Below are 113050 nucleotides of genomic sequence, written 5' to 3' on the forward strand. Positions count from 1 at the left end.
AGAGGCCGTTTCGAAAGGGGTTGAGCGGTCGAGGTTGGCATGATTCCAAGCGGTTTGCTGACCTGCATGGAGAATGTCATGTGGACCCCGACCACCCGTGAACAGCATAACCGTCGTGCCACGCGATACCAGACCGATCTGACGGACGTGGAGTGGCGCCTGATCCAGCCGCACCTGCCTGCGGCCTGTAGAACGGGGCGGCCCCGGGCCTGGCCGATGCGCGAGATCATCAACGCAATTTTCTACGTCCTGCGCGGCGGCATCACTTGGCGTCTCCTACCCTCGGACTTTCCGCCTTGGCCGACCGTCTATCGGTGGTTCGCCGCATTGCGCGACGGCTCGGTCTTTGAGAAGATCAACCATGCCCTGGTCATGATGGACCGTGAGCGCGCCGGCCGCGAGGCCAGTCCGTCCGCAGCCATAATCGACAGCCAATCCGTCAAAACCACCGAAGCCGGCGGCCCGCGTGGCTACGATGCAGGAAAGAAGATCAAAGGGCGCAAGCGCCATGCACTGGTCGATACCGATGGGCGGCCGCTACTGGTCGAGCCGCATCCGGCCGACATCCAGGACAGAGACAGCGGCGGACCACTGCTACAGATCTCGCGCCCTCTGCTCCCCTTCATCAAACATGTATGGGCCGATGGCGGCTACAATCATGAGCGCGTGACCACCGCCACCAACATCATCGTCGAAATCGTCAAGAAGCCCCCGGATCAGGTCGGCTTTGCCGTCTTGCCACGCAGATGGGTGGTCGAGCGCTTCTTTGCGTGGATCTGCCGCAACCGGCGCCTGGCAAAGGACTTCGAGGCCACCATCAATTCAGCAGCCACCTTCCTTTACGCCGCCTCGGTCATGCTCCTCGTGAGGCGACTGGCCCGCCAGTCATGAGTTTCGAAACCGACTCTAAGCGAACAAGTGCTCGCAGCAAAAGGCACGGGAACCACTTTTAGCGCGATTTCAAAGGGAATCCTGAATAGCCACGAAATTCCCGTCGCCCCCCTCAACGAACAGCTCCGCATCGTTGAGAAGATCGAGACGCTGTTCGCCCGGCTGGACAAGGGCGAAGAGGCGCTGCGCGACGTGCAGAAACTGCTCGCACGCTATCGCCAATCCGTCCTGAAGGCCGCCGTCACCGGCCAGCTCACCGTCGACTGGCGCGCCGAGAACGCCCACCGCCTGGAACCAGGCCAAGACCTGCTCGCCCGCATCCTGCAAACCCGCCGCGAAACCTGGGACGGCCGGGGCAAATACAAGGAACCCACCGGCCCCGACACGACCGACCTGCCAGAACTGCCGAAGGGGTGGGTTTGGACATCGCTTGGCGCTCTCATATCGAAAGGCCCCCAAAACGGACTGTATTTGCCGCAGTCAATATACGGCACAGGAACTCCGATACTTAGGATTGACGACTATCAGGTTGATTGGCTTCGACCCGTGCAGGAACTTCGACTCGTCGCCGCCGAGGCAGAAGACTGCGATAAATATTGCTTGCGCCATGGTGATTTTGTGGTGAACCGCGTGAACAGCGTGTCCCACCTGGGAAAGACGACTCTTTTGCCGTTCGAATACGAGGGGGCGATATTCGAGTCGAATATGATGAGGTTTTCGGTGAGCGACCAGATCAGCAGAGAATATCTGAATCTCTATTTGACCAGTGATTTGGGTCGAAAGAGATTGATAAAGAACTGCAAGCACGCTGTGAACCAGGCCAGCATCAACCAAGGTGATGTGGAAGCGACACCTGTTCCGCTGCCACCACGGCTCGAACAGGAAGAGATTGCCCAAAGAGTCGCCGAGGAATCGTCGCGCGAGATCGCAGGCTTGAAAACTTGCCAAACCGAACTCGCCCGCTCCGCCGCCCTGCGCCAGTCCATCCTGAAGGACGCCTTCGCAGGCCGTCTCGTCCCCCAGGACCCCACTGACGAGCCCGCCGCCGCTCTGCTCGCGCGGATCAAGGAAACCCGCGCCGCCGCGCCGGGAGGAACAAGACGAAGGATCCGCGCATGACGAACGAACAGCTTGTCTCCAAGGTCTGGAACTATGCCCATGTCCTGCGAGACCAGGGCGTGTCCTATGGCGACTACATCGAGCAGATCACCTACCTTCTGTTCCTGAAGATGGACCAAGAGCGCGAAGACCTGCTGGGCGAGACGTCGGCCATCCCCCCGCAATGGAGCTGGGCGCAGACCGCAAACAAGGACGGCGACGCGCTGGAGCTGCAGTATCGCCATACGCTCGAGGCGCTGGGCCGCGAAGACGGGCTGATCGGCACAATCTTCCGTAAGGCCCAGAACAAGCTGTCCGACCCGGCAAAGCTGAAGCGCATCGTCAGCCTGATCGACAAGGAAGGACCTTGGATCGGCCTGCAGGTCGACGTGAAGGGTGAGATCTACGAAGGGCTTCTGGAGCGCAACGCCTCCGAGGTGAAGTCTGGCGCTGGGCAGTATTTTACCCCGCGCCCGGTCATCGAGGCCATCGTCAAATGCGTCGACCCCAAGATCGGCGAGACAGTCTGCGACCCGGCATGCGGCACGGGGGGGTTCCTGCTGGCGGCCTATGACCACATGAAGACCCAGACCCAGGACCGCGAGAAGCTGCGCTCCCTGCGCCATACCTCATTCACCGGCGTCGACATCGTGGACGAAGTGGTCCGCCTTTGCGCGATGAACCTCTATCTTCACGGCATCGGCAACGGGGGAAGCCCCGTGGTGCAGGGGGACGCGCTGGCGAACGACGGCGGGGACCGCTTCAAGATCGTGCTCACGAACCCGCCCTTCGGCAAGAAGTCGAGTTACAAGGTTGTCGGCGAGGACGGCACGGTCACGACCGAGCGCGAGAACTACGAGCGCGAGGACTTCAAATTCACCACCTCGAACAAGCAGTTCAACTTCCTCCAGCACATAATGACGATCCTGGAGGCGAACGGCCGCGCGGGCGTGGTGCTGCCCGACAACGTGTTGTTCGAGGCCGGGCGGGCCGGTGAGGGCATCCGCAAGCGGCTCCTGGAGGGATTCAACTTCCACACCCTGCTGCGCCTGCCGACCGGCATCTGGTATAGCCCCGGCGTGAAGGCGAACGTGCTGTTCTTCGACAAGCGTCCCGCCTCGCGCGAGGTCCAGACGAAGGCACTCTGGGTTTATGACTATCGGACGAATGTCCACAAGACGCTGAAGACAAAGCGGCTCACGAGTGCCGACTTCGACGACTTCGTCCACTGTTACCATGAACGCAAGGAAACCGAACGCTTCCGGCGCTTCAGCTACGAGGAACTCGCCCAGCGGGATAAGCTGAACCTCGACATCTTCTGGCTGAAGGACGACAGCCTCGAAGACATCGACAGCCTGCCCGAGCCTGACGTGCTGGCCGCGGAGATCCTCGAGAACCTAGAGGCCGCGCTCGAGCAGTTCCGGGGCGTCGCTGCTGACCTCGGCGAGCAGGTTGACGACGATGACCTCGTTCGCGGATAGGGGCAAGCGGCCGAGTCCCGTTTCCTGATTAACGCCGTCTACTCGGCGTGAGTGCTCGTTTACATGGCTACTTGCGCCGATACCAAGCAAGAGCGAGAGACGATTCGACAATTCGTATGGCGCGCTAACAAAAAAAAAGCCGCATCCCTGCAGCAGCTCAGTCGGACAATTGCTATAAATGCAGTGTCGCCTCCCGATACGGTTTTTGCCCGATGTTCATGTTCGCAGCTCAGAAAATTGAATACGCTCTGCCTCGCTCCAGTAGGATCTCGACAGCTGGTGGTCATCGTCTTGCACCAGAGCTCGTTGAGCTGTTGCAGGCCCTTGCAAGAGATGCAGCACGACGTGAAGTGCGAGCGACTCGTGGACGCCATGCGTAAGGTTGCTGTTTACGCACGGTATTCGAGCGACCTGCAACGTGAGCGTTCGATCACAGACCAGTTCGCTCACTGCAATGAGTATGCTCGTCGCCAGGGATACGTGGTGGTCGCGAACTACTCGGACAGTGCTAAGTCCGGCGCGTCCCTCCATGGCCGAGATGGCCTGGCAGCGTTGATGGTCGACGCAGCCACCGGAAAGTTCGACTGTATCGTCGTGGAGGCACTGGATCGCCTTTCCCGAGATCTTGGAGACTTGGCCAACCTGAACAAGCAGTTGGAATTTCTTGGAGTGACGGTCGAGGCGACAGGCCACGGCGTCGCAAGTGAAGTCGATATCGCGCTCCGTGGCCTCATCAGTTCCATGTTCCTAAAGGATCTGGCCCACAAGGTCAGGAGAGGTCTGGCTGGCGTCGTAGCCGACGGTCGTCACGCCGGAGGGCTTGCATATGGTTACAATGCGCTGCCAGGCAGCCCTGGCGAACTTACCATCAATGAAGAGGAAGCAGAGATTGTCCGGCGCATCTACCAGGAGTATGTGAGCGGCTCTCCGCCAAGAGAGATTGTGCACGGCCTGAACCACGATGGTGTGAACCCACCGAGGACGGCTAAACACTGGAACGCCTCTACGCTGAACGGCAGCGCCGCTCGCGGATACGGCATACTACGAAATCCGATCTATGCTGGCGAAATCGTCTGGAACCGCGTCCGGATGGTGAAAGACCCCAGCACCGGGAAACGTGTCTCGCGAACCAACCCAACCGAAGAGTGGAAGCGGGTCGAGGTTCCTGCCCTCCGTATCGTAGATGAAGCGCTATTCGATGCAGCGAAAGCACGCAATGAGCGCAAGAGCTTGCGACACAGTTCGCACCACCGCCGCCCCAAGCACATGCTTTCGGGGCTGCTGAAGTGCGCCCACTGCGGCGGCGGCATGTCCGTGAAGGACAACGATCACAGCCGGGTTCGCATTCACTGCAGCACGGCCAAGGAAAGCGGCGCATGCGCGTCCCGCTCCGCAGTCTACCTCGACGAGATTGAACATCGAGTGATCGATGGTCTCGTCCGCGAGCTCAGAGGCCAAGAGGCCTTGAGAGTGTTTGTGGCAGCATACAACGCTGAGGTGCTAAAACTCCGGAGTGAGCTTGGCAACGACAGCGCACCGCTCCAAAAGCGCATGGCGACTATCGAGACCCAACTCAAGCGCGCTGTCGACCTCGTCGTCCAGGGTGTGGTCGAGGAACAGGACGTCGTGCGGACATTGGCCGATCTAAAGCAGGAGCGAGCGGCTATCGAGCGGCAACTTGCGGCTTGGCAGGGACCTGACACGATCCAGCTCAGCAAGTCAGCGGCCGACGTCTACGCCGAGACGATGGCTGATCTGGGTAATCGGATTGCGACAGCGCATGCTACGCGCCCGCCCGAAGCATTGGGAGCTCTCCGCGCCCTGATCGACAAGGTCGTCATTGTCCCGGTTCACAGGGCGAAGCCGAAGATCAAACTCTACGGGAAACTGGCGGAACTCTTGCACCAACCGAGCACTGTCGGGGGGATTAGTGGTAGCGGAGGAGGGACTTGAACCCCCGACACACGGATTATGATTCCGTTGCTCTAACCAACTGAGCTACTCCGCCCCTGGCGAGCCAGCTTCACAAAGGAGCCGGCCGGGCGCGTCGCCGAGCGGCGACTTGGCGCTTATTAGGGAGCGCGCCGACCCGTGTCAAGCGGCTGTGCGCGTTCCCCATGGTCCATGGCCATGGACCATGCCGCTGCCAGATCGGCCACCAGCCCGGCACGCGCCGCTTCGGCCGCCGCGGGGTCGGGCAGGCGCAGGATATAGGAGGGGTGCACCGCCACCATCAGCGGCGTCCCGTCAGGCAGGGCCAGCGGCTTGCCGCGCACCTTCGAGATCGTCACCGTGCGCCCCAGCAGGGCCTGCGCCGCGCTGGCGCCCAGGGCCAGCACCACGCGCGGGCGCACCAGCGCCATCTCCTTTTCCAGCCAGAACCGGCACGCGGCGATCTCACCGCCATCGGGCTTCTGATGCAACCGCCGCTTGCCGCGCGGCACGAATTTGAAGTGCTTGACCGCATTGGTCACATAGGCCTTGGCCCGCTCGAACCCTGCCTCCTCCATCGCCGCGTCGAGCACCCGCCCCGCCGGCCCGACAAAGGGCCGCCCGGCCAGATCCTCGCTGTCGCCCGGCTGCTCGCCGATCACCATAATCGGCGCATCCGCGCTCCCCTCCCCGAACACCGTCCGGGTGGCGTTCTCGAACAGCGGGCAGCGCTGGCACGCCTGTGCCGCTGCCCTCGCATCCTCAAGTGTTGCGAAATCCTCACCCGCCGGCACGGAGGGTTCTCCCTCCGCCTTGCGCGCGACCATTCTCGCGTGACGCCTTGGAGGTTCGGTGCCCTTGCGCGCGATCATCTCTGCCTCCCGCGACTGCGCCTGTCGGATCAGTTCGGGAACGAGATCGGCTTCGGGGAGGTTGCGCCAGAATTTCCTGGGCATCTCGGCGGTCATCGCCTTCACCTTGAGCCGTGCGGGATTGAAAATGGAGCGGAAATAGGTCCGCCACACGTCTTCCATGGCGTCGGTTTCGGGCACGTCGCTGCGCCTGGCCCCGGGCCCGAACCCCAGCGCCGTGCCGTCCCAGAACACCGATCGATAAGGCGTGAGGATCGCCCAGCCCATGCCCGCGAACCGCTCGGCGAAAAACGGCGCGGTGCGCTCGAGCACATAGTGGTCGGGCTCGTACCAGGCGGCGAACTGCGCGCCGGTCTCATCGAGCGCCCGGAACCGCACGAAGGCCTTCATCTTGTGGCTGTCGCGCCGCACCGCCTTGATCAAGCCATCGAGCGCCCGCACATCGGCGTCCGAAGCCACCTCGAGCAGCGTGCGATCGGCCTGCAGCCGGAAGGCGATGCGATAAAGAAGGCCGAAGCGCCCCGGATCGCTGTGGCAGATCGCCGTCTCCGCAAGCTCCAAGAAGCGCCGCGGCACGCGCACCGGCGCCGTCCCCGCCGCCCCGCCACCCTCGGGCGCCAGCGCGTCGAAAAGCCCCCCTTCCCGCCCGATCATGCGCCAGTCGACCGCATCGGGCGGCACACGCGCGGCCAGCAGCCGCCTTGCCGGTTCGCGCCACTGATCGAGATCATTGGGCGCGGTGAGCGTGACCGCATGCATCAGAACAGGCTCAGTTGCTGCGGGGCGGGCTTGAGCTTTTCGGCCAGCGTCCCCGAATCGGTCAACGCGCCCGGGCTCCAGTCCGCCGCCTCGATGAACGGGCGCACCTTGGCAAGGCTCGCGCACAGCCGCCGCACATCCTCGAGCCGCAGCCGGTGATGGCGCCGCGTCGCCACGATCCGGTCCACCGCCCGCGCGCCCAGCCCCGGCACGCGCAACAGCATCTCGCGGTCGGCGCGGTTGACGTCGACGGGAAACAGGTGCCGGGCCGTCAGCGCCCAGGCCAGCTTGGGGTCGATCGAAAGGTCGAGCAGCCCGTCGCTGCCGCCCGCCACGATCTCCTCGACTTCGAACCCGTAGAACCGCAGCAGCCAGTCCGCCTGATAAAGCCGGTGCTCGCGCATCAAAGGCGGGCGGACCGCCGGCAGATTGGCGCTGGCGTCGGGAATGGGCGAGAACGCCGAGTAATAGACGCGCTTGAGCCCGTACCCGGCGTAAAGCGAAGCCGAACGGGTCAGGATCGTCGCGTCGCTGGACGGATCGGCCCCCACGATCATCTGGGTGGATTGCCCGCCCGGCGCGAAGCGCTCGGGCCTGGCCTTGGCCCTGGGGTCGGCCCGCCCGGCCTGCCAGCGTCGGGCGACCCCTGCCATCGCCGTGCGGATTTCCTCGGGCCGTTTTTCCGGCGCAAAGCGGGAGAGCCCCTGGTCGGTGGGCATCTCGATATTGGTGGACAGCCGATCCGCGTGTCGCCCCGCTTCCTCGACCAGGGCGGGATCGGCATTGGGGATGATCTTGAGGTGGATATAGCCGGCGAACCCGTGCTCGAGCCGCAACGACCGCGCCACCCGCACCATCTCCTCCATGGTGTGGTCGGGCGAGCGGATAATGCCTGAGGAGAGAAACAGCCCCTCGATATAATTGCGCTTGTAAAAGTCGAGCGTGAGCCCGACCACGTCCTCGGCCGAGAACCGGGCCCGCGCGACGTTCGATGAGGACCGGTTCACGCAATAGACGCAGTCATAAATGCAGAAATTGGTCAAAAGGATCTTGAGCAGCGAAATGCAGCGCCCGTCCGGCGCGTAGGAATGGCAAATCCCGCTCCCCGGCGCGGTCGAGCCGATGCCCTGTGTGCCTTTGGCCGAACGCTTCTCGGTGCCGCTCGATGCGCATGAGGCATCGTATTTTGCGGCATCGGACAGGATCGCGAGTTTGCGGGAGAGGGAAAGCTGGACCATGATGTTCATGCTATGTTCCCATCCGCCATCGCGCAAGCCCCGGGGCGCGCGCGCCGCTCACGAACGCGCGAGCGTTCGGCCAGGGTGAATGATGCGTTCGGATTGGAGCCATTTCCGCGCGCGCCCTTCCCCATTATGTTGAATCCACCGAACACGAACTTTCTGGAGACGCTGGAATGGCACTGGATCTCACCGGCCTGCACCACCTGACCGCGATCACCGCCAATGCGCGCGAGAACCTGCGGTTCTACACCAAGGTTCTGGGCCTGCGGCTGGTCAAGCGCACGGTCAACCAGGACGACACCACCGCCTATCACCTGTTTTATGGCGACGGCAAAGCCTCTCCGGGGTCCGACATCACCTTTTTTGACTGGCCCACCGCGCCCGAGCGGCGCGGCACCCATTCAGTGGTCCGCACCGCCTTTCGCGTCGAGGGCGAATCCGCACTCGCCTGGTGGAAGGAGCATCTCGAAGCCAACGGCGTGGCGACCAGCGCCATTGCCGAGCGCGCCGGCCATATGAGCCTTGATTTCGAGGATCCCGAAGGCCAGCGCCTGCGGCTGGTCAACGACACCCGCGCCGGCGGCGCCCGTCCCTGGGCCAAGAGCCCGGTGCCCGCCGAGCGCCAGATCAAGGGCCTGGGCCCGATAACCATGAGCGTGCCCGACCTGCGCCGCACCGAGCCGGTGCTGACCACGGTGATGAACATGCGCAAGGTGCGCACCCATGCGCCCACAGACGGCCAGGGCGAAATCCATGTCTTTGCCATGGGTCCGGGCGGCGCGTCGGCCGAACTGCACGTGGCTCTCGAGCCCAACCTCTCCCCGGCCCGCCCCGGTGCCGGCGGGGTCCACCACATCGCCTTCCGCACCCCGGACAAGGACCAGTTCGACAAATGGGTCGAGCGCGCCGCGCGGGCCGGCATCCCCAGCTCGGGCGAAGTCGAGCGTTATTATTTCACCTCGCTCTACTTCCGCGAGCCCAATGGCATCCTTTTCGAGATCGCCACCGACGGCCCCGGCTTTGACGTGGACGAGCCCATGGAAACGCTTGGTGAGGGTCTTGCCCTGCCGCCCTTCCTCGAGCCGAAACGCGCCGCCATCGAAGCGGGCCTCAAGCCGATCGACTAGAGCATATCGTGTTCTGATCGGATCAGAACGGAACCTCTGATTCTTCGGTGCTAGCGATATCGGCCCTGACCACCGCGCCCAGCTCCTCGAATCGGCTCTGACACGACGCGCTCATGGCCGGCTCGAAGCCTTCGGCTTCGAGCAAGGCCAGACGCGCTTGCGGCGTATCCTCGATCAGCGCATCGAACGGGGCCACCGCGCGGTCATACACCGCGCGGGCCGCCTCATGGTTCAGCCCATCAGCGTGCTCTTCCAGATAATCGAGGATCGCATCGAAATCCTCGAGCGTGTCGGCCATGGGGCTCTGGTCCGTGATCATCTCCGCGGCCATGCTGCGCGCGGTGTCCTGGTCCTCGGTGCTGGCAGCCATCCGATCGTCGACGCGCATCATCAGCACCGCATAGATCCCCGACTGCCGGCCATAGCAGCCATAGGCCTCTGCCAGCGCCTCCTGGCTCACCGCTTGCAGGTCCTGCGCTTCCGCCGACCCCGCGCCTGCCAAAAGGCCCAGCGTCAATGCACCCGCCAGAAATCTCCAACCCTGCACTGCGGCAATCGGCTTCATCTGCCATCCCCTCCATGGGCCCCGGGCGGCTTGGAATGGAGCCGCAAAGGATTTATGCAGGCTTGCGCGCACCTTTTCCAGCATCAAGCGGATCGATTTCAGCCATGGCTCAGGACAACAGAGACAAGCGGGAAGATCGCACGCAAAGGATCATCCTCGTGGTGCTGGTGATCTTCGCCCTCATCCTGATCGGCGCCACCATCACCTCGACGCTCACCGAATGGCACATCCAGGAAACCGATCCGCTCACCGAGAGCCAGACCGGGGCCGAGACCGCACCCTGATCCTCGGCAACAGGCCGGTCAGGTCACCATCGCCGCCGGCACCGCCTCGGCGATGAACCCGCCGCCCAGCACCTGGGCCCCCGGCGTGTCGTCGGCATAAAAGACGCAGGCCTGCCCGGGCGCGATCCCGCTCTCGCCCGCGACCAGCGTCACATAGACCTCGCCGTCGCGCACCTGGATCACCGATTCCTGGGGCGCCCGCGTCGAGCGCACCTTGGCCTCGATGGCCAGCCCATTGCCCGCCGCCATCTCCTCGATCGGGCGTCCGCCCAGCCAGTTGAGATCGCGCAGCCGCACCGTATAGGTCGTCAGCGCGCTGCGCGGGCCCACCACCACCTGCTGGGTGCGCGCATCGAGCCGCACCACATAGAGCGGCTCGCCCGACGCGATGCCCAAACCCCGGCGCTGGCCCACGGTATAATGGATGATGCCCTTGTGCCGGCCCAGAACCTTGCCGTCGCGATCCACGATGTCGCCGGGGATTTCGGCCTCGGGCATCAGCTTGCGGATAACGTCAGAATAAGAGCCCTTGGGCACAAAGCAGATATCCTGGCTGTCGCTCTTGTCCGCGATCGAGAGCCCCATCTCGCGCGCCAGCGCCCGGGTTTCCTCCTTGGTCTTCTCGCCCAGCGGGAAGCGCAGGAAATCGAGCTGCTCGGGCGTGGTGGCGAACAGGAAATAGGTCTGGTCCTTGTCCCCGTCGAGCGGCCGGTAGAGCGCCCGGCGCCCCTCGAGCGCGCCTGAGCGCACGTAATGGCCGGTCGCAAGACAGTCCGCGCCAAGGTCGCGCGCCACAGTCATCAGATCCTCGAACTTGACCGTCTGGTTGCACGACACGCACGGGATCGGGGTCTCGCCATTGGCATAGCTGCGGGCGAAGGGATCGATCACGGCTTCCTTGAAGCGCTTTTCATAGTCGAGGACATAGTGCGGAATCCCCAGCGCCGCCGACACCCGGCGCGCATCGTGGATATCCTGTCCCGCGCAGCACGATCCCTTGCGGAACGTGGCTTCGCCATGATCGTAAAGCTGCAGGGTGATGCCGATGACATCATAGCCCTCGCGGGCCAGCAATCCGGCCACCACCGAGGAGTCAACGCCCCCCGACATGGCCACGACAACGCGCGTATCGGCCGGCGCGCGGTCCAATCCAAGTGAATTTGTCATCTTTCTCTCATCCGGTTGGGGTCAAGGGCCAGCGGATGGCGCGCGTTTTACGCCTCGGCACGGTTCAGTGCAAGGTGCTCGGTGCAGGCCGCTCGCCGCGCCCCCACCCCTCCCATGGGGCAGATTTTGCCGCGCACCCGGCAGATCCGCCCCGGCTCGGCGATGCCGCAGCCGCCACGCCGGGCGCACAAAGCCCGATAAGCGGGGCTCCTGGCCATTGCTCTGAGCTTGGCACCGCTCTTGCATTGGGCTCAACGGATACAACCGCGACAGGCACACGACACCGTGACCATCTCGATCGTTTCAGCCATGCCCAAGCCCCCCGGCGCCCAATCGGCCGCCCAGCAGGGCGCCTCCGCCGCGTCTTCGGGCTCGGGCGGCTTTGGCGCGCTCGTCGACCTCGTGGCCTCGACCGGCTCGAAGGCCGGCCCCATGGTCAGGCTCGAGGCCATGGCAGCGCTCTTTACGGCCCCCGCCGGCACGGGAACCACGGGCGCGGCCAGCACAGAAAACGCGGGCGCCGATGCCCTCGCCGCCGCCCTCAAGGCCCTGCTCGACGGATTTTCCGAGCTCGATGACCCCGCCAATCCGGACGCGCCTCTCTCGCCGGATACCGCCGCGCCGCTCGCCGGGCTCATCGCTGAGCTTGAAAACCTGCTGGGCACCGGGGAATCGACCGCGCCGGACACTGACCTTCTCGCCGCCCTCCAGGAGCTCGGCGCCGCGCTCGATCTCGACCTCGACCCCGAGGCCGGCCCCGCCCAGATCCTCGAGGCGATCTCCCGCCAGATCACGGGCATGGCCGAAGCCCTGCGCGAAGGCGCTCCCGAGCTCGCGACCCGGCTGGCCGGCCTTTCGCGCGGCCTCGATGCCCTTTCCGCCGCGCTCCAGGCCGCCGCCGCGGACGCAGCGCCGGACGCCGACACCCGCAAGCTCGTCTTTGCGAGCCAGACCCGCGCCAACCCGATCGAGGCCATCGAGGCCGCCGCCCCCGGTCAGCGCACCGACGCGGCACAGGCGCCCCCCCAGGCCTCCCCCGATCGTCCGGCCCGCGACCTGCCCGCGCTCGAGCCTGTCGCCCAGCGCCCGCAATCGGGTCCCCAGAGCGCACCCCAGCCACCGGCTGCACCCACCGGGCCCGCCAATGGCACCGCCGCCGCAGCAGCAGCCGCAGTTGCATCCACCGCCCCTGCGGCCGGGGAAATGCCCGACGGGCTGACCCTCACGCCGGGGCTTCAGCCCCAGCCCACCCCGCCCGCCGGGCTCGATCCGGCCCGCCCCGTCCCGGCGGCCTATATGCGTCCCGAACCGCAGATCAACCTGCCCCATGTCGCTGTCGAGATCTCCCGCCACGCCCAGAACGGGCTGACCCGGTTCGAGATCCGGCTCAATCCGTCCGAGCTCGGGCGCATCGACGTCCGGCTCGAAATGGACCAGTCGGGCAATGTCGTCGCCCGGCTCGCCGTGGAGCGCTCGGAAACCCTCGACCTGCTCCAGCGCGACCAGCGCATGCTGGAAAAGGCCCTCGCCGATGCGGGGCTCGATGGCAGCAAGACCGATCTCGAATTCTCCCTTGGCGGGGACGGCAATCCCGCCCAGCGCGACAAGAACGCTCCCGACCCCGGCGCCCCGAGCCCGGTGATCGCGGGAGCACAGACCGAAACCGGGCAGATCCCTGCCCTCGCCTATCGGGGCTATGCGCGCCTCGATGCCGTGAACCTTTGGGTGTAGATGATGATTGACGGCGTAAGCGGAGCCTCCGCATCGGGCATGTCGGGCAACCGGCAGACCATTGCGGAAAACTTCGATACCTTCCTGCAGTTGCTGACCGCCCAGCTCAAGAACCAGAACCCTCTCGAGCCGCTCGATTCCAACGAGTTCACCGCCCAGCTCGTCCAGTTCACCTCCGTGGAGCAGGCGCTCAAGACCAATGAGTTCCTCGAAGCCATGATGCTTTCGGGCCAGAACGCCAACAACGCCCAGGCCGTCTCCTATATCGGCAAGACCGTCACCGCGTCCGGTGCCACTACCGATCTCACCGAAGAGGGCGCCGCCTGGCTCTATCGGATCGACGAGCCGGCGCCCAACACCACCATCACCGTGCGCGATCAGGCGGGCAACACGGTCTTTACCGAAAAGGTCTCGCTCGAGGCGGGAACCGGGCGCTATGGCTGGAACGGCCAGTCCTCGTCCGGAGAGACCATGCCGTTGGGCCGGTATACGGTCACCATCGACGCCCGCAATTCCTCGGGAGCGCTGGTGCCGGCCACCACCCAGATGATGGGCATCGTGGAAGCTGTGGACGTCTCGGGCGCCGAACCCTACCTGACCGTCAGCGGCCTGCGCCTGCCGCTTTCTGCGGTGACAACGGTCCAGTCCACCCCGGTCTCCGGCGGGTCCTGAACCCGCCGCCTGTGGCTTTTTCTGGGCACCGCAATCGTCCTTGAGTCAAACGCCGTCCTATTGGGACGGCTTTTTGGCATTCTGCTCAATATCTTAACGTCCTGTAAGTTTCCCCTTAGCCAATTTTTAAGCCAGTGGCGTTAGTCTTGGGGACGATATGGTCAGGTTGAGTAGAGAGTAAAATGACCGTACAAATGCGTCCGCGCGTGAAGTATGTGATCGGTCCCGATGGCAGTCCGCTGACCATCGCGGACTTGCCACCCAGCAACACAAAACGCTGGGTTATCCGCCGCAAGGCGGAAGTCGTCGCTGCGGTGCGCGGCGGTCTGTTGAGCCTCGAGGAGGCCTGTGAACGCTATACGCTGAGCGTTGACGAGTTCCTCAACTGGCAGGCTGCCATCGACAAGCACGGTCTTGCCGGTCTGCGCACCACCTGGATACAGCACTATCGCGAAGGCTGAACGATCGCCGGGCTTCTCCCGCGGAATAAAATGACCCGAAACCCGCTGCCCGCAAGGGCGGCGGGTTTTGTTTTGCGCCGGCCATGACGGATCACCCGGCAATTTCTGCCTGATTTCCCCACTCGTTACCGGTTGGTTAAGACCTTGTTTACCATACGCTAGGCATATTTTGCCCATTCGGGGTGCTTCGGGGGCGAAGCGGTCCGGGAGAGTAGGCAAAAGGGGCTCGCGTGACTCAACTGGGGGAACTTGTGCAACGGCTCGGTGTGGGCCGGATCGCCGCAATGGCCGTTGTTGCGGCCATGCTTTTGGGCTTTTTCGCGTTCATCATCGTGCGCTCGACCACGCCGCAACTGGCCCCGCTCTATACCGGGCTCGAATTCGATGATTCCGCCGCCATCATCTCCGAACTCAACGCCATGGGCATGGTCCACGAGCTTCGCGGCGAAGGCGACACCATCCTCGTGCCGCGCGACCAGATCACCACCACGCGCATGGCGCTCGCCGAAAACGGCCTGCCCCGCCGCGGCCAGCTCGGCTACGAACTCTTTGACGACCAGAGCACCCTGGGCGCCACCAGCTTTGTCCAGAACATCAACCACGTCCGCGCGCTCGAGGGCGAGCTGGCCCGCACCATCGGGTCCCTCGCCCGCGTGCGCTCGGCCCGCGTCCATCTCGTTCTGCCCGAGCGCGAACTGTTCCGCCGCGAAACCCGCGAGCCCTCCGCCTCGATCGTCCTGTCGGTGCGCGGTCAGCTTTCGGGCGGGGAAATCCGCGCCGTCCAGCACCTCGTCGCCTCGGCCATCGAAGGGCTGACCCCGGGCGCCGTCTCGGTGGTCGATGATTCGGGCACGCTTCTGGCCTCGGGCGCCAATGGCGAGGACACCATCGCCAGCGCCCAGATGGCCGAGGAGCGCGCCGTGGCCATCGAGAACCGGCTGCGCGCCCGCATCGAGGAGCTTCTGGCCAATGTGGTGGGTTCGGGCCGGGCTCGCGTTCAGGTCTCCGCCGACCTTGCCCTTGACCGCTCGACCCGCACTTCGGAAATCTTCGATCCCGAAAGCCAGGTGGTCCGCTCCTCCCAGCTTCGCGAATCCGGGGATGAATCGAACGGCTCGGCCATGATGGGTCAGGTCACCGTCGCCAACGAGCTGCCCGGCACCGGGGAGAACGCGGCAGACGGCAACGGCACCAGCCAGCTGTCCAATACCCTTGAGGAAACCTACAACTACGAGATCTCGCGCACCACCGAGACCACGACCCGGGACGCGGGCGGGGTCGAGCGGCTCTCGGTCGCCGTGGTGGTGGACGGGGTCTACACCTATGATGACGCCGGCAATCCGATCTACGAGCCGCGCACGCCCGAGCAGATCGAACAGATCGCCGCGCTGGTGCGCTCGGCCATGGGCTACGATCAGACCCGCGGCGACCAGATCGAAGTGGTCAACATGCAGTTCGCCCAGCGCCCGGACCTGCAGATGGGGACCACCGAACCCGGGCTCTTCGACTTCACCCGCTATGACCTGATGCGCCTGATCGAGCTTGCCGTGACGCTTCTGATCGGCCTGGCTCTGGTCGTCTTCGTCATGCGCCCCCTGATCTCCCGGGTCCTCGCGCCAGAATCCCGGCCCCTGGCCCTGCCCTCCAACGGAGCGCTGCCCGCCACCACCGGCTCCGACACGGGCGATGACACCGATCCCTCCACCCGCGAGGACCAGTCCGCGGCCCTCCTCGAGCAGGCCCGCTCCATGGGCGAAACCCAGGTCAAGACCATCCGCATGGTGGGCGAGCTCGTCGGAGAGCAGCCCAAGCAGGCGAGCCTGATCGTGCGTGACTGGCTGGGCGAGGCCGCATGAGCGCGCTCGACTCCCCACGGACCAGCCTGCCGGACACGCTCCGCAAGGGCCTGGTCGTCGGCAACGAGGCCGATCACCGCGAGATGACCGGCGCCGAAAAGGCCGCCGCGCTGCTGCTCGCCCTGGGGCCGGACCACGGCAAGCCCATCTGGGAGGATCTCGACGAGGTCGAGATCCGCGTGCTCTCGCGCGCCATGGTGCGGCTGGGGCCCATCACCCCCACCATGCTCGACCAGCTCCTCACCGAGTTCGTCACCACCATCTCGAGCTCGGGCACCATGTCGGGCAACACCGACACCACCGAGCGGCTGCTGCTCTCGTTCCTGCCCCAGGACCGGGTCGACCAGATCATGGAGGAAATCCGCGGGCCGGCCGGGCGCAATATCTGGGAAAAGCTCTCCAACGTTCAGGAAGACATTCTCGCCACCTATCTCAAGAACGAATATCCCCAGACCATCGCCGTGGTCCTCACCAAGATTTCCGCCGATCACGCCAGCCGGGTGCTTTCGGTGCTGCCCGAGGAACTCGCCCTCGACGTCGTCCAGCGCATGCTCTCGATCGACCCGGTGCAAAAGGACATCCTCGACAAGATCGAGGCCACCCTGCGCACCGAATTCATGTCCACGCTCAGCCACACCCGCCGGCGCGACAGCCACGAGCAGATGGCCGACATCTTCAACGCCTTCGACCGCCAGACCGAGGCCCGGTTCATGACCGCGCTTGAGGACATCAGCCGCGACAGCGCCGAGCGCATCAAGAACCTGATGTTCACCTTCGACGATCTCACCCGCCTGCCCTCGGCCTCGGTCCAGACCCTGCTCCAGCACATCGAGAAAAAGGACCTCGCCCTGGCTCTCAAGGGCTCGTCCGACAGCGCCAAGGAGTTCTTCTTTGCCAACATGTCCAACCGCGCCGCCAACATGATGCGCGACGACATGGAGGCCATGGGCGCGGTCCGGCTCAAGGACGTCGATGACGCCCAGGGCCGGCTGGTCAACATGGCCAAGGATCTCGCCGCGCGCGGGGAGATCGTCATCAACAAGGGCAAGGAGAGCGAGGAGATGGTCCTGTGAGCTCAGCCGCCCCCGCCCGCTTCATGTTCGACCTCGACCTCGGTCGCGCCCCGCGCAATTCCCGCGCCGTGGACAGCGACGAGGTCGACGCCATGCTCGCCCGCGCCCGCCAGGAGGGCTTTGAGGACGGGCTCGCCCAGGGCCGCGCCACCAGCGAAGCCGAGGCCGGCGAAAAACTCGCCAAAGCCGCCGAAAAGCTGGCCGGAGACGCCGCCGCCGCCGCCCGGGCGCTCGACGCGCGCCAGGCCCGGGACCGCGAGGACGCGGTCCGGCTCGCCGCCGCGATCGCCCGCAAGCTCGCCGCCCACCTCATTGCCCGCCAGCCCGCGCGCGAGCTCGCCGCCCTGCTCGAGGAATGCATGGGCGCGCTCGGCCACGCCCCCCATCTGGTGGTGCGCTGCCACCCCGATTTGTGCGACGCGGTGCGCGACATCGCCCAGGCGCGCATGGACCTCGCCGGCTTTTCGGGCCGGCTGGTGGTCATGGGCGATCCCGACATCTCGCTGGGCGATGGCCGGCTCGAATGGGTCGATGGCGGGCTGGTGCGCGACATCAACGCCATCTCCCGGGACGTCGACGCCCGCATCGCGGCCTATCTGGCCGCCTCCTCCCCCACACCGGCAACAGGAGACTGATCCTTGGCACAGGACGACAAGACCGCGCCCGGCTCCACTGGCGGCATCGCGTTCGAGGAGATGGCCGAACCCCACTCCGGAGACGACCGCATCGCCCCGGGAGAAAAAACCGCGGCCGACCTCGAGGCCGTCTTCGACGTGCCCGTGCGCCTCTCGGTGGTGCTCGGACGCACCCGCATGCCCGTCGCGTCGCTGCTCAAGCTCGACGTCGGCGCAGTGGTGGAACTCGACCGTCAGGTCGGGGAAGCCATCGACATCTACGTCAACGACCGCCTGGTCGCCCGCGGGGAAATCGTCCTCGTGGAAGGTCGTCTGGGCGTCACCATGACCGAAATCATCAAGGCCGCCTGAGCCTGGGAGAATACTATCATGCGCTTGCTGATCGTCGGATCGCTGGACGGACAACTGAGCCAGGCCACAAGGATGGCCATGGATGGCGGCGCGCGCGTCGCACACGCCTCCACCCTCGAGATCGCGCTGGCCACCCTGCGCTCGGGCAAGGGCGCCGACCTTCTTCTGGTCGACGTCATGCTCGATATCCCCGCGCTCATCGCCGGGCTGGAAGCCGAACGCATCCACGTGCCGCTGGTCGCCTGCGGCACCGAGACCAATGCCGCCGCCGCGGTCAACGCCATCCGCGCCGGGGCCAAGGAATCTATTCCTTTACCCCCCGATGCGGCTTTGATCGCCGCCGTCATTTCGGCCGTGGCCCGCGAAAGCACCGATCTGCTATACCGTGACCCCGCCATGGCCCGGGTGGTCAAGCTCGCCAACCAGATCGCCGGCTCGGACGCTTCGGTGCTGATCACCGGGGAGAGCGGAACCGGCAAGGAGGTCATGGCCAAATACCTCCATGCCCGCTCCAAACGCGCCTCGCGCCCTTTCATCTCGATCAACTGCGCCGCCATCCCCGAACACCTGCTGGAAAGCGAACTGTTCGGGCACGAAAAGGGCGCCTTCACCGGCGCCGTCGCCCGGCGCATCGGCAAGTTCGAGGAAGCGGACGGGGGCACCCTGCTGCTCGACGAAATCTCGGAAATGGACGTCCGGCTGCAGGCCAAGCTGCTGCGCGCCCTCCAGGAGCGCCTGATCGACCGCGTCGGCGGCAACCGCCCGGTCAAGGTCGACATCCGCGTGCTCGCCACCTCCAACCGCGACCTCGCCGTCGAAGCGCGCGAGGGACGGTTCCGCGAGGATCTGCTGTTCCGGCTCAACGTGGTCAACCTCAAGCTCCCGCCCCTGCGCGAGCGCCCCGGCGACATCATCGCGCTCGCCGATCACTTCGTGGCCCGCTATTCGGCGGCCAACGGGCTGACCCAGCGCGTGCTCAGCCAGCCGGCCCGCGACGAGCTTCTCCGCGCGCCCTGGCAGGGCAATGTGCGTGAGCTGGAAAACACCCTCCACCGCGCGGTCCTGCTTTCGGAAGGCGAAGTGATCGAGCCCGAGGCCATCCGCATGCCCGATGGCAGCGGGCTGTGCGAGGTCGCCGGCGCCTATGACGTCGCCGCCCAGGCCGCCCGCGACGCCGAGGCGGCCAGCCGGGCCTTTGTCGGGCGCACCGTGGCCGATGTCGAGCGCGACCTGATCCTCGACACCCTCGACCATTGCCTGGGCAACCGCACCCACGCCGCCAACATCCTCGGGATCTCGATCCGCACCCTGCGCAACAAGCTCAACCAGTATTCCGACGAGGGCCTTGCGGTCCCCGGTCCCGGAGAACACCGCGGCGCTCCCTCCCAGATGCCGCCAAGACGCTATAGCGCCGCATGACCGTCGCGGCGCCCCTCGCCCCGCCCCCTCCGCCGCCCTCGGGCGCGGGTCGGGGCGTGGCGGGCGCCCAGTCGGCGGCTCCCCGCCCTTCTGCCACCGCACGCGAGACCATGACACAGACCACTCCCAACGCTGCGGGCCCCATCGGGGGACTTGGCAGGATCAGCGAGATCATCGAGGCCATCCGCCAGTCCAATGCCGGGCTCGCGATCGGCGTCGTGGTGATCCTCGCGGTCCTCATCCTGCCCATGCCGCCGATGCTTCTCGACATCATGCTGGCCTGCTCGATCGTGTTTTCGGTCATGATCCTGATGACCGCGCTCTTTATCCAGACCCCCCTGGAATTCTCGGCCTTCCCCACCGTGCTGCTGGTTTCGGCCATGCTGCGCCTGGCGCTCAACCTCGCGACCACGCGGCTGATCCTCGCGGAAGGTCACACCGGAACCGCGGCGGCCGGCAACGTCATCGAGGCCTTCGGCAATTTCATCACCCGGGGCAATTTCGTCATCGGGATCATCGTCTTTGCGATCCTTCTGATCGTCAATTTCATCGTCATCACCAAGGGTTCGGGCCGCATCGCGGAGGTCGCGGCGCGCTTCAACCTCGATGCCATGCCCGGCAAGCAGATGGCCATCGACGCCGATCTGTCCGCAGGGCTGATCGACGAGAACGACGCCCGCGCCCGGCGCCAGAAGCTCGAGGACGAAAGCTCGTTCTTCGGCGCCATGGACGGCGCGTCCAAATTCGTGCGCGGCGATGCCATCGCCGGGCTTTTGATCACCTTCATCAACATCATCGCCGGCATCATCATCGGCACAGCGCAGATGGGGCTCTCGCTCGAGGAGGCCAGCGCCAACTATACGCTCCTGACCATCGGGGACGGCCTCGTCAGCCAGATCCCGGCCCTCATCGTCTCGACCGCCGCGGGCATTCTGGTCTCAAAGGCCGGCGTCTCGGGCTCGGCCAACAAGGCGCTCTCCACCCAGTTCACCGGATATCCCGTGGCGCTGGGCATGAGCTCGGGGGTCATGTTCCTGATGGCGCTGGTGCCGGGCATGCCGCTCGTGCCCTTCGTGGTCCTGGGCTCGGCCGTGGGCTACCTCGCCTATTCCACCGCAAGGACCAAGAAGCGCGAGGCCGCCCAGGCCGTCCAGCGCGAGACCGCCGAGCGCAAGGACGTCGAGCGCGCGCCCGCCGAGGCGCCGATCACCGACAGCCTCAAGATCGACGAGCTCAAGCTCGAACTCGGCTACGGGCTCCTCAGCCTCGTCAAGGAAGACGACACGGGCACCGACCGGCTCACCGAGCAGATCAAGGCATTGCGGCGTCAGCTCGCCACCGAGCTCGGCTTCATCATGCCCTCGGTGCGCATCCTCGACAACATGCAGCTCGAGCCCAATGCCTATACGGTCAAGATCAAGGAAGTGGAGGCCGGCTCGGGCATCGTGCACGCCAACCAGCTCATGGTCATGGACCCCATGGGCAACAGGATCTCCCTGCCCGGCCACCACACGGTCGAGCCCACCTTCGGGCTCCCCGCCACCTGGATCGACCCGGCCCTGCGCGACGAAGCGGAAATCCAGGGCCTGACGATCGTGGACCCTTCCACGGTGATCTCGACCCATCTGACGGAAGTCCTCAAGGCCAACACCGCCGACCTTCTGAGCTACGCCAACGTGCAATCCCTGCTCTCGGGTCTGGACAAGGACCAGCAAAAGCTCGTCGAGGACATCGTCCCGTCCCAGATCTCGGTCTCGGGCATCCAGCGCGTGCTTCAGGGCCTGCTCGCCGAGCGCGTCTCGATCCGCGACCTGCCAACGATCCTCGAGGGCATCGCCGAGATCGCCGGAGGCGCCCGCAGCACCGGCCAGATCATCGAGCATGTGCGCATGCGGCTGGCCCGCCAGATCTGCGCGGCCAATCTCGCCCCCGACCACACCCTGCCGCTCCTCACCCTCTCGCCCCAATGGGAGCGCGACTTCGCCGAGGCCATGATGGGCGACGGCGAAGAACGCCATCTGGCCATGGCGCCCTCACGACTTCAGCAGTTCATCGTGGGGGTTCAGTCCGGGTTCGAATCGGCGGCCCAGGGCGGGGATATCCCCGTCCTGATCACTTCGCCCCAGATCCGCCCGCACGTCCGCTCGATCATCGAGCGCTTCCGCCCCCAGACCGTGGTCATGAGCCAGAACGAGGTTCACCCCCGCAGCAAATTGCGCACCGTGGGCAGCATCTAGAGCATATCCAGGAAAATGCCCGTCCCAGACCCAAATCTGGGATGGAAGCACTGTTCCGGTTCACAAACGCGACAAACAAAGGATGAGAGCACCCGGTTCCGATTCACTCGGAACCGGGTGCTCCCAGACTTGCCTTGCCCGCCTACCCGCAGCTTGCGCGAACCAGCGCGTCGTTCGTGTCGGTCTCGAGGTTGAGCCGGTCGGCCCGATAATCCTGCGTGACCGCGCTGCCGGTCTCGTAGATGCGCGTCGATTGGGACGCGGGGATGGTCGCGGTGCCCACGGCCACCGAGCCGTCCGGCTGCGGGCTGACGATCGCGCCCACGCTCACCTCTGCGGCCAGCGCCTCGCAGCGCGCCTCGTCCCCGCTGCCCTCGGGCGGCGGCACGGTCGCCGAGCAGGCCCCCAGCGCCAGCCCCAGGGACAAGAGAGCAGCGAGCCCGGATACCCGGCGGGCCGAATTGGATTTGGTGCTCAAGGCAGTATCCTTCCAAATGGTCAGAGGGCCGCAAGACCCGTGTGGGAAACCGAACGCGGTCCGGCTCCAGCGGTTCCCTGCCAAACCGGCGGAACACAGGCTTTGGGAGTATATGCGGGCCTCAGCGCGCCTGCATGCTGCGCAGCGCGCTCATGCGTTCGGAAACGCTCGAGCCCATCTCGGCGGGGGCCCGCGATGTCTCTGTCTCGAAATCGTCATCCGCAAAGCGGCGGACTTTGTCGAGCAGGCTTTCTGAGATATCGACCACTTTTTCCTCGGCGTCGGCCGCATAAACCAGATCCGAGACGTCGGAAGCCAGCGCCTCGAGCCGGGCCCGCAGCCCCTGCTGATCGAAGCGCTCGGTGCCCCAGTCGCGCCGCGCCGCCTCCTCGATCGCCTCGGCATTGGCCTTGACCAGCAGCGTCTGGTCCTCGATCGAAAGGTCCTCGGCCAGCATGCGCAATTCGTGCTGCGCCATCTCGGTCTGCCCTTCGGCGTCGTCCTCGTGCCCGTGGGCCTCCGAGAGCAGGGCGCCAAGCCGGCTTTCGGCGTTCGATATCCGCGCCTCGGCCCGGCGCAGCGCGATCCGCGCCTCGCTCTTGGCGTCGTTGCGCGCGTCCAGCGTATCGCGCAGCAGCGCGATGGCCTCGTCCTTGGCCGAGAGCTTCTTTTTCTTTTCGAACCGGTTGAGCAAGAGGCGCGCCTGCTCCTCGAGGAACCCGTTGCGCTGGCGCTCGAAGCTCAGCGCAGCCAGCAGATCCTCTACATCCGCGCGATAGTCGCCCGAAAGCTGGTCGGCGCTGATCGTGTCGCGGGCATCGGGCTCTTCCCGGCGCGGCAGATAGGCCCCGGCGTCTTCCCCGCGCACCATGGCCGCGAGCGCCGCACCGTCCTTTTCGAGGTCCCGGATGCGGGCGACCAGTTCGCTCTCGCGCTCCTTGAGGGCAGTGATGGCGGCGAACTGCTCGTCGCGTTCGGCCTCGAGCGCGGCGAGATCGGCCTTGGCCGCGTCGCTTTCCACGATCCGCGCCATCAGCTTTTCGCGCAGGCTGTCCGCGCGCATCTCGAGCCGACGCACCGTGATCGCGAACTCGGCGCGCAGCTTGTCCTTGTCCGCCCGAAATTCATTGAGGGTCACCGGCGTCACCGCCGCGATGCGGCGCTTGGTCAACCGCACGGCCCGGTTCCAGATCGCCGAACCCAGCGCCACGGCCAGGAGCCCGGCGGCCAGAAAGCCGAGCGCAAATATCATGACGTGTTCGACGGTCATTCGATTCTCCCTGCGGGAGCCCCCCGGCACCGCAACCCTGCCATGAGAGGCACGCGGGCGCCACTTTCACTACGCCTTAACCTTACCGGAGTCTATCGGGGCGGTCATTTCACGCTTCCGGCATGGCATTGGTGCAACAAAAAGGCGGGCACCGGGCCCGCCATCCTGCCACATATGTGAAATGTTTCGCCCTAGAACGGGTTCCATGTCGGCTGGCGGGTGAAGTTGAGATACCCCACCGAAACCCCGGCCCGGATCCCGATGCCAGCGCTGATCGGCACGATATAGACGTCGCCCTGGCGCAGCGCGGTCATGCCCATGCCGCCCACCGCATAGATCGAGCCGTCCACGCCCGGATAGCGGGTAAAGACGGATTCAACGCTCGGCAGATTGTAGACCAGCATCATCACGCGGCTGCCATCGGCCCCGAAATTGAGCCCCAGGCTCGGGCCCTGCCAGAACACCGAATGGCTGCCCGCATTGCGCGTGTGCATGGTGCCCTCGCCGTAGCGGGCGCCGACAAACAGCGCGCCGGACCCTTCCTGGCCCAGGATATAGGCATTGGGCTGGCCGTATTCGGCGATTGCGCGCTCGATCAGCGAGGCGAGCCCCTGGGCCACCGAGCCGAAGAACTGGTGGCCGGTGTTGAGCAATTCGTCCGAGCTGTAGGTGTCGGACAGCGATCCCTGTTGCTGTGCGTGCGCCACGCCGGGCGAGACGATCAGCGCGAGAGCCAGGATCAGCCCCCTTAGTGTGCGGTTGAACATGCGTTGGTGCTCCCAGTTCGCGTATCGGGGGCCGCCCCCGATGTGGGAGACAGGTTAACCAAGCCCTCATCAGAACCCGGCTAGACTGCCCCCGATCCGCTCCCCAGACCTATGGCGGCCCATCACGGCAATCATGCGGCAAATGTGTAAACAAATCTTAACCCTTACAAAAAGTTACGCAGTTTTTTTTGTGCTGGGTCTCGGGCTGCTTTTCGCCGCCCAGGCCGGGGCTCAGGGCCGCGCGGTTTCCATCGATCCGCTCACCGGCGTCGCCATCTCGGGCTATGATCCGGTCTCCTATTTCGTCGAAGAGGCCCCAAGTCCGGGCCGTGCCGATTTCACCGCCCGCTGGAGCGGGGTCACATGGTATTTCGCGTCCGCCGCCAACCGCGATGTCTTTGAGGCTGATCCGGAAACCTACGCGCCGCTCTTTGGCGGCCATTGCGCCATGTCCATGGCCCGGGGCTATCGCTCGGAGGGCAACCCGCGGATCTACCGGATCGTGGGCAACCGGCTGGTGCTTTTTCATTCGGCGGGCAACCGATCGGCCTTCGATCTATCGGTCCGCCACACCATCGAGCAGGCCATGGGGGTGTGGGAGGACCTGCCCGACCGCATCGCCCCGCAATTCGAGGTGCCTTTCACTCCTGTCGGGCAATGATCGCCCGACCCTTTTGGCCGCCCCCGGCAATCGGTGATTGTCGCGACGGTGGTCGTCGTTAAAGTAGCCGCCAGGTGATTCTGGCTTAATCGGAAAAGGACGTCCCATGACCAGCATTATTGAACTGGGCGCAGCAGACCTTGCAGCCCTGCTGTGTTCGCGGGTCTGCCACGACCTGATCAACCCCGTGGGCGCCATCGGCAACGGGCTCGAGGTGCTTGCCGATCCCAGCCAGAAGGAGATGGCCGATTTCGCGCGCGAACTGATCGAGAATTCCGCAAAGCAGGCCCGCGCCAAGCTCGAATTCGCGCGGCTGGCCTTCGGTGCCTCCTCGACCGCGGGCACCGAGATCGACACGCGCGAGGCCGAGCGCGTCTCAAGCCTGCTGATGGAGTGCGAGAAGGCCGATCTCGACTGGAAGGTCGCGCCGATGCTCCTGCCCAAGAACAAGGCCAAGCTGATGCTCAACATGCTGCTGATCACGGTCGGTGGCGTGCCGCGCGGGGGCACGGTGAGCGTCGAGGTCACCGGAGAGGCCGGCCACGAGGCCATCACGCTGACCGCCACCGGCCCCAAGACCCTCATCCCAAACGCGGTGCCGGGCCTTCTCGCCGGCACGCCCGAGGAAGGAAACGTGGACGCCCGCGGCATCCAGCCCTTCTACACCGGCGTTCTTGCCCGGCTTTCGAACATGGGTATCAACATCGCGCTCGAGGACGACAAGCTGCGCTTTACGGCCGACCCCCTGCCCACCACGGTGGATTGAAGGGTCGGCTCCGGCGCCGGGCACTAGGTTTTCGCTAACGATTGTGGGCTAGGCTGCGCACGAATGCCGCCCGGGCGCGGCAAATGGGGGGCCGCACATGAAATCGTGCCTTATCGTCGATGATTCCAGCGTCGTGCGCAAAGTGGCGCGCCGCATCCTCGAGACCATGGACTTCATCGTCGATGAAGCCGAGGACGGCGAGGAAGCGCTCGACAAGTGCAAGCGGGAAATGCCCGACGTCATTTTCCTCGACTGGCAGATGCCGATCATGAACGGCATCGAATTCCTCAAGGCCCTGCGCAGCTATTCGGGCGGCGACGCCCCGGCGGTGATCTTTTGCACCACCGAGCGCGATATCGGCCAGATGGCGCTGGCCCGCAAGGTCGGCGCCACCGACCACATGCTCAAGCCGTTCGACCAGGCCATGTTCGAGGAAAAATTCCAAGCCTACGTCTAGGAGCGTTTCCAGGAAAAGTGTTTCCACTTTTCCGGTTCGGAAACGCGACCACAGCCGACACGCGAGCGTTCCCAGGAAAAGCGAACGCGCATCCCGGTGAAAACCGGGGTCCGGCAGCATGGCCGCATACACCGACACGCCGGACATACAGCCCATGGACGGCCCGCCTCCGCGCCCTCCACTCGGCCATGCTCAAAGCAAAAGCCCCGCATCATCTGCGGGGCCTTTATCCATGTCGGCAGGTTCAAGCGTCGCGCCGTGCGCCCTCAGGCGCTCTCGGCCAACTCGCTCTCGTCGGGCTCGCGCAGCACATAGCCGCGGCCCCACACGGTCTCGATATAGTTCTTGCCGGCGGTCGCCACCGAAAGCTTCTTGCGCAGCTTGCAGATGAACACGTCGATGATCTTGAGTTCGGGCTCGTCCATCCCGCCATAGAGATGGTTGAGGAACATTTCCTTGGTGAGCGTCGTCCCCTTCCGCAGGGATAGCAACTCGAGCATCTGGTATTCCTTGCCCGTCAGGTGCACCCGCTGGCCGCCCACTTCCACCGTCTTGGTGTCGAGGTTGACCGTGAGGTCCCCCGTGGTGATAACCGATTGTGCATGGCCCTTGGACCGGCGCACGATCGCGTGGATCCGCGCCACCAGCTCGTCCTTGTGGAACGGCTTGGTCATGTAGTCGTCGGCCCCGAAGCCCAGGCCCCGGACCTTGTCCTCGATCCCGGCGAGCCCCGAAAGGATCAGGATCGGTGTCTGTACCTTTGCGACCCGCAGCGTGCGCAGGACCTCGTACCCGCTCATGTCGGGCAGATTGAGGTCCAGCAGGATGATGTCGTAATCATAGAGCTTGCCCAGATCGACACCTTCCTCGCCGAGGTCGGTAGTGTACACGTTGAAACTTTCCGATTTGAGCATCAACTCGATGCTCTGTGCGGTCGCACCATCGTCCTCTATCAAGAGCACACGCATACCAATCCCCTTAACCTTAGGTCCCTGCTGGAACCGGGCGAAACGGCTTTTCACCCGCCCGTCGATCACACCCTCCTGGGTGCGACTCGAACCTACCGCCTATTAGTTAACAAAGTTTAATTCTGATCGGCAATATGCGAGAAGAATTAAGATTGATAAGGTCTAAATCATTGATTTTAAAGTAAAAACTAGTCGAATTTTTCTTAATCCACAACCTTAAGATTTCCCTTCAAGGGACTCTCCGGACTCGGTGAATTGGGGGAGGGTGAGCATGAGGGCGCCGCTGGGGGCGCGCGCGGAAAAAATTGCTCAACACGCGTTGATATCGCCATGCGGTTAAGGATCGGTTACCAATGCGTCCTCTGCTGGCACGAATCACGACGCGAGGAATTGGGCCACGGTGCGCGCGCTGATCTCCGACATAGAGGCCATCGACGAGATCGAGGTCTTCGGTCGCGTCAAATCCGTTCAGGGTCTTCTGATCGAAATCGTCGGTCCGGTCCGCGAATTGCGTGTCGGGGGGCGCGTCTTCATCGAGACCCGCGCCGAACGACCGCTCGCCTGCGAGATCATCGGCTTTCGCGACGGGCTGGCCCTGTGCCTGCCCTTCGGCCCGGTCGACGGCGTGCGGCTGGGCTGCAAGGCGGTCTTTGCCGGCCATGATGGCGCGGTTTATCCCGAGCCCGGCTGGCTGGGCCGGGTGCTCAACGCCCAGGCCGAACCCATCGATGCAAAAGGCCCGCTCGGGCGCGGCGCGGACGCCTGCCCCCTGCGCGCCCTGCCCCTTCCCGCCCATGAACGCGCCCGTGTGGGCGAACCCATCGATCTGGGCGTGCGCGCCCTCAACACCTTCACCACGTGCTGCGAGGGCCAGCGCATGGGCATCTTCGCGGGCTCGGGCGTGGGCAAATCGGTGCTGTTGGGCATGCTCGCCCGCAACACGGACGTGGACGTCGCCATCATCGGGCTGATCGGGGAGCGCGGGCGCGAGGTCCAGGAGTTCATTTCCGAATCCCTGGGCGAGGAGGGCATGGCCAAGGCCATCGTGATCGTCGCCACCTCCGACGAGCCGGCGCTGATGCGCCGTCAGGCCGCCTACCTCACCCTCACCCTGGCCGAATATTTCCGCGATCGCGGCCAGCGCGTTCTGTGCATGATGGACAGCCTTACCCGTTTTGCCATGGCCCAGCGCGAGATCGGCCTGGCCATCGGCGAGCCCCCCACCGCCAAGGGCTATCCGCCCACCGTCTATTCCGAGCTGCCGCGCCTGCTCGAACGCGCCGGCCCCGGGCGCAAGGGTTCGGGTTCCGTTACCGGACTATTTACCGTTTTGGTGGAAGGTGACGATCACAATGAGCCGATCGCAGATGCCGTGCGCGGTATTCTCGACGGCCACATCGTGATGGAACGGGCCATTGCCGAACGCGGACGCTATCCCGCGATCAACGTGCTCCGGTCCATCTCGCGGACCATGCCCGGCTGCGTACCAGATGAGGTGCGGCCGGTTCTGGGCAGGGCACGCGAATTCATGTCGGTGTTTGCCGACATGGAGGAACTGATCCGGCTGGGGGCATACCGGAAGGGATCGGATCCGATGGTTGACCGCGCCATCGCGCTCAACCCGTCCCTGGAGGCGTTTTTGAGCCAGGACGCGGGTGAGCGCACCTCGATCGCCGACGGCTATGCGCTGCTCGGCGCCGTCGTGGACAAGGATGGAGCGGGCGGCCACAAGCAGGCGACTTGATGGGTAAGGAGTACAAGTCATGAAGTCGAAGAGCGCCAGCCTGATCCGGCTCAAGAAATTCCAGGTGGACGAGAAGCGCCGCCAGGTCCTCCAGATCGAAACCATGGTCGCCGATTTCGAGCGCATGGCCGCCGAACTCGACCAGCAGATCGAGATCGAGCAGCAAAAGACCGGCATTTCCGATACCGCCCATTTCGCCTATTCCACCTTCGCCAAGGCGGCCATCACCCGGCGCGACAATCTCATCGCCTCGGCCAACGACATGCGCGACAAGCTCGAAGCGGCCCAGGACACCCTCGCCGAGGCCCTCGAGGAGCTCAAGAAGGTCGAATTGCTCGACGCCCGCGAGCACGCACGGGAAAATGCCGAGGATCTCAAGCGCGAATCCGCCGAATATGACGAGATCGCCCGCCTGCGCCACAATCAGCGCTAAGGCTGGCCAGCCGTCCCCCGCAAAGTTATGGTCGCGCCATGAGCAGCGATCTGGCGACCCTCCAAGCAACGATCCGGCGACGAACCACATGGGCGTTCGGCGTAACGCTGCTCTGCTTTGCGCTCGGCTTTGCCGTACTGCCCCAGTTCTTCACCTATCCCCCGCAGCTCTCGGCCCGCCTCGCGCTCGGCGCGCAGGCCGGCGCCTTCGTCCTGGCCTGGGTTCTGGTCGGGGTGATGATGGTCTCGCTGGCCCGGCAACGCGCCCAGACCGATATCGGAGGGGAGGCCTTCGGATCGCCCTCGCGCGAGGTCGCCATCAGGCGCGCCTTCCTCGGCAACACCCTCGAACAGGCCATTCTCACCTGCGGCGCCATGCTCGCCTTTGCCAGCCTCGTGGAAGGCGATGCCCTTGCCCTGGTGCCGGTTACCGTCATGGTCTTCTCCCTCGGCCGCTATCTGTTCTGGCGCGGCTATCCCCATGGGGCGGGTGCCCGCGCCTTTGGGATGGGCCTCACGCTCCTGCCCGGCGCCCTGCTGCTGGTCTTTGCCCTTTTGGCCACCCTCTGGAACGTGGTGATGGGGATGCCCCGATGACGGGCCAGCCAGCGCCAACCGCCGGGAGCCATGATGTTCGTTTCGGTCTTTGACGTCTTCAAGATCAGCGTGGGTCCCTCGTCCTCCCACACCATGGGGCCCATGATCGCGGCGGCGCGGTTTCTCGACACGCTCCCCGCCGTCCCGGACGACGCGCGCCTCACCGCCACCCTCTACGGCTCGCTCGCCCACACCGGCATCGGCCACGGCACCATCGACGCGGTGCTCGCGGGGCTCCTGGGCTTTTCCCCCGCCAGCTACGACCGGCAGGCCGCCCGGGACGCCATCGCCACACTGCGCGAAACCGGCACCCTTACCCTGCCCGCGGGGGAGACCGCCCGGCTCGATCCGGACGCCGATATCGTGCTCGACAAAAAGACCCGCATGGACGCCCACCCCAACGCCATGCGCTTTGCCCTCCTCTCGCCCGAAGGCGACGTGCTCGCCGAGCAGGTCAGCTATTCGGTCGGCGGGGGCTTTGTGCGCAGCGCTGCCGAAATGGACGCCGGCGAAGCCCCCGCCGCGCCCGACCAGCCAGCGATCCCCTACCCCTTTTCCAGCGCCGGGGAGATGCTGTCCATGGGCGAGGCCTCGGGCCTCTCGATCGCGGCGATGAAGCGCGCCAATGAATGCGCCCGGTCGGGCGCCACCGACATCACCGACCGGCTCGAGGGCGTCTGGCAGGTGATGAACGCCTGCATCGACCGTGGGCTAGAGGCCACCGGGGAATTGCCCGGCGGGCTCCGCGTCAAGCGCCGGGCCGGCGCCATCCATCGCTCCTGCGCGGGCCGGGCGGGCCGCAACGATGCCCCGCTCCATTCGGCCATCGACTGGCTCACCGCCTATGCCATGGCGGTCAACGAGGAGAACGCGGCGGGCGGACAGGTGGTCACCGCCCCCACAAACGGCGCGGCCGGGGTCTTCCCCTCGGTCCTGCGTTACTGGCTCGACCACGTCCCGGGCGCGTCCCCCGCGCTCGTCCCCGACATGCTGCTCACCGGCGCGGCCATTGGCGGGCTCATCAAGTTCAACGCCTCGATCTCGGGCGCGGAAGTGGGCTGTCAGGGGGAGGTCGGTTCGGCCTCTGCCATGGCCGCCGCGGCGCTTTGCGCCGCGCTCGGGGGCACCAACGCCCAGATCGAGAACGCGGCGGAAATCGCGCTCGAACACCATCTGGGCATGACGTGCGATCCGGTGCGCGGGCTGGTGCAGGTGCCCTGCATCGAGCGCAACGGGCTCGGCGCGGTCAAGGCCGTCACCGCCGCCACCCTCGCGCTCAATGGCGATGGCAGCCATATCGTCTCGCTCGACGCGTGCATCCGCACCATGCAGGAAACCGGGCGCGACATGGACGTGCGCTACAAGGAAACCTCGCTGGGCGGCCTCAGCGTCGCGGTGCCGGACTGTTGAGGCCCGACATCGAGCGTTTCCAGGACAAGTGGAAACACTTTTCCGGTTCGGAAACGCGACACATCAAAGACTTGAAGCCCATGTTCTGGTTCGATCAGAACGGGGAATCTACTCGGCCACCACCGCGACGTCCCCGATCATCGTGCCGTCGCTGCCCTCGAAAATCCGGAAGCCCGTCGTCCCGTCGACCGCGTAGGTCACGGTCACCAGCCCGTCCTGGGTCTGGACCGAAACCACTTCCGCGCCCTCGGGAATCGACACCGTCTCGAGCGCGTAACGCGTCTCGGCCCCGCTCTCCATTGTGCTCAGCCGATAGACAACCACCCCCGCAATCGCCATAAAGCCGATCAGCATGATGAGCACGGAAAACCCGGCGCGGCGGCGTGCCTTGGCCATGATCTTGAGCGCTTCGGGGCTGTAGGGCTGGTCGCCGTCGGGCTCGGGATGGGAATGGGACATGGCGATGGATCCGATCGATGAGACTGCGCACGCCACCCTCGTCCCCGAGGCCGAGGCCGGAACGCGCCTCGATGCCTTCCTGGCGAACCAGTTTCCACAGTTCTCGCGCAACCGGATCAAGGAGTTGATCCTATCGGGCGCGGTGGATGTGGACGGGGCCGTGCGTGACGTGCCCAGATATCGCGTCAGGGCCGGAGAGTCCATCGTGCTCGCCGCCCCCGAGCCGGTCGAGGCCACGCCCCGGCCCCAGGACATCGCGCTCGACATCCTCCATGAGGACGCGCACCTCATCGTCATCGCCAAACCTGCCGGGCTCGTGGTCCACCCCGCCCCGGGCAATGCCGAGGGCACGCTGGTCAATGCCCTCCTCCACCATTGCGGAGAATCGCTGTCGGGCATCGGCGGGGTCAGGCGCCCCGGGATCGTACACCGGCTCGACAAGGACACCTCCGGGGTCATGGTCGTCGCCAAGACAGAAGCCGCTCACAAGGGGCTCTCGGACCAGTTCGCCGATCACGGCCGCACCGGACCGCTCGAGCGCGCCTATACCGCTTTGGTCTGGGGCGCGCCCGATCCGCTGCGCGGGCGCATCGAGACCACCATTGGCCGCGATCCCCACAACCGGCTCAAGCAGTCCGTGCGCGCCGCCGATGGGCGGGTCGCCATCACCCATTACCGCGTCACCGAGCGCTGGGCGGGGGAGAAATGGGCCGTCTCGTCGGTCGATTGCCGGCTCGAGACCGGACGCACCCACCAGATCCGCGTCCATCTGGGCCATATCGGCCACCCGCTCCTGGGCGACCCGGTCTATGGGTCGGGCTTTGCCACCAAGATCAACACCCTGCCCGAACCGGCCCGCGCGCTGCTCTCGGGACTGGGCCGCCAGGCGCTGCACGCGCGCCTCCTCGGCTTCGCCCATCCCGCCACCGGGGAAACGCTCCGCTTCGAGGCTCCGCTCCCCCCCGAACTCCAAGCGCTTGCAACTGAACTGACGCGATTTGCGTTATAGCGATTAAGGGCGGTTTGACTCTCGTCGCCGGTGATCGGAATTTTCGCCGGCCCGGGGTGCAATCGCCAAAATCCGACCTATATTGATCGCCACTGCCGTCATGCGGGCGATCCTGTCTGCCTGCCGGCACACGCGGGGAACCGGCCCGGGGGCCGGCCGTTGCTCCGCAAAAAGGGGTATTTTTTCATGGCCCAGTCCAATGTTCCCGTGCTCTCGTCAGAGAGCGGGCTCAATCGCTACCTCCAGGAGATCCGCAAGTTTCCGATGCTGGATCCCGACGAGGAATTCATGCTCGCCAAGCGTTACAAGGAACACGAGGATCCCCAGGCCGCCCAGCGCCTGATCACCTCGCACCTGCGGCTGGTGGCCAAGATCGCCATGGGCTATCGCGGCTATGGCCTGCCCATTTCCGAAGTGATTTCCGAAGGCAATGTGGGGCTCATGCAGGCGGTCAAGCGCTTCGAGCCCGACAAGGGCTTTCGGCTGGCCACCTATGCCATGTGGTGGATCCGCGCCTCGATCCAGGAATACGTGCTGCGCTCGTGGTCGCTGGTCAAGATTGGCACCACTGCCGCCCAGAAGCGGCTGTTTTTCAACCTGCGGCGCCTCAAGGGCCAGATCGCGGCGCTCGAGGACGGTTCGCTCCATCCCGACCAGATCAAGCAGATCGCGACCACGCTCAAGGTCACCGAAGACGATGTGGTCTCGATGAACCAGCGGCTGACCGGGGATGCCTCGCTCAACGCGCCCATGCGCGCCGACGAGGGCACCAGCCAGTGGCAGGACTGGCTGATCGACGAGACCCCCGATCAGGAAGAGGTTCTGGGCAAGAGCCAGGAATATGACGAGCGCATGGGCCTGCTCGAGAACGCCATGGACGTGCTCAACGACCGCGAACGCGCCATCTTCCGCGCCCGGCGCCTCAAGGAGAACCCCTCGACGCTGGAGGAGCTGGCCCAGCAATACGAGGTCAGCCGCGAGCGCATCCGCCAGATCGAGGTCCGCGCCTTTGAAAAGGTCCAGGATGCGGTGAAAGAGGCCGCGCGCGAAGCCCATTGATTATTGCCCGCGCCCAAGGCACTTTGCGCGGGCAAATTAAAGGTTTCGAGCTGCAGTCCTGATCCAGGTATAAGTGCAGTCCAGTTTCCTGAACCAGAGGACAAAACCGGACGGCAGACCCGTCCGATTTCCATGATAGAAATCGCAATCGTTGCAGGCCTCGTCCTGCTTAACGGCGTGTTCGCCATGTCCGAACTTGCCGTCGTCTCCGCCCGCCGGGCCCTTCTTCGGTCCATGGCGGAGCGTGGCAATCGCGGCGCCGCCAGCGCCCTCGCCCTCGCCGATGACCCGGGACGCTTCCTGTCCACGGTCCAGATCGGCATCACCCTGATCGGCATCATCGCCGGCGCCTTCTCGGGCGCCACGCTGGGCGGAGCGCTGACCGCGACTCTCGCCGGGCTCGGCCTTTCGCCCGCCTTCGCCTCGGCGCTGGGCTATGGCGGGGTCGTGGCCATCATCACCTATCTCTCGGTGGTGGTGGGCGAGCTCGTGCCCAAGAATTTCGCCCTGCGCCACGCCGAGGCCATCGCCTGCCTCGTCGCCCCGCCCATGACGCTCCTCTCGCGCGTTGCCGGACCCGTGGTCTGGCTGCTCGATTCCTCGACCCGCGCCTTGCTGCGCCTTTTCGGCATGGCCGAGGGCCGCGAGGAGGTCGTGACCGAAGAAGAGATCAAGGCCATGGTTGCCCAGGCGGCGGCCACAGGGGTTATCGAGGGCGACGAAAAGCGCATGATCGCCGGGGTGTTGCGCCTGTCGGATCGCACCGCCCGCGCGGTGATGACCCCGCGGCTGGACATCGACGCCCTGCGCCTCGCCCAGCCCCTCGCCGAGCTCGACGCCGAGATTCGCCGCTCCCGGCACGCGCGTCTGCCCGTCCTCGACACTTCGGACGACGACGTTCTGGGGGTGATCGTGGTGCGCGAATATCTCGCCGACCCCGCGCCCGAAACACCCGATGCGCTCCGGGCGATGATCCGCCCCGTCCCGATGGTCCCCGAGACCCTGGGCGCCCTCGAGGTGCTTGACCGGCTGCGCGAGGCCGACCAGCCCATGGCGCTGGTGCTTGACGAATACGGTCATTTCGAGGGCCTCGTGACCCCGGCGGACCTGCTCGAAGCCATCGCCGGCGTCTTCAAATCCGACCTCGACGGGGAGGCCCAGCTCACCCTCGTCAGACGCGAGGACGGCTCATGGCTCATCGACGGCGCGCTCGACGCCGACGAGATGGCCGAGACCCTCGCGATCACGCTCCCCTCGCGCGCACCGTACCAGACCGTTGCCGGCTTCATGATCCACAAGCTGCGCCGCCTGCCCCGGACCGGGGAATGGGTCGAAGCCTTCGGCTGGCGCTTCGAGGTCGTGGACATGGACGGCCGCCGGATCGACAAGATCCTCGCCAGCCCGGTATCGGCCCAAACCGGTCCCGCCCGGACCACGCCGCCGCGCCCCTGACCCTGCCAGGGCTGTGCCCGGCCCTCTCAAGGGGCCGGGCACAGCCCGATCAGCACCTTCAACAGGCCACGATCCATGATCAGCAGCCAGGGGTCCTGCGCCCCCGGCGCCACCTGGATCGAGACGGTCTCGGCGCTCGCCGCGTTGGACGTGCCCACCCGTTCGCCCTGTTCGAGCACCAGCCCCGCGAGCGGATAAACGAGCCCGCTCGACCCTGCAAATTCGGTCCGCCCCAGCGGGTAGACAGAAACCCTCTGCCCCGCCCCTGGCGTGATCGTGAGGTCCCCCGCCACCCCCAGCGCCAGATCGTGCTCGTCGAGCAGCACGATCCTGCGCCCCGCCGCGTGACGAGAAACCGCGTGCAGCGCGGCGAGCGTGTGGTCGAACCGCCCACCCGTCATCCCGATGGCAAGGGTCACAGGCGCCTGTGTCATCCCCAGTGCCTTCTCGAAATCGGTGCTGTCCTGGTCGGCGATGGCGATGATGCGCGTGGAAGCGGGAAACCGCCCCGCAGAGCCCAGCGAATCCATGTCCCCGATCACCGCATCGGGCACGATGCCATGATCGGCCAGAACGTCCCCGCCGCTGTCGGCCCCTACGAACCCCACGGCCAGCCCCGCCACTTCGGCGAGCAAAGCAGGGTCGACCCGTCCCCCGCCCACGATGACGAGCGGGCCGGAAAACACCAAAGGCCCCTCGCCCGCGGCGACGGCCTCTTGAACGGTTTGATGGCTGGATATAGTGTCGCCTCGTCTCGCTGGGGTGTTCGTGAGAAATCGCGGGCTGAGAAAAACCCATTGAACCTGAACCAGGTCATGCTGGCGGAGGAAGTTCGAGATGGCAAGTCGCTCGCCGTGTCGCACGCCTTGCCATTCCAGTCGCTCTCTTTCCATCCATGACCGCAATCTGGCCGGACCGCCAATCGGGGTGGTCCGTCGTGAAAAGGAGCCGACCCATGGTCAAAACCCTTGCACCATGCCTCGTTGCGGTGGCCCTCGGATCGCTTGGATCCGTCGCCAACGCACAGGATAACCACCTCACCGTCTACACCTACGACGCCTTTGCCGCCGATTGGGGCCCCGGCCCCGCGCTCAAGGCGGGCTTTGAGGCCCGGTGCGACTGCACCATCGATTTCGTCGCCGCCGATTCCTCGATCGGCGCCCTGCGCCGCGCCCAGCTCGAGGGCGAGGACACCGAGGCCGACATCATCCTGGGGCTCGACACCGCCACCATGGGCGAGGGGATCGAAAGCGGGCTTTTCGTCGAGCACGGGCTCGACTACCCCGAACTCGACCTGCCGATGGACTGGGCCGATCCGGTCTTTGCCCCCGTCGATTACGGCTATTTCGCCTTCGTCTATGACACCGAGGCCCTCGACACGCCCCCGGCCAGTTTCCAAGACCTCGTCGCACTGCCCGAGGATTTCCGCATCGTCATCCAGGACCCCCGCGCCTCCACGCCCGGCCTCGGCCTCGTGCTCTGGATCAAGGCGGTCTATGGTGAGGAGGCGGCCGCCTATTGGGAAGAGCTCGCACCCTATATCCTGACCGTCACCGGCGGCTGGTCGGAATCCTACGACCTCTTCCTTGCGGGCGAAGCCGACATGGTCCTCTCCTACACCACCTCCCCGGCCTATCACGTCATCGCCGAGGACGAGACGCGCTACCAGGCCGCGCGGTTCGAGGAAGGCCACTACACCCAGATCGAGGTCGCCGGCATCCTGGGCTCGAGCCCCGATATCGATCTCGCCCGCGCGTTCCTCGACTATCTCATGACCCCCGAGGCTCAGGCCACGCTGCCGGAAACCAACTGGATGTATCCCATCGTCGAACCCGAAGGGGGGCTCAATCCCGGCTTTGACGCCATGATCGACCCCGATCCCGCGCTTCTCCTGGACGCCGACACCGTCGCGGCCAACACCCGCGCCTGGATCGACGAAGCCTTCGCGGCGCTGCGCTAGTGGCGGGCGGGTCGCCATCGCTGCGTGGATGGCGGCCCGTGCGCCGGCTGTCGGGCTATACGATCGCCGGGCTCGTCGCCGCGCTCATCGCGGCTCTGCTCGCGGCCCTCTGGGTCGCGGGCCAGAGCTTTGCCACGCGGTCCGGCGCCGGTCCCGACATCGCGCACCTGTTGCGCATGTCCTCGGCCCAGGCCGGGCTCTCGACCATCCTTTCGCTTTTGACCGGGTTCATCCTTGCCTGGTCGCTCGACCGGCTGCGTTTTCCCGGACGCGCGCTGGTGGTGGGCATGCTCTCCTCGGCACTGGTCCTGCCCTCGCTGGTCGTGGTCGCCGGGCTGATCGCGGTCTGGGGCCGCGCCGGCTGGATCAATGCGCTGCTCGACCATCTGGGAACCTCAATCGGCTCGTCGGTCTTCGGGCTCGAGGGGATCGTTCTCGCCCATGTTATCCTCAACGGTGCCTTCGCCGCCCGCATCATGCTCGACCGGCTCGAAGCCATCCCGCCCGAAAAGCTCAGGCTCGGCCGCGCGCTGGGGCTGGGGCCCGTCCGCCGGCTCGCCATTCTCGACCTGCCCGCTCTTGCCAGCACCATTCCCGGCGTGGGCGCCACCATCTTCCTTCTGTGCTTCACCAGCTTTGCCATCGTGCTCGTCCTGGGCGGCGGCCCGGGCAACCAGACCCTCGAGGTCGCGATCTACGAAGCGGTGCGGCTCGATTTCGATCTTGGCGCCGCCGTGCGCCTGTCGCTGGTCCAGCTCGTGGTCTGCGCGCTGATCATCGTGCCCGCAACCACCCTTGCTCCGGCCGCAACCCTCTTTGGGCGCCGCACGCTCCTGCACTGGCCCGAATCCCGGCCTGTAGCCCGCCTGCAATTGGTGCTTCTGGTCGTGCTCCTCGCCGGTTTTCTCGCCCCGCTGCTCGCGGTTCTGGTGCGCGGGCTCGACAACGCCATTCTCGATCTGTGGGACCTGCCCGGCTTCTGGCGCGCCGGCGCCACCAGCCTCTGGGTCGGGATCGCCAGCGCCGCACTGTGCCTCGCGCTCGCCATCGGGCTGGGCATGGCCCGCGCGCTGGTCTCGCGAACCCGCCCGGCCCATCTGGCGCTCGGCATTCCCGTCTTCACCTATCTCGCCGTACCCGCGGTCGTCCTTTCGCTGGGCTTCTTCCTTCTGGCGCGCCAGACCGGGCTCTCGACCGGCGCCGCGGCACCAGTGGTTCTGGTCATCGCCAATGCGCTGCTCTCGCTGCCCTTCGCCTTTGCCACCCTCGCCCCAGCCCTCGAAGCGATCACGAGCCGCCACGGACGACTGATCCGCGCGCTGGGCCTGTCGGGCCCCAGCCAGTGGCGCATGCTCGAATGGCCGCTGCTCGCGCGCCCCATGGGCTATGCGGCAGCGCTCGCCTTCGTCTTCTCGCTGGGCGATCTGGGGGTCATTTCGCTCTTTGGCACCGAGAGCTTTTCCACCCTGCCCTGGCTGATGTTCCGCGCGCTGGGCGCCTACCGCACCAATGATGCCGAAGCCATCGCCGCCCTGCTGCTGATCCTGAGCGTCACCGCCTTCCTCGTCATCCCGCGCCTGTTTGAAAGGCTGGCTCATGTTCGAGATTGATGCGCTGACCTTCCGCCACCGCGGATCCGAGCAGGCCTATGACTTCTCGCTCTCGGCGGCCCCCGGCGAGATCGTGGGGCTGGTGGGCCCTTCGGGCTCGGGCAAATCCACCCTGCTCGATCTGGTCGCCGGCTTTCTCGATCCGGCAAGCGGGGACATCAGGCTCGATGGCCGCTCGCTGGTGGGCCTGCCGCCCGAAGAGCGCCCGGTCTCGATCCTGTTCCAGGCCGACAATCTCTTTGACCACCTCTCGGCAGCCGCCAATGTCGCGCTGGGGCTTGGCCCCAGGGCGCGGGCCTCGGACGCGGCGGTCGAACAGGCGCTGGCGGAAATGGGCCTGGCCGGCATGGGCGGGCGCAAGGCCTCCGAGCTCTCGGGCGGCCAGCGCCAGCGGGTCGCGCTTGCCCGTACGCTCCTGCGCAACCGCCCCGTGCTCCTGCTCGACGAACCCTTTTCCGGGCTCGACGCCGAAACCATTGCCCCCATCCGCGATCTCATCGGCGCGCTGGTCGCCGCACGCGGCTGGCATGCCCTGCTCGTCTCCCACCAGCCCGATGAAATCACCGCCCTCACCGCCCGCCGCTATCGCCTCGAAGACGGTCGGTTGATCGAGGGTAGCTAGAGTGTTCCCACGAACGCGCGGCCCGACGCTCTCACAGTAGCAGGAACGCCCTAATCGAGCGCCCGGTCCAGATGGGTATACCCGCCATCCACGAACAGCCACTGGCCCGTGGTGTGGCCCGCGCGGTCCGACAGCGCGAACAGCACAGCGTCGGCCAGTTCGCGCGGCTCGGTCATGCGCTGACCAAGCGGAATGCGCCGCGTGATCTCGGCCAGCTTGGCCTCGGGGTTCTCGAAGGTCGAAAGCCATTTCTCATAGAGCGGGGTCATCGCCTCGGCGGGGATCACCGCATTGACGCGGATGCCATCCTTGCGCAGCGAGGTCGCCCATTCCCGGGTCAGCGAAAGCTGGGCGCCCTTGGCGGCGGTGTAGGCGCTGGTGCCGCCCTGTCCGGTCACCGCGGTTTTCGACGAGATGTTGACGATCGCCCCCCTTGTCTTGCGCAGCTCGGGCACGCACAGATGCGCCATGGTGAAATAATGGACGAGGTTGCGCTCGAGCGAGGCGCGGAATGCGTCCGGACTGGCGTCCAGCCCCACCCCGTCATTGAGCCCCGCATTGTTGACCAGCCCGTCGATCCGGCCATAGGCGGCAAGCGCCCCCTCGACCACCGCCGCGCAATTGGCGTCTTCGCTGAGTTCGCCCTGCACGAACAGGTATTGCCCCCCGGCCGCGTCCAGTTGCGCGGTGAACTCCGGGGTCAGCGGGCTGCGCCCCGCGATCACGGGAATGGCGCCTTCCTCGGCCAGCCCGAGCGAAATGGCTGCCCCGATGCCCGAACCGCCGCCCGTCACGATGACGACCTTGCCCTTGAGGTTGAGGTCCATGCCCTTCTCCCGTCAGTGTTCTTGAATGGACGGGCGTCGCCCCGCCCGCGCGCCGATCAACCCTCGGGGCCGATCACGCCCTTGCGGATCGCGAGATTGGCGTAGAACCGCCGCTCATTGGTGGAAAAGATCGCAAACGCCTTCTTGGAGCGCTCGTAGAACGCGAAGCGCTCGAGGCTGGTGATCGTGCCGCCCGCATCGGTGACGATGCCTTGGACCTCGGCCACAGCCTCGGGCATCTCGTCAGGCTTGCCCACCACTTCCATGCGCGCCACCGCGTCATCGACGAACCCGTCGATGGTCATCACCGAGAGCACGGCGCGCACCACGTCGCGCAGCGGCGCATCGAAATGCACCGGCTTGCCATAGGGCGTCTGCTGGGCCGTGGCGAAGGCGGGAAAATTGGCGTCCACGATCACCAGATCGTCGCCATGGCCCATGGCCCTCAACACGTAAAGCGCGTCCGGTCCCAGGATCGGATCAATTCCCTTGAGCATGTGCGTGCGTCCTCCCGTCATGGTTGTGTGCGCCGCTCTCATCCGCCCAGTGCCGGCATTTGGACGTGTGTCCGATGCCGGGATTGAAGGTGTTGGTCGGATCGAGCGATCTGTAGAAGTCCACCAGCTCGGGCTTGGCATAATAGAGATGGCCGACATTGTGCTCGGCAGGATATTCCGCGCCCCGGGCGTCGAGCAATGCCCAAAGTTCGTGTTCGAGCGCTTCGCAGTCCACGCCCTTTTTCACCAGATAATCCTGGTGCATGACGTGGCAGAAAAAGTGCCCGCAATAGATCTTGGCCTCCATCTTGGCCTCGATCTCCGCCGGCAGGGTTTCGAACCATTCCGCCGCATTGCGCGGCAGCGCCACGTCCATGGCCACGATATCCTCGACCGTATCGGGATGCATCGTGCGGTAGCGCACACCCGCGCCCCCCACCGCGAACCGGTGCAGGAACGCCGCCCTGCCTTCCGCCGCGTCGCATTCGAAGAAATCCCCGCTCGCCGTGGGGAACATCGCGCCGAGAAAGTCCCGCGCCTCGGCGATCCCCGCCCCGCCCATCTTGAGCATGAGATGGTGGGCGTAGGTGTCGCGATAGGCGTTCATGCGCTTGGGCAGATGCTCGGGAAAGAGCTTGACCGCAAGCTGCACCAGCCGGTCGCTGATCGCCCCGCCCAGCCCGACCTTCTCGGTCATCCCGTCCACCCAGCTCTTGGCCGCAAAGGCCTTGGGCACGGTGTCGGTGCCGAAATGGTGGATCAGGAGGTAGAGGTCCTTGCCGTATTTGCGCGTGATGTCATAGGCCTCCCGGTGGATATACTCCCCCTGGATCGGCAAATTCTCGAAATTGGCAAGGATGTGCCGGCGGATTTTCGCCAGATCGGCCGGGTCATTGGTCCCGATATAGAAAACCCCGGTGTCCTTGTCCGCCGCGAAGGTGTCGAGCCTGAGCGCAAAGACCGCCAGCTTGCCCGCCGAGCCCGACGCCTCGTAATGCCGGCGCGGATCGGCGTTGAACCGGGCCGGGGTATCGGCCTCGATATCGCGCACATGCCGGTTGTATTCCCGGTCCGAGGCCCACTGGTTCTCCGACGCCATGACGTCCTCGGGACTGTATTCGCCCCGGTCGAGCCGCGACAGGATCGTCTCGGGGTCCTCCCCCAGCTCGATCCCAAGATGATTGACGAGGTTGAGCCGCCCGCTCGCATCGACCTGCGCAAAGAGCGAAAGCTGGGTATAGGCGGGCCCGCGCTGGATCAGCGATCCGCCCGAATTGTTGCACACCCCGCCGGTCACCGACGCCCCGATGCACGAGGACCCGATCACCGAATGGGGCTCGCGCCCCAGCGGGCGGATGGTCTTTTCGAGCCGGTCCAGCGTGGCGCCGGGCAGGCACACCACCTGCTTGCCCCCGTCGAGCAGGTCGATCCGCGTCATGCGCAGGGTCGAGAAGATGACGATGGGCCGGTCGTAGGCGTCCCCGTCAGGCGTCGAGCCGCCGGTGAGCCCGGTATTGGCCGCCTGCACGATGACGATGATATCGGCCTCGACACACGCCTTGAGCGCACGCCACTGCTCGAGCAGCGTGCCCGGTCGCACCACGGCGAGCACATGGCCCTCCCCGAAGCGATACCCCTTGCGATAGCGCCGCGTGGCGCGATCGCCAACCAGAACGTGACGCGGGCCGACAACCCCCCGCAGGGTTTCGATCAATGTGCTCATGGGGCGATGACATAGTGCCCCGCGCGCTGATTGCCAACTGAAATGTTAGTTGGCAATCGCGATCGGGGGCCCACGCCGGGGCCCCCGTCCGGTCGCTCAGGCGACGAATTTCTGACCCTCAAGCGAGGCGTTGAACCCCTCGAGCTGTTCGGACACCGCCGCCCAGTGCGGCAGGGCCTTCATGCGTCCCAGCCATGCCTCGACATTGGGATAGGCCGAAAAATCGAACCGGATCGCATGGCCCAGCGCAACGATCGAGGCGGTGAAATAATCGGCCACCGTGATCTCGCTGCCGGTGAGATAGGTCCGCCCGTCGCCCAGCCATTTGTCGTTGAGCACCTGCATCCAGAAATGGGACTTGTCGCGCCCCCATTCCACCGCCACCCGATGGCCCTCGTCGGTCGGGCGCTTGTGGTGCGGGAAAAGCTGCGGGTAGCAGAGGTTGTAGCCCCAGTCGCGATAAAAGTTCGAGTTCACCCAGTCCATCACCTCGTTGACCTTGGCCTTGGCCACGAGGTCGGTGGGGTATTCGGCCAGCCCGTTCTTTTCGGCCAGATAGCGCAGGATGGTGGCGCTCTCGGTCAGGCGCACATCCCCATCCTCGAGCACCGGCACCAGCCGGCTCTGGTTGATGGCCAAGAACGGCTCCTGATGGTGCTCGCCGGTGAAAAGGTCCACGATCTGCTCGTCGACAGCGAGCCCCTTTTCCGCGATGAACAGGCGAACCGGGCGGCTAGTGATCGAGGCGGGGTGCATGTAGAGTTTCATGTCGGCATTCCTCCTTTGCCTTGGATAGAGTTTAGCTGCGATAGGGGTTCTTGGGGCTGCGGTCGCTCGAGAGCGAGGCAAAGCGCGCCTCGGTCATCTTCTCGATGGCGTCCGCAAGGTGGATTTCCGCGATGTTGTAGTCCCCGCGTTCCACCCGGATCAGATGCGCCTCGTAGAGCACTTCGGCATGGGTGCGTCCCTCTGGGGGATCGAACCGGTAGGACGCCAGCTCGATCAACAGCCCCAGCGGGTCGCGGAAGTAGATCGAATCCATGAAGCCCCGGTCCTTGGGCCCCGAATGCTTGATCCCGCGCTCGTCGAGCCGCTCGACGAGCTGCTTGAACGTCGCCTGGGAGACCGAAAACGCGATATGGTGCACCGCACCCTGATCGGCCGGGGTCTGTGTCGCGTCCGGCGTGCGCTCCTCGTCGGTAAAGATCGTGATCAGCCGTCCGTCACCGGGATCGAAATAAAGGTGGCTCTCGCTCGCCCGATCCAGATTGGGCTGGTCGAAGATGAAGGGCATGCCCAGCGTCCCCTCCCAGAAATCGATCGAGGTCTGCCGGTCGGCTCCCATGATGGTGATGTGATGGACCCCCTGGGTCTGCATCTTGCGCATTGTCAGTCTCCTCCTTGGCTTGATGCGTCGGACCAGTCGACGAGCTTGGACTTGTAGTCGGTACGCGGCAGGCTCCCCCAGGCCACCAGACCGACCCGGGTCGACACGATCAGCGTGTCGCGGATTGCCTTGGTGATCGCCTCGGCAAGGCCCTCGTCGGGCTCGACCCCCTCTGCCAGCTCCACCTGCACGGGAAGCGGCGGGCTCTGCTTGACGCCCTTGGCCGAGGGCCGGATCGAGATCACCCCGGAAACCTCGGGCGCGAACCGGGCCACCACCTCGCGCAGCGCGGTGGGGAACAGATTGACCCCGCGCACGATCAGCATGTCGTCGGTGCGCCCGATGCAGCGGATGCGCGGCCCGGTGCGCCCGCAGGCGCAGGTGCCCGTCTTGACCACCACATGGTCCCGGCTTCGGAACCGCAGCAGCGGGGAAGCCTCGCGCCGCAGATGGGTGTAGACCATCTCGCCCTCGGCCCCGTCCTCCATCGGGATCACCTCCCCCGACACCGGGTCGATCAGCTCGATATGGACATAACCGTCACCGGCGAAATGCATGGCATCCTTGTGTTCGCACTCGCCCCAGAGCGAGATCGAGATGTCCCCGATCCCCATGGCTTCGGTCACCGTCGCGCCCCAGGCGCTTTCGAGCCGCGCGCGCAGGGTGGGTTCGCTCCCCCCCGGCTCACCGGCCACCAGCAGCCGCTTGACGGTCGAACCGGCCAGATCGATGTCCCGCTTTTCCGCCCATTCGGCCAGATGGAGCGCATAGGACGGGGTCAGCGCCATGGCCGTGGGCCCCAGTTTCTGGACCGCCGCCATCAGCCGCTCGGTGTTGCCCGCCCCCACCGGAATCTGGGTCAGCCCGGCCCGCGAGAACGCATCGATCGTCGCCCCGGCAACGAACGGGCCGGCATTGTAGGTCGAGACGATCCGGTCGTCCGCCGTGATCCCCGAGGCCGCATAGGACCGCATCGAGACCGCGATCCAGTCCTCCAGATCGCGCGCCGTCAGCGGAATGTAGAACGGCGACCCCGTGGTCCCCGAGGTCGAATAGATCCGAACCACGTCGTCCATCTTGGCGGCAAGGTGGGTGCCGATCGGATGATCCGCATCGACCGTGGCGCGCAGATCGTTCTTTTCGGTAAAGGGCAGCCTGCCGATATCGGCCAGCCCGCCGACATTTTCAGGGCTGCCGAACCCCGCCTCCGCAAGCCGCTCGCGATAAAACTGCGAGCGCTCGAACAGGTATGCGATCTGGCGGCGGTAAAGCGCATCCGCGTCGGCCGAGCTCATGGCGTTCACTCCTTGTCTCCCGCGTAGGCAATCGCCTCTTCGGCCCGCGCCGCCATCAGGAACCCGATCGGGGTCTCCTGCTCTTCGGCCAGATGGGCGAGAAGGCTCGCGGTGCGCGCCAGAATCGGGATGCCCTTGACGATCTTGGGCGGGAAGTCGAGGTCCAGAAGCGTCGCGGCAATGGCCATCGAAACGTTGAGCGTCAGGGGCTTGCCCCAGACCGCTTCCACCGCCGCCGCGCTTTTCTGCGCGAGCGCAATATGCGCGCCCGCCACCCCGCGCTCATGGGCGAGTTCGAAAATCCGCTCGGCGCGCGGGTCGCGCGGCTTGTGCAGCGGATGGCCGAAGCCGGGCACCTTGTCTCCCCGCGCCCGGATTTCCCCGATCATCTCTTCCAGCCCTTCGTCCGCATCCCCGTCGCCGATCCGCTCCCGGGCCGCAACGAGGAAATCGGCGCAATATTGCGCGGTCCCCAGCACCACGCTGCCGCAGCCCAGAATCCCTGCGGCCACGGCGCCCTGGAGCGCGGAGGGATCGGACGCCAGCGTCATGCGCGCCACCTGGTTGGTCGGCACCAGCCCGTGCTCGGCGATCGCCACCAGCAGCACGTCGAGAAAATAGCGCTGGTCCTCGGTCGGCTCGCGCCCGGTCAGAAGCAGGAAGAAATACGACGTGAAGCTCATCGACCCCATCAGGTCGCCGCAGAGGTCGCGGCCCCTCACGGTCAGCGAATCCGCGTCCGCCGTGCTGATTGCCGTTGTGGCCGCACCGGCCTTGCCGATCATCATGGCTTTACCTCCCTGTTATTATAGGTCAATGTTGTAGGACAATACGAGTGCGGTCAAGCAGGCATGGGGAGGTGAACGCAGTGTCAAATCAGTCCGAACAGATCGAGCGCCCCGCCGTTTCGGCCCGCACGGACGTCCCTGCCGCGGGGCCCGCACACGGCCAGAAGGCCGGTACGCTGGCCGACAGCCTGGCACGCGCCATCGCCGGCGGCCGGTTCGCCCCCGGCCAGCGTCTGGTGGAAGCCGATCTCACCGCGGCCTATGGGGTGGGCCGGGGCCTCTTGCGCGAGGCGTTCCGCAAGCTCGCCGCCGAGGGCCTGATCGAGATCGTGCCCAATCGCGGCGCTCTGGTGCGCCGGTTCTCGCGCATCGAGGCGCTCGAATTGTTCGAAATCCGCACCGAGCTGGAAGCACTCGCCGCCCGCCGCGCCTCCCAGCGCATGGCCCTGCCCGACATCCGCGAGCGGTTCGAGGCCGGGATCGCGCCCATCTGGGAGCCCCATCCCCGCAGCACCGACGCCGGCTACATCGCGGAAAACCACGCCTTCCACGCCGCCATCCTTGCCGCTTCGGGCAATTCCCAGCTCGCCGCCGTCAGCAGCCGCCTCCAGCTCGCCCTCATCCTTTCCCAGATCCGCTTCGCCCTCTCGGCCCGGACGCTCGAGAGCTCGGTGTCCGAACACCGCCTGATCGCCACCGCCATCCTCGACCGCGACCCCGACGCCGCCCAACGCACCCTCCGCCTCCACCTCTACCGCGCCGCCGATATCGTCCGCACCACCCCCCCGGGCGCCTTCGGCCAGGACTGAGGCGACCACAACGCTCTGACCCGCCCTCCCCATCCCGCCTTGAAGAGAAGGGCGCAGGCCGACTCCAAAACCGTCTGCGCTTTGGTCACGGCCGAGGGCGCAGCACACGCCAAGGAAGCCCACTTTCCCCTTGAGGGACTTCAAGGCGCCCGCGCCAGCGACCCATCGCCCCGGTGCCGCGATGGGAGCCGCAGAAGACCATGAGCGCTAGGGACGAATGGTTACGGACGAGGGCGCAGCCTTGGCCAAGCGAGCCCCCCTCTCCCCTTGAGGGAGAGGGGCCGGGGGTGAGGGGTCAGCAGCGCTTCCGCACTCACCAACCTTTTGGCCGGACGCATCCTACCCCTAAGCGCCTTGTTCTTGCGGAGAGGCCGAACAAAACTATGACCGCCATGCGAGCCAAGGCCGGGTGGGGCAATCACGGCAACCCGTATCTGCCGGAGCGCTCCAAACCCCTCATCCGACCTTTCGCTATCGCGAAAGCCCACCTTCTCCCTCAAGGGGAGAAGGGAAAGCCGGCCCAGCCCATTTGGAACGAGCCCCCCTCTTCTATTGAGGGAGACTTCAACGCGGTCGCGCAAGCGACCCATCGCTTCGGTGGAGCGATGGGAGCCGCCGAAGGCCATGAGCGCTAGGCGCGAATGGTCACGGACGAGGGCGCAGCATTAGCCAAGCGAGCCCCCCTCTCCCCTTGAGGGAGAGGGGCCGGGGGTGAGGGATCCTGCAGCCGCGCCCAATGCTGCGCGTCCGAGTTGCGCGCAAACTGACACCCCGCCCGTTGAAGGATCCGAAGAAGACCATGAACGCTAGGCGCGAATGGCCAAGGATGAGGCACATCACCAGCCAAGGGAGCCCCCCTCTCCCCTTGAGGGAGAGGGGCCGGGGGTGAGGGGTCCTGCAGCGGTTCAGCCCCCAGCTCAATCCTCGAACCGAGCCACGATCCGCCGTTCCCCCAGCAAGAACGCATCGGCGATCAGTTGCAGCGGCGCGGCGTCCACATCGCTCTGCCCGTCCGCCAGGAGCCCGGCGGCTTTCTCGTAAATGCCCGGATATTCCGCATCCCCGGCCTCGACCCGGATCTCCCCGTCGACCGCCATCTTGGCGCCGCCAGAAGAGAGCGCGAGCTGCCCCCCATCGGTCCACACGGTGATGTCCCAGCTCTGGGGCCCGGTCTGGAGCCAGTCGAAATCCCCGCTGATCGGAGTGCCGTGCGCGTCGGTGAACTGCACGCGCCCGGCGATCGGGGTCTGGCAGTTCTCAGGAAAATCGAGAACCGCACCGGTGACGTGCACCGGATCGGGCAGGATCGCGGTGAGGATCGAAAGCCCGTTGCTCACGGGATCGAACACCCCGAGCCCCCCCGGCTCCCAGATCCAGGCCTGCCCCGGATGCCAGCGGCGCACATCCTCGCGCCAGGCGATCTCGATGCGCGCGATCCGCTTGCCCGCGAGCCATTGGCGCGCCGGCTCCACCGCCGCCGCATGGCGCGAGTGCCAGGTGGTCATCAGCACCACGCCCTTGTCCGCCGCGAGCCCCTTGAGCGTCTCGACCTCGGCCACCGTCGCCCCCGGGGGCTTTTCCAGAAGCGTGTGCCGGCCCGCAGCGATCGTTGTCGCCGCCATGGCAAAGCGCGGCTGGGGCGGCTGGCAGTGCGAAACCACGTCGATATCGGGCCGGGCCTCGAGCATCGCCTCGAGCGAGGTGAAACAGTCCACCCCCTCGAGCGTGGCGTTCCGGCTCACCACCGCGGCGAGCTCGAAATCGGGGTTTCCGGCGATTGCCGGGATGTGCTGGTCATGGGCGATCTTGCCCAGACCGACGAGTGCGACCTTGTGCGGCGCCATTGAGCGTCTCCCGCCTTGTTTTGTGATCGAGCGTCGAGGCTCTCGGGACGTGGGTAGCCGAAAACCGCCGCTAATGCGATTCCCGCGGGACTTCGTTCCCGCGGCAGCCCACGAGGAAGTCGAAATCCGCGCCGGTGTCCGCACCCTGGACGTGATCGAGATAAAGCCGCGCATAGCCCGATTGCGGCTGGTCGGGCAAAGGCGTCCACTGTGCCAGCCGCTCGGCGATCTCGGCGTCGGGGACATCGAGATGCAGCCGCCGGTTGGGCACGTCCACCTCGATGAAATCGCCCGTTTGCACGATGGCCAGCGGCCCGCCCACTGCCGCTTCCGGAGAGGTGTGCAGGATCACCGTGCCATAGGCGGTGCCGCTCATGCGCGCGTCGGAAATCCGGATCATGTCCTTGATCCCCTTGCGCAGCACCTTGGGCGGCAGGCCCATATTGCCCACCTCGGCCATGCCGGGATATCCGCGCGGCCCGCAATTTTTCATCACCATGATCGAGGTCTCGTCGATCTCGAGCGCCTCGTCGTTGATCCTGGCCTTGTAGTCGTCGATGTCCTCGAAAACCACCGCACGGCCGCGATGGACCATCAGGTGCTCGGACGCCGCCGAGGGCTTGAGCACCGCCCCGTCGGGCGCGAGGTTCCCCTTGAGCACCGCGATCCCGCCCTGTGCGGTCAGCGCCTTGTCCACGGGACGGATCACGTCCTCGTTCCAGTTCTTGGCCTCGGCGACCTCCTCGGCCATCGTGCGGCCCGACACCGTCAGCGCATCGCCATGCAGCTTGCCGCCCTCGAGCAGCGAACGCAGCACCACGGGCAGCCCGCCGGCATAGAAAAACTCTTCCATCAGGTATTTGCCCGAAGGCATCAGGTTGACGATCGTGGGCACGTCCCGGCCCAGCCGGTCCCAGTCCTCGAGCGTGACGTCGAGCCCCACGCGCCCCGCCAGCGCCAGAAGGTGCACCACCGCATTGGTCGAGCCCCCGATCGCGCCATTGGTGCGGATCGCGTTCTCGAACGCGGCCCGGGTCATCACGTCGGACGGCTTGAGGTCGTCCTTGACCATCTCCACGATCCGCCGGCCCGAAAGCTGCGCCATCACGCGCCGGCGCGCATCCACCGCCGGGATTGCCGCATTGCCCGAAAGCGCCATGCCCAGGGCCTCGGCCATCGAGGCCATGGTCGAGGCCGTGCCCATGGTGTTGCAGCTGCCCGACGACCGGCTCATGGCCTGCTCGGCCTCGAGGAATTCGTCCGGCGTCATCTCCCCGGCCTTGATCGCCTCGCTCATCTGCCAGAGCGCGGTGCCCGAGCCCACCCGTTCGCCCCGGAACCAGCCATTGAGCATCGGCCCGCCGGTCACAACGATCGAGGGGATATCGGTGGAGGCCGCGCCCATGAGCAGCGAAGGGGTGGTCTTGTCGCAGCCCACCAGCAGCACCGCCCCGTCGATGGGCTGGCCGCGCATGGCCTCTTCCACTGCCATCGCCGCAAGGTTGCGAAACATCATCGCCGTGGGCCGATAGGTATTTTCCGAGGCCGAGAACACCGGCACTTCCACCGGGAAACCGCCCGCCTCCCAGATCCCCGCCTTCACCTTCTCTGCAATCTCGCGCAGATGCCCGTTGCAGGGGGTGAGATCCGACCATGTGTTGAGGATGCCGATCACCGGCCGCCCGTCGAACAGATCGTGCGGATAGCCCTGGTTCTTGAGCCAGCCCCGGTGATAGATCGCGTCGCGCGAAGTGCCCGAATACCACTCCTGGCTCCGCAGCCTGCGCGGCCATTGGGCCTTGGAAAATGCCATCGTCCGTCCCCTCAGAGCGCCTTGACCATGACCAGCGCGGTCGGATCGGTCGTCCCGTCGACGGAGATGGGATTTTTGAGCGGCAGGCCGAACTGGGCCGCCTCGATCTCGAACATATCCCCGTCCTCGGTCGAGATCCCGTCGGCAAACGAGAGCGTCGCGGTCCCGAACATGTGCACATGCACATCCCCCGGCTTGCGGAAGATGTCGTATTTGAAATGGTGATGCTCGAGATTGGCGATGGTGTGGCTCATATTGTCCTCACCCGAAAGGAACGGCTTTTCCCAGATCACCGCGCCCCCGCGCCGGATGCGCGAGCTGCCCTCGACATGGGCCGGCAGATCGCCCACCAGAATCTCGGGTCCCGCCGAGGCGTACCGCAGCTTGGAGTGCGCGAGGTAGAGATAGTTCTGCCGCTCGGTGACGTGGTCGGAAAACTCGTTGGCCAGCGCGAACCCGATCCGCATCGGGGTACCGTCATCGGCGATGAGATAGATTCCCGCGATCTCGGGCTCCTCGCCCGCGTCGAGCGCAAAGCACGGCGAAGGGATCGGCGCGCCCGGCGCGGCCAGCGCATGGCCATTGCCCTTGTAGAACCATTCGGGCTGCACCCCGCATTTCCCGTCCGCCGATTTGCCCGCGGCCAGTCCCATCTGGAACATCTTCATGGAATCGGTCGCAGCGTCGTCGGCCTCGGCCTGCCTGGCCTTGGCGTGCATGGAATCGCGCGTGGTGGCCGAGCCCAGATGTGTCAGCCCGGTGCCCGTCAGGTGCAGGTGGGCGGGATCCTCGTGATCGACCGGGGCCAGCACCCGTCCCTCGGCGGCGGCCGCTCCAAGGTCCACCGCCTCGCCCTCGCCCCGCCCCTCGATCTCGTCCACAAGCCCGCGTCCGGCCGCAATCGCGGCGCGGGCGAGCTCGATAACGCTGGAGATGCCGGGAACGGTATGGGCCGTCTGCCCCTTGCGGGCAACCACATGGCGCGCGCCCTCAGCGTCGACGATCTGGGAAAGATGGATCACTGCAAAAACTCCTGGGTCAGATGATGTTGCCGGCCACCGGAAAGGGAAGGAAAGCGGTGGCCGGCATCAGGGCGGAATGGCGGGGGGTCCGGGCGCCAGAGCAGAGCTCACCGCCCGGACCGTCCCGTCAACCCGCCTTGTTCTTGTTGTAGACGTCGAAGATCACGGCGGCGAGCAGGACCAGCCCCTTGATCATTTGCTGCCAGTCGATGCCGATGCCCATGATGGACATGCCGTTGTTCATCACGCCCATGATGAACGCACCGACCACCGCGCCCACGACCGTGCCCACGCCGCCGGCCATTGAGGCCCCGCCGATGAACACCGCCGCGATCACGTCCAGCTCGAAGGTCTCGCCGGCCTTGGGCGTCGCCATGTTGAGCCGGGCGGCAAAGACCAGCCCGGCGAGCGCGGCCAGCATGCCCATATTGGCAAAGGTCAGGAACGTCAGCCGCTCGGCATTGATGCCCGAGAGCTTGGCCGCGTTCTTGTTGCCGCCCACCGCGTAGATGCGGCGCCCGATGGTGGTGTGCTTGGCCACGAAACTGTAGGCCACGATCAGGATCGCCATCACGATGAAGACATTGGGCAGCCCGCGCGAGGTCGACATCAGATAGGTGAGATAGACGATCGCGAAGACGACGATCGCGTTGCGGGCCGCAAAGAACGCGAACGGCTCCTCGGGCGCGCCCTGGCGCTGTTCCTTGTGCCGTGCGCTGATCGAGAGCGCGAGGAGAATTGCTGCGGTCCCGATGCCGAGCAGCAGGGACGTCAGGTGCAAGCCCTCGAGACCGAACACGTCGGGAATGAAGCCAGAGGCGATGGATCGGAACGCCTCGGGGAACGGGCCCACCGACTGGCCCTTGAGCAGCACCATCATCAGGCCCTTGAACACCAGCATGCCCGCAAGCGTGACGATAAAGGAGGGAATGCGCCAGTAAGCGATCCAGTAGCCCTGCGCGGCCCCGATGGCTGCGCCCACGGCCAGGCACATGATCGCCGCGATGGGCCAGGGAATGCCCATCTGCACAACCAGAACCGCGGCCAGCGCCCCGATGAACCCCATCACCGAGCCCACCGACAGGTCGATATGGCCGGCCACGATCACCAGCAGCATCCCCACCGCCATGATCACGATATAGGAGTTCTGCAGCACCAGATTGGTGAGGTTGGTGGGACGCAGCAGGATGCCGTCCGTCGATATCTGGAAGAACACCATGATCGCGATCAGTGCGAACAGGATGCCGTATTCGCGCATGTGGTTGCGCAGATAGGCAAGGGTCGCCATCTGCCCGCCTTCGCGCCTGGTCTCTGTAATGTCAGCCATAGTGGTGTCTCGCTGTTTCTCGCTTTCGCGCGTCGGTCTCGGGGTCAGGCGGCGGCCGCCCCGCTGCTGCGCACGATCAGGGACATGATCTTTTCCTGGGAGGCCTCGGAGACCGGCATTTCGCCCACGAACCGGCCCTCGTTCATCACGTGGATACGGTCCGATATCCCCAGCAGTTCGGGCATTTCCGAGGAGATGACCACCACCGCCTTGCCCGCTGCGGCGAGGTCGTTGATGATCGTGTAGATTTCGTATTTGGCGCCTACGTCGATCCCGCGCGTGGGTTCATCCAGGATCAGCACGTCCGGCTCGGCATAAAGCCATTTGCTCAGGACCACCTTCTGCTGGTTGCCGCCCGACAGGTTTCCGGTCTTCTGGTCGATCCCCGAGCTCTTGATCGACATGCGCTCGCGATAGCGCTGGGCCACGTCGCGCTCGGCATGGGCATCGACGACCAGCCCCTTGGACACGCCCCCCAGATTGGCGAGCGGCACGTTGTGGCGAATGTCGTTGATCAGCACCAGCCCGTAGGTCTTGCGGTCCTCGGTGGCGTAGCACAGCCCGTTGGCGATGGCCTTTGGCACGCTCGAAACATCGACAGGCTTGCCGCCCATCAGCACCTCGCCCGAAATGTGCTGGCCATAGGAGCGCCCGAACAGGCTCATGGCGAGCTCGGTCCGCCCCGCGCCCATCAGACCGGCAATGCCGACTACCTCTCCGGCCCGCACCGAAAAGCTCACGTCCTTGACCACCTTGCGCTCGGCATGGATCGGGTGGTGGACGGTCCAGTTGCGCACCTCGAACACGGTCTCGCCCAGCGCCACCTTGCGCTGGGGGAACCGGTCCTTGAGCTCGCGCCCCACCATGTCGCGCACGATGTCGGCTTCCGAGATATCCTGGCTGTGGCAGTCCAGCGTCGAGACCGTCGAGCCGTCGCGCAGCACCGTGATCCGGTCGGCGACGCGCGTGATCTCGTTGAGTTTGTGGGAAATCAGGATCGAGGCCACACCCCTGCCCTTGAGCTCGACCAGAAGATCGAGCAGCGCCTCGGAATCCTTTTCGTTGAGACTGGAGGTCGGCTCGTCCAAGATCAGAAGCTTGACCTCCTTGGACAGCGCCTTGGCGATCTCGACCAGTTGCTGCTTGCCCAGCCCCAGATGGGTGATCTTGGTGCGCGGGTTCTCCTTGAGCGAGACGCGCTTGAGCAGGTCTTCTGTGCGCTTGAACGTCTCGGCCCAGTCCATGATCCCGTTTTTGGCGCGCTCATTGCCCAGAAAGATGTTCTCGGCGATCGAGAGCAGCGGGATCAACGCCAGTTCCTGATGGATGATGACGATGCCGGCACGCTCGGAATCGGCGATCCCGTGGAAATGGCGCTCGGTGCCCTCGAAAAGGATCTCCCCTTCGTACTCGCCATGGGGATAGACCCCGCTGAGCACCTTCATGAGCGTGGACTTGCCCGCCCCGTTCTCGCCCACGAGCGCGTGGATCTCGCCCGCGGTCACGGTCATGTTGACGTTGTCGAGCGCCCGAACGCCCGGAAACGTCTTGGAAATGGACTTCATTTCGAGAAGGGCGGTCATGGCACACCGTCATTTGCGCCCGGAAGGCGTCCGCGGATCCGGCATGAGAACCGCTCGAACCGCTCCAGGTTTTCAAAAGGATCGCGCTTTCGGGACCAAAGGGCAATCACCGTTCGCCCCAAACGCGTGTCAGGCCCTCGGCCGGCACCCGGCCGGCGCGAGAACCAAAGCGACGCGGCGGCCCGAGGCACGCCGCGTCACAGGGGAGGGATCGATCAGTCCACGATCTCTTCGCGGCTGTAATAGCCCGAGCCCACGAGGACCTCTTCCCAGTTCTCCTCGGTCACAAGGACCGGCTCGAGAAGGTAGGAAGGAACGACCTTGATGCCGTTGTCATAGGTCTCGGTGTCGTTGATCTCGGGCTCGCCGCCCTCGAGCAGCGCTTCGACCATCCCGACCGTGACGCGAGCGAGTTCGCGCGTGTCCTTGAAGATTGTGGAATACTGGTCGCCGGCAAGGATCGCCTTGACCGAGGGGACTTCCGCGTCCTGGCCCGAGATGATGGGCATGGGCATGTCGTCGCTGCCATAGCCCACCCCGCTCAACGAGGAGATGATGCCGATCGAAAGCCCGTCATAGGGCGAAAGCACCGCATCGACCGTCTCGTCGGTGTAGTGGGCCGACAAGAGGTTATCCATGCGGGCCTGGGCGACCGAGCCGTCCCAGCGCAGGGTGCCGACCGTGTCCATGCCCATCTGGCCGGACTGGATGACAAGGGTGCCATCGTCGATCAGCGGCTGCAGCACGCTCATGGCGCCGTCATAGAAGAAATAGGCGTTGTTGTCGTCGGGCGAGCCGCCGAACAGCTCGATGTTGAACGGACCTTCGTTGTTCTCGAGGTCCAGCCCGTCGATCAGCGACTGGCCCTGCTGCACGCCGACCTGGAAATTGTCGAACGTTGCGTAGTAGTCCACATGTTCCGAGCCACGGATCAGGCGGTCATAGGCGATGACCGGAATGCCCTCGGCAGCGGCCGATTCCAGCGCATTGGTCAGGGTGGTGCCGTCGATCGAGGCGATCACCAGCGCATCCACGCCGCGAACGATCATGTTCTCGATCTGGGCGAGCTGGTTGGGAATGTCGTCTTCCGCATACTGCAGGTCGGTCGCATAGCCGGCAGCTTCGAACTGCTCGACCATGGACTGGCCGTCGGAAATCCAGCGGGCCGAGGACTGGGTCGGCATGGCGATGCCGACGGTGCCGGCGTCCTGCGCTGCGACCGGCATGGCGGTCAGTGCGGTGGACGCGACCAGGGCGCCAAGGCCCAGGTAGATTGCTTTCATGGTGTGTCTCTCCCTTGAACGGTGTCGCCGAGACCGGCGCCCCACCTGCTGTCCGATTTTCCGGTTCAGCGGCCAGAGACTGGCATATAGTATTATTTATTGTAAAGAGGGCAATTGTGGCAGAATCCCGTTTTTGTCTGCCGATCACCCGGGGCGATCAGAGGCGATCAGAGCCAATCATCGCCAACAAGCGCCTCTTGGCGTCAGATCACGCACAATCAAGCGTGGTGATCGGCCGCCGCATCGCCCTCGCCAAGCGCCTGATGGGCCCGGTCCACGCCGCTTTGAATGGCCTGACGCATCGCCGCGCGGGCCATTTCCGGCTCCCTGTCCACGATCGCGACGCACAGCGAACGGTGCAAGCGCACGGCCCGGTCGAACGCCTCCCCGCCCTCCACCGGCGAGGAGATGGCAAAGGACGCGGTCAGCGCCACTTCCACCACCGCGCTGAGCGAGAGCATGAAGGGATTGCCCGAGGCTTCCGCGATCACCTTGTGGAACTCGAAATCATTGACCGCGAACTGGTTTGCGCTCTGGCCGGGCTCGGCCATCCTGTCCAGCCAGTGGCTCAGCCGCTCGGCCTGCTGGTCGGTGCGCCGGGCCGCCGCCAGCGCCGCCGCTTCGGGCTCGAGCGCCATGCGCACCTCGGCCAGGGCGTCCACGAAGCCGATGTCGAGCCCGGTTTCCAGATGCCAGGCCAGCACATCGCTGTCGAACATGTTCCAGCGCGCCCGGCCCAGAACGCGGGTGCCCACCCGCGCGCGCGCTTCAACCATCCCCTTGGCCGAAAGCGTCTTGAGCGCCTCGCGCAGAACCGTGCGCGAGACCCCGAACTGCTCGGTGAGCTCCGCGTCCCCGGGCAGGATCTGGTCCTGACCGAAACGGCCAGAAACGATCGCCGTGCCCAGCTCATGGATCACCTGCGCGTGGAAATTGTGTGGTTTTCGCTTGGCCGATGGCAGGGTGATGGGGCCCCCGCCCGTATCCCTGCTGCCTCGTGCCTGCATGGTCATCTGTCTGCCCTGTTCCTGGCTCGATTTATCCCGGTTGCGCTCCAGCCGTCTATACTGGGAACCAGGCAACGGGGATTATTCGCCCGCAACGCGGCTGGAGCCCCGCCCCTACGCAGTCGTCCCCATGGTCCGTCTACGAACCCGTTTTAGCGTATAGTATGATTAATTGGCCATCCCATGGCAAAGGCTATTTTTCCAGCCCCATGCTGGCGGCCAGATCGAGCGCCGCGAGACAGACATCCTCGATCCGGCTGGTGGCTGCCCAGTCCCCGGTCGCGCCCAGCCCGCGCGCCCCGTCCCACCAAGGTCCCTGCCGGGCCGCCTTGCCCACCAGCGCCGAGCCCCAGCGATGTGCAACCACCGTCTCGGGCGTCCCGAGCGTCATGGGCAGCGCCCGCGCGAGCGCTTCGGCCAGCACCGGCGCCAGAAGCGCGGCGGGCGTATCGAGATGGCGCCGCGACCAGCCGCTGCGCGTATGGGCCACCAGCGTCGTCACACCTCTGTCCCGCCCCGGCTTGGTGCAATCGGCCGAAATCCATTTGATGGGTCCCGTCAAGGGCTTGGCGGCAATCCAGTCCTCGCTCCAGGGCCCCTCGATCCCCACCATCAGCGCGTGGCAGGGCTTGGCCGCCCGGCGCTGGAAGCGTGGGTGCTCGCCCTCGATTTCCCCGAACAACCGCTCGATCTGGGACGGGACGCTCGCCGCCACCACCCGGTCGAACCGGCCCAGTTCCTCCGCCGTCTCGTCGGCAAGCCGCCAGCCACCGCCATCGGCCCTGATCGGCGCAACGGTGACCCCATCGCGCACGTCCAAGCCCTCCGCGAGAGCCCGCGGCAGCGCGTTCATCGCGGGCACCGCCACCATATGCCGCTCGGCCCAGACCCGCGGCCCAAGCACCCGCCCATCCTCGAGATTGAGCGCCTTTCCGGCCCATTCGGCAACCATCCCCCGGGCGGCGAAAGGCTCGAGAAACCGGGAAAACCGCTCGGTCCTTGCGGTAAAGCACTGGGCCCCGTGGTCGAACCGGAACCGCCCGTCCCGGCGGGTCGACATCCGCCCGCCGGGCCCGCGTCCCTTCTCGAAAACGCTCACCTCGGCCCTGTCCTTGAGCGCATGGGCAAGGGTCAGCCCGCCAATTCCCGCACCGATGATCGCAATCCGCACGCCCCGTCCTCCCGCTTTTTTTGCCCTTCGGTTACGGCAGGAGGACCCGGCCCGATCAGCGCGTAAACGAAAATGCCCCGCCGGCAACCCGGCGGGGCATAAGCTCTTTTGGCTTTGCCGTCAGATCAGAGCGCGAAATTCAGGCGTTTGGCCTGCACCACGCCCTCGAGATCGGAGACCCGCCCGAGCTGCTCGTCGCTCAGAACGCTGTCGATCGAGATCAGCGCGATGGCGTCCTTGCCCTGCTCGAGCCGGCCGAGATTGAAGTTCGCGATGTTGATGCCCAGCTCCCCGAACAGCGTGCCCAGGCGACCGATGAAGCCCGGCTTGTCCTCATTGGTGATGTAGAGCATGTTGGGCGAGAGCTCTGCCTCGAGGTTGATGCCCTTGACCTGGATGATGCGCGGCTTGCCGCCCGAGAACACCGTCCCGGCCACCGAGCGCTCCTGGCGTTCGGTCAGCACCGTGAGCCGGATGTAATTGTCATAGGCGCCCTGCTGGGCCCGGTTGACGGTCTCCATCGCAATACCGCGTTCGCGCGCCAGCACCGGCGCGGACACCATGTTCACGTCCCCCAGCAGCGGCTTGAGCACACCGTTGAGCGCCGCGGCCACCATGGGCTTGGTGTTGAGCTCGGCCACGTCGCCCTCGAACTCGAGCCGGATGCCCTTGATCGCGGTTTCGGTGAGCTGACCGGCGAACGAGCCCAGCATTTCCGCCAGTTTCACGAACGGGGTCAGCCGCGGGGCTTCCTCTGCGGTGATCGAGGGGAAGTTGAGCGCGTTGATGACTTCGCCGGTGTTGAGATAGGCCGAGATCTGCTCGGCCACCTGCAGCGCCACGTTCTCCTGCGCCTCGGTCGTCGAAGCGCCCAGATGGGGGGTGCAGATCACGTTGGGCAACGCAAACAGCGGGTTGTCCTTGGCCGGCTCCTCGAGGAACACGTCGAGCGCGGCACCGGCAACATGGCCCGATTCCAGCCCGTCCTTGAGCGCCGCCTCATCGACCAGCCCGCCACGCGCGCAGTTGATGATCCGCACGCCCTTCTTGGTCTTGGCGATGGCCGCCGCGTCGATGATGTTGCGGGTCGCATCGATCAGCGGGGTGTGCAGGGTGATGAAATCGGCCTTGGCCAGCAGCTCGTCGAGCTCGACCTTCTCCACGCCCAGATCCACGGCCCGCTCGGGGGTGAGGAAGGGATCATAGGCGATGACCTTCATCTTGAGGCCCTGCGCACGGTCGGCAACGATCGAGCCGATATTGCCCGCACCGATCAGGCCCAGCGTCTTGTTGGTGACCTCCACGCCCATGAAGCGGTTCTTTTCCCACTTCGAGGCCCGGGTCGACGCGTCCGCTTCCGGGATCTGCCGGGCCAGCGCCAGCATCATCGAGATCGCGTGCTCGGCGGTGGTGATCGAATTGCCGAAGGGCGTGTTCATCACGATGATGCCCTTGGCCGTCGCCGCCGGGATATCGACATTGTCGACCCCGATCCCGGCGCGCCCGATCACCTTGAGATTGGTCGCCGCGGCGATGACCTTTTCGGTCACCTTGGTCGCCGAGCGGATCGCAAGCCCGTCATACTGCCCGATCACCTCGAGCAGCTTGTCCTTGTCCTTGCCCAGATCGGGCAAGTAGTCGACCTCCACGCCATTGTCCTTGAAGATCTGCACCGCGGTGGGGCTGAGCTTGTCCGATACCAGTACCTTGGCCATATCGCTTGTCCTTGTTCAGCTTGGGGGCACCTGGCCCCCTCGTAAAAATGATCGTGTGGAACCCGGGCGCGCCCGCCCGGTGAAAACTCTCTAGCCGCCCAGCGACATGGGCTTTTGACCCGGCCCCGTAAGCCCGAACCGCCCGCGGACGAATTCGAGCCAGAGCCCGTAGGGCCGCCCCAGCACCAGCATCAGTGCGGCAAAACCCAGCGCTCCTGTCACGATCCCCAACCCGCGTGCTCCGCTCGCAAAGATGATGAGCACGTAGATCGGCACCTGGAAGGCCAGGAGCGCGATGCTGTCCATGGCGAGGGTCGCGCCGGGCGAACGCGGGCTGGTCGCCTTGAGGAACCAGTCCCGCCAATAGCCGTAGGGCCGGGCCGTGAGGACCATGAGGGGGGCGCCGATCGCGCGCGAAACCGAGACCTCCTGCCAGCTCATGCCCGCGATGAAGCGCTCGTTGAGCCCGCTCACGATGGTGAAAAAAATCACCAGCGCCAGCGTGTCGGCAGCAAAGCTGCGCAGGTTCAGGCTCGCCATGACGGCTCCTCCCGCAGGGCCTAAGCGAGCGCCGCCGCCTTTTCCTCGGCAAAAGCCCAGTCCAGCCAGGGCACCAGCGCCTCGATATCGGCCGCTTCCACCGTAGACCCGCACCAGATCCGGAAACCGGTGGGCGCGTCGCGATAGCCGCCGATGTCATAGGCGACCCCTTCGGCATCGAGCCTTGAGACCACGGCCTTGGCCAGCTTGGCCTGAGCCGCATCGTCGAGCGCCACGACTTCGGGATCGACGATCTTGAGGCACACCGAAGTGTTGGACCTCAGCGCCGGATCGGGACACAGGAAATCGATCCAGTCGGTGCGCTCCACCCAGTCCGCGATCGCCTTGGCGTTGGCATCGGCGCGGGCCTGCATGGCGGAAAGCCCGCCGATCGACCTGCCCCATTCCATGGCATCGACCGCGTCCTCGACGCACAGCATCGAAACCGTGTTGATGGTCGCCCCTTCAAAGACGTCGGCCATCAGCTTGCCGCCCTTGGTCAGGCGGAAAATCTTGGGCAGGGGCCGGTTCTCGGGGGTGAAGGTTTCGAGCCGTTCCACCGCGCGCGGCGAGAGGATCAGGATGCCGTGCGCGGCTTCCCCGCCCAGCGCCTTCTGCCAGGAGAAGGTCACCACGTCGAGCTTGGAGAAATCGAGATTCTGGGCAAACGCTGCCGAAGTGGCGTCACAGATGGTGAGCCCTTCCCGGTCGGCCGGGATCCAGTCGCCATCGGGCACGCGCACACCCGAAGTGGTGCCGTTCCAGGTAAAGACCACGTCGCGCGAGAAATCGACCTGCGAGAGATCGGGAAGCTGGCCGTAATCGGCCTTGAGCACCCGGACATCGTCGAGCTTGAGCTGCTTTTGCACGTCGGTGACCCAGCCGGCCCCGAAGCTTTCCCAGGTGAGCATGTCCACGCCCCGGGCGCCCAGCATGCCCCACATGGCCATCTCCACCGCGCCGGTGTCCGAGGCGGGGACGATGCCGACCAGATAGTCGTCCGGGACCTCCAGCAGCTCGCGGGTCAGGTCGATGGCCCGCTTGATGCGCGCCTTTGCCGGCTTGGCCCGGTGCGAGCGCCCCACCAATGCATCGGCGAGCGCTTGCAGCGTCCAGCCGGGACGCTTGGAACAGGGACCGGAAGAAAAATTGGGATTGGCCGGCACAACAGCCGGCTTGGCGGCGTGTGCCGCGGTCATATCAGTCATGGTGCTCCATCCTTGCAGATGGGTCGTCCCTCGTTGGGGAGGGATGGCCCACTGACGGCTCTACAGGAGGACGGAGCGATTGACAAGGGGACCATTGCCCGACGCCGCGGAGCTTGGCCGCCCTTCTATTCGGCGTAGATCATCTTGCGCGTCATGCCCCCGTCGACCGTCAGGATCTGGCCGGTCACAAAGCCCGCATCGGCGAGATAGAGCACAGCATCCGCGATATCCTCGGGTCGCCCGACGCGCCCTGCGGGATGCTGGGAATGGTCGACATCGCGCAACCCGGTCTTGTCGGTGATCCACCCCGGCGCGATCCCGTTGACCCGGATCGCGGGGCCCAGGGAGACTGCCAGTGCATGGGTCAGCGCCACCAGCCCGCCCTTGGCCGCGGCATAGGCCTCACTGTCGGGCTCGGACATGAAAGCCCGGGTTGAGGCCATGTTCACGATCGCACTGCCCTTGCCCATCAGCGGCACGGCCGACCGGCTGACGAGAAATGCACCGGTCAGATGGCTGTCGAGCACCTTGCGCCAGTCCTCGAGCGAAAGATCGACCAGAGGCTTGCCGTGGGCAGCCGCGATCCCGGCATTGTTCACGAGCAGATCGAGCCGATCCCACCCCAGCGTCGCGAACGCCTCGGACACCGACGCCTCGTTGGCGATGTCGCATGAAACAGACCGGGCGACCGCTGGCCCTTCCCTGAGATCGAGACACGCCACTTCCCACCCCTCGGCAGCCAGAGCGATGACGATGGCCGAGCCGATCAGCCCCGCCCCGCCCGTCACGATCGCGCGCCGGGATTCCCGAGCCTGGGTTTCGCTGTGGGTCATGAGAAATCATCCTTGGAAAAGCCGGCAAAGTTCAAAACTTCCATTCCGCGGTCAGGCGATTATAAGCGCGGGACCGACCCTCGGGAAACGCGCATCATGGCTTCACGATCCACACCGGCGTCCACGCCCGTCGCCCAGCCGATCCTGGCGGGACTGCTCGCCTCCACCGTGGGCTTTGCGTCGTCCTTCGCCATCGTGCTCCAGGGACAGGCCGCCGTGGGAGCAACGCCCGCCGAGGCTGCGTCCGGGCTCTTTGCCCTGACCCTGTCCATGGGCCTTCTCGGGATCGTGCTCAGCCTCTGGTCGCGCATGCCCATCGCCATCGCGTGGTCCACCCCCGGAGCCGCGCTCCTGATATCGACCGGCCCGGTCGAAGGCGGGTTTCCGGCCGCCGTGGGCGCCTTCTTTATCGCCGGCGTGCTGGTCGTTGCAGCCGGTGTGTGGAAGCCGTTCGGACGGGCGGTCTCCTCCATTCCGATGCCGCTGGCCAGCGCCATGCTGGCCGGCATCCTCTTCAGCCTCTGCCTCGCACCCGTCGAGGCTGCGAGCCAGATGCCGATGTCCGCCCTGCCCATCATCGCTGTATGGGCCCTTGCCTTGCGGTTCGCCCGCATCTGGGCGGTGCCGCTGGCGGTCCTCGCCGCGGCGATCGTCATCGGGTTCACCACCCCGCTCCCTGAGGGAGCCCTGGCAGGAAGCTGGCCCGCGCCGCAACTGGTTATCCCCGCCTTCAGCCACGATGCTATGATCGGAATTGCGGTGCCCCTGTTCGTCGTTACGATGGCCTCGCAAAATATCCCCGGCCTGACGGTGCTCCGCGCCAATGGCTATGAGGCGCCGGTTCGCCCGATCTTTGTGTCCACGGGCCTCGTCTCGATGGCGATCACGGTGCTCGGGGGCAAGCTGATCAATCTCGCGGCGATCACCGCAGCGCTGTGCGCGGGCCCCGAAGCGGGCGCCGATACCACGAGGCGCTATATCGCCGCGGTGTCCGGCGGGGCCTTCTACGTGGTGCTGGCGCTGGGCGCGGGCCTGGCCGCAGCCTTTGTTGCCGCCTCGCCCCCGCTGCTTATCCAGGCCGTTGCCGGGCTGGCTCTTCTGGGCAGCCTTGCCGGCGCCCTGGTCGGGGCCACTGCGTCCGAGGGCACCCGGCTTCCCGCCATCGTCACCTTCGTCACGGCTGCGTCGGGGGTCACCATAATGGGCATCGGCGCGGCATTTTGGGGACTGATTGCAGGTGGGGTGGTCATGGCGGTGCTGCACAAGCCAGTCAGATGAAAAAGGGCGCCCGGTGGGCGCCCTTTGTAAGCTATCCTAAAGCGAATCCATGCCTGGAGCAGGAGCCGCGGGAGGAGTGCCGCCATCTTCCGGAGGAGGCATGTCGCAAGCAGCGACGGCCATCAACATCGGAAACGCGAGAAGCATGAGCAGTTTACGCATTTGTCAATCCTTTCGTATTTGCAAGTTTGCCCCTGGGCTTGCCCTGCCCTACTGCAGAAGTGCATCCACCTCTGCTTGGATCTGCGCGCCGAACTCGGGGTCCGACTGCGCGGCGGTGAGGATCATGTTGTAGTCATCAACTGAAATACCGTCGGTGGATTCCACCGCTGCGGCCATTTCTTCCTGAGCCTGCACCTGAAGGTTCATCAGTTCCTCGTCGCTCTGTGCGGCTTGGGCTTCCTGTTCGAAGCTCATACCGATCTCGTTGACTTCGACGAACGCCACCGCGAAGGATTCGATCTGCGCGTCCGAGAAATCGGTCGTGGGCGCACTCATCTCGGGCATGGCCTCGGGCATCGCCGGCTCGGTGTTTTCCTGGGCCATCCCGGGAGCAACAGCGCCAAGCATGAGCGCGGCGCCGGCCGCTGTCGAAACCATGAGCTTTGAAATCGTCATAAGGTGTCCTTTTCCATTTCTGGTTCGTACGCCTGCGGTTGAAAAACGCCGAAATAACCGAACGGTTCCGCCAAGCCGCGAACTGCCCAAACCCTTACCCGAGACGATGACGAAAATGTGATCGGGAAAATTCACAGTCGCCGAAGTCGAAATCCAAGCAAAATGTTAGATTTTTTTCGCTCAATTTCCGAGAAGCAATCTCCGCGAAACAAGCATGGCGCGCATCGTCGACAAAGGACTAAGGTCCTACGCGATACTTATCGCAAACTGAACAGACCCTGATCTACTTGAATGAAAACTTCCTCTTGGCGCGAACGTCATGAAATTCTGCCCCGAATTTGCCACAGCCCGGGACCTAGCGCGGGCACGAAAAAGGGCGCCCAAAGGCGCCCTCGCATCGTCCGGTAATGGAAGATGGCGCTCAGTTGAAGCGGTAGCGCAGCGTGCCGCGGATCTCGTGGATCAGGGCGTGATCGATCGTGTAGGGATTGGGCGCTTCGTCGTTCTCGAGCTTGTTGATATAGAGCGCACGGTAGCCAAGATCGGCAACCATCGACCCGAAATCATAGCCCGCGCCGACCATGCCCGCCGCCGCGAACGAGGTGTTGCCCCCCCAATTGGTGGCCGTATCTGCCCCCGGTTCGACATTGGCCATGCGGTTGATGGCAATACCGGCGCCCGCGCCGACATAGCCAAAGGCACCGCCTGCCGCGCTCAGCCCGCCATCGCCAAGGCCGAAATCATAATAGGCGTTGGCCAGCGCGATGGTCGAGCGCAGATGCAATTGATGGCGCCCCGTATTTACCGGCCCACTGCCAGTGATCTCGGTCGACATGCCTTCATTGTGCAGATAATCGACAGTGACGTCAAAACGCGGCCCATGCCCGGTCTCGTAGCCAAGACCCAGACCCGCACTGTAGCCAAGGCCCATGCGATCCACCGAGAATTCCGAGGGATCCTGGCTGGGGTGGTTGACCTTGTGGGCCCACGAGAGGTTGCCGCCGAGGCTGCCCCGAAGATAGAAATTGCCCTTCAGCCCCTCGTCGACTTCAGGCACGTAAGGTACGTAATCCTTGTAGACCGGCTCACCATAGGTCACCGGATCGGCCGCCATGGCTGTGAGCGGTGTCGCGACGGCAAGCCCGACGGCGAATATTGCGAGAAGTTTGCGCATGTCGGTGTCCCTCGATCAGCACGAATGTAAGTTCCGTGCCACAAGGATTAGTGCAAACTTCTTAAGCGCTGTTTAACCGTAGTCTCAATTACTCGGCGTCAGCCTCGATCAGGACACGGCCCCGATGGCCGAAACGATATCGCCCACCACCTTGTTGACCAGCACCGCGTCATCGCCCTCGCCCATGACCCGGATCACCGGCTCGGTGCCGCTCTCACGGATGATCAACCGCCCGCCGCTTCCCAGCCGCGCCTCGGAATCCGCGATAAGCTGCTTGATGGACTTGTCTTCCAGAGGCTTGCCGCGCTGGTAGCGCACGTTCTGGAGCAGTTGGGGCACGGGCTCGAACTTATGACAGATCTCCGAAACCGGCTTGCCCTCTTCCCGGACCACCGAAAGCAATTGCAGCGCGGCAACCAGCCCGTCCCCCGTCGTGGTGAAATCCGACAGGATGATATGGCCCGACTGCTCTCCGCCAACGTTGAAGCCCTTGGCGCGCATGGCTTCGAGCACATACCGGTCCCCGACCTTGGTGCGCTCGAGCGACAGCCCCAGACCGTCCAGATACCGCTGAAGACCGAGATTGGACATCACCGTGGCGACGACACCCTGTCCCTGGAGCTGGCCGCGCCGGTGCCAGGAGGAGGCGATGACCGCCATGAGTTGGTCGCCGTCCACCACCTCGCCCTTCTCGTCGACCACGAGCACGCGGTCCGCATCCCCATCGAGCGCGATGCCGATGTCGGCGCGCATTTCCTTGACCTTGTCGATCAGCGCCGCCGGCGCGGTCGACCCGTAGCCATCGTTGATGTTGAACCCGTCCGGCGCAACCCCGATCGGGATGACCTCGGCCCCCAGCTCCCAGAGCACCTCCGGAGCGGTCTTGTAGGCCGCGCCATTGGCGCAGTCGACCACGACCCTTAGCCCTGTGAAATCGATCTCGCGCGGCAGGGTGCGCTTGGCGTATTCCACATAGCGCGTGCGCGCTTCCTCGATCCGGCGAATGCGCCCCACATTGCGCCCCCGCGCCAGTCGCTCCGAAAGGTCCGCGTCGATCAGCTTTTCGATTTCAAGCTCGAAACTGTCCGAAAGCTTGTAGCCATCGGGCCGGAAGAGCTTGATGCCGTTGTCGTCATAGGGATTGTGGGACGCCGAGATCATCACCCCGATATCGGCCCGCAGCGAGCGGGTCAGCATGGCGACGGCGGGCGTGGGCATCGGCCCCAGCAGCAAGACGTCCATGCCTACGGCGGTAAAACCGGCCGAGAGCGCATATTCGAGCATATAGCCGGACCGGCGCGTATCCTTGCCGATTACCACCCGATGGGTGTAGTCGCCCCTCCGAAACGCAAGCCCGGTCGCCATGCCCACGCGCAAAGCCAGTTCGGGGGTAAGCTTCTCGCCATTGGCGAGGCCCCTGATGCCATCGGTTCCGAAAAATTTGCGCGCCATGATTTCGCCCGTCCTCGCCAGTGCCGCCGGTATTTGTATCGATTGTACCCCTGTTCGTCCCCGATCAGAAGCACGGCCTCACGAAGGGGTAAACAGCGGCCGGACCCTTACCGGTCTTTGTGGCGTTTGAGGGACAGGAACCGGTAGGTATTGACCTTCTCGAAGGCTTCGGGCGAGCGATAGTCTGCCTTGAGGCGCGCCTTGATGTTTTCGCGCTCGGCGCGCGGAACGAACAGACCGTAAGCCCTCGCCATCAGCCAGTAGAGAACCGGCCGCCTGGACGAGAGCAACCCCCTGATCTGCTCGATCGCGGGGGAGGCGAACTCCCGGTAGAAGTTCTGATCGATGGCCATGGACTGCGCCGCCGCGGCGGTCACGTCATGGTCATCCAATATCCCGAAGCCGTGGGCGGCAATCTGTTCGAGAAACTCGGAAAACCGGTGCCCTCCACCGGGCTGGCGATCACCCTTGTACGCATCGGCCCGGAAGCAATCGGCGATCACCACGCGACCACCGGGTGCAAGCAGCGCCTCGAGCTTTTCAAGGCTTGCGTCGAGCTTCACATACTGGAAACTCTCGGAAAACAAACACACATCATAGGGGCCGCTGCCCGTGAAATCCTCAAAGCGCGTCTCGTACACCTGCCCGTTCGCCCCCAGTTTCTCGGCAGCGATCTCCGCCTGGAGCGGGCTGGGCGTGATCATGTCGACCCTATAGCCCTTGGAGACGAGCAGGCTGGCCATTTCGCCGGTGCCTCCTCCGATGTCGAGCACGCGCAACGGCGGGGGCGGGATCAGGGTCAGCAGCTGGTCCACATACCGTTCCTGCGCCATGCGCAAGCGCGGTACGGTCGGGCGTTCGCCCGGCTCCCACAGACCATAATGGAGCCAGGGACTGTCGGCGAAAGTCTTGGCCACATAGACGTAGACGTCCAGCCCCTCCGTCTTTGTATCGATCTTCTTGCCCAACGCCATTCGCTCCCATGGATCAACGTTCTGGGTAATCAAGCCCGGGTGCCATGGCAAGCCCGCCAGTCTCGAACCACAAAACAAGGCCACCCGCGAACGGGCGGCCTTGCTGGATGTTCTCAGGCACAAAAGAGACCATTAGGTGCCGGGCTGGGGCTCCATGCCGCCTGTGTCGCCGGCCCCGTCGTCCCGCTTTTTCTGGCTCTTGGGCTTGCCGGCCTTGGGCACGCCTGTGCCCTTGGGCGTGGAATCGTTGTCGATATCCCTGACCGGGGTCCGGCCTTCCATCAGGCCACGCAGTTCGTCGCCGGTCAGGGTTTCGTACTCGAGCAGCGCCTGGGCGATGGTTTCGAACTGGTCGAGATTGTCCCGGATCAGCCGGCGGGCCTCGGACTCACCGTCTTCGACAAGCTTGCGCACTTCCTCGTCGATCAGTTTGGCCGTCTCGTCGGACATATGCTGGGACTGGGTCACCGAATGGCCCAGGAACACCTCCTGGTCGTTGGACTTGTAGCGCACGCGGCCGAGCCTCTCGCTCATGCCCCATTCCATGACCATGGCACGGGCCAGATTGGTCGCCATCTGAATGTCGCCCGAAGCGCCGGACGTCACCTTTTCGGCTCCGAACTTGTAAATCTCGGCCTCTCGGCCCCCGAACGCCATGGCAAGCTGGGCCACGGCCTTCTCGCGACTGAACGAGTAGGTGTCCTTTTCCGGCAGCGACATCACCATGCCCAGCGCGCGCCCGCGCGGAATGATCGTCGCCTTGTGGATCGGATCGAGCACGTTGTTGAACTTCATGCTGATCAGGGCGTGACCGGCCTCATGGTAAGCCGTGAGCTTCTTTTCGTCGTCGGTCATCGCCATGGTGCGCCGCTCGGCGCCCATCATGATCTTGTCCTTGGCATCCTCGAACTCGGCATGAGTAACGAAGCGCTTGTTGCGCCGCGCCGCCATCAACGCCGCTTCGTTGACGAGATTCATCAAGTCCGCACCTGAGAACCCGGGGGTCCCGCGGGCAAGCACCTTGAGATCGACGTCGGGGGCCAGGGGCACCTTGCGGACATGGACCTTGAGAATGCGCTCGCGGCCCGCCACGTCCGGGTTGGGCACGACGACCTGACGGTCGAAACGGCCAGGACGCAGCAGCGCGGGGTCCAAAACGTCGGGACGGTTGGTCGCGGCGATCAGGATGATGCCCTCATTGGCCTCAAAGCCGTCCATCTCGACGAGCAACTGGTTGAGCGTCTGCTCGCGCTCGTCATTGCCGCCACCCAGGCCGGCGCCGCGCTGACGACCGACCGCATCGATTTCGTCGATGAAGATGATGCAGGGCGCGTTCTTCTTGGCCTGCTCGAACATGTCGCGCACGCGGCTGGCGCCGACACCCACGAACATTTCAACGAAGTCCGAACCCGAAATGGTAAAGAACGGCACATTGGCTTCGCCGGCCACGGAGCGGGCCAGCAGCGTCTTGCCGGTACCCGGGGGGCCGACAAGCAGCACGCCTCGCGGAATGCGACCGCCCAGACGCTGGAACTTGCCCGGGTCTCGCAAGAATTCGACGATTTCCTCGAGGTCCTGCTTGGCTTCCTCTACGCCCGCCACGTCTTCGAAGGTCACGCGACCGGAAGTCTCGGTGAGCATCTTGGCGCGGCTCTTGCCGAACCCCATCGCCCCGCCACGGCCACCGCCCTGCATCTGGCGAATGAAAAAGAACCAGATGGCGATGATGACGATAAAGGGCAGCCAGCTCGAGAGCAGGATCGACCAGAACGGGCTGCCTTCGGGAGCGCGCGCGGATATGGCGACGCCCTGCTCCTCTAGGCGCGGCACGATGTCCGCGCTCGGCGGCAGGGTCACCTCGAACCGCGAGCCGTCGTTGAGCCGACCGTCCACCGTATCGTTGATGATCGTAACTTCGGCCACCCGGCCGTTGTCGACGTCGTTCACAAACTGGCTGTAGGTCCGTTCGGCGACCGCCACCGTTCGCGTTGAGGTCTGGAAGACCTGGAACAACCCCATGAGCATGAAGAGGATGACCAGCCAGATCGCGAAGTTCCGAAAATTACCGTTCATAAATCCTGTCCCGGGAGGGCGCATGCGAGAACGCCCGCATGCTCACTGTTGGTCCCGAATGTAGGGCCGCCATTCGGGCGATACAAGGGCGGCGGCTGGGGCTATACGCCGCTCCGCCGGGATTTTCGGAGACCGGTTAACCGGTTGGTCACGCCCGCGGCGCCACCTGAGCCACATCCGGATCGCCCGGCGCCCCGATCGAAACGCACCTGCCGGCACAATCAAAGACAGCCGGCGCGGCGGCGATGGCCGCCATCGGCATGCTCTCCGCCAGCGGTCCGAGCAGGTCAGCGGCCTGCGGTCGGACGACATCGGTTGCGGGACCGATCGTATAGCCGGCCTGTCGTGCGCAGACGCGAAACCGGTTGTCCCAGACGATTGGCGCGCCCGGCACCAATGCGATGCGTTCGGACGCCATGCGGCCGGATTCGCGAAAGACCAGAAGCGTGGTGTTGCGCACCATGATGCAAGCCCCGGCAAGCGTCATGGCCGTGCCGGTCTGCCGGGCGACCAGCGCTTCGTGCAGATTTTCGAGAGCCGCGAGGGCGCGCACCGGCTTGCCCGTTGCCACTTCGATCGCCATTGACAGAACGCGGATGCCAATTTCTTCCGGCGCGTTGTTGAGGTCCGCAAAGGAGCCAGCCACCACGCCGAGCGGGTTCACCGCGCAATGGGTCAACCAGAACGCCTCCGCATCCTGCCGCGCAAGCGCATCGAGCCGCCCCGCACGGCGGGCGAACACGCCGATACGTGCGGCTGTCAGCCCGATCTCGTCGAAGGTTCCGCACAGCGCCCGCCAGCGAACGCGCTCGAATTCTGGATTTCCGTTGGACGGATCCAGAGCAGGCTCCAGCCCAGCCTCACCAACCACCGCCGCCAGATCGGCAGGGTCGATGTCCAGAAGCGGACGAAAGACGCGGACGCCTTCAACCTGGGAGAAGGGCCGCATGCCAGCCAGACCTGAGATTCCGCTGCCATGGGCGAGGCGCATGAGCACGGTTTCGGCCTGATCAGCGCTGTGATGGCCCGTAGCCAGAACGCCGACGCCATCGCGCGCCATAGCCTCTCCGATCGCGCGATATCGCGCCGCGCGCGCAGCGGCCTGAAGCCCCGCGCCAGTGTGCGGCGCCTCCCAGGCCAATCTGGTAACCTTTAGCCCCAAGCCATGGGCGGCCTGAGCCACCATCGCCGCTTCCTCGGCGGAACCTGAGCGCAGACGGTGATCGAAAACATAGACATTGAGCACCGGTGCGTCTGGAGAAAGGCTGCGCCACCGGCTTGCCAGCACCATCAGGGCCAGGGAATCGGGCCCACCAGAAACGGCGAGACCGAGCCGCGGTTCGAAGCGCACCGGCGCGAACAGGCCGATGGGATCGAGCTGATCTACGGTAGGCAGAGCGCCCGTCAGCACCCTGCCCTTGCCTGCTCGGCCGTCACCCGCTCCCGGAAGGCCTGCGTGGCGTCCGGATAGCGCCTCAGGACTTCGGCATAGGTCCGGCATGCTGTATCGAACTCCCCAGTCCCGTGAAGCGCGATCCCCAGCGTCAAAAGAATATCAGGCGCCCGCATGGAGGTCGGGTAGCGCTCGAAACCGGTCAACAGCAGATCGGCCGCCTCGTCATAGGCGCCGCGCTCGACCAGCGTGTGCCCCAGCCAATAGGTGGCATCGGGCGCCTGGCCGTGATCGGGATGGGCAGCGACGAACTGGCGGAACTGGTCCTCGGCAAAGGCCCACTCCCCGCGCACCACGGCATCGTAAGCCGCCTGGTACTGGGCCGCGGCATCGGCGTCGGGCGCTTCTGCGTCTACGGGGTCGAACGAGAGGTCCAGCGGATCGGAGGGCGCTGTTGTGCCCAACGGCCCTTCGGGTGCGCCCAGCACCACGCCATCCTCGCCAAAGACATCGCTGGCATAGAGCTCGTCCTCCGAGCCGATCTGGGCTTCCCCAATCAAATCCTCGTCACCCGACAGAACATTGGCGCCTTGGATCGAAGCATCCGATTCGGGCTGGGTTTCCGGCGGCAACACTTCGGTCGGCGTCACGCCGCCGGATTGGGTTGCCGCCTCAGTTTCCCCCAGGCCACCATCCTCCAGTTGCTGGAACCGGAACTCGTTGTCTTCCTGGATGCGCTCGAGCAGGGTCTGAAGCTGCGTCATCTGGAACTGGAGGCCCTCGAGCTGGCCGGAAAAGACCCGCACCTGCTCTTCGAGCCGATCGATCCTGACCTGCATGGCAGCCGGGTCATTGACCTGACTGAATGCCGGCGCCCCGCCCGAAAGGAACAGGGTGGCGGCGAATGTCGCGAGCAGTGCGGACTTGCGCAACACCCCCGGCTTTCCCTTTGAGATTGCTGGCACGCTTTGCCTCCTGATTTGGTATCCGCTGGCCGGTCCGGCGCACGGAATCGATACGTCGCATACCGGCAGATATTGGCAAAAAAGAAGCGCCGGAACCATATACGCGGTCCCGGCGCCTTGCCTCCAGATATCAGATGCTTTCGCGCCTCAGTTTGTCAGTACTGTGACCGCGCGACGGTTCTGGGACCAGCATGAGATATCATTGCATACGGCCACCGGCCGTTCCTTGCCATAAGACACCGTGGAAATGCGATCCGAGGGAATGCCGCGGCTGGCGAGGTAGTTGACGACCGCGCTGGCGCGACGGGCGCCAAGGGCGATGTTGTATTCGCGCGTCCCGCGCTCGTCGGCGTGGCCTTCGATCACGATACGGTACTGGGCATAGCGCTGCAGCCACTGGGACTGGGCATCGAGCGTAGCCTGCGCATCGGAGGTGAGAACCGAGGAGTCGGTCTCAAAGAACACACGGTCACCAACCGAGACGAGAAACTCCTGCTGGCTACCCGGAGAGCCACCGCCCTCACCCGGCCCGAGATTGCCGACACCGGTGGTCGGGGTGCGCGCGCACGCAGCCACGGCAACCAGCAAAAACACCATAAGGAAGCCTTTGCCAAGGCGAAGAAGAGGCATGGTCGAACCCATAGCGATTCACAGCTCCAGAACGGAAAAAATGTAGTTACCCGATTTACACCGCGTTATCTTAATGCCCGGTACGGAAGCATGGTTAATTCGCTCTTAATCGGGCACAAATGCGGCATGGGGCCGGATTGAGCAGCGTCCCGTTCAGGGACACCGCCGAGTGTTGCAGCTATGCAATCGAGCCGCCTGGAGTTCCTGTTCTGATTGAATCGGAACAGGAACTCTAGTTTTTGATTTGTCGCGTTTGTGAACCGGAAGAGTGTTTCCATTTTTCCTGGAAACACTCTAGCTCAGCAAGGGTGACCATGCGGGGTCCGAGGCGAACCCTTCGGTGGGCACCTGGCTCTCGTTCCGGCCCCAGATATCCATAGCATAGAGCCTGGGCCCGTCATTGCCGCCCGGATCGCGGAAGAACATGAGCACCCGGCCATTCGGCGCCCAGGTCGGGCCTTCGGCGTGGTAGCTGGTCGCGAGAATGCGTTCCCCCGACCCGTCGGGCTGCATGGTGCCGATCGAGAACTGCCCGCCCGACATACGGGTGAACGCGATCAGGTCGCCCTTGGGTGACCAGACCGGCGTGGAATAGGACCCATCCCCGAAGGAAATCCGCTCTGCTCCGCCCCCATTGGCGGCCATCACGTAAATCTGCGGCCGCCCGCCGCGATCGGATTCGAAAACGATCCGGGACCCGTCCGGCGAATAGGAGGGCGAGGTATCGATTGCCGCTCCCGAGGTGAGTGCGAAAGGCTGAGAGGCACCTAGGTCGAGTGCGTAAAGATTGGTCGCCGCACCCTGGGTAACCGAGAACACCAGACGGCGCCCGTCAGGCGAAAACCGGGGCGCAAAGCTCATCTGGCCGAAACGGCCGAGCGCCTGACTCTGGCCAGAGCCCATGTTGAGCAGGTAGATGCCCGAGCTATTGGGCCCATCAAGGGTCATATAGGCGATAGTCTGTCCATCCGGCGACAGCCGTGGCGTGATCGCCGGCATCCGCCCGTCGGTGAGGTAACTGTTGTTGGCCCCGTCCTGATCCATGACCGCGACACGCTTGATCCGGTTGGCCTTGGGACCGCTTTCGGCGATATAGACCACGCGTGAATCAAAATAGCCGTCTTCACCGGTGAGCCCTGAATAGATTGCGTCCGATGCGATGTGGGCGATGCGGCGCCAGCTGTTGGCGTCGGTGCCATAGGATTTGCCGGTGACCTGTTCCCCGGCCGTCGTATCCCAGAGCCGCAGACTGGACTGGATCTGCCCGCCGGCCCGGTCGGCCTCACCCATCACGACCGCGTCGGCGCCCGTGCCGCGCCAGGACGCGAACTCCGGCGTGGCGTTGGGAGCACCCACTTGCTGAGGATAGCTAGAGGGCTCTACGAGACGGAACAGGCCCGACCGGGTCAGGTTGTTGCGCACGATCTGCGCGACTTCGGCGCCGAATGTGGGATCGCTCGAGGCGAAATCAGGAACGGCAATGGGCAATGGCGTGAAATTGCCCCCTGTCACAGTGATCTGGACAAGCGCCGAGGCCGGGCCGCCCGCGGCCAGCACGGCCGCGCCCGACAGCCCTAGCCGCAACGCAGTCCTGCGATTTATTACGCTCATCTTCTCAAATTCTCCTTGTCCTCGGACCCGTTTCAGGCGCCCACTTTCCGCCAAGTAATTCGGCGGCGGATGAGTTGCACCCCATAGTTGCCAATCGTGACCGAATATCGTTCGCCATCGGCTTTATCTCGATCTATTGCAGACAAGACACAGAACGATGGCCGCATCGACTAGAGATCGCGTGGATCGAAAGTCACGTCGACCTGTTGCCAGCTCTCGAACTTGTCGGCAGGAAGTATGGTGTAGGGTGCGCATTGCTGCACCGCCCGCTGGGCGGCCAGCGCCGTGGTGCGCACCAGATCGTCGGTCATCGCAGAGCGGATTTCGGGCGCGCCCGCGAGCGAACCGTCCCTGTTGAACGTCACCAGCAAACGAACCGTCAGCCCCGGCGTCGTCATGGCCGCGATCGGGGGGCTCCAGCAGCGTCGCATTGCCGCGGCCAGAGCCGCCTGCTCAGACTGGCTCAGCGAAGCGGACTGGCCGGTCGGGCGGCCGAGTGCCTCTTCCCCGCCCTGCCCGGTGGTCGCACCGCGCGACGTTTCCTGGTTGATGATGTCCTCTATCCGATCAGCGCGTTCCTGAGACTCCGCCGTCTGCGTCTCCCGCTGGCGTTGTGCTTCGGCCTGCCGTTCCTCTTCGCGCCGACGCTCTTCGGCTTCGCGCTCCTGCTGCTCGCGCTGCTGGGCTTCGGCCACGCGCTGCTGCTCCTGGCGGCGCGCGAATTCCTCACGCAACCGCTCCACATCGGCCGTCACCGGCGGGGGTGGCACGAAGGTTTCCTGGGGCACTTCGGGCTCGGGTTCGACAGCCAGTTCCGGCTCGAGCTCGGGCTGCACTTCTGGCTCGGGAGCAGGCTCTGGCTCCGGGGCAGGCTCTGGCTCGGGCGCAGGTGCGGGTTCGGGCTGTGGCGGCGACGGGGTGGGCTCCGGCTCGGTTTCGGGCTCTGGCTCTGGCTCTGGCTCGGCTTCGGGCGCAGGTGCGGTCTCGATGCTGGGGGCAGGGGAAGGGGTGTCGGTGACTTCCGGGGTTGACTGATCTTCCTCGGTCGTTCCGGTCCGCTGGGCGGGCTGGACCTCCTGCTCGCTCTCGGCCACGGCCGGCGCGGGGGTGTCGACCACCGTGCTCTCCTCGGTCCCCATCCTGATCTGGGAGATCTCGCTGATGGGCACCAGGTCCACGGCAATCGCATCCGGCATCACGGTCTCGAGATCGCGCGAGCCGGTGAGGTTCACCAGCCCCAAGGCGATAAGGGTCACATGACCGAACACCGATATGCTGGCGCCCAGACGCATGGCGTCATTCTCCGGCCGGCGACGCGCCAGCCTGCTCTGTGATCAGCCCGATCCGGCCGTACCCTGCACCCGAGAGTTCGCCCATGACCTGCATAACCAAGCCGTAATTGGCGGTGGCATCGCCCCGCACATATATGCGCGTTTCAGTGCTCTCGGCTTCCTCGGCGACGCGGGCAACGAGTGCCTCGACACCCACCGCATCCTCGCCGACAAAGATTGCCCCGTCAGGGGTGACCGACACGGTTATCGGCGTGCGCTGCATTTCCATTTCCTGGGCGCGGGTCTGGGGCAGATCGATCGCGACCCCCACCGTCATCATGGGCGCTGCGACCATGAACACAATGAGCAGCACCAGCACCACGTCCACGAAGGGCGTGACGTTGATTTCGCTCATCATGGCGTTCCGGGCGCCGCGGCGCCGGCGCCCGCCGCCTCGCCCGCCCTTGCCTGCCACCGACATGCCCATTACTTGCTCCCCCGCGCTTCGAGCTGCCGGCCGAGAATTGCGGCGAACTCGTCGGCAAAGCCCTCGAGGCGGCCGATGAGCTTGTTGGCATCACCCGAAAGCTTGTTGTAGGCGATGACCGCCGGAATGGCGGCCACAAGGCCGATCGCGGTGGCGAACAGGGCCTCGGCGATCGGACCGGCAACCACGCCAAGGCTCGCGCTCTGGGACGCGGCGATCGAGGAAAAGGCGTTCATGATGCCCCAGACTGTGCCGAACAGGCCGATGAAAGGCGCGGCACTGCCCACTGTGGCAAGGAACGACAGCCGGCGCTCGAGTTCCTCGCTCTCACGGGCGATGGCCACGTCGAGAACCTTGTCCAGCCGCGCCTGCACGCCGATATAGGAGGCGGCGTTCTGCTCATGGCTGCGCTTCCATTCCTTCATCGCCGCGACGAACACCGATGAGAGGCCGGTCGTGGGACGTTGGGAGAGCGTCTGGTAGAGCTCTTCGAGCGACTGGCCCGACCAGAAGGTGCGCTCGAAGGCGTTCATGTCGCGACGGGTCCGCGTGAACATCAGCGATTTGTCGATGATAATCGCCCAGCACCAGATCGACGCCGCGAGCAGGCCGAGCATGACGGCCTTGACCACGATGTCGGCCATCAGGAACAGCCCGAGCGGCGAAAAGTCTGTATGAGCCGCTGCGGTGCCCACTGCGTCCATTGCTTCCATTTTTCCTAGTCCCCGAACTTGCGGAAGGCGTCCGCCCTCGACGCTGCCCGATCCGATGAGAGTCAAATTTGTCAAAAGTAGGAGACGCTCGGTTCACCTTCGCGTTGGCGCACGCGCGCTCCCTCTTGGCCACCCTTTATGGTCAATCAATGGTTAAAAAAGCGCTCAGAGCGCGGAAAAACGCGCGCGAAGGTCTGCAGGCAGGCGCGCAGGACGTCCCAGAAGCGTCAGGATAACCACGGTGACCCTTGCCCGGCAGATCGTGTCCCCGTCCCGGCTGATGGTCTGGGCCAGAACGAGCCTGGCGCCCGAGAGGCGCTCTACCCTGGTTTCGACGTCCAGCTTATCGTCGATCCGGGCTGCTCTGTCATAAGCTATGGTGAGCTCGCGCACCGCAAAGACCAGCCCCTGGCGCGCGAGGGCAGCGTGGTGGATGCCCTGGCTCCGCAACAGTTCAGTGCGCGCTCTCTCGAAGAACTTCAGATAGGCGGCATGATAAACATTGCCCGAAAAGTCCGTGTCTTCGAAATAGACACGCACCATAAAACGCGAGCCGTCGTCCAAAACGGGAATCATTCGGACTCCCCTTCGTCCTCGAAGAGGCGGGCCTGCAATCCCGCAAAGCCCTGGGGAACGGCATACCCCATATGCTGGAAGGAATGGGCGGTCATCATCCTGCCGCGGGGCGTGCGCTGGATGAACCCCTGCTGGATCAGATAGGGCTCGACGATTTCCTCGATTGCATCGCGGGGTTCCGACAGCGCCGCCGCGATGGTCTCGATCCCGACCGGTCCACCGCCGTAAAATTCTGCGATCGTCTTGAGATAGCGGCGATCGAGCTGATCGAGGCCACGTGCGTCCACGTCGAGCCGCAGGAGCGCACGATCGGCCACCAGTTTGTCGATCCGTGCCGCCCCTTCCACGAGCGCGAAATCGGTGACCCGGCGCAACAGGCGCCCCGCGATCCGCGGCGTGCCGCGCGAGCGGCGGGCCACTTCCATGGCCCCGTCCGGGGTCATCTCAGCGCCCATGAGCCGCGCCCCGCGCTCAACGATCTGCACCAATTCATCTGGCGTATAGAAATTGAGACGCACCGGAATGCCGAACCGGTCCCGAAGGGGGGTGGTCAGAAGCCCGGCGCGGGTGGTTGCGCCCACGAGCGTGAACTTGGCCAGATCGATCCGCACAGAGCGGGCGGCTGGGCCCTCCCCGATGATGAGATCAAGCTGGAAATCCTCCATGGCCGGGTAGAGAATTTCCTCGACAGCGGGATTGAGCCTGTGGATCTCGTCGATGAACAGGACGTCGCGATCTTCGAGATTGGTCAGCAGCGCGGCCAGATCTCCCGCCTTGGCGATAACCGGCCCGGATGTGGCGCGAAAGCCGACACCCAGTTCGCGCGCCAGGATTTGGGCCAACGTGGTCTTGCCCAACCCCGGTGGGCCGACGAACAGGACATGATCGAGCGCCGCGTGACGCTGTTTTGCCGCCTGAATGAAAACCTGAAGATTGGCGCGTGCCGCCTCCTGGCCGATGAATTCGTCAAATCCCAGAGGGCGAAGGGAAACATCGACGCCTTCATCGCGGCCGGTTGTGGCATCGGTCAAGTCGCTCATGATGCCTTCGCTAAGCCCCAGGCGCTGCATTTGCAAGCGCGCACCGTCAACTGCTCAACTCCTTGAGCCCAAGGCGGATGAGCTTTTCGGTCGACGTCTCCTGCCCCTCGCGCGCCACCACGCGGGCGACTGCAGAGGACGACTGGGACTGGCCGTATCCGAGATTGACCAGGGCCGAAACCGCATCAGCGAGATTGCTCGCTGCAATACCCTCGCCGAGCGCGTTCTGAAGACCGGCGACACCGGAGTCGATTGCGCCGTGCGCGGGCATCTTTCCCTTGAGTTCGGAGACGATCCGCTGGGCGAGCTTGGGACCGACTCCGGGCGCGCGACCCACCATAGCCTTGTCCTGAAGCGAGATCGCCGAGGAGAGATCGGACGGGGACAGCGTGGATAAAATGCCGAGCGCCACCCTTGCGCCCACGCCCTGCACGCTCAGGAGCAGCCTGAACCAGCCCTTTTCCGAGGCGCCTGAAAATCCATAGAGCCGGATCATGTCCTCGCGCACGATCATTTCGACAAAAACAGAGGCCGGTTCGCCGGTCGCGGGCAGTACCTCAAGCGTACGCGTGGAACAAAACACTTCGTAACAGACCCCGCCCACATCGATGAGCGCGTGATCCTCTCCCACCGTCTCCAGCAGGCCCTTGAGTTTGCCGATCATGCCGAGACAGCCAGTTTGCGATGCTGACGGTGATGGGCGTGGCAGATGGCGATCGCCAGCGCATCGGCGGCATCGCTCGACGTGAACCGCGCCGAGGGCAGCAGCGTGCGCACCATCAACTCGATCTGCTTTTTGTCCGCGTGGCCTGTCCCGACCACAGATTTCTTGACCAGATTGGCCGAGTACTCGCCAACATCGAGCCCCATGGCCGCAGGCGTCATCACGGCGATGCCCCTTGCCTGCCCGAGCAAAAGCGCCGAGCGCGGCCCGGCATTGACGAAGGTTTCTTCCACTGCGGCTTCCTCGGGCCGATACTCGCTCACCAGCGCTTCGAGCCCCTCGTGCAGATGGACCAGCCGGATGGCAAGGGCATCTTCGACCGGCGGGGTCAGAACCCCGCACGCAACGAAGGTGAGCCTGTTGCCCCGACTTTCGATGACTCCCCAGCCGGTCCTCCGGAGCCCGGGATCGATCCCCATGATTCGCACACTATCCACCATGATCCCAACTGTAATGCAGTGATGGGAACCTACCAACAGCAAAGTGAACAAACAGGAAACACAGCGTTGGACGAACCGGCAGGGCAAACCCCTGGGGAAAACTCTCCGGAAAATCTCCGGTTGTCCGGCATTTCCACCCGAGGAGAAACGTGTCGTTCAGGATTGGCCCGCTAAGATCCAGGTTCGCCCAGGCCTCAGGACACTATATGCTCGGCATCCCAGACCTTCCCGTCAAGATCTGGCGGAAGATCGCAGCACGGACCGCTTCGCTCACGATTGCGAGCGTATGCCTGTCGGTCGTCGGGAGCCACGCGATGCTGAACGGGCTGTCTGCCGGCCTGGGCAATGTCGGGCTTATCGCGTCCATCGCCATCCCCATAGGTCTCGCCAGCCCACTGATCTTGATGATGACGATCAAATACTTCGAACTGGAGATCGCCTACGAACGGCTTGCCGCCACCGCTCAGCTCGATTCACTGACCGGCAGCCTCAACCACGGCGCCTTTGCGGAACAGGTCGCCGGTCACCTCGAACAGGCCGGCGCGGAAGCCACAGGCGCCCTGCTCGTCGTGGATGCCGATCACTTCAAGTCGATCAACGACCAGTTCGGCCATGCCAGCGGAGACAAGGCCCTCACGCGGATCGCCGGAGTGATCGCCGGCGCCGTGCGGCCGGGAACCGACCTTGTGGGCCGGCTCGGCGGCGAAGAATTCGGTGTATTTCTGCCCCATACGAGCCCGCAGCAAGCAAGCGCGGTTGCCGAAGCAATCAGACTTTCGGTCGAACAGGTGGCGTTCGAGGTTGACGGGCGCAAATGCCCTCTCTCGATCAGCATCGGCGGCACGACCTATTGGGGTCCGGCCCGGTTCGAGGAGTTGTTCCGGCGCGCCGATGCCAAGCTCTACGAGGCCAAGCATGCGGGCCGCAACTTGGTCGCCATGGAAACCCCGCAGAGAACGGTCCAGCCGCTTCGTCTCATCCGGACGGTGTAAGAAGACGCCAGCCTGCGAGAGCGCGTCCCAGCAAAAAGTGGAAACATCCTTCCGGTTAGCAAATATGGGAAACCAAAGGCACAGAGTTCCCGTTCTCAGCCAGTCAGAACAGGAACTGCTTTAAGCTGAGAGCTTGGCCATGTCCTCGTCGCTCATCTCAAAATTGGCGTAGACGTTCTGGACGTCGTCGTCGTCTTCGAGATTGTCGATGAGCTTCATCAGGCTAGCGCCCTTGTCGGCATCGACGGCGGTTGAAGTCTGGGGCCGGAAGATCGGCTTGACGCTCTCGGCCTCGCCGAGCTTGGCTTCCAGGGCACTGGAGACGTCCCCGATAACCTCGAACGCGCAGTAGATCGTGTGCCCGTCCTCATTGGTCTGCACATCGTCGGCACCGGCCTCGATAGCCGCTTCCATGACGGTATCGGCGTCGCCGACCGAAGAGGGATAAACAATCTCGCCCACCCGGTCGAACATGAACGAGACCGAATTGGTCTCACCGAGCGAGCCGCCGGCCTTGGAAAAGGTCGAGCGCACGCTTGATGCGGTGCGGTTGCGGTTGTCGGTCAGCGCTTCAACGATGACCGCGACCCCGCCGGGGCCGTATCCTTCGTATCGAACTTCTTCGTAATTTTCCGCATCGCCCCCGGCTGCCTTCTTGATGGCCCTTTCGATGTTGTCCTTGGGCATCGACTGGGCCTTGGCGTTGTTGATCGCCAGGCGCAGCCGGGGGTTCATCGCGGGATCGGGCAGTCCGGACTTGGCTGCAACGGTGATCTCGCGCGCCAGCTTGGAAAAGATCTTGGAGCGGACGGCATCCTGCCGTCCCTTGCGATGCATGATGTTCTTGAACTGTGAATGGCCGGCCATGTGTGGACTGGTCCCTGTCAGTCTGGAGGTTTCAAAATTTGACCGGTTTATAGTCAGCGCGGGGATGAAAATAAAGCCGTGTCAGAACGAGGGCAGCGCAGGGGCGAGCATTCCGCCCACCCTAAAGGCCGAAATCCGGGCCGCCAGACCGGTCGCGGGGTCGGTCTCCACCGCAATGCCCGAGAGGGTGCCTTCTCCCTCTGCGGGCGTGAATCGTGCCGAGGGCAGGCCGGTCAGGAAGCGGTTGAGCGGCTCTTCGGGTTCCATGCCGATGACGCTGTTGTAGTCCCCGCACATGCCGGCGTCGCTCATGAGCGCGGTGCCGCCGGACAGGATGCGTTCGTCTGCGGTGGGGATATGGGTGTGGGTGCCCACCACCAGCGTCACCCGGCCGTCGAGAAAATGGCCCATGGCCTGCATCTCGGACGTGGCCTCGGCGTGGAAATCCACAATGATCGCATCGGCTTGCTCGCCCAGCGGGCAGGCCGCGACTGCGGCCTCGACCGCGCGGAAAGGGTCATCCATGGGCGGCATGAAGACCCGGCCGAGCAGATTGATCACCAGAACCTGATGGCCGTTCCGGCCCACAACGAACGCCGAGCCCCGTCCCGGGGCGCCAGGAGCGAAGTTGATCGGCCTCAACAGCGTGTCATGACGCTCTATGGCGGTCATGATCTCGCGTTGATCGAAGGCATGATCGCCCAGCGTCACCACGTCGGCCCCCGCCGCGCGCAGGGCCTCATAATGGGTTTCGGTGATGCCCCGGCCATGGCTGGCATTCTCGCCGTTGATGACGACGAAATCGAATTTGTGCTGGTCGATGAGGCCGGGGAGCCTATCGGCGACGGCGCGACGGCCGGCGCGGCCGACCACATCGCCCAGAAACAGAAACTTCATGCCCCGAACCTGCGCAGGCCGGATTCGCACACAAGGATGTTGAGCGGCAGGTCGTGTTCCTCGCGCGGAATGAACTCGAGTTCCTGGGCAGCGTAGGCATAGCCCACCAGAAGCGGAGATTTCCTCATCGCGGCAAGCGTGCGGTCGTAATAACCCTTGCCATACCCCAATCGCGTGCCCAGCCGGTCAAATCCAAGAAGCGGGATGACGACGACGTCCGGTTCGACGAGGGGGGCGGTCTCTGCGGGTGCGAGCGTTCCAAAGCCCGAAGGATAGAGCGGCTGACCCGGCTCCCAGAGCCGCAATTCCAGCGGGTCGTCTTCCCCCACGACAACCGGAAGGCAGACCGGCTGGCCCGAATCCATCAACCGGGTCAGAAGCGGCTTGCAGTCGATCTCGTCGCGGATCGGCCAATAGGCGGCAACGATGTCATCGGGTTCGAGCGCGACCCCGTCGAAGAAGTGACGGGCCGACTGCTGAGCGGCATCCGCCCGCGCGGAGCGGGCCACCTTGTCCCGCTGGACAAGGGCTTCCTGGCGCAGAAGCGCCTTGCGCTCTGCAAAGTACGGATCGGTATCGATCAAGACTCCCCCGGCATCCTCATGCGCCGAAATTCAAGTGCCGCCCTGGCCGTGGGATGTGTCGATCCCGGGAAACCTACACAAGTAGGTGGGCGCCGTTATGTCCGAACCCACGGGCCCGGTCAGGGACAGCTCCCTTAAGGATCGATAAGGCCCCGGGGATGCAGTATCCTACACGCACCGGGCAGCACCGTTCATATAGGCGCAATGTCGGCCCGGGCAAAGGGGTCTCGACCCGGGCGCAGGGGTTTTTTCCGGGGCCGGCTCACAGCGCTCGCCGGATATCGACCACCCCGCCCCCGATCGATCCCGACACCCGATAGACCGAGGCCAGCCGCTCCGCGGTCAGCACCTCTGCGAGCGGGCCGGCGCCGACAACCCGGCCCTTGTCGAGCAGAATGGCGCTGTCGCAGAACCGGGTGGCCAATGTCAGGTCGTGGAACGAGGCAAGGACCGTCCGACCCCGCGCCCTCACCGCTTCGAGCAGGCGGTACTGATAGTGCAGATCGAGATGGTTGTGGGGTTCGTCCAGAAGATAGATCTCCGGATCGAGCGCGAAAAGCTGGGCGAAAAACAGCCGCTGTTGCTCGCCGCCCGACAAATGCCCGGCATCGTCCCGGGCACGGCCCGAAAGCCCCACGAGCTCGAGCGCCTCGTCGATGCGATTCCGCGCCTCCCGATGATCGAGCCCCAAGGGCAGCAGGCCCAGCCGCACCACTTCGATCAGCGAGAGTCCTGCGAGCATCACCGATTCCTGGACGAGGGCCCCGACGCGCGCCGCATAGGCGCGACGCGGCCAGTCCTCGAGCGTCCGGCCATCAAGCACGATCTTGCCCCGGTCGGCTTTCTCCGCACGGTAGAGAATGCGCATCAGGCTGGACTTGCCCGCTCCGTTTGGACCCAGAAGCGCATGAAAACGGCCACGCTCGAGCGTGAGGATGACGCTGTCGAGAAGCCGCGCCTCGCCTTTGGCCAGCGACACGTCATCCAATGACAGATGGATATCAGAGGCCACGGCGCACCCTCCTGAGGATGTAGATGAAGGGCGGGGCGGCAAACAGCGCCAGAAGTACGCTCAGCGGCACCTCTTCGGGGGCGAGCAACGTGCGGCACAAGAGATCCACGACCACGAGCACGATCATACCTAGAACCACGGCGAGCGGAATCAGCCGCCTGTGGGCCGCGCCCACCATCATCCGCGCCATGTGCGGAACGATCAGCCCCACGAACCCCACGATCCCAGCGCCGGCGACCGACAGACCCGTGAGGAGAGCGGCGAGAGTGAAAAGCCCCACCCGCATGGCCCCCAGCGGCACCCCGAGCGCCACGGCCCGCTCGTCCCCGAGCAGCACCGCATCGAGCCGTGACGAAAGTGCGTGAACACCGATGATGGCAAGGGGAAAGACCAGCGCGAGGGGCACGAGATCGGACCAGCGCGTGCCCGCCGCCGAGCCCATGAGGAACGAAAGCGCCTCGCGCGTGATGTGCGGATCGGCGATGTGAAGGAAAAACGCAGAGACCGAGCTGAAGAACAGCGAGACGGCAACGCCTGCGAGAATGACCACAAGCTTGTCCATGCCGCGTCCTGGCGAGAACGACAGCCCCAAAGTAATAAGAAAGGCCACCATGGCCCCGGCAAAGGCCAGAAGCGGCAGACCGAGGAAGGCCACGACGGTGGGGGGTAGCCAGACGATCGCCGCCGTCGCCCCTGCCGAAGCCCCCGAGGAAAGCCCCAAGAGATAAGGATCGGCCAGAGGATTGCGCAGCAGCGCCTGCATCACGACGCCGGAAAGCGCGAGCGCACCCCCGACCAGCGCCACGAGCAGCACCCGCGGCAGGCGCCACTCCCAGACGATCAGCACCAGATTGCGCTGGGCATCGGGTGCCCGCACGAGCGCCTTGAGACGCTCGCCCCAGGGCAGGTCCGCGGTGCCCCAGAAGGCGCCGGCCAGTACGGCCAGCGCCAAAGCAAGCACCGCGAGGACGAGGATGTGTCGAGAGCCCGGGCGCGTCATGGTCAGTCCGCGAGACCGAGGTCGGCCAGCCCCCGCGACAGGCGCTCCACGCCGTCGACGAAGCGCACGCCCAACACGGTTTCCGAGAACGGCACGACGACATAGCGCTGCTCGCGAACGGCAGTCATCTGGGAGAGCACCGGATCGTTTTCGAGGTAGGCGCGCTTTTCCGCTGCCGTGGACCAGACTGCGTCATTGAGCACGATCACGTCCGGATCGGCCACGACCACCGCCTCCCAGGCGAGATCGGCCCAGCGTCCCTCCACATGGCCGGCGATGTTTTCCACCCCGACACTGTCGAGCAACAGCCCCGGCGCACCGCAGCAGCCGGCTGTGTAGGGCGTGTCATCTCCGGAATCGAAAAGAAAGGCGCTCAGGCCCTCGCCCGGCATATCGGCGCGAGCTGCGTCCAACCGACCATCAAGGTCGGCGATCAGCTCTTCTGCCCGATCCTCGACGCCAAAGAGAGACCCGATGCGTTCGAGGTCCACAAAGATCGTGTCCAGCGGGATCGGCACATCGCCGGGATAGGTGTTCCGGCATTCGGAATCGACCAGATAGGTTCCGACCCCGATCTCGTGCCATTCGGCCTCCGCGCCGAGATTGGTGTCGCGATAGGCGGAATCGAACCCGGCGATCAGAAAATCGGCATTGCTGGCCAAGACAACTTCGCGCGCCGGTACCCGCTCGTAGTGGGTGCCCACCTCGTCATAGGCATCGCTCCATCTGGCCGGAATTTCGTCCTCGATATAGGCGGTGGCGATCAACCGATCCTCCAAGCCCAGGGACAGCATGATCTCGGTCGCCTGCTGGTAGATCGAAATCACCCGCTCGGGCGGGGCGTCATAGGAAAAACTGGTGTCGCAGCTTTCGATCGACACCTGGGCGAGGGCCGGGCCCGTGACGAGAACAAGGGCGGCGGCAAGGAGCGGTTTACGCACAAGCATGATCGGTATCGACCTCATGGATAACAAACTGGGTAAGCGGACGGCGCTCGACGAGCACGGTCTGAACGAAGATGGAGACATCGTCCGGCGTACCGAGGCGATACCATCGGCCTGCGGGATAATGCGCGATGACCGGCCCCTTGTTGCAGGGGAACAGGCACCCGGTCGTCGCGACCAGCGTGCGGCGCATCACGCCGTGGCGGGAGAGTTCGGCATTGAGCACGTCCCGCAGCAGTCCTGCTCTCCTGAAGGTGCAGCGCGGACCGGTGCAGACCAGGAGATGGTCGCAATGGGTGGGCACATCGTCCCAGCCCTTGCCGTCAACCGAGGCGCCTTGGACACCGATCGGCACAGCCTCGTCCGCGCCAGCTACAGCGGACTGGGCGATCGTCGCCAGAACCGATTGATCACCGCTCTGGTCCGTAGCAAGCGCGAGTGAGACGTCCGGCATACCGCACGTCTTGAGCCAGTGGGCTAGAGCGCCAGGCAGCCATGCCATCAGACTGTCCGAGAAGGGCAACCCGACCGGCTGTACGACAATCGTTCGGGCGCCGGCACCAACCAGCTCCGAGAGCGCGTCCATCGCACTCTGGCCGGCCCCCTCCATCTTGACGACGGCGCAAACCATCGGCGTGGCCCGGGTCAGGCCATCGGCAAGCCGGCAATACCGCCGCCGGCTCAGATAGGGCTGAGAAATGAGATATAAAATTGCATCAGGCAATCGCTTTCCCCCTTCGCATACGCGAAGGCGGAATGGATCGCAGGCGCTGACGCGACGCGAAATGGACCATCCGTACCCCCTGCCGGCACACCTCGTCCGGCTTCATGGTTATGTGCTGGTCCGGCAGGTCTCCTGGCTCGCGGCTCGAACACCGTCCTGTCCCCTTCCCGGCCGATGGTGACCAGTGGGTGTGTGACAGGGCGATTCGCCGCTTACAGTTGCGAGGGCAGCCTCGGTTTTGGCCCCTTTTGGGTAATCCGCACCGTGTTCCCTTTTCATCCGCGCTCGATTGGCGGAACCGTCAGCACCCAAAGACATACCCGAGAGCGAACCGCGAGACAACCGGTCAGTGCCCCTGTTTTGTAATGTTATTTAATAACACCATTATCCCGACGATATCGGCCTGTCAACTCGAGGCGGCAGGGGATCGGACGAAGCGCGCCGTGTTGATCCGGGACGCGGCCCGAAGCGTTCTCAAAAGGCCGTACACCGGAGAACACAATGACCGAAACCACACCGGACATCGCGGTCATCTTCGGGGCGACAGGCGGGATTGGAGCGGCTCTCACCCGCCGGATCACGGCGTCTGGGCACTACGGATCAGTCTTGGAGCTCGGACGAACGACAAAGCCCGGCTTCGATCTCACCGACGAGGCGTCCATCGCTGCCGCACTGTCCGCTGTAGCCGAGAAAGGGTCCATTCGGCTCGCCCTCGACGCCACGGGTTATCTTCACGACTCCCGATCCGGCCCGGAAAAGTCACTGCGCGATATCGACCCCGAGGCGATGGCCCGGTCCTTTGCGCTCAACGCGATCGGGCCGGCCCTACTTTTCAAGCACCTCGTTCCCTTGCTGCCGCGCCAGGGGCGAACCGTGCTCGCGACGCTCTCTGCGCGGGTGGGGAGCATTTCCGACAACAGGATGGGCGGCTGGTACGCCTATCGGGCCTCCAAGGCGGCGCTCAACCAGATCACGCGGTCAGCCGCCATCGAGATCGCGCGCAAACGGCCCGAGGCGATCTGCGTCGCCCTGCATCCGGGGACCGTGGATACCGGCCTCTCCCGACCGTTCGCGCGGGACGGGCTCGAGGTTCAGTCCCCCGACGACGCCGCTGAGCGGCTTATGGCCGTCATCGACGGATTGACCCCCGCCGACACCGGCGGCTTTTTCGATCACAAGGGCCTCCCCGTGCCCTGGTAGGGAATGCGCTCAAGCCCGCTGGGCGACAACCGCTCTCTCACGAGCCTGCTCGGAGGCGACGAGTGCGATTCCGACCGAGGTCCACTGCCTGGCGAAGTGGTCGACCAACGCGCATAAAAAGACTGAGAGCCCAATGATCTCAAGGCTTTCCTCGACTACCATGGACATGATGTAACCCAGGCTCTCTTTCCCGCGCGTCTCCTCCATGAGCCCGCCGATCATTTCGACCCCAAGCGCGCCGCCCAGATAGAGCCCGCCGGCGGCCACGAACAGCATCGCCGAACGGCGCGGCAGGCGCAAAAGGAATGGCAGGAAATAGAGCCCCAGAGCAGCCACCCCGATCAGCCCGGGGACCACCCAAGCGTAATGGAACACGCCCGAAAGCCCCAGTCCGTTGCGCACCGGCATCATCAGCGATTCATGGATGGAAACCGATTCATCGATCGCCATGACGACGAACCCGATCCCCAGGATCAGCCAATGGGTGCCATCGCCACCGCGCTCGCGTCGCGATTTCGCGCCGATCACGAGAATGATCGCGGCGCAGGCCAGCATGACGAGGCTGGAGTAATAAGCGGGCAGAGACAGCTCGGCGTCGAGCCAGATATGGCGCAGATCCTTAAGGGCTGTGCCGTTCCCGATGTTCCAGATCACCACCTCCCGGACGATTCCGAGCCCGATGATGATCGCCGACGCCACGCAGACCCAACGGCCGATTGCGGCAAGATCGATCGTTATGGCACCCCCGCCGTGCGAATTGCCGCGCATGTTCACCTCCTGCCGATGTGCGCGCCCGCCTGGGACCGTCAGGTCCGGGCGTATCCGCGCGTGTTCGATCAGGAATTCATAGAAAATTAACGCCTGGGGGGAAACGCAAGCATGTCCGCATGGTAAACGGCGGCTCCGCTCCTGCCCATTCGGCAGCAGGGACAAGCAATGTGCGGCAAGGAGGGAGGGTTCAGTTCGCCGGGCCGTCCCGGCCTGCCCCGTCGATCGCGGTGGCGATGGATTCGATGCGCCGGGCGACGTCACCGAGCTTGCTCGCAAACTGGGATTCCATGCCCTCGGCTTCGGCGGCCACATCCTGGCCGGCCCGGGTGACGCTCTGGAGCTCGTCCTTGAGCTCGCCGAGCTTGCGTTCGGCTTCGGCAAGTTCGTCCACGATGGCGATCCCGGCCATGACCGTGAGCCTGTTGTCCCCGATCTCGCCGAAGGCGCCCTTGAACTCGTCGATGTAGCGGTTGAATCGAGCGGCAAGGCCCGAGAGATGGGTTTCCTGCCCGTCCTCGCATGCCATGCGATATTTGCGGCCGTTAATTTCGACGCTGACTTCAGCCAATGGGCTAGCTCCTGGTTTCGATCGCGGTTTTCACGGTCTCCATGACGTCCACGAGCCGGCGCGAGACGTGTTCGCTGGCCTCGTCGAGCCGATCAGCCCGCGCCATGGCCTTGTCGAGATCGCCTGCGATCCTGTCGCGCTCGGAATTGGCCTTGCGCGCTTCCTCCTCGAGCCGGGCGGTGCTGCGCGTGCGGCTGGCGAGCCGACGCACGCTGGCCTCCAGCCGGTCCATCGCCGCATCAAGGCGGGACACCGCCGCGCCGAAGCTCTCATCTCTGCCCGACGTGCTCACCCCAGACACCCTCGAATCCGTTTTTTCCCTGCCGCCCACAATAACCTCAAACACCTCCAACATGGCAAGCGTGGGGCAGCGACCGATCCGCCGCGCCCCCGGGCACGGCCGAGCCGCCTCGACATTGACTCGAAAGGCGGGTCTGATATGTGTCTGGCTCGCCAACTGAACCGGCGTGTTTCTGCCGCAAATCCTTCAGTCAGACCAACCGGAAACCGGGATCTTTCGATGACAGACAAAGCCAAACACGACGCCATGGCCAACGCGATCCGGGCGCTGTCGATGGATGCAGTGCAGGCCGCCAATTCGGGCCATCCGGGCCTGCCGATGGGCGCAGCCGATATCGCGACGGTCCTGTTTTCGAAAGTGATGAAGTTCGACCCCAAGGACCCGCACTGGCCCGATCGCGACCGTTTCGTGCTCTCGGCGGGACACGGCTCGATGCTGCTCTACTCGTCGCTCTATCTTCTCGGCTACGAGGATATGACGCTCGAGGACATCAAGAATTTCCGCCAGGTTGGCTTTAAGACCGCCGGGCACCCCGAATACGGCCACGCCGACGGGATCGAGACCACGACCGGCCCGCTCGGCCAGGGGCTGGGCAATGCCGTGGGCATGGCGATCGCCGAAGCGCGCCTGGCTGCTGAGTTCGGCTCCGAACTGGTCGATCACCACACCTATGTGATCGCCGGTGACGGGTGCCTGATGGAAGGCATTTCCCAGGAATCGATTTCGCTTGCCGGTCATCTGGCGCTCAACAAGCTGGTCGTGATCTGGGACAACAACGACATCACAATCGATGGCAAGGTTTCGCTCGCCGATTCCACCGACCAGCTCAAGCGCTTCGCCGCCTGCGGCTGGAACACCCTCGAGATCGACGGGCACGACGCCGAAGCGATCGAAAAGGCGCTCGAGAAGGCAAAAGAGTCCGACAAGCCGACCCTGATTTCCGCCAAGACCACCATCGGCTTCGGATCGCCCAACAAGGCCGGCACCAACAAGGTCCACGGCTCCCCGCTGGGCGATGACGAGATCGCCGCCACGCGCGAGAAACTCGGCTGGGCCCATCCTGCCTTCGAGATTCCCGAAGAGATCATGGATGCCTGGCGTCTGGCCGGCAATCGGGGCACCAAGGCCCGGACCGAATGGAGCCGGCGACTGGCCGCGGCGGAAGCCGATATTCGGAGCGAGTTCGAGCGCCGGATGCGCGGCGAGTTGCCGCTGGGCCTGCAGGCCGCTCTCGATGGTTACAAGAAGAAGCTGGCTGAAGAAAAGCCCAAGCTGGCCTCCCGCGCGTCCTCGCAGAACGCGCTTGAGGTCATCAACGGCGCCGTGCCCGAGACCCTCGCCGGCTCGGCCGATCTGACCGGTTCCAACAACACCAAGACGTCCCAGACCAACGCCTTCCAAGCGCCTGACTACAAGGGTCGCTACGTCCATTACGGCATCCGCGAGCACGGCATGGCCGCGGCGATGAACGGCATTGCGCTTCACGGGGGGCTTTACCCCTATGGCGGCACGTTCATGTGCTTTTCCGACTATTGCCGCCCCTCGATCCGGCTTGCCGCGCTGATGGGCATCCGCGTCGGGTTCGTGATGACCCACGATTCCATCGGGCTTGGCGAGGACGGCCCGACACACCAGCCGGTTGAGCACCTGGCCGCGCTGCGCGCCATTCCCAACCTCTTCGTCTTCCGGCCGGCCGATGCCATGGAAGCGGCCGAGTGCTGGGAAATCGCCCTGAGCTCGCCCAAGACACCCTCGCTTCTGGCTCTCTCGCGCCAGGGTCTGCCGGCTGTGCGCGATCAGTTCTCCAAGGAGAACTTGTGCGCCCGTGGCGCCTACACCATCTGGGGTGATGCGGACGCCGAGGCGGTCATCTTCGCGTCTGGATCCGAAGTCCAGATCGCGCTCGATGCGGCCAAGGCCCTGTCGTCCGAAGGCATTTCCGCCCGCTGCGTCTCTGTTCCCTCGTTCGAGCTCTTTGCGGCCCAGAGCGACGATTACAAGCGCTCGGTGTTCGGTTCGGCAAAGGCTCGGGTCGCTGTCGAGGCGGCTGTGCAGATGGGCTGGGACCGGTTCCTGGGCGCCACCGGCCGGTTTGTGGGCATGAACGGGTTCGGCGCATCGGGCAAGATCGAGGATCTCTACCCCCATTTCGGGATTACCGCCGACGCGGTGGTCGAGGCCGCCAAGGCCCAACTCTAGATTTCAACAAGGGGTGCGAGGCGCACCCCTTTTTCGTCCTTTCCGCTTAAAGGAGCACTTTCATGACCGTTCGCGTTGCGATCAATGGGTTTGGCCGCATCGGCCGCAATGTCTTGCGCGCCATCATCGAAAGCGGCCGCACCGATATCGAGGTGGTCGCGATCAACGATCTGGGTCCGGTCGAGACCAATGCGCACATGGTCCGCTACGACAGCGTTCACGGCCGGTTCCCCGGCACGGTGACCGTAGACGGCGATACCATCGACGTGGGCCGCGGACCGATCAAGGTTACGGCCGAGCGCAACCCGGCCGACCTGCCGCACAAGGCCATGGGCGTGGATATCGTCATGGAATGCACGGGCATCTTCACCTCCAAGGAGAAGGCCTCCGCGCACCTGACGGCGGGCGCCCGCAAGGTGATTGTCTCTGCCCCCGCCGAAGGCGCGGACCTGACCGTCGTTTACGGGGTCAACCACGACAAGCTCTCCTCCGAGCACATGGTCATCTCGAACGCCTCGTGCACGACCAACTGCCTGGCGCCAGTCGCCTATGTGCTCAACGAAGCCGTGGGCATCGAAAAGGGCTTCATGACCACGATCCACTCTTATACCGGCGACCAGCCCACGCTGGACACCATGCACAAGGATCTCTACCGCGGTCGTGCAGCTGCGCTCTCGATGATCCCGACGACGACCGGTGCGGCAAAGGCCGTCGGCCTCGTCTTGCCCGAACTCAACGGCAAGCTGGACGGCACCTCGATCCGCGTGCCCACGCCCAATGTCTCGGTGGTCGACTTCAAGTTCATCGCCAAAAAGGCGACCTCGGTCGAAGAGATCAACGCCGCCATCAAGAGCGCTGCGGACGGTCGGCTCAAGGGCATCCTCGGCTACACCGACGAGAAGCTGGTGTCCACGGACTTCAACCATGACCCGCACTCCTCGGTCTTCCACATGGACCAGACCAAGGTCATGGAGGGCACGTTCGTGCGCATCTTGTCCTGGTACGACAACGAATGGGGCTTTTCCAACCGCATGAGCGACACCGCCGTCGCCTTAGGCAAGCTGCTCTGACCGCATTCGAGACCCGGACCTTGCGTTGGAGGCCGCTCACCGGGAGCGGCCTCGAGCACGTGCGGATTTATCATTGGAATAGTGGCGTCAAGATCTTCGGCACGCTGATCGGGGAGACTGACGAGACCCCCTTCGGCCTCTCCTACGAGATCAACCTCGCCCTCGACTGGTCGTTCGAGGCCTTGCTGGTACAAACAGATACCGGCACCATGGAACACCTGAGGCGCGATCCTGACGGCGACTGGCACGGCTGGCGCGATCCCTTGCCCGAACTCGCCGCCTGTACCGATATCGACCTTTCCGGCTCGCCCCTCACCAATACCTTGCCCATACGGCGTGTCACCGATTGGCAGGTGGGCATCCCGCGTCACTTCTCTATGGCCTATGTCGACCTGCCCCGCCTCTCGTTCCGGCCCCACCGCCAGATTTACACCTGGCTCGGCGAGAACCGCTATCGGTACCAGAATGCCGATGAAAGCTTTTCCGCCGACCTGACCGTGGACGACGCGGGGTTTGTGGTCGATTATCCGCCGCTGTTCAAGCGCGCCTGAACCGCGCACGCCCTTTTCCTTGCAAACCAGTTCTGGTACCGCATTGAAGGTTCCGCCATGCCTTGCGCGGGACTGTGATTATCGTCAGGAGACACAGCAATGACGGCCACGTTCAAGACCATTGATGATTACGAGCTGGACGGGAAACGAGTGCTGGTGCGTGTCGACCTCAACCTGCCGGTCAAGGACGGCAAGGTGACCGACGCCACCCGCATCGAGCGCGTGGCCCATACCATCCAGGAGATCGCCAACAAGGGCGGGCTCCCGATCCTTCTCGCCCATTTCGGCCGCCCAAAGGGCAAGGCCGATCCGGACATGAGCCTGTCGGTGGTCGTTGAGGATCTGGCCCGCATCGTGGGCAAGCCGGTCCATTTCGCACCGACCGACTGGACCGATCTCAAGCCAGCCAAGGCAGTGATCGAGAGCGCGGAGCCAGGCTCGGTGGTTCTGCTCGAGAACACGCGCTTTCATCCCGGCGAGGAAACCAACGATCCTGATCTCATCGCGCGCATGGCCGGGCTCGGGGACATCTACGTCAACGACGCCTTCTCGGCCGCCCACCGCGCCCATGCCTCCACCGAAGGCATAGCGCGCGCCCTGCCCTGCTGCGCGGGCCGCGCCATGCAGGCCGAGCTCGAAGCGCTCGAGGCGGGGCTGGGCAACCCCACCAAGCCGGTGATAGCCATTGTGGGCGGGGCAAAGGTCTCCACCAAGATCGACCTTCTGGAAAACCTCGTGACCCGGGTCGAGGCGCTGGTGATCGGCGGCGGCATGGCCAATACATTCATCTACGCGCTGGGCTATGATGTGGGCAAATCACTGTGCGAACGTGATCTCAAGGAGACCGCGCTGCGCATCATGGACAAGGCCGAAGACGCCCGCTGCGCGATCATCCTGCCGATTGACGGCGTCGTGGGCTGGCACTTCGAGGCCAATACGCCCTCGCGGACCTACGGGCTCGACGCCATCGACAAGGACGGTATGGTGCTCGACGCCGGCGCGCAGTCGATCGAAAAGATCAAGACCGCCATCAACGAGGCCCGGACCGTGGTGTGGAACGGGCCTTTGGGGGCCTTCGAGCTTCCGCCTTTCGACACGGCGACGGTTGAAGTTGCCCGGCACGCTGCCGAGCGCACCCGCAAGGGCCAGCTCGTCTCGGTCGCCGGAGGCGGGGACACGGTCGCTGCCCTCGCCCATGCGGGCGTCAAGGACGACTTCACCTACGTCTCCACGGCTGGTGGGGCGTTCCTTGAATGGATGGAAGGCAAGCCCCTTCCGGGCGTACAAGCGCTGATGACCGCGCCCGACTGACAAGGTGCACGATCGGCGAGCGGTTCCATGCCTCCGCCTCATCAATTGGTCGACTACCCGAACGTCTAATCGATCGGGCGTGTCCAATCGGGCATAATCGGGACGATTCCGACCCATGTCCAAAGGACCGATCGTCTCATGCCCAATCTCGCTCAAATCGCGCAGCAGCTCGTAGCGACAGGAAAAGGCATTCTCGCCGCCGATGAGTCGACAGGGACGATCAAGAAGCGGTTCGACACGATCGGGCTCGAGAGCACCGAGACCTCGCGCCGCGATTATCGCGAGATGCTGTTCGGCGCCAAAGAGGCGATGAGCCAATATATTTCGGGGGTGATCCTTTTCGACGAAACCCTGCGGCAGTCGGCATCGGACGGCACCCCGTTCGTCGAAATGCTTCGGGCCAACAACTGCCTGCCGGGCATCAAGGTCGACATGGGCGCCAAGCCCCTGCCGGGCCATGAAGGCGAGACGGTAACCGAAGGGCTCGACGGGTTGCGCGACCGGCTGGCCGAATACCGCGAGCTGGGCGCCACCTTCGCAAAATGGCGCGGTGTGATCGCCATCGGCGAGAAGGGGCCGACCCGAGCCTCGATCCACGCCAACGCACACGCATTGGCGCGTTACGCCGCGCTCTGCCAGGAAGCGGGCATCGTTCCCATCGTCGAGCCCGAAGTGCTCGCGGATGGCAAGCCGGGCAACCACACTATCGAGGTCTGCGAGACCGTGACGGGCGAGACGCTTGCGGACGTCTTTGAGCAGTTGCGCATTGCCGGCGTTGATCTCTCGGGCATCATTCTCAAGCCCAACATGGTCATCCCCGGCATCAACGGCCCGACAGTGAGCGTCGAGGACGTTGCCGAGCGTACCGTCCGCACGCTCAAGGCCACCGTGCCGGCCACCGTTCCGGGCATCGCCTTCCTTTCCGGCGGGCAGACTTGCGAGCAGGCCAGCGCCAACCTGTCGGCCATGCACAAGATCGGCGGTCTGCCCTGGGCCCTGACGTTCTCCTACGGCCGTGCCCTGCAGGCCGAAGCGCTCGCTGCCTGGGGCGGCAAGGCCGAGAACGTCGCCGCCGCTCAGAAGGCCTTCGTGCACCGCGCCCGGATGAATTCGCTCGCCTCACAGGGGCTGTGGGAAGCGGACGTCGACCGCGCAGCCTGATTTTCGGACCGCGGCGCTGGCAGCGCGTTATCTGCCTGCACGTCTTCCCATGAACTTGCGGACGCTGTAACCATGCAGCGTCCCTTTTTTGTCAAACTTCCCAGCCATTGGGGAGCGGTATGACGACCCCGGCGAGTTCATGGACCACCAGATCTTTATCATAGCGCCCCACACCACCGATGGGGCCGGCCTCAAGGCGATGTTCGAAGCCACCGGCGCACCGTCCATGGTGGCTGCCGTGCTGATCGCGCGCGGCCCGCTCGAGGAGCCGGCCTACCGCCAACATGCCGAGACGCTCGTGCCTGCGATCCAGGAGCACGGCGCCGCGGCGCTGCTCGACAATGCGCCTGATCTCGTGCGCGCACTCGGCGCCGACGGTGTGCATGTGACGACGGGGCTCAAGGCACTGACCGCGGCAATTGCCAGCCTCAAGCCTGATTTTGTGGTGGGCACCGGAGACATCGGCTCGCGCCACGAAGCCATGGTCCGGGGCGAGACCGAGGTGGACTATCTGCTCTTTGGGGACCGGGCAGAGGATGACGGCTACGAGATGGCCAGCTGGTGGAGCGAAACCTTCGAGGTCCCCTCGGTCTGGCTGAGCGCCGACCCTGCCGACCCACGCAACGAGACGATCGGCACCGAATTCGTCGGGCGCCATGCGGCGGCGTCGCCCGAGGGGTCGGGCCAATGAGGCCGCACGGCCTGCTTGCAGCCCTGCTCGCGCTCGTCTCCGGGACGGCGGGCATGGCGCAGAACCCGGCCCAGATGGACGAGGCGATGGACATCTCGCGCATGCTGCTCAATCCGCCCGCGGGCGTGGACGCGGCGTTCGGCGCATTCCAGCGCGGCTATTACCTCACGGCCCTCGAGCTGGCCACGCCGCGCGCCCAGGAGGGCGATGCCGCGGCCCAGACCCTGATCGGGGAAATCTACGCCAACGGGCTGGGCGTGGCCCAGGATATCCCCCGCGCCATAAGCTGGTACGCGCAGGCCGACGAGAACGGCGATATCCAGGCCAGCTTTCAGCTCGCCCTGATCTACCAGTTCGGCGAAGGCCAGCTGCGCAACCGCCAGAGGGCGGCTGATCTGTTCAGAAAGGCCGCTGAAGGGGGGCATATGGCCGCCAAATACAATCTGGGCCTGCTCCATGTGGAAGGCGCCTATGCAGAACCCAGCCTGCAACGGGCAGCCCAATTGATCGGGGAAGCTGCCGAGGCGCGGCTGCCCGAGGCCATGTATGACTACGCCATCATGCTTCAGGAGGGAGCAGGCGTTCCCCCGGATACGGCCCAGGCCCTCAACCTTCTCGAGGAAGCGGCCTCGCTGGGACTGGTGGAAGCCCAGGTCGAGTTTGCGACCATGCTCTATATGGGCGTGAGTGGGGAACGCGATCCGGAAGGCGCGGCGCTCTGGTATCGAACCGCCGCAAGTTCGGGCAATCCCGTGGCCCAGGTACGCTACGCGATCATGCTGCTCGCCGGCGAGGGCGTCGAGCGCGATCCGGAGACCGCCGCCATGTACAGGACGCTTGCGCGCAACCAGGGACTCTCGCTGCCCCAGCTCGAAACCCTGATCGCCGAGGCCGAACCCGATATGGTTGCCCGGGGCGAGGAGCGGGCCCGCTTCTGGCCGGGCGAGCCGCCGCAGGCGGCCACCTCGCGGCCGGGGCTGGTCTCTGACAACGACGGCCCGCTCGGCGTGATCGACGGCCTCTTGTAGTCCGGACTTGAACGCCGACGCGTTCTGGGGCACAAGCCAGCCCGGTATTCCCCTTTCATCGGACGCGCGATCGGCAAAGGCGCGTTGCGAACCGACAGACAGAAGCACACCAGATGAAGATCAACGGCAACGAAATCCGGCCCGGCAACGTGATCATGCACAAGGACCAGCTCTGGGTCGCGGTCAAGGTCGACCACGTCAAGCCCGGCAAGGGCGGAGCCTACGCGCAGGTCGAACTCAAGTCCATCCTCGGCAGCACCAAGCTCAATGAGCGCTTCCGCTCGGCCGAGACCGTCGAGCGCGTCAGCCTCGAGCAGCGCGACTTCCAATACCTTTACCAGCAGGGCGAGATGCTGGTGTTCATGAACACCGAAAGCTACGAGCAGATCGAACTGGCCGCCGATTTCGTCGGAGAGCGCTCCGTCTTCCTTCAGGACGGGATGATGGTCACCGTCGAGATGCACAACGACACTCCGCTCGGCGTGCAGCTTCCCTCCCAGGTCACCCTTGAGGTCACCGAGACCGAGCCGGTGGTCAAGGGCCAGACGGCGGCGAACTCGTTCAAGCCTGCCATCCTCGAGAACGGTGCCAAGGTCATGGTTCCACCCTTCGTGGCCGCCGGCCAGAAGATTGTGGTTGCAACCGAAGACGTGACCTACGTCCGCCGCGCCGACTAGTGCGCTCTGGGGCTCACACCCCCTGATTGCGCGCAACCCCCCGATCCCCGGGCCAATCGTCGGCCAGGGTCGACCAAGGAAAGAGTTCTCATGGCCCGTTCGGCGCTCCTCAACGTCATGGTCAATGCCGCTCTGAAAGCCGGACGCGGGCTGATCCGCGACTTCGGTGAAGTCGAAAACCTGCAGGTCTCGCGTAAGGGGCCGGCCGATTTCGTTTCCGTAGCCGACAAGCGCGCCGAAAAAGTCGTCATGGACGAACTGATGCGCGCGCGCCCCACCTATTCACTGCTCATGGAAGAGGGCGGCGAGGTCAAGGGCACCGACGGGATGCACCGCTGGATCGTTGACCCGCTCGACGGGACCACCAATTTCCTGCACGCCATTCCCATATTCGCCGTTGCCATCGCCCTTGAACGACAAGGTGAAATCGTGGCCTCGGTCGTCTTCAACCCGGTGATGGACGAGCTGTTCACCGCCGAAAAGGGCAATGGGGCCTGGCTCAACAACCGCCGGCTGCGCATGGCGTCGCGCCGGCATCTCTCGGAAGCCGTGATCAGCACAGGCATCAAGCTGACGGGGAAATCGTCCGACCCCGACGCGATGCGCCAGCTCGCCTCGATCACCCCGGCCGTGGCCGGCATTAGGCGCTCGGGCTCGGTCGCGATCGACATGGCGTGGCTGGCCGCCGGGCGGTTCGACGGGCTGTTCGAGGACAGGCTCGCCCCCTGGGACGTGGCACCTGGACTGGCGCTGGTGCGCGAGGCCGGCGGCTTTGTCACCGACTATGCCGGACAGACCAATATGATGGACAAGGGCGAACTGGTCGCGGGCAACGAGCACCTCCAGCCCGCGCTGCTCAAGGCCATCCAGTCCGTCAAGTAACGGCAACACAAGCAAAATACCCTCGGTCAGGTCATTGTCAGGTCCATGCAGCCTGATTAAGCTTGCGCGCGAACCGCGGAGCCGAACTGATGAGCCAAGCCTACGACCCCTACAACCTCGCCAGCCCGGCGGTCTATCTGATCAAGATGACCATCTTCCTGGTGCTCGTTGCCATGGTGGCGATCATCCTTGCCCCACAGTTGCTCGATGCGTTCTGGGCCAATCCATTCATTAACGGCCTGATCCTGTTCGTGCTTCTGATCGGCATCGTGCTTTCGTTCAGGCAGGTGGTGCGGCTGTTCCCAGAGGTGAACTGGGTGAACTCGCTCCAGGACGATCCCGGGGTCGCAGCCCGGCGCCAGCCGGTTCTGCTCGCGCCCGTGGCCGCGATCATGCGCGACCGGCTCGGAGAGACGGTCATCACCCCGGCCTCCATGCGCTCGATTCTCGATTCGGTGGGGATCCGTCTGGACGAGGCCAAGGACACGGCGCGCTACCTCACTGGACTGCTGGTCTTTCTGGGCCTCTTGGGCACGTTCTACGGCCTGCTCCAGACCGTGGGCGCCGTCTCGGGCGTCATCCAGGGCCTGGACGTCGCATCGGGCGACACGGCCAATGTCTTTGGCAGCCTGCGGGACGGGCTCGAAGCCCCGCTCGAGGGCATGTCGATCGCTTTCGCCTCCTCGCTGTTCGGTTTGTCGGGATCGCTGGTGCTGGGCTTTCTGGACCTCCAGGCCGGCCAAGCCCAAAATGCATTCTACACCGATCTAGAGGATTGGATGAGCTCGATGACCGAGCTCGACCATCCGATGACCACAATGCAGGCCAATACTTTCGGTGTGTCCGGATCCGAGATGCAGCAGATGTTCGAGCGTCTGGGTGCGACCATGCAAACGCAGAACTCTTCCCAGAACGCCATCCGCGCGATGGCGGAACTGGCCAAAGGCATTGATGGGCTGGTCAAGCACATCCGGGCCGAGCAGGAGGACCTTCGTGCCCATATCGCCGAGCAGTCTGAGGTCAACCAGCGACTGCATCAGTTGATCGATGTGCTTCTGCAGGATGACAATCGCCCCAAGGACGGGCACAACCGCTAAGGGAGACCCATGGCACTCGTCCGCGGCCGCGCTTCGTCGGAACGTCCCAGCTTCTGGCCGGGTTATGTCGATGCCCTGTCCAGCCTCCTGCTGGTCATCATCTTTCTGCTTTCGATATTCATGATCGCCCAGTTCTTCCTCAATCAGGAAATTCTGGGCCGGGACAACGCGCTTCAACGCCTCAACGCCCAGGTCGCCGAGTTGAGCCAATTGCTCCAGCTCGAGCGGGCTGCCGCGTCCGAGCTCGAACTGACAATCGCCTCGCTGGGCAGCGCGCTGGAGACTACCGAGGCTGAGCGCGATTCGCTCGAGGACCAACTGGCCGGAATCGGCTCGGGGCTCGATGATTCCGAAGCCCAGATCGCCGGGCTCGAATCAGAGCTCGCCGATGAGCAGGATCTGTCACGGGAGGCTCAGGCGCAGGTGGCGCTGCTCAACCGGCAATTGGCCGCCCTGCGCCAACAGATCGGCGCACTCGAAGCCGCGCTTGACGCCTCCGAGCTTCGCGACCAGGAAAGCCGCACCCAGATTTCCGACCTCGGACGCCGGCTCAATGTGGCTCTGGCCCAACGCGTTCAGGACCTGTCGCGATATCGCTCGGACTTTTTCGGACGGCTGCGTGAAATCCTCGAGGGCCGCTCGGACGTTCAGGTGGTGGGCGACCGCTTCGTATTCCAGTCCGAGGTTCTTTTTGGCGCAGGCCAGGCGGAAATCTCCACGGAAGGCGAAGATCAGATCGCCCAGCTTGCCCAGGCTATCCTGGAGCTGGAAAGCGAAATCCCAGCCGAGATTCCCTGGGTGCTGCGCATTGACGGCCACACGGACCGCCGCCCCATCTCAACTCCGCAATTCCCATCGAACTGGGAGCTCTCGGCCGCCCGCGCCATCTCGGTGGCCAAGCTTCTCGTGGAACAGGGCGTGCCGCCCAACCGGCTGCTTGCTGCCGGCTTTGGTGAATTCGCCCCGCTCGATCCGGGCGACAATGACGACGCCTATCGCCGCAACCGCCGGATCGAGTTCAAGCTGACAGAAGCCTGAGGCAAGATTGGGATACGGGAGGGCTGCCCGCCGCCCCTCAGACGGCCTCGGCTGCCGCGAGGCGGAACTGCAGGCGGGCCAGTTCGGCATAACGACCGCCCTTGCGCACCAGCTGATCGTGGGTTCCCTGGTCGATCAGGCGCCCCTTCTCGAGAACGAGGATGCGGTCGGCATTGCGGATCGTCGCCAGCCGGTGCGCGATCACCAGCGTTGTCCGGCCCGCCATGAGGCGCTCGAGCGCCTTTTGCACCAGATGCTCGCTCTGAGCGTCGAGCGCGCTGGTGGCTTCGTCGAGGAGCAGAATGGGCGCGTCCTTGAGCAGCGCCCGAGCGATGGCCACACGCTGCTTCTGTCCCCCCGAAAGCATGACACCACGTTCGCCGACCACCGTGTCGAACCCATCAGGCATAGGGGTAACGAATTCTGTGACGAGCGCCGCCTCGGCGGCGGCCCTGATCTCGTCCATGGTCGCCGAAGGGCGCCCGAACCGGATATTGTCCGCGATAGTGCCGGCAAAGATCACCGGCTCCTGGTCCACCGAGGCGATCCTGCGGCGCAGTTGAGCCGGATCGGCATCGCGCACGTCGACGCCATCGACCGTGATCGTACCGGTCCGCACGTCATAGAACCGTTGCACCAGCGCAAAGACCGTCGACTTGCCCGCGCCTGACGCCCCCACGAGCGCAACCGTCTCGCCCGGGGAAACCGCAAAGCTCAGCCCTTCGAGTATCGGCGCGCCGGTGCGCGAAAGATAAGTAAAATCCACGCCCTCGAAGGCGAGGCTCCCCCGCGCCGGCTCGGGAAGTGCGATGGGGTCGGACCTGACAGGAAGTCCGGGTTCGGTGTCGAGCAACTCGATCAGCCGTTCGGTGGCGCCCGCCACCTGCTGAAGCGTACCCATCAGATCGCTCATATTGGTCAGAGCGCTCGTCGCGATCACCGCATAGATCGCGAACTGTGTGAGCTCGCCCACGGTGAAGGTGCCGTTAAAGACCGAGAGACTGCCCCACCACACCAGCGCGACGAGCGCACACATGGCCACGAACATCACGAGCCCGATCAGCAGCGAGCGGGCCAGAAGCCGAGAGAGCTCTGCCTTGTAGCTGGCCTCGGCGAAACGGGAAAACAGCCGGCGCTGCTCGTTTTCCTGAACGAAGGATTTGATGGTCTTGACCGAGGACAAGGCCTCGGTGGCCATGGCCGAGAGGTCGGCCAGCGAATCCTGGGTCAGCCGCGACACCCGCCGCATGCGCCTGCCCATATAGACCAGCGGCAGAACCATCACCGGAATGACAGCGATCACTCCGGCGGCGAGCTGAAAATTGGTCAGAAACATCATCCCCACCGCGCCGACCAGCAGGATCAGCGAGCGCAGGGCGAGCGACGCGGACGAGCCTATGGCCTGGCGGATAGTGGCCACATCGGCATTGAGCCGCGAGGTGAGATCCCCCACCCTGTTGGTGTCAAAAAACGTCGCATCCAGCGTCAGCAGATGGTCAAACACCGAGCCGCGCAGATCCGCGATCACCCGCTCCCCGATGACCGAGATGAAATAAAAGCGCGCCGCAGCCGCAACTGCCATGACCAGCCCGATCAGAACGATCAGCCAGGCATAGCCCGCAACCACCTCGAGATTGGACTGCACGAACCCGTCATCAATGAACCCGCCGGCCAGATAGGGGATCGAGAGCGAGGCCACCGCAGCGACCACCAGGAAGACGATGGTGAGCGTAAGCCGCACGGGATAGCGCAGCAGGAAGGGAACCAGCCGGCGCAATGGCTTGAGTTGAGGGGGACGATCCGCTGACGCGAGCGTGCGGGTCTGCTCTTGTGGGTCTTGTTCGGTATCCGACATGCGCTCGCAGTGCCCGGGGGCGGTTGCTGTTGGGCCTAGATAGGCCCCTCCAGCCCAGCCCGCAACCCGTCAGTTGCCAGAGCTGGGGGTCACGGTGTCACAGACCTTGCCCAGCGCCCTCGTCGAGCCAGGCGATCTCTTGGGGCGTCAGAACGATATCGGTTGCCGACAGCGAGTCCTCGAGTTCGGCAACCGACCGGGGACCGATCAGCGGCAGCACCGAAAACGCCTGGTTGAGGCAATAGGCCAGCGCGATGTGGATCGGGCTTCGGCCCAGCCTGTCCGCCAGGGCCAGGGCGCGCTCGCGCCGGGCGAAATTGGCCTCGGAATACCAGCAGCGCACCAGCTCGGCATCCTCGAGCCGGTCGCGCCCCGCCCGATCCGTGAAAAAGCCGCGCGCCTGGCTGGACCAGGCCAGATTGACGATGCCCGTTTCCGAAAGCCAGCGCCCCCATAGCGGGCTGCGCGCCGACACACATCCCGGCCAGACCGGATCGACCATCTCGGCGAGGGAGAAATTATTCGAAAGGACCCCCGGCAGCCTCTTGCCCGACGCGCGGGCATAGGCGATCGCCTCGTCCATGCGTTCGCGGGTCCAGTTCGAGCCACCGAATGGGCCCCTGATTCGCCCGGCCGATACCTGTGCATCCATGGCATCGACGAACTCGCCGACGGGGACAGCCGGATTGTCGCGATGCATCAGATAAACGTCGACATGGTCGGTCTGAAGCCGCGCGAGGCTTTCATCGAGCTGCGCGGAAATCACTTCGGGATAGGTATAGGGAGAATGAGCACCCTTGCCGATCACCACCACCTCCGACCGCACGCCCCGCTCGGCCATCCATTGGCCCAAAATCGCTTCGGTCCGACCCTCGCCATAGATGTGCGCGGTATCGAGCACGGTTCCGCCCCGCGCGAGGAAGCCATCGAGAATAGGCGCGGCGTCGGCCAGCGATTCGAACGCTTCGAATCCCAGCGCCACGCGCGAGACGGGCTTTTCGATACCTCGAACCGCGGGCGTTCTCACCGGGCCATTGGCGATGTTTGGGTGCGCGCTTTGCTGTGCCATGGTGCATCCTCCGGTTGTCCCGGAAGTCTTGCACCATGACGTACGGCGATCAAACCGCTAGTTTTCAAGCGACCTGGTCGGAACCCGCATCGTAAAGACCAGACCTTGTGGTCTCCACTCGTGCTCGATCTGGGCGGCGAGTTGCGCGGCGGCAGCACGGCGGGACATGGCGGTGCCGAATCCCTGCCGGGTCGGAGCCCCATCTATGACCGGCCCTCCCCGCTCGGACCACACGATCCGCACGTCATCGGTTCCTGACACGCAATCGACCGTGATCCGTCCACCCGGATTGGACAATGCTCCGTATTTGATCGCATTCGTCGCCAGTTCATGGAAGACCAGCGCCAGCGTCGTGGCCGCATTGGGGCCGACACTCGTGTTCCCGCCCCTGACCTCGATCTGGTCCGCCTCGTCCTCGCGATAGGCGGCGAACAAGGTTTCAAACAGCCCCGCAATGGTATGGGACCCCTCCACGCCGCCGCTTGGCACCGTGGCCGGGCGCACGAATTCGTAGGCACGCGAGAGGGCCTCGATCCGCGCCCGCAGAAGGCCCGCGAACGGTGCGGCCTCGGGCATGGTGCGCGAGGACAGAGACACCAGGCTCATGATCAGCGTGAAGATGTTCTTGATCCGATGAGAAAGCTCCCGCGCGACCAGTTCGAGCTGCTCTTCGGCCGATTTCAGGTCGTGGATATCGGTGCAGGTTCCGAACCAGCGCTTGATGCGGCCATAGCCGTCCCTGACCGGCTGGGCGCGTCCGATCACCCAGCGATACTGGCCAGAACGGTGCCGAAGCCGGTACTCGATGTGATAAGGCTCGCCCGTTTCCAGCGAGTGCCGCCAGCGCGCCCAGGCCCGATCCTGATCGTCGGGATGAAACATGCCGCTCCACCCTTCCCCGTCGGTCGATCCTGCGGGAACGCCGGTGAACTCATACCAGCGCGAGTTGTAGTAGTCGTGGAACCCGTCGGGGCGCGTGGACCAGATCATCTGGTCGATCGAATTGACGATGGCCTCGAACTTGGCCTCCGATTCCCGCCATGCCTCCTCGACCTTCTTACGATCGGAGATGTCAAAGACCATGCCGGGAAAGCGCACCGGATGGCCTTTGCCGTCCTGGATGCAGCGCCCGCGCGCAAAGACCCAGCGCATCTTCTTGTCATAGCCGATGCAACGGTATTCCTCGGCGAACTCGGAGTTCTTGGCGATCGCGTCCTCTATCCGCTCGGACACCCGATGACGGTCGTCGGGATGGATGCCATCAAGGAAGGCCGAAATCGGCGGATTTGTATCCGCGAGCGAGGGATCGATTCCAAAGAGCGAGGTAAAAGTGGCATCGGCGTAGACGTGGTCGTTGACCAGATCCCAGTCCCAAATGCCGACCCCGCGCGCCGCTTCCAGCGCCATGCGCAGGCGCTCTTCGCTTTCTTCCAGCAGCGCTTCGGTGCGCCTCTGTTCGGTGACATCCGAGAACGAGACGATAAAGCCATCGCCTGCCGGATGAGCGGCAGCACGGAAGATCGCGTCGAGGTGCTCGTGGGCGTAGGTGAATTCGCTGCTCCAGCGCTCGCGCGTCTCGGTGACCGCACGATAGGCGTCGAAGAGACCAGCCTCACGGTTGCCCGGGAGCTTGTCGAGCAGCTTGGCACCCAAAAACCATGACCGTGGCCGCCCCAGGAGGGTTTCAGCCATCTCATTGGCATGGGTCCAGCGGAAGTCGACGATCCGGCCGCCCTCGTCCCGAACGCTCTCGAAAATCATCACGGCATCAGATGCAGCATCGATCACCGATTGCAGCATGCCTGCTGCATCGTCCGCCGCTCTGCGCGTCCTGACATCGGCCTCATGTCGGGCCCTATCGGTCATGTGTTGTATCCGCCTGATCGCCATGCGGGACTGCTGCGCCTGGTGTTGCAGACGGCAGGCCCTGGAACTCTCGCGCCGTGCCCGCCCCGCACCGCTGCTCAATGTTCAGTTCTAGACATAATCGTTCCCAGTGTCCGTCCACAAGTGAACATTTGAGCTCGAACAGCGTAGAAAGATTGTTTTGGGCCTCTGTCGCGCACCATGAAAGGATCGCCAATGCCAAGCTCGGGAAGCCATGAACCGGGGAACAACCTTCTTGCGGCGTTGCGCCCCAGCGACCGGGCGATCATCGACCCCCTGCTTCAGGACTGGCAGGCCGAGGCCGGCACCATTCTCTACGAGAAGGGAGACTCGGTCAGATACGCATATTTTCCCAGAGGCCACAGCCTCGTCTCCCATTTGGTGGTTCTCGAGGAAGGACGCACCGCAGAGACCGCCATGATCGGCCGCGAAGGCGCGCTGGGCGGCATTGTGAGCCAGGGGCATGTGCCGGCCTTCGCGCGCGCCGATGTCCGCCTCGGAGGCATGTTCTACCGCATAGCTCTGACCGATCTTGAGGAGGCAAAGGCCAGCTCTCTCACCCTGCGCCATCTCTTTGCCCGCTATGCCGACTGCCTGATGGCCCAGATCTTCCAATCGGTTGCCTGCAGCGCCATGCACTCGATCGAACAGCGCACTGCCAAATGGCTGATCGCGGCGACCGGCCGCTCGGGCGAGCAGAGCCTGCCCATCACCCAGGAGGAACTCGCCGCCATGCTCGGGGTTGGGCGCTCCTATATCAGCCGCACCCTGGGCGGGCTCAAGGCCCGCAACATCATCACGCTGGCCCGCGGTCGCCTCACGGTTATCGACCCCAAGGCACTGCATGGCCTCGAGTGCGAGTGCAACGCAACGGTCTGCGGACATTTCGAAGAGGTGCTGGCCGGGGTCTATCCCGAGGCCAATGGACACGGAAAGGCCTGGGGAAAAAGCGCTGCCGTCTGAAGCATCGGCCAAGTGATTCACGGGCCTTGCGTTGGCACGCGCCTTTGGGTACAAGGCTGCAACTTTTGTGCGATACCACAAGTCCGGGCGCTTATGCGCCCGTTTGATTTAGGGCCCCGACCATGAAAAAAGATATCCATCCCGACTACCATTTCATCACCGTAGTGATGACGGACGGCACCGAGTACCAGACGCGTTCCACCTATGGAAGCGATGGGGACACGCTGCAGCTCGACATCGACCCCAAGACCCATCCGGCCTGGACCGGCGGTTCGGGGCGCCTTGTGGACCGCGGCGGCCGCGTTTCGCGCTTCAAGGAAAAGTTCAAGGGCATCCTGGGCTCATAAGCCCCGCTCAAGGGGTGTGCTCGATCGAACCCGGCGTCCGCGCCGGGTTTTTTCTGTTCTGCACAAGAAGAGGTCAGCGGCCGAAAGCGGCTTTGAGGCGATCGAGCTGCGCGTTGACCGCATTTTCCGCCGCGGGCATGGCGGTTGCGCCTTCGCCCTTTTCCGCCGATTCGAAGCGGGTCACCCGCTCGAACAGACTGTCGCCCCGGGCGATATAGGCAAGCATCCTCTCGGGCAGGGCTTCCCAGCCCGGACCGCCGCGCTCGGAGGGGAGCGCGGAGAATTTCACCTTCGCCTTTTCCTCGCGCGCCTGCTCGACGCTGAGCTCCCCGGCGCTGACCGCCCTGTGCAGCAGCAGCCAGGATGCGAGCTGCATCAAACGCGTGGTCAGGCGCATGCTCTCGGTGGCATAGACAAAGGAAGCCTCGCGCGGCAGCGCTTTGGCTTCATCGCGCCCGTCTCCGTCCAGATAGGCGGCAACTTCCTCGATCAACCCCATGCCCTCATGATAGAGCGCATCAAAGCCTCCCGCCGCCATGCGGCGCGCGATCAGAGAAATCGCCTTTCCCGAACTGCGGTCGTGCCCGTCCAAACGGCCAAGTCCCTTCTGGTGTGAAACCTCAGAGAGTCACTCTAGAGCCTAATTGGCAAGAGGTCATTAACGCCGACAGCCCGGCAGGTCCATGCGCGCATCGGTCCCCGGAAAAGAAAAAAGAGCCGTCGCGAAACGGCTCTCGAAAGTTAACAGGGAGGCGTCAAACAGAGGGAAGGAACCGCTCTGAAAAACCCAGTAAAAACTGGATGAGGAAAATCTAACCCGATCAGGTTAATTTTAGCTTAATGCGACGCGCTTTCTTAACCCTGACAACTTGTGAACGTTTGGGTTGGACCCGCGGCGGGGCACCCGAGGGCTTCAAATCTTGAAGACCGATTCCGCCGCTTCACGGCCCGCAGCCTTGCGGACACGCTCGGCTTGCAGCCTTTCGATCTCCCCGCGCAACAGCGCGATGCGCTCGTCGATTTCATCCACCGACATGGTATCGAGCACCATGCCGATCTCATGAAGGGCAGGCTTGCGCCGGACATCGTCTTCCATTGTTCTGGCCTCTGGTTCGCAACGGGCGAACCAGAGTCTGCACCAGCCGCCTGGAGAGGTCCATGAAAATCCCGACGACCATGAGCGCCATCGCCATATCCCGCCCCGGGGGCCCCGAGGTTCTCGAGCCCGCCACTGCCGCCACCCCGACTCCGGCCGCAGGCGAGGTGCTGATCGCGGTCGCCGCCGCTGGGGTGAACGGACCCGACATCTCCCAGCGGGCCGGCGCCTATCCTCCGCCAGCCGATGCCTCACCACTGCCCGGGCTGGAGGTTTCCGGGACTGTCGCCGCGTGCGGAACCGAGGCGTCACGCTTTGCGGTGGGCGATCACGTGGTGGCGCTGTGCAACGGTGGCGGCTACGCCGAGTTTGTCGCCGTGCCCGAGGGGCAGGTCCTGCCCCGCCCCGCCAGATGGTCCTGGTCCCAAAGCGCTACCCTGACCGAGACCTTCATGACCATACAGCAGACCCTGGTGGAGCGGGCCGGTCTGCGCGAGGGGCATTGGGTGCTCGTACATGGTGGCGCCGGAGGCATCGGTGCCGCCGCCATCCAGATGTGCCGCCTTTTTGGCGCCAAGGCCATCGCCACCGCCGGCACTGGGCAAAAGGCGGACTACGCTCGGGAGATGGGCGCGCTCGAGACGATCGTCTATCCCGATGAGGATTTCGTCTCTCGCGTCCGGGAGATCACCGGGGACCGGGGCGTGGACATCGTCCTCGACATCGTGGGCGGGAGCTATGGAAACCGCAATCTCAGGAGCCTCACCCGTGGCGGCCATTTGCTGCAACTGGCCGTGCGCGAGGGGGCGAAATCCGAGATCAATCTGGGGCTCGTTCTGATGCAGCAGTTGACCATTTCCGGCTCGACCCTGCGTCCGCAATCAGCCGCGACCAAGGCGCGGCTTGCCGGCGGGCTGGGAAAGACCGTCTGGCCCGCGATCGAACGGGGCGCGGTCGTGCCGCCACGCATCCGCACCTTCCCGCTCGCCGACGCGAGCGCCGCCCACACCGTCATGGAGAGCGGCGACCACTTCGGCAAGATCGTGCTCGTAACCCCATACGGCATGAGCGATACAGATGATTGACGTTGCATGGGAGGGGCCATCTGCCTATAGTATGCGCAAATTCCCCCTCATACCCGTTCGGCGAGGCGGGCGGTCCGGAAAAACCCGGGCCGCAGCACAGGAGACTCATATCATGGCGACCCAATTGCTCATGCCCAAGGCGACCGCTGTCTGGCTGGTCGAAAACACGGGCCTCACATTCAAGCAGATCGCGGATTTCTGTACGCTGCACCCGCTCGAGGTCCAGGGCATTGCCGATGGGGACGTGGCCGGCGGCATCAAGGGCGTGAGTCCGATCCAGAACGGCCAACTCTCACGCGAGGAGATTTCGCGCGCGGAAGCCGACGAAAACCACCGGCTGCGCATTTCCGAACCCAAGGTCAAGGTCGCGGCCCCCAAGCGCCGCGGCCCGCGCTACACCCCCACCTCGCGCCGCCACGAGCGCCCCAATGCGATCAAATGGCTGGTCCGCAACCACCCCGAACTCAAGGACGCCCAGATCATGCGGCTGGTGGGCACCACCAAGTCCACGATCGAGTCGGTTCGGGACGGCTCGCACTGGAATACGGCGAACCTGCAGGCCATGGACCCGGTGACCCTGGGCCTGTGCAGCCAGGTTGAGCTCGATATGGAAGTGCGTAAGGCCGCGCGCAGCGCCGGCATCACCGAGGATGCCCCCGAAGGGACCCGCCTTCTGAGCGCCGAGGAGGCCTTGCGGCGCGCCCAGACCGACGATGACGGCGACGCTGCTCACGAAGGCGCCGCACCCGATGCAGCCTATGACGCCGATTTCGAGGCGGATTCGGTCTTTGCCAAGCTCAAGTCCATCAAGGGCGAGCCCGAAACCGATACGGACGATACCGACCGGGGCTGAGCCAAGGCGCCCCATGCACCCCAGGGATCGGCACCGCTCCCGTCGATGAGAAAGCTGCATCCGTGCTGACCGATCCCGTCTTTCTCGCCGTCGCGGCCTTGGCCGTCTTCATCGTCGGATTGTCGAAATCGGGCCTGCTGGCCGGCATGGGCGTGGTCGGCGTGCCCTTGCTGACCCTGGTGATTCCAGCGCGTGATGCCGCTGGCATGATGCTGCCGCTTCTGCTCGTGATGGACGCCATGGCGCTCTATGTCTATCGCAAGGAAGCGGACTGGCGGATTCTTACGATCCTGCTGCCCGGCGCGCTGATCGGCACCGCCATCGGCTGGGGGCTGTCGGCGTTCGTCAGCGAAGCAGCGGTGCGGCTGATCATCGGAGTGATCGCCCTGGCCTTCGTGATCGACGCGGTCTTCCCCATCCGCAAGAAGCTCAAGGACCTGCCTCCCTCCCGGCCCTGGGGCACGTTCTGGAGTTCGGTTTCAGGATTCACCAGTTTTATCAGCCACACCGGCTCGCCCCCGATCCAGATCTATCTTCTGCCCATGAAGCTGTCCCCGGTGCGTTATGCGGGGGTCAATGCGGTGTTCTTCGCTTTTGCAAATGCGCTCAAGCTGGGCCCCTATTACACCCTCGGCCAGCTTTCGGTGACCAATGTCACCACCGCGCTGGCACTGATTCCGGTCGCGATAACGGGGATCGTCGTGGGGGTATGGCTGGCCCGCCGCATCGACCAGGGGCTCTTTTACAAGATTGCCTATGTGCTGATCTTCCTGCTGGCCATCAAGCTTCTCTATGATGGGATCACCGGGCTGATCGCCGGCTAACCGGCGCGCGGCATGAAAAAAGGCCCCGGCACGAAGCCGCGGCCTCACAGTCTTATCGGTCAAGAGAGCCGATCTGAACCGTCAGTGATGTGTCGCACTCAGTGGGTGATGGCCCCGGTGTTTGCACGCGACATCTGGTCCTTGAGTTCCAGCTTCTTGCGCTTGAGAGCGGCGATCAGCAGAGCGTCGCGGGCCGGGTGCCGCAACTCCTGCTCAATCTTGCGTTCAAGGTCCTGATGCCGCCGCTCGAGGGAAGTGATGAAAGCCTGTGAGGTCATGTTCACTCCTTTAATCCATAGGACAACAATATCGTCACAAACTTTCCCGTCTTTGTCCAATGGCAAATCTATGGCATCTAGGTCATTTTACGGCCCCGATCATGGAACCCGGCGGTGGCTCGACACGAATCTGAGGGCGGGGCAATGTTGCCACTCGACACCGAACAGCAGGCACGCCTCGGACTTGAACTCGCCACCAAGCGTCAGGAGCATGGCGATCTCGATGCCGCCATCCGCACCCTGTCGGCAACCGGCGTCGCCGACGCCACCCTGATCCAGCGGCTCAAGAAGCGCAAGCTCGCGCTCAAGGACCGCATCACCCAACTCGAGAATATCCTGCTGCCCGACATCATCGCCTGAGACCGTGCCCGTCAGTCGGGCACCACGGCGATATGAAGATGGTCCTGGTGAAGCGCGTCGGTGAACGAGCGCCCCCCGAACCCGTCCAAGGCCCAAGGACTGCCGATCCGCACCACTTCGGGCTGGTCATAGAGCCACTCGACGAACGCTTTGGTACCGGAGCCCTCGTGCCTATCGTCGATCACCAGGCGGTCGCCGAGGCGATAGACATCCACCGCGCGCCCACGCGTGTGGTCGCTCAGCCGGTCCGTGCCGAATACCTCTCGGGGATGGCCCGACATCAGGGTGACGACGCCATAGTCGGTTTCCTCGGCCATGCGCGCCATGATCTTCAGAAGATTGGACGATATCCCGCCCCGGAAAATGTCCCAGCGCGCGGAATCGGGCAGTTCGATCCTTGGATCGTTGAGCACGCTCAGGGCAGCGTGCGAGAGAGCCCCGGGCGGCACGATCCGTTGGCCACCGGCCGATGCCAGCGCCTCGAACTGCCATGCCCCACCCTCCGACCGGGCGAGCCTTATATCGAGCGTACGAATCTCTCCCCGTACGCCCTCGGGAGTGCCGACCAATTGCTCCACGACCACCATAACCGACGAGCGCCCGGGCGTGAGCCCGCCCAGTTGTGGATAGATGATGCGCCCGCGCGACCAGGAGCCCGGAACATGAAGCGTTCCGGCGAGCCCCGACGCTTTCGCGCCGGCGGCCGGCTCAAGTCGTGTGGCTATGTCGGCAACGCCTTCGCCGGCCTCATATGTCGTGAGCGTCAGCGCTATCGTGCTGGCCAGCGCCTTGGCCTGAGCCTCCGGCTCGTTGGACGACAGAGGCTCGGCACCGCCCTGATGGGGCGCCAGCGGAACGATTGCCGGTGGCTCAGCGGTGCTCACCTGCGCGCGCGGACTGGAGTGTTCGGGAAGCAGCCAAAGGGGAAGTAAAAGCACCGCTGCCCAGACGAATAGTGCGGCGATTGCCCCTGCCTTCATGAACCCGCGCCTCCTTGAGCATAAGTCTGTATTCGCGAACAGTTGAACCGTCCTGCCCGGCCCGACGCCCCACACAAAGGCACCCGATCCGTTCGAAGAACGGCGCACCAAGGCCCCCCTCTTCGGTGACGAGAGTGACACGGTCGACGCCCTGCCGGCGGGCCTGAGCCTTGAAACTCTCCACGAGTTCGCGGCCAATACCCTGCCGCCGGGCTGCCGATCCG

Annotated in this window: 111 protein-coding genes, 1 tRNA gene, 1 other RNA gene, 1 pseudogene and 2 riboswitches (1 of these 116 cut by a window edge); of the genes and pseudogenes, 49 read left to right on the top strand and 65 right to left on the bottom strand. The window is 64.8% G+C overall.

What is annotated here, in order from left to right; all coding sequences use genetic code 11:
• Positions 1 to 78 precede the first annotated feature (78 nt).
• From EO136_RS00005 to EO136_RS00020, 4 genes are all read left to right on the top strand, one after another.
• Positions 79 to 891: an IS5 family transposase gene (locus tag EO136_RS00005; protein ID WP_127142346.1), complete on the top strand. Its 813-nt coding sequence runs from the start codon at positions 79 to 81 to the stop codon at positions 889 to 891.
• A 27-nt stretch (positions 892 to 918) separates the two neighbouring features.
• The gene (locus EO136_RS00010) at positions 919 to 2010 is read left to right on the top strand and encodes a restriction endonuclease subunit S (protein WP_127142348.1); all 1092 of its coding nucleotides are present in this window, start codon (positions 919 to 921) and stop codon (positions 2008 to 2010) included.
• On the top strand, positions 2007 to 3470 hold the full coding sequence (locus EO136_RS00015) for a type I restriction-modification system subunit M (RefSeq protein ID WP_127142350.1): 1464 nt from the start codon (positions 2007 to 2009) through the stop codon (positions 3468 to 3470). Before EO136_RS00010 ends, EO136_RS00015 begins: the two co-directional genes overlap by 4 nt.
• A gap of 333 nt (positions 3471 to 3803) precedes the next feature.
• A complete protein-coding gene (locus tag EO136_RS00020) occupies positions 3804 to 5423 on the top strand; it encodes a recombinase family protein (protein WP_164730361.1) in 1620 nt (539 codons plus the stop codon).
• On the opposite strand, the gene EO136_RS00025 is transcribed toward EO136_RS00020, so the two are convergent.
• The 3 genes from EO136_RS00025 to EO136_RS00035 form a co-directional block, all read right to left on the bottom strand.
• Positions 5402 to 5478, bottom strand: a tRNA-Met gene (locus tag EO136_RS00025). The genes EO136_RS00020 and EO136_RS00025 overlap by 22 nt on opposite strands.
• Before the next feature lie 64 nt (positions 5479 to 5542).
• Positions 5543 to 7033 (bottom strand): UdgX family uracil-DNA binding protein, encoded by a 1491-nt coding sequence (locus EO136_RS00030; RefSeq protein ID WP_127142354.1) that lies wholly within the window; start codon positions 7031 to 7033, stop codon positions 5543 to 5545.
• A complete protein-coding gene (locus tag EO136_RS00035) occupies positions 7033 to 8280 on the bottom strand; it encodes a putative DNA modification/repair radical SAM protein (protein ID WP_206513235.1) in 1248 nt (415 codons plus the stop codon). Before EO136_RS00035 ends, EO136_RS00030 begins: the two co-directional genes overlap by 1 nt.
• A gap of 167 nt (positions 8281 to 8447) precedes the next feature.
• On the opposite strand from EO136_RS00035, the gene EO136_RS00040 reads away from it, so the two are divergent.
• Complete coding sequence (locus EO136_RS00040) at positions 8448 to 9401, top strand: ring-cleaving dioxygenase (protein WP_127142356.1); 954 nt, start codon at positions 8448 to 8450, stop codon at positions 9399 to 9401.
• Between the two features lie 22 nt (positions 9402 to 9423).
• Here EO136_RS00040 and EO136_RS00045 read toward each other — a convergent pair whose 3' ends face one another.
• Positions 9424 to 9966 carry a hypothetical protein gene (locus EO136_RS00045; RefSeq protein ID WP_127142358.1) on the bottom strand — a complete coding sequence of 181 codons (543 nt, stop codon included), beginning with the start codon at positions 9964 to 9966 and terminating at the stop codon, positions 9424 to 9426.
• Between the two features lie 104 nt (positions 9967 to 10070).
• Here EO136_RS00045 and EO136_RS00050 point away from each other — a divergent pair, with 104 nt between their 5' ends.
• Positions 10071 to 10250, top strand: a complete 180-nt coding sequence (locus EO136_RS00050; RefSeq protein ID WP_127142360.1) for a hypothetical protein — start codon at positions 10071 to 10073, stop codon at positions 10248 to 10250.
• Positions 10251 to 10268: 18 nt separating this feature from the next.
• Here the strand turns inward: EO136_RS00050 and mnmA are convergent, their stop codons facing one another.
• On the bottom strand, positions 10269 to 11417 hold the full coding sequence (gene mnmA / locus EO136_RS00055; protein ID WP_127142362.1) for a tRNA 2-thiouridine(34) synthase MnmA: 1149 nt from the start codon (positions 11415 to 11417) through the stop codon (positions 10269 to 10271).
• Positions 11418 to 11702: 285 nt separating this feature from the next.
• On the opposite strand from mnmA, the gene EO136_RS00060 reads away from it, so the two are divergent.
• The 9 genes from EO136_RS00060 (at position 11703) to flhA (ending at position 21852) form a co-directional block, all read left to right on the top strand.
• Positions 11703 to 13148: a flagellar hook-length control protein FliK gene (locus EO136_RS00060; protein WP_127142364.1), complete on the top strand. Its 1446-nt coding sequence runs from the start codon at positions 11703 to 11705 to the stop codon at positions 13146 to 13148.
• Between the two features lie 3 nt (positions 13149 to 13151).
• Positions 13152 to 13820 carry a flagellar hook assembly protein FlgD gene (locus EO136_RS00065; RefSeq protein WP_127142366.1) on the top strand — a complete coding sequence of 223 codons (669 nt, stop codon included), beginning with the start codon at positions 13152 to 13154 and terminating at the stop codon, positions 13818 to 13820.
• Positions 13821 to 14002: 182 nt separating this feature from the next.
• The gene (gene sciP / locus EO136_RS00070; protein ID WP_116654789.1) at positions 14003 to 14281 is read left to right on the top strand and encodes a CtrA inhibitor SciP; all 279 of its coding nucleotides are present in this window, start codon (positions 14003 to 14005) and stop codon (positions 14279 to 14281) included.
• A 230-nt stretch (positions 14282 to 14511) separates the two neighbouring features.
• Complete coding sequence (gene fliF, locus EO136_RS00075; protein WP_127142367.1) at positions 14512 to 16137, top strand: flagellar basal-body MS-ring/collar protein FliF; 1626 nt, start codon at positions 14512 to 14514, stop codon at positions 16135 to 16137.
• Positions 16134 to 17210, top strand: a complete 1077-nt coding sequence (fliG, locus tag EO136_RS00080) for a flagellar motor switch protein FliG (RefSeq protein ID WP_127142368.1) — start codon at positions 16134 to 16136, stop codon at positions 17208 to 17210. Before fliF ends, fliG begins: the two co-directional genes overlap by 4 nt.
• The gene (locus EO136_RS00085) at positions 17207 to 17845 is read left to right on the top strand and encodes a FliH/SctL family protein (protein ID WP_127142369.1); all 639 of its coding nucleotides are present in this window, start codon (positions 17207 to 17209) and stop codon (positions 17843 to 17845) included. Before fliG ends, EO136_RS00085 begins: the two co-directional genes overlap by 4 nt.
• 60 nt (positions 17846 to 17905) lie before the next feature.
• Positions 17906 to 18196, top strand: a complete 291-nt coding sequence (fliN, locus tag EO136_RS00090) for a flagellar motor switch protein FliN (protein WP_246018225.1) — start codon at positions 17906 to 17908, stop codon at positions 18194 to 18196.
• A gap of 18 nt (positions 18197 to 18214) precedes the next feature.
• Positions 18215 to 19615, top strand: coding sequence for a sigma-54-dependent transcriptional regulator FlbD (gene flbD / locus EO136_RS00095; protein WP_127142373.1), 1401 nt, complete (start codon positions 18215 to 18217; stop codon positions 19613 to 19615).
• A gap of 110 nt (positions 19616 to 19725) precedes the next feature.
• Positions 19726 to 21852 (top strand): flagellar biosynthesis protein FlhA, encoded by a 2127-nt coding sequence (flhA, locus tag EO136_RS00100; RefSeq protein WP_127142375.1) that lies wholly within the window; start codon positions 19726 to 19728, stop codon positions 21850 to 21852.
• Between the two features lie 142 nt (positions 21853 to 21994).
• On the opposite strand, the gene EO136_RS00105 is transcribed toward flhA, so the two are convergent.
• From EO136_RS00105 to EO136_RS00115, 3 genes are all read right to left on the bottom strand, one after another.
• Positions 21995 to 22330 (bottom strand): I78 family peptidase inhibitor, encoded by a 336-nt coding sequence (locus EO136_RS00105; protein ID WP_127142377.1) that lies wholly within the window; start codon positions 22328 to 22330, stop codon positions 21995 to 21997.
• Between the two features lie 121 nt (positions 22331 to 22451).
• Complete coding sequence (locus EO136_RS00110; protein WP_127142379.1) at positions 22452 to 23600, bottom strand: coiled-coil domain-containing protein; 1149 nt, start codon at positions 23598 to 23600, stop codon at positions 22452 to 22454.
• A 191-nt stretch (positions 23601 to 23791) separates the two neighbouring features.
• Positions 23792 to 24367, bottom strand: a complete 576-nt coding sequence (locus EO136_RS00115; protein WP_127142381.1) for a DUF1134 domain-containing protein — start codon at positions 24365 to 24367, stop codon at positions 23792 to 23794.
• 190 nt (positions 24368 to 24557) lie between these two features.
• On the opposite strand from EO136_RS00115, the gene EO136_RS00120 reads away from it, so the two are divergent.
• The 3 genes from EO136_RS00120 (at position 24558) to EO136_RS00130 (ending at position 26251) form a co-directional block, all read left to right on the top strand.
• Positions 24558 to 25028, top strand: a complete 471-nt coding sequence (locus tag EO136_RS00120; RefSeq protein ID WP_164730362.1) for a YHS domain-containing (seleno)protein — start codon at positions 24558 to 24560, stop codon at positions 25026 to 25028.
• 106 nt (positions 25029 to 25134) lie between these two features.
• Complete coding sequence (gene chpT / locus EO136_RS00125) at positions 25135 to 25794, top strand: histidine phosphotransferase ChpT (protein WP_127142385.1); 660 nt, start codon at positions 25135 to 25137, stop codon at positions 25792 to 25794.
• A 97-nt stretch (positions 25795 to 25891) separates the two neighbouring features.
• Positions 25892 to 26251, top strand: coding sequence for a response regulator (locus tag EO136_RS00130; protein WP_127142387.1), 360 nt, complete (start codon positions 25892 to 25894; stop codon positions 26249 to 26251).
• 266 nt (positions 26252 to 26517) lie between these two features.
• On the opposite strand, the gene ctrA is transcribed toward EO136_RS00130, so the two are convergent.
• Entirely contained in the window at positions 26518 to 27219 is a 702-nt protein-coding gene (ctrA, locus tag EO136_RS00135; RefSeq protein WP_127142389.1) for a response regulator transcription factor CtrA, read from the bottom strand.
• Between the two features lie 400 nt (positions 27220 to 27619).
• Here ctrA and fliI point away from each other — a divergent pair, with 400 nt between their 5' ends.
• From fliI to EO136_RS00155, 4 genes are read left to right on the top strand one after another with little or no spacing between them, the layout of a single operon-like run.
• Positions 27620 to 28963, top strand: coding sequence for a flagellar protein export ATPase FliI (fliI, locus tag EO136_RS00140; protein ID WP_127142391.1), 1344 nt, complete (start codon positions 27620 to 27622; stop codon positions 28961 to 28963).
• Positions 28964 to 28982: 19 nt separating this feature from the next.
• Positions 28983 to 29396 (top strand): flagellar export protein FliJ, encoded by a 414-nt coding sequence (fliJ, locus tag EO136_RS00145; protein ID WP_127142393.1) that lies wholly within the window; start codon positions 28983 to 28985, stop codon positions 29394 to 29396.
• A gap of 38 nt (positions 29397 to 29434) precedes the next feature.
• Positions 29435 to 29992 carry an MAPEG family protein gene (locus EO136_RS00150; RefSeq protein ID WP_127142395.1) on the top strand — a complete coding sequence of 186 codons (558 nt, stop codon included), beginning with the start codon at positions 29435 to 29437 and terminating at the stop codon, positions 29990 to 29992.
• Positions 29993 to 30025: 33 nt separating this feature from the next.
• The gene (locus EO136_RS00155) at positions 30026 to 31402 is read left to right on the top strand and encodes an L-serine ammonia-lyase (protein ID WP_127142397.1); all 1377 of its coding nucleotides are present in this window, start codon (positions 30026 to 30028) and stop codon (positions 31400 to 31402) included.
• A gap of 108 nt (positions 31403 to 31510) precedes the next feature.
• On the opposite strand, the gene EO136_RS00160 is transcribed toward EO136_RS00155, so the two are convergent.
• Positions 31511 to 31861 (bottom strand): DUF6476 family protein, encoded by a 351-nt coding sequence (locus EO136_RS00160; RefSeq protein WP_127142399.1) that lies wholly within the window; start codon positions 31859 to 31861, stop codon positions 31511 to 31513.
• Here EO136_RS00160 and EO136_RS00165 point away from each other — a divergent pair.
• The 3 genes from EO136_RS00165 to EO136_RS00175 all read left to right on the top strand — a co-directional run bounded on the left by EO136_RS00165 (position 31860) and on the right by EO136_RS00175 (position 35381).
• Positions 31860 to 32870, top strand: coding sequence for an RluA family pseudouridine synthase (locus EO136_RS00165; RefSeq protein WP_425466574.1), 1011 nt, complete (start codon positions 31860 to 31862; stop codon positions 32868 to 32870). The genes EO136_RS00160 and EO136_RS00165 overlap by 2 nt on opposite strands.
• Positions 32871 to 33056: 186 nt before the next feature.
• Positions 33057 to 33929, top strand: coding sequence for an RNA polymerase sigma factor RpoH (gene rpoH / locus EO136_RS00170; RefSeq protein ID WP_127142403.1), 873 nt, complete (start codon positions 33057 to 33059; stop codon positions 33927 to 33929).
• 132 nt (positions 33930 to 34061) lie between these two features.
• Positions 34062 to 35381, top strand: coding sequence for a hemolysin family protein (locus EO136_RS00175; protein ID WP_127142405.1), 1320 nt, complete (start codon positions 34062 to 34064; stop codon positions 35379 to 35381).
• A gap of 26 nt (positions 35382 to 35407) precedes the next feature.
• Here EO136_RS00175 and EO136_RS00180 read toward each other — a convergent pair whose 3' ends face one another.
• The gene (locus EO136_RS00180; RefSeq protein ID WP_164730363.1) at positions 35408 to 36067 is read right to left on the bottom strand and encodes a thiamine diphosphokinase; all 660 of its coding nucleotides are present in this window, start codon (positions 36065 to 36067) and stop codon (positions 35408 to 35410) included.
• Positions 36068 to 36129: 62 nt separating this feature from the next.
• Positions 36130 to 36228: riboswitch (TPP riboswitch) on the top strand.
• 108 nt (positions 36229 to 36336) lie between these two features.
• On the opposite strand from EO136_RS00180, the gene thiB reads away from it, so the two are divergent.
• From thiB to EO136_RS00195, 3 genes are read left to right on the top strand one after another with little or no spacing between them, the layout of a single operon-like run.
• The gene (thiB, locus tag EO136_RS00185) at positions 36337 to 37341 is read left to right on the top strand and encodes a thiamine ABC transporter substrate binding subunit (RefSeq protein ID WP_127142407.1); all 1005 of its coding nucleotides are present in this window, start codon (positions 36337 to 36339) and stop codon (positions 37339 to 37341) included.
• A 38-nt stretch (positions 37342 to 37379) separates the two neighbouring features.
• Positions 37380 to 38951, top strand: a complete 1572-nt coding sequence (locus EO136_RS00190; protein WP_127142409.1) for an ABC transporter permease family protein — start codon at positions 37380 to 37382, stop codon at positions 38949 to 38951.
• Positions 38938 to 39573, top strand: a complete 636-nt coding sequence (locus EO136_RS00195; RefSeq protein WP_127142411.1) for an ATP-binding cassette domain-containing protein — start codon at positions 38938 to 38940, stop codon at positions 39571 to 39573. The genes EO136_RS00190 and EO136_RS00195 overlap by 14 nt, the downstream gene beginning before the upstream one ends.
• Before the next feature lie 50 nt (positions 39574 to 39623).
• On the opposite strand, the gene EO136_RS00200 is transcribed toward EO136_RS00195, so the two are convergent.
• The 7 genes from EO136_RS00200 to EO136_RS00230 form a co-directional block, all read right to left on the bottom strand.
• Entirely contained in the window at positions 39624 to 40400 is a 777-nt protein-coding gene (locus EO136_RS00200; protein WP_127142413.1) for an L-fucose dehydrogenase, read from the bottom strand.
• A 56-nt stretch (positions 40401 to 40456) separates the two neighbouring features.
• Complete coding sequence (locus EO136_RS00205) at positions 40457 to 40897, bottom strand: RbsD/FucU family protein (protein WP_127142415.1); 441 nt, start codon at positions 40895 to 40897, stop codon at positions 40457 to 40459.
• Positions 40881 to 42620 carry a D-lactate dehydrogenase gene (gene dld / locus EO136_RS00210; RefSeq protein ID WP_127142417.1) on the bottom strand — a complete coding sequence of 580 codons (1740 nt, stop codon included), beginning with the start codon at positions 42618 to 42620 and terminating at the stop codon, positions 40881 to 40883. Before dld ends, EO136_RS00205 begins: the two co-directional genes overlap by 17 nt.
• 96 nt (positions 42621 to 42716) lie before the next feature.
• Positions 42717 to 43388: a glutathione S-transferase family protein gene (locus tag EO136_RS00215; RefSeq protein WP_127142419.1), complete on the bottom strand. Its 672-nt coding sequence runs from the start codon at positions 43386 to 43388 to the stop codon at positions 42717 to 42719.
• 31 nt (positions 43389 to 43419) lie between these two features.
• Positions 43420 to 44007, bottom strand: a complete 588-nt coding sequence (locus tag EO136_RS00220; RefSeq protein ID WP_127142421.1) for a VOC family protein — start codon at positions 44005 to 44007, stop codon at positions 43420 to 43422.
• 2 nt (positions 44008 to 44009) lie between these two features.
• On the bottom strand, positions 44010 to 45302 hold the full coding sequence (locus EO136_RS00225) for a phenylacetate--CoA ligase family protein (protein ID WP_127142423.1): 1293 nt from the start codon (positions 45300 to 45302) through the stop codon (positions 44010 to 44012).
• A 5-nt stretch (positions 45303 to 45307) separates the two neighbouring features.
• On the bottom strand, positions 45308 to 46090 hold the full coding sequence (locus EO136_RS00230; RefSeq protein WP_127142425.1) for a citryl-CoA lyase: 783 nt from the start codon (positions 46088 to 46090) through the stop codon (positions 45308 to 45310).
• Between the two features lie 80 nt (positions 46091 to 46170).
• Between EO136_RS00230 and EO136_RS00235 the strand changes: the two genes are divergently transcribed.
• Positions 46171 to 46899: a GntR family transcriptional regulator gene (locus EO136_RS00235; RefSeq protein WP_164730364.1), complete on the top strand. Its 729-nt coding sequence runs from the start codon at positions 46171 to 46173 to the stop codon at positions 46897 to 46899.
• Between the two features lie 917 nt (positions 46900 to 47816).
• Here the strand turns inward: EO136_RS00235 and EO136_RS00240 are convergent.
• The 12 genes from EO136_RS00240 to EO136_RS00295 form a co-directional block, all read right to left on the bottom strand.
• Entirely contained in the window at positions 47817 to 48743 is a 927-nt protein-coding gene (locus EO136_RS00240; RefSeq protein ID WP_127142430.1) for a Gfo/Idh/MocA family protein, read from the bottom strand.
• A 70-nt stretch (positions 48744 to 48813) separates the two neighbouring features.
• A complete protein-coding gene (araD, locus tag EO136_RS00245; protein ID WP_127142432.1) occupies positions 48814 to 50556 on the bottom strand; it encodes an L-arabinonate dehydratase in 1743 nt (580 codons plus the stop codon).
• A gap of 11 nt (positions 50557 to 50567) precedes the next feature.
• Entirely contained in the window at positions 50568 to 51575 is a 1008-nt protein-coding gene (araD1, locus tag EO136_RS00250) for an AraD1 family protein (RefSeq protein WP_127142574.1), read from the bottom strand.
• 130 nt (positions 51576 to 51705) lie between these two features.
• Positions 51706 to 52905 (bottom strand): multiple monosaccharide ABC transporter permease, encoded by a 1200-nt coding sequence (mmsB, locus tag EO136_RS00255; protein ID WP_127142434.1) that lies wholly within the window; start codon positions 52903 to 52905, stop codon positions 51706 to 51708.
• 44 nt (positions 52906 to 52949) lie between these two features.
• Positions 52950 to 54488 (bottom strand): multiple monosaccharide ABC transporter ATP-binding protein, encoded by a 1539-nt coding sequence (mmsA, locus tag EO136_RS00260; protein WP_127142436.1) that lies wholly within the window; start codon positions 54486 to 54488, stop codon positions 52950 to 52952.
• Positions 54489 to 54703: 215 nt separating this feature from the next.
• Positions 54704 to 55771: a multiple monosaccharide ABC transporter substrate-binding protein gene (gene chvE / locus EO136_RS00265; RefSeq protein WP_127142438.1), complete on the bottom strand. Its 1068-nt coding sequence runs from the start codon at positions 55769 to 55771 to the stop codon at positions 54704 to 54706.
• Positions 55772 to 55989: 218 nt separating this feature from the next.
• Positions 55990 to 56784, bottom strand: a complete 795-nt coding sequence (locus tag EO136_RS00270; protein WP_425466575.1) for a FadR/GntR family transcriptional regulator — start codon at positions 56782 to 56784, stop codon at positions 55990 to 55992.
• Positions 56785 to 56971: 187 nt separating this feature from the next.
• The gene (locus EO136_RS00275; RefSeq protein ID WP_127142440.1) at positions 56972 to 57949 is read right to left on the bottom strand and encodes an NAD(P)/FAD-dependent oxidoreductase; all 978 of its coding nucleotides are present in this window, start codon (positions 57947 to 57949) and stop codon (positions 56972 to 56974) included.
• A gap of 125 nt (positions 57950 to 58074) precedes the next feature.
• Entirely contained in the window at positions 58075 to 59664 is a 1590-nt protein-coding gene (gene serA, locus EO136_RS00280; RefSeq protein WP_127142442.1) for a phosphoglycerate dehydrogenase, read from the bottom strand.
• Between the two features lie 90 nt (positions 59665 to 59754).
• On the bottom strand, positions 59755 to 60204 hold the full coding sequence (gene alaE / locus EO136_RS00285; protein WP_127142444.1) for an L-alanine exporter AlaE: 450 nt from the start codon (positions 60202 to 60204) through the stop codon (positions 59755 to 59757).
• A gap of 20 nt (positions 60205 to 60224) precedes the next feature.
• Positions 60225 to 61412 (bottom strand): phosphoserine transaminase, encoded by a 1188-nt coding sequence (locus EO136_RS00290; RefSeq protein WP_127142446.1) that lies wholly within the window; start codon positions 61410 to 61412, stop codon positions 60225 to 60227.
• Between the two features lie 125 nt (positions 61413 to 61537).
• Entirely contained in the window at positions 61538 to 62245 is a 708-nt protein-coding gene (locus EO136_RS00295; protein ID WP_127142448.1) for an SDR family oxidoreductase, read from the bottom strand.
• Positions 62246 to 62341: 96 nt separating this feature from the next.
• Here EO136_RS00295 and EO136_RS00300 point away from each other — a divergent pair, with 96 nt between their 5' ends.
• Positions 62342 to 63523, top strand: coding sequence for a benzoate/H(+) symporter BenE family transporter (locus EO136_RS00300; protein WP_127142450.1), 1182 nt, complete (start codon positions 62342 to 62344; stop codon positions 63521 to 63523).
• A 210-nt stretch (positions 63524 to 63733) separates the two neighbouring features.
• On the opposite strand, the gene EO136_RS00305 is transcribed toward EO136_RS00300, so the two are convergent.
• The 16 genes from EO136_RS00305 to ruvC all read right to left on the bottom strand — a co-directional run bounded on the left by EO136_RS00305 (position 63734) and on the right by ruvC (position 79664).
• Positions 63734 to 64141, bottom strand: coding sequence for a DUF4168 domain-containing protein (locus EO136_RS00305; RefSeq protein ID WP_127142452.1), 408 nt, complete (start codon positions 64139 to 64141; stop codon positions 63734 to 63736).
• A gap of 421 nt (positions 64142 to 64562) precedes the next feature.
• Positions 64563 to 65315: an outer membrane protein gene (locus EO136_RS00310; protein WP_127142454.1), complete on the bottom strand. Its 753-nt coding sequence runs from the start codon at positions 65313 to 65315 to the stop codon at positions 64563 to 64565.
• 108 nt (positions 65316 to 65423) lie between these two features.
• A complete protein-coding gene (gene glmM / locus EO136_RS00315) occupies positions 65424 to 66767 on the bottom strand; it encodes a phosphoglucosamine mutase (RefSeq protein WP_127142456.1) in 1344 nt (447 codons plus the stop codon).
• 107 nt (positions 66768 to 66874) lie between these two features.
• The gene (locus EO136_RS00320; protein WP_127142458.1) at positions 66875 to 67741 is read right to left on the bottom strand and encodes a class I SAM-dependent methyltransferase; all 867 of its coding nucleotides are present in this window, start codon (positions 67739 to 67741) and stop codon (positions 66875 to 66877) included.
• 132 nt (positions 67742 to 67873) lie between these two features.
• Entirely contained in the window at positions 67874 to 69814 is a 1941-nt protein-coding gene (ftsH, locus tag EO136_RS00325; protein ID WP_127142460.1) for an ATP-dependent zinc metalloprotease FtsH, read from the bottom strand.
• Positions 69815 to 69962: 148 nt separating this feature from the next.
• Positions 69963 to 71225, bottom strand: a complete 1263-nt coding sequence (tilS, locus tag EO136_RS00330; protein ID WP_164730365.1) for a tRNA lysidine(34) synthetase TilS — start codon at positions 71223 to 71225, stop codon at positions 69963 to 69965.
• The gene (gene ybgF / locus EO136_RS00335; protein ID WP_164730366.1) at positions 71219 to 72172 is read right to left on the bottom strand and encodes a tol-pal system protein YbgF; all 954 of its coding nucleotides are present in this window, start codon (positions 72170 to 72172) and stop codon (positions 71219 to 71221) included. Before ybgF ends, tilS begins: the two co-directional genes overlap by 7 nt.
• A gap of 147 nt (positions 72173 to 72319) precedes the next feature.
• A complete protein-coding gene (gene pal / locus EO136_RS00340; protein WP_246018220.1) occupies positions 72320 to 72802 on the bottom strand; it encodes a peptidoglycan-associated lipoprotein Pal in 483 nt (160 codons plus the stop codon).
• 294 nt (positions 72803 to 73096) lie between these two features.
• A complete protein-coding gene (tolB, locus tag EO136_RS00345; RefSeq protein ID WP_127142468.1) occupies positions 73097 to 74413 on the bottom strand; it encodes a Tol-Pal system beta propeller repeat protein TolB in 1317 nt (438 codons plus the stop codon).
• Between the two features lie 170 nt (positions 74414 to 74583).
• Positions 74584 to 75705, bottom strand: coding sequence for a hypothetical protein (locus tag EO136_RS18480; RefSeq protein WP_164730367.1), 1122 nt, complete (start codon positions 75703 to 75705; stop codon positions 74584 to 74586).
• A gap of 4 nt (positions 75706 to 75709) precedes the next feature.
• The gene (locus EO136_RS00355) at positions 75710 to 76171 is read right to left on the bottom strand and encodes a biopolymer transporter ExbD (RefSeq protein WP_127142470.1); all 462 of its coding nucleotides are present in this window, start codon (positions 76169 to 76171) and stop codon (positions 75710 to 75712) included.
• Complete coding sequence (gene tolQ / locus EO136_RS00360; protein WP_127142576.1) at positions 76171 to 76875, bottom strand: protein TolQ; 705 nt, start codon at positions 76873 to 76875, stop codon at positions 76171 to 76173. The genes EO136_RS00355 and tolQ overlap by 1 nt, the downstream gene beginning before the upstream one ends.
• Positions 76876 to 77049: 174 nt before the next feature.
• Positions 77050 to 77460 (bottom strand): tol-pal system-associated acyl-CoA thioesterase, encoded by a 411-nt coding sequence (gene ybgC / locus EO136_RS00365; protein ID WP_127142472.1) that lies wholly within the window; start codon positions 77458 to 77460, stop codon positions 77050 to 77052.
• A complete protein-coding gene (gene ruvB, locus EO136_RS00370; RefSeq protein ID WP_127142474.1) occupies positions 77457 to 78500 on the bottom strand; it encodes a Holliday junction branch migration DNA helicase RuvB in 1044 nt (347 codons plus the stop codon). Before ruvB ends, ybgC begins: the two co-directional genes overlap by 4 nt.
• Before the next feature lie 46 nt (positions 78501 to 78546).
• Positions 78547 to 79164: a Holliday junction branch migration protein RuvA gene (gene ruvA / locus EO136_RS00375; protein ID WP_127142476.1), complete on the bottom strand. Its 618-nt coding sequence runs from the start codon at positions 79162 to 79164 to the stop codon at positions 78547 to 78549.
• Positions 79161 to 79664, bottom strand: coding sequence for a crossover junction endodeoxyribonuclease RuvC (gene ruvC, locus EO136_RS00380; RefSeq protein WP_127142478.1), 504 nt, complete (start codon positions 79662 to 79664; stop codon positions 79161 to 79163). Before ruvC ends, ruvA begins: the two co-directional genes overlap by 4 nt.
• A 206-nt stretch (positions 79665 to 79870) precedes the next feature.
• Here ruvC and EO136_RS00385 point away from each other — a divergent pair, with 206 nt between their 5' ends.
• A complete protein-coding gene (locus EO136_RS00385) occupies positions 79871 to 80656 on the top strand; it encodes a GGDEF domain-containing protein (protein ID WP_127142480.1) in 786 nt (261 codons plus the stop codon).
• A gap of 120 nt (positions 80657 to 80776) precedes the next feature.
• Here EO136_RS00385 and EO136_RS00390 read toward each other — a convergent pair whose 3' ends face one another.
• The 8 genes from EO136_RS00390 to EO136_RS00425 form a co-directional block, all read right to left on the bottom strand.
• Positions 80777 to 81523 (bottom strand): YebC/PmpR family DNA-binding transcriptional regulator, encoded by a 747-nt coding sequence (locus tag EO136_RS00390; protein WP_127142482.1) that lies wholly within the window; start codon positions 81521 to 81523, stop codon positions 80777 to 80779.
• A gap of 81 nt (positions 81524 to 81604) precedes the next feature.
• Complete coding sequence (locus EO136_RS00395; protein WP_127142484.1) at positions 81605 to 82420, bottom strand: TIGR00282 family metallophosphoesterase; 816 nt, start codon at positions 82418 to 82420, stop codon at positions 81605 to 81607.
• Entirely contained in the window at positions 82417 to 83004 is a 588-nt protein-coding gene (locus tag EO136_RS00400) for a 5-formyltetrahydrofolate cyclo-ligase (protein ID WP_164730368.1), read from the bottom strand. Before EO136_RS00400 ends, EO136_RS00395 begins: the two co-directional genes overlap by 4 nt.
• 30 nt (positions 83005 to 83034) lie before the next feature.
• A non-coding RNA gene (gene ssrS / locus EO136_RS00405) (6S RNA) lies at positions 83035 to 83195 on the bottom strand.
• Between the two features lie 71 nt (positions 83196 to 83266).
• Positions 83267 to 84016, bottom strand: a complete 750-nt coding sequence (locus tag EO136_RS00410) for an ABC transporter ATP-binding protein (RefSeq protein WP_164730369.1) — start codon at positions 84014 to 84016, stop codon at positions 83267 to 83269.
• Positions 84006 to 85016 carry a FecCD family ABC transporter permease gene (locus EO136_RS00415; RefSeq protein ID WP_206513236.1) on the bottom strand — a complete coding sequence of 337 codons (1011 nt, stop codon included), beginning with the start codon at positions 85014 to 85016 and terminating at the stop codon, positions 84006 to 84008. Before EO136_RS00415 ends, EO136_RS00410 begins: the two co-directional genes overlap by 11 nt.
• A 2-nt stretch (positions 85017 to 85018) precedes the next feature.
• Positions 85019 to 85957, bottom strand: a complete 939-nt coding sequence (locus EO136_RS00420) for an ABC transporter substrate-binding protein (protein WP_206513237.1) — start codon at positions 85955 to 85957, stop codon at positions 85019 to 85021.
• Entirely contained in the window at positions 85950 to 86684 is a 735-nt protein-coding gene (locus EO136_RS00425) for a (2Fe-2S) ferredoxin domain-containing protein (RefSeq protein ID WP_127142492.1), read from the bottom strand. The genes EO136_RS00420 and EO136_RS00425 overlap by 8 nt, the downstream gene beginning before the upstream one ends.
• Positions 86685 to 86789: 105 nt before the next feature.
• Positions 86790 to 87000, bottom strand: a riboswitch (cobalamin riboswitch).
• A gap of 185 nt (positions 87001 to 87185) precedes the next feature.
• Between EO136_RS00425 and EO136_RS00430 the strand changes: the two genes are divergently transcribed.
• Positions 87186 to 87884 (top strand): SDR family NAD(P)-dependent oxidoreductase, encoded by a 699-nt coding sequence (locus EO136_RS00430; RefSeq protein WP_127142494.1) that lies wholly within the window; start codon positions 87186 to 87188, stop codon positions 87882 to 87884.
• A gap of 9 nt (positions 87885 to 87893) precedes the next feature.
• On the opposite strand, the gene EO136_RS00435 is transcribed toward EO136_RS00430, so the two are convergent.
• The 3 genes from EO136_RS00435 to EO136_RS00445 form a co-directional block, all read right to left on the bottom strand.
• Positions 87894 to 88652 (bottom strand): hypothetical protein, encoded by a 759-nt coding sequence (locus EO136_RS00435; RefSeq protein ID WP_127142496.1) that lies wholly within the window; start codon positions 88650 to 88652, stop codon positions 87894 to 87896.
• Between the two features lie 190 nt (positions 88653 to 88842).
• On the bottom strand, positions 88843 to 89223 hold the full coding sequence (locus EO136_RS00440) for a cell division protein ZapA (protein WP_127142498.1): 381 nt from the start codon (positions 89221 to 89223) through the stop codon (positions 88843 to 88845).
• A 4-nt stretch (positions 89224 to 89227) separates the two neighbouring features.
• Positions 89228 to 89515 carry a DUF4164 family protein gene (locus EO136_RS00445; protein ID WP_164730370.1) on the bottom strand — a complete coding sequence of 96 codons (288 nt, stop codon included), beginning with the start codon at positions 89513 to 89515 and terminating at the stop codon, positions 89228 to 89230.
• A 147-nt stretch (positions 89516 to 89662) separates the two neighbouring features.
• On the opposite strand from EO136_RS00445, the gene tkt reads away from it, so the two are divergent.
• From tkt to EO136_RS00500, 11 genes are all read left to right on the top strand, one after another.
• Complete coding sequence (gene tkt, locus EO136_RS00450; protein ID WP_281280362.1) at positions 89663 to 91723, top strand: transketolase; 2061 nt, start codon at positions 89663 to 89665, stop codon at positions 91721 to 91723.
• 62 nt (positions 91724 to 91785) lie between these two features.
• Positions 91786 to 92793, top strand: a complete 1008-nt coding sequence (gene gap / locus EO136_RS00455; protein ID WP_127142503.1) for a type I glyceraldehyde-3-phosphate dehydrogenase — start codon at positions 91786 to 91788, stop codon at positions 92791 to 92793.
• Positions 92736 to 93344: a putative glycolipid-binding domain-containing protein gene (locus EO136_RS00460; protein ID WP_127142504.1), complete on the top strand. Its 609-nt coding sequence runs from the start codon at positions 92736 to 92738 to the stop codon at positions 93342 to 93344. Before gap ends, EO136_RS00460 begins: the two co-directional genes overlap by 58 nt.
• Positions 93345 to 93443: 99 nt before the next feature.
• On the top strand, positions 93444 to 94655 hold the full coding sequence (locus tag EO136_RS00465; RefSeq protein ID WP_127142505.1) for a phosphoglycerate kinase: 1212 nt from the start codon (positions 93444 to 93446) through the stop codon (positions 94653 to 94655).
• Between the two features lie 138 nt (positions 94656 to 94793).
• The gene (locus EO136_RS00470) at positions 94794 to 95816 is read left to right on the top strand and encodes a class I fructose-bisphosphate aldolase (RefSeq protein ID WP_127142506.1); all 1023 of its coding nucleotides are present in this window, start codon (positions 94794 to 94796) and stop codon (positions 95814 to 95816) included.
• A 139-nt stretch (positions 95817 to 95955) separates the two neighbouring features.
• On the top strand, positions 95956 to 96507 hold the full coding sequence (locus EO136_RS00475) for a thiamine phosphate synthase (RefSeq protein WP_127142507.1): 552 nt from the start codon (positions 95956 to 95958) through the stop codon (positions 96505 to 96507).
• A complete protein-coding gene (locus EO136_RS00480) occupies positions 96504 to 97535 on the top strand; it encodes a tetratricopeptide repeat protein (protein ID WP_127142508.1) in 1032 nt (343 codons plus the stop codon). The genes EO136_RS00475 and EO136_RS00480 overlap by 4 nt, the downstream gene beginning before the upstream one ends.
• Positions 97536 to 97648: 113 nt before the next feature.
• Positions 97649 to 98212: an elongation factor P gene (efp, locus tag EO136_RS00485; protein WP_127142509.1), complete on the top strand. Its 564-nt coding sequence runs from the start codon at positions 97649 to 97651 to the stop codon at positions 98210 to 98212.
• A gap of 90 nt (positions 98213 to 98302) precedes the next feature.
• A complete protein-coding gene (locus EO136_RS00490) occupies positions 98303 to 99094 on the top strand; it encodes an inositol monophosphatase family protein (RefSeq protein ID WP_127142510.1) in 792 nt (263 codons plus the stop codon).
• A gap of 89 nt (positions 99095 to 99183) precedes the next feature.
• Complete coding sequence (locus EO136_RS00495; protein WP_127142511.1) at positions 99184 to 100191, top strand: flagellar motor protein MotA; 1008 nt, start codon at positions 99184 to 99186, stop codon at positions 100189 to 100191.
• Between the two features lie 9 nt (positions 100192 to 100200).
• Positions 100201 to 101229 (top strand): peptidoglycan -binding protein, encoded by a 1029-nt coding sequence (locus EO136_RS00500; protein ID WP_127142512.1) that lies wholly within the window; start codon positions 100201 to 100203, stop codon positions 101227 to 101229.
• Between the two features lie 37 nt (positions 101230 to 101266).
• On the opposite strand, the gene EO136_RS00505 is transcribed toward EO136_RS00500, so the two are convergent.
• The 3 genes and pseudogenes from EO136_RS00505 to EO136_RS00515 form a co-directional block, all read right to left on the bottom strand.
• Positions 101267 to 103084, bottom strand: coding sequence for an ABC transporter ATP-binding protein (locus tag EO136_RS00505; RefSeq protein WP_127142513.1), 1818 nt, complete (start codon positions 103082 to 103084; stop codon positions 101267 to 101269).
• A 97-nt stretch (positions 103085 to 103181) separates the two neighbouring features.
• Positions 103182 to 104189 (bottom strand): annotated as a pseudogene (locus EO136_RS00510) (aldo/keto reductase); the annotation flags it as partial.
• 21 nt (positions 104190 to 104210) lie between these two features.
• On the bottom strand, positions 104211 to 106019 hold the full coding sequence (locus tag EO136_RS00515) for a sensor histidine kinase (RefSeq protein WP_164730372.1): 1809 nt from the start codon (positions 106017 to 106019) through the stop codon (positions 104211 to 104213).
• Between the two features lie 216 nt (positions 106020 to 106235).
• Between EO136_RS00515 and EO136_RS00520 the strand changes: the two genes are divergently transcribed.
• A complete protein-coding gene (locus tag EO136_RS00520) occupies positions 106236 to 107003 on the top strand; it encodes a Crp/Fnr family transcriptional regulator (protein WP_127142516.1) in 768 nt (255 codons plus the stop codon).
• 122 nt (positions 107004 to 107125) lie between these two features.
• Positions 107126 to 107350, top strand: coding sequence for a 50S ribosomal protein L31 (gene rpmE / locus EO136_RS00525; protein WP_127142517.1), 225 nt, complete (start codon positions 107126 to 107128; stop codon positions 107348 to 107350).
• A gap of 73 nt (positions 107351 to 107423) precedes the next feature.
• Here rpmE and rcdA read toward each other — a convergent pair whose 3' ends face one another.
• Together rcdA and EO136_RS00535 are read right to left on the bottom strand one after the other, a co-directional pair.
• Complete coding sequence (gene rcdA / locus EO136_RS00530) at positions 107424 to 107942, bottom strand: protease adaptor protein RcdA (protein ID WP_425466576.1); 519 nt, start codon at positions 107940 to 107942, stop codon at positions 107424 to 107426.
• 321 nt (positions 107943 to 108263) lie between these two features.
• Positions 108264 to 108446 carry a DUF1192 domain-containing protein gene (locus EO136_RS00535; protein WP_127142518.1) on the bottom strand — a complete coding sequence of 61 codons (183 nt, stop codon included), beginning with the start codon at positions 108444 to 108446 and terminating at the stop codon, positions 108264 to 108266.
• Between the two features lie 62 nt (positions 108447 to 108508).
• On the opposite strand from EO136_RS00535, the gene EO136_RS00540 reads away from it, so the two are divergent.
• The 3 genes from EO136_RS00540 (at position 108509) to EO136_RS00550 (ending at position 111208) form a co-directional block, all read left to right on the top strand.
• Entirely contained in the window at positions 108509 to 109531 is a 1023-nt protein-coding gene (locus EO136_RS00540; protein ID WP_127142519.1) for an NAD(P)H-quinone oxidoreductase, read from the top strand.
• 112 nt (positions 109532 to 109643) lie between these two features.
• On the top strand, positions 109644 to 110384 hold the full coding sequence (locus EO136_RS00545; protein ID WP_127142520.1) for a DUF1013 domain-containing protein: 741 nt from the start codon (positions 109644 to 109646) through the stop codon (positions 110382 to 110384).
• A 62-nt stretch (positions 110385 to 110446) separates the two neighbouring features.
• A complete protein-coding gene (locus EO136_RS00550; RefSeq protein WP_127142521.1) occupies positions 110447 to 111208 on the top strand; it encodes a sulfite exporter TauE/SafE family protein in 762 nt (253 codons plus the stop codon).
• A 98-nt stretch (positions 111209 to 111306) separates the two neighbouring features.
• Here EO136_RS00550 and EO136_RS00555 read toward each other — a convergent pair whose 3' ends face one another.
• Positions 111307 to 111486, bottom strand: coding sequence for a YdcH family protein (locus EO136_RS00555; RefSeq protein ID WP_127142522.1), 180 nt, complete (start codon positions 111484 to 111486; stop codon positions 111307 to 111309).
• Positions 111487 to 111630: 144 nt separating this feature from the next.
• Between EO136_RS00555 and EO136_RS00560 the strand changes: the two genes are divergently transcribed.
• Positions 111631 to 111846 carry a YdcH family protein gene (locus EO136_RS00560; protein ID WP_127142523.1) on the top strand — a complete coding sequence of 72 codons (216 nt, stop codon included), beginning with the start codon at positions 111631 to 111633 and terminating at the stop codon, positions 111844 to 111846.
• 11 nt (positions 111847 to 111857) lie between these two features.
• Here the strand turns inward: EO136_RS00560 and EO136_RS00565 are convergent, their stop codons facing one another.
• Together EO136_RS00565 and EO136_RS00570 are read right to left on the bottom strand one after the other, a co-directional pair.
• The gene (locus EO136_RS00565) at positions 111858 to 112730 is read right to left on the bottom strand and encodes a hypothetical protein (RefSeq protein WP_127142524.1); all 873 of its coding nucleotides are present in this window, start codon (positions 112728 to 112730) and stop codon (positions 111858 to 111860) included.
• On the bottom strand, positions 112717 to 113050 hold the 3' portion of the coding sequence (locus tag EO136_RS00570) for a GNAT family N-acetyltransferase (protein ID WP_127142525.1). Its footprint extends 443 nt past the window's final position; the window shows 334 of its 777 coding nt (coding positions 444-777); the start codon falls outside the window, past its right edge — the gene reads right to left on this strand; it ends in the stop codon at positions 112717 to 112719. The genes EO136_RS00565 and EO136_RS00570 overlap by 14 nt, the downstream gene beginning before the upstream one ends.

The organism is Pelagibacterium montanilacus (genome assembly GCF_003992665.1).
In the GTDB taxonomy this organism is placed as follows: Bacteria; Pseudomonadota; Alphaproteobacteria; order Rhizobiales; family Devosiaceae; genus Pelagibacterium; species Pelagibacterium montanilacus.

Bases quoted from the DNA above. Each gene is read 5' to 3' on its own strand.
- chpT (WP_127142385.1), top strand. From the start codon at position 25,135: ATGACCAGCATTATTGAACTGGGCGCAGCAGACCTTGCAGCCCTGCTG.
- EO136_RS00545 (WP_127142520.1), top strand. From the start codon at position 109,644: ATGGCGACCCAATTGCTCATGCCCAAGGCGACCGCTGTCTGGCTGGTC.
- ruvC (WP_127142478.1), bottom strand. From the start codon at position 79,664: ATGGTGGATAGTGTGCGAATCATGGGGATCGATCCCGGGCTCCGGAGG.
- pal (WP_246018220.1), bottom strand. From the start codon at position 72,802: ATGCCTCTTCTTCGCCTTGGCAAAGGCTTCCTTATGGTGTTTTTGCTG.
- EO136_RS00150 (WP_127142395.1), top strand. From the start codon at position 29,435: ATGAGCAGCGATCTGGCGACCCTCCAAGCAACGATCCGGCGACGAACC.
- EO136_RS00240 (WP_127142430.1), bottom strand. From the start codon at position 48,743: ATGGCGCCGCACAAGGTCGCACTCGTCGGTCTGGGCAAGATCGCCCAT.
- serA (WP_127142442.1), bottom strand. From the start codon at position 59,664: ATGGCCAAGGTACTGGTATCGGACAAGCTCAGCCCCACCGCGGTGCAG.
- EO136_RS00385 (WP_127142480.1), top strand. From the start codon at position 79,871: ATGCTCGGCATCCCAGACCTTCCCGTCAAGATCTGGCGGAAGATCGCA.
- EO136_RS00435 (WP_127142496.1), bottom strand. From the start codon at position 88,652: ATGCGCGGCAATTCGCACGGCGGGGGTGCCATAACGATCGATCTTGCC.
- mnmA (WP_127142362.1), bottom strand. From the start codon at position 11,417: ATGACAAATTCACTTGGATTGGACCGCGCGCCGGCCGATACGCGCGTT.
- EO136_RS00195 (WP_127142411.1), top strand. From the start codon at position 38,938: ATGTTCGAGATTGATGCGCTGACCTTCCGCCACCGCGGATCCGAGCAG.
- flhA (WP_127142375.1), top strand. From the start codon at position 19,726: ATGACACAGACCACTCCCAACGCTGCGGGCCCCATCGGGGGACTTGGC.
- EO136_RS00130 (WP_127142387.1), top strand. From the start codon at position 25,892: ATGAAATCGTGCCTTATCGTCGATGATTCCAGCGTCGTGCGCAAAGTG.
- EO136_RS00155 (WP_127142397.1), top strand. From the start codon at position 30,026: ATGTTCGTTTCGGTCTTTGACGTCTTCAAGATCAGCGTGGGTCCCTCG.
- EO136_RS00395 (WP_127142484.1), bottom strand. From the start codon at position 82,420: ATGAAGTTTCTGTTTCTGGGCGATGTGGTCGGCCGCGCCGGCCGTCGC.
- EO136_RS00220 (WP_127142421.1), bottom strand. From the start codon at position 44,007: ATGCGCAAGATGCAGACCCAGGGGGTCCATCACATCACCATCATGGGA.
- alaE (WP_127142444.1), bottom strand. From the start codon at position 60,204: ATGGCGAGCCTGAACCTGCGCAGCTTTGCTGCCGACACGCTGGCGCTG.
- EO136_RS00110 (WP_127142379.1), bottom strand. From the start codon at position 23,600: ATGACCGTCGAACACGTCATGATATTTGCGCTCGGCTTTCTGGCCGCC.
- ybgC (WP_127142472.1), bottom strand. From the start codon at position 77,460: ATGATTCCCGTTTTGGACGACGGCTCGCGTTTTATGGTGCGTGTCTAT.
- EO136_RS00505 (WP_127142513.1), bottom strand. From the start codon at position 103,084: ATGTCGGATACCGAACAAGACCCACAAGAGCAGACCCGCACGCTCGCG.
- ftsH (WP_127142460.1), bottom strand. From the start codon at position 69,814: ATGAACGGTAATTTTCGGAACTTCGCGATCTGGCTGGTCATCCTCTTC.
- EO136_RS00165 (WP_425466574.1), top strand. From the start codon at position 31,860: ATGGCGATGGATCCGATCGATGAGACTGCGCACGCCACCCTCGTCCCC.
- tolQ (WP_127142576.1), bottom strand. From the start codon at position 76,875: ATGGACGCAGTGGGCACCGCAGCGGCTCATACAGACTTTTCGCCGCTC.
- EO136_RS00005 (WP_127142346.1), top strand. From the start codon at position 79: ATGTGGACCCCGACCACCCGTGAACAGCATAACCGTCGTGCCACGCGA.
- EO136_RS00160 (WP_127142399.1), bottom strand. From the start codon at position 31,861: ATGTCCCATTCCCATCCCGAGCCCGACGGCGACCAGCCCTACAGCCCC.
- thiB (WP_127142407.1), top strand. From the start codon at position 36,337: ATGGTCAAAACCCTTGCACCATGCCTCGTTGCGGTGGCCCTCGGATCG.
- EO136_RS00515 (WP_164730372.1), bottom strand. From the start codon at position 106,019: ATGACCGATAGGGCCCGACATGAGGCCGATGTCAGGACGCGCAGAGCG.
- EO136_RS00430 (WP_127142494.1), top strand. From the start codon at position 87,186: ATGACCGAAACCACACCGGACATCGCGGTCATCTTCGGGGCGACAGGC.
- ruvA (WP_127142476.1), bottom strand. From the start codon at position 79,164: ATGATCGGCAAACTCAAGGGCCTGCTGGAGACGGTGGGAGAGGATCAC.
- mmsA (WP_127142436.1), bottom strand. From the start codon at position 54,488: ATGACCGCCCTTCTCGAAATGAAGTCCATTTCCAAGACGTTTCCGGGC.
- EO136_RS00230 (WP_127142425.1), bottom strand. From the start codon at position 46,090: ATGATGATCGGCAAGGCCGGTGCGGCCACAACGGCAATCAGCACGGCG.
- EO136_RS00355 (WP_127142470.1), bottom strand. From the start codon at position 76,171: ATGGGCATGTCGGTGGCAGGCAAGGGCGGGCGAGGCGGCGGGCGCCGG.
- rpoH (WP_127142403.1), top strand. From the start codon at position 33,057: ATGGCCCAGTCCAATGTTCCCGTGCTCTCGTCAGAGAGCGGGCTCAAT.
- EO136_RS00320 (WP_127142458.1), bottom strand. From the start codon at position 67,741: ATGGCGTTGGGCAAGAAGATCGATACAAAGACGGAGGGGCTGGACGTC.
- EO136_RS00470 (WP_127142506.1), top strand. From the start codon at position 94,794: ATGCCCAATCTCGCTCAAATCGCGCAGCAGCTCGTAGCGACAGGAAAA.
- EO136_RS00290 (WP_127142446.1), bottom strand. From the start codon at position 61,412: ATGACTGATATGACCGCGGCACACGCCGCCAAGCCGGCTGTTGTGCCG.
- EO136_RS00215 (WP_127142419.1), bottom strand. From the start codon at position 43,388: ATGAAACTCTACATGCACCCCGCCTCGATCACTAGCCGCCCGGTTCGC.
- EO136_RS00200 (WP_127142413.1), bottom strand. From the start codon at position 40,400: ATGGACCTCAACCTCAAGGGCAAGGTCGTCATCGTGACGGGCGGCGGT.
- EO136_RS00270 (WP_425466575.1), bottom strand. From the start codon at position 56,784: ATGACCATGCAGGCACGAGGCAGCAGGGATACGGGCGGGGGCCCCATC.
- tolB (WP_127142468.1), bottom strand. From the start codon at position 74,413: ATGAGCGTAATAAATCGCAGGACTGCGTTGCGGCTAGGGCTGTCGGGC.
- EO136_RS00520 (WP_127142516.1), top strand. From the start codon at position 106,236: ATGCCAAGCTCGGGAAGCCATGAACCGGGGAACAACCTTCTTGCGGCG.
- rpmE (WP_127142517.1), top strand. From the start codon at position 107,126: ATGAAAAAAGATATCCATCCCGACTACCATTTCATCACCGTAGTGATG.
- EO136_RS00480 (WP_127142508.1), top strand. From the start codon at position 96,504: ATGAGGCCGCACGGCCTGCTTGCAGCCCTGCTCGCGCTCGTCTCCGGG.
- tkt (WP_281280362.1), top strand. From the start codon at position 89,663: ATGTGTCTGGCTCGCCAACTGAACCGGCGTGTTTCTGCCGCAAATCCT.
- EO136_RS00175 (WP_127142405.1), top strand. From the start codon at position 34,062: ATGATAGAAATCGCAATCGTTGCAGGCCTCGTCCTGCTTAACGGCGTG.
- fliG (WP_127142368.1), top strand. From the start codon at position 16,134: ATGAGCGCGCTCGACTCCCCACGGACCAGCCTGCCGGACACGCTCCGC.
- fliJ (WP_127142393.1), top strand. From the start codon at position 28,983: ATGAAGTCGAAGAGCGCCAGCCTGATCCGGCTCAAGAAATTCCAGGTG.
- EO136_RS00305 (WP_127142452.1), bottom strand. From the start codon at position 64,141: ATGACGATTTCAAAGCTCATGGTTTCGACAGCGGCCGGCGCCGCGCTC.
- EO136_RS00415 (WP_206513236.1), bottom strand. From the start codon at position 85,016: ATGACGCGCCCGGGCTCTCGACACATCCTCGTCCTCGCGGTGCTTGCT.
- EO136_RS00555 (WP_127142522.1), bottom strand. From the start codon at position 111,486: ATGACCTCACAGGCTTTCATCACTTCCCTCGAGCGGCGGCATCAGGAC.
- mmsB (WP_127142434.1), bottom strand. From the start codon at position 52,905: ATGGCTGACATTACAGAGACCAGGCGCGAAGGCGGGCAGATGGCGACC.
- EO136_RS00500 (WP_127142512.1), top strand. From the start codon at position 100,201: ATGGCACTCGTCCGCGGCCGCGCTTCGTCGGAACGTCCCAGCTTCTGG.
- EO136_RS00030 (WP_127142354.1), bottom strand. From the start codon at position 7,033: ATGCATGCGGTCACGCTCACCGCGCCCAATGATCTCGATCAGTGGCGC.
- EO136_RS00300 (WP_127142450.1), top strand. From the start codon at position 62,342: ATGGCTTCACGATCCACACCGGCGTCCACGCCCGTCGCCCAGCCGATC.
- EO136_RS00495 (WP_127142511.1), top strand. From the start codon at position 99,184: ATGAGCCAAGCCTACGACCCCTACAACCTCGCCAGCCCGGCGGTCTAT.
- EO136_RS00475 (WP_127142507.1), top strand. From the start codon at position 95,956: ATGGACCACCAGATCTTTATCATAGCGCCCCACACCACCGATGGGGCC.
- araD (WP_127142432.1), bottom strand. From the start codon at position 50,556: ATGGCATTTTCCAAGGCCCAATGGCCGCGCAGGCTGCGGAGCCAGGAG.
- EO136_RS00040 (WP_127142356.1), top strand. From the start codon at position 8,448: ATGGCACTGGATCTCACCGGCCTGCACCACCTGACCGCGATCACCGCC.
- EO136_RS00295 (WP_127142448.1), bottom strand. From the start codon at position 62,245: ATGACCCACAGCGAAACCCAGGCTCGGGAATCCCGGCGCGCGATCGTG.
- EO136_RS00115 (WP_127142381.1), bottom strand. From the start codon at position 24,367: ATGTTCAACCGCACACTAAGGGGGCTGATCCTGGCTCTCGCGCTGATC.
- flbD (WP_127142373.1), top strand. From the start codon at position 18,215: ATGCGCTTGCTGATCGTCGGATCGCTGGACGGACAACTGAGCCAGGCC.
- EO136_RS00225 (WP_127142423.1), bottom strand. From the start codon at position 45,302: ATGAGCTCGGCCGACGCGGATGCGCTTTACCGCCGCCAGATCGCATAC.
- sciP (WP_116654789.1), top strand. From the start codon at position 14,003: ATGACCGTACAAATGCGTCCGCGCGTGAAGTATGTGATCGGTCCCGAT.
- EO136_RS00045 (WP_127142358.1), bottom strand. From the start codon at position 9,966: ATGAAGCCGATTGCCGCAGTGCAGGGTTGGAGATTTCTGGCGGGTGCA.
- EO136_RS18480 (WP_164730367.1), bottom strand. From the start codon at position 75,705: ATGCGTCTGGGCGCCAGCATATCGGTGTTCGGTCATGTGACCCTTATC.
- EO136_RS00460 (WP_127142504.1), top strand. From the start codon at position 92,736: ATGGGGCTTTTCCAACCGCATGAGCGACACCGCCGTCGCCTTAGGCAA.
- EO136_RS00020 (WP_164730361.1), top strand. From the start codon at position 3,804: ATGCAGCACGACGTGAAGTGCGAGCGACTCGTGGACGCCATGCGTAAG.
- EO136_RS00035 (WP_206513235.1), bottom strand. From the start codon at position 8,280: ATGAACATCATGGTCCAGCTTTCCCTCTCCCGCAAACTCGCGATCCTG.
- EO136_RS00050 (WP_127142360.1), top strand. From the start codon at position 10,071: ATGGCTCAGGACAACAGAGACAAGCGGGAAGATCGCACGCAAAGGATC.
- ctrA (WP_127142389.1), bottom strand. From the start codon at position 27,219: ATGCGTGTGCTCTTGATAGAGGACGATGGTGCGACCGCACAGAGCATC.
- fliN (WP_246018225.1), top strand. From the start codon at position 17,906: ATGGCCGAACCCCACTCCGGAGACGACCGCATCGCCCCGGGAGAAAAA.
- ruvB (WP_127142474.1), bottom strand. From the start codon at position 78,500: ATGAGCGACTTGACCGATGCCACAACCGGCCGCGATGAAGGCGTCGAT.
- EO136_RS00015 (WP_127142350.1), top strand. From the start codon at position 2,007: ATGACGAACGAACAGCTTGTCTCCAAGGTCTGGAACTATGCCCATGTC.
- EO136_RS00535 (WP_127142518.1), bottom strand. From the start codon at position 108,446: ATGGAAGACGATGTCCGGCGCAAGCCTGCCCTTCATGAGATCGGCATG.
- gap (WP_127142503.1), top strand. From the start codon at position 91,786: ATGACCGTTCGCGTTGCGATCAATGGGTTTGGCCGCATCGGCCGCAAT.
- EO136_RS00310 (WP_127142454.1), bottom strand. From the start codon at position 65,315: ATGCGCAAACTTCTCGCAATATTCGCCGTCGGGCTTGCCGTCGCGACA.
- EO136_RS00205 (WP_127142415.1), bottom strand. From the start codon at position 40,897: ATGCTCAAGGGAATTGATCCGATCCTGGGACCGGACGCGCTTTACGTG.
- EO136_RS00390 (WP_127142482.1), bottom strand. From the start codon at position 81,523: ATGGCCGGCCATTCACAGTTCAAGAACATCATGCATCGCAAGGGACGG.
- chvE (WP_127142438.1), bottom strand. From the start codon at position 55,771: ATGAAAGCAATCTACCTGGGCCTTGGCGCCCTGGTCGCGTCCACCGCA.
- EO136_RS00490 (WP_127142510.1), top strand. From the start codon at position 98,303: ATGGCCCGTTCGGCGCTCCTCAACGTCATGGTCAATGCCGCTCTGAAA.
- EO136_RS00065 (WP_127142366.1), top strand. From the start codon at position 13,152: ATGATTGACGGCGTAAGCGGAGCCTCCGCATCGGGCATGTCGGGCAAC.
- efp (WP_127142509.1), top strand. From the start codon at position 97,649: ATGAAGATCAACGGCAACGAAATCCGGCCCGGCAACGTGATCATGCAC.
- dld (WP_127142417.1), bottom strand. From the start codon at position 42,620: ATGAGCACATTGATCGAAACCCTGCGGGGGGTTGTCGGCCCGCGTCAC.
- EO136_RS00560 (WP_127142523.1), top strand. From the start codon at position 111,631: ATGTTGCCACTCGACACCGAACAGCAGGCACGCCTCGGACTTGAACTC.
- glmM (WP_127142456.1), bottom strand. From the start codon at position 66,767: ATGGCGCGCAAATTTTTCGGAACCGATGGCATCAGGGGCCTCGCCAAT.
- EO136_RS00540 (WP_127142519.1), top strand. From the start codon at position 108,509: ATGAAAATCCCGACGACCATGAGCGCCATCGCCATATCCCGCCCCGGG.
- EO136_RS00465 (WP_127142505.1), top strand. From the start codon at position 93,444: ATGACGGCCACGTTCAAGACCATTGATGATTACGAGCTGGACGGGAAA.